Below are 115,343 nucleotides of genomic sequence, written 5' to 3' on the forward strand. Positions count from 1 at the left end.
GATGCCGTATTAAATAGAGTTGTTAAAACTATTAAATAAGTAACAATGGATACTGGAAACTTAAGAAAGAGAATTGCTGTAATTGGTTCTGGATTTTCAGGACTGTCTGCTGCTGCATATGCTGCTAAATCAGGAAATGAAGTGCATGTATTTGAAAAACATGACCAGCCGGGAGGTCGTGCAAGGCAATTTAGAACAGAACAAGGGTATGTTTTTGACATGGGGCCCAGCTGGTACTGGATGCCTGATATTATCGAAGGCTTTTTCAGCGATTTTGACTGCAAAGTCTCTGATTTTTTTAAGCTTGTTTCTTTAGATCCCCAGTTTGAGATGGTCTTTTCAGAAGAAAAGATTTCAGTTCCTGAGAAAAATGATGAGATCCGGGAGTTATTTGAAAAAACAGAAAAAGGAGCGGGGAAGAAGTATGATACATTCATGCAGTCTGCTCAATTCAAGTATGAGGTAGGAATGAAAGACTTTGTCACAAAACCTTGTTATAACTGGTTGGAATTTGCTTCTTTAAAAATAGCAGGCAGTGCACTGAAGCTTGATCTTTTGAGTAATTTCAGGAAATATGTTTCAGGTTATTTTTCTGATCCTAAACTCAGATCCCTGATGGAATTCCCGGTTATATTCCTTGGTGCCTCACCTCAGAATATTCCCGCACTTTACAGTCTTATGAATTATGGGGGATATGTTTTGGGAACCAAATACCCTATGGGAGGTTTTTATCAACTTGTTCTTGGTATGAAAGACGTTGCAGAAAAGCAGGGGGTAACTTTTCATTTCAATCATGAGGTAAAGAAAATCAATACAGAAAACGGGAAAGTGGTCTCAATAACAGCAAATGGTAAAGATTATGAATTTGATGCAGTGATTGCATCATCAGATTACCATCACACAGAAACATTAATTTCCAAATCACTTAGAAACTATAATGATGCCTATTGGAAAACGAGAACCTTTGCTCCTTCATGTCTGATTTATTACCTGGGGATCAAAGGGAAAATATCTCATTTAAAGCATCATACTCTATTTTTTGAAAACAATCTTGATGATCATATAGACTGCATTTATAAAAATAAAAAATGGCCTGCTAAACCGCTTTTTTATGCGTGCTGCCCTTCTAAAACTGATCCGGATATAGCTCCTGAAGGGTGTGAAAATCTTTTTTTACTGTTACCCCTCACACCGGGAATACATGATGAGGAGGCTGTAAGAGAAAAATACCTGAAGGAAATGCTGGAAAGAATTGAAAAACATACAGGAGAAACCGATCTTATCTCCAGGATTGAATACAAGAGAAGCTATTGTGTAAGTGATTTTATTTCGGATTATAATGCTTATCAGGGGAATGCCTATGGACTGTCCAACACTTTATCACAGACTGCTGTCCTGAAGCCTAAAATAAGGAATAAAAAGATTAGCAATCTTTTTTATACCGGCCAGTTAACTGTTCCGGGACCAGGAGTTCCCCCGTCAGTTATTTCTGGAAAGATTGTAGCAGGAGAGGTTAATAAACTAAAAATAAAATAATATGAAAAAATTGTTTGATGAGTTGTCTCGCAAGGTAAGCAAGTATACTACTCAAAAATACAGTACCAGTTTTTCATTAGGAATATTGGCTTTGAAGCCTTCTATCAGACCTGCTGTTTATGCTGTTTATGGATATGTGCGTCTTGCAGATGAAATTGTTGATAGCTTTCATGGGTATGATAAAGAGAAGCTTTTGAAAAGTCTAAAAAACGAAACTTATGAAGCGCTGAAGGACGGTATATCACTCAATCCCATTTTACATTCATTTCAGGAAGCGGTTCGCCACTATGATATTAATATTCAATTGATCGATCAGTTTTTGCACAGCATGGAAATGGATCTGCAAAAAATAGACTACAACTCCGATCTTTATAATGAGTATATCTATGGCTCTGCAGAAGTGGTAGGTCTTATGTGCCTGCAGATATTTACAGAAGGCGATAAACAGCAGTTTGAAAAACTTAAACCATTTGCCATGAAGTTGGGATCTGCTTTTCAAAAAGTAAATTTTTTACGGGACCTGAAAGATGATTATCAGATTTTGGGTAGAACCTATTTCCCGTCTCTGAATATGTCTGTCTTTGATAATACTGTAAAAGCCCAGATTGAAAAAGAAATTGAAGAAGAATTTAAAGAAGCATTACAAGGAATTAAGAAGCTGCCAAGCTCTTCGATGTTCGGAGTATACTTGGCCTACAGATACTATCTGCTGCTATTTGAAAAAATAAAGAAAACAAGTTCTCAGCATATTTTGCAGCAGAGAATCAGGATTGCCAATTCACAGAAGTTGTTGGTTGCATTCAAAAGCTATATAAGATACAAATCTGCTTATTTGTAATACATGCACTGTTTAAAAGGAGTTTAACAAAAAAATAAATGATGTACAGATTATATAGAGAACAGCATTTGAGGTGCAATATTGAGACGGCATGGAAATTCTTTTCATCCCCTCATAACTTATCCGAAATAACCCCTGAAAACATGAGTTTTGTGGTTCTTTCAGATATTAAGGATGAATCTATTTTTGAAGGAATGGAAATAGATTATACAGTTTCTCCTGTATTGGGAATTCCGATGAAGTGGAAAACCATTATCAGTCAGGTAGAAGACGGTAAAAGCTTTACGGACTTTCAGAAAAAAGGCCCTTATAAGCATTGGAATCATTTTCATGAGTTTATTCCTGATGAGAATGGTATATTGATGAAAGATACTGTAGATTATGAACTCCCGTTTGGGGTTTTAGGAAGAATAGCCCATCGCTTGTTTGTTAAAGAAAAGCTCAGAAGTATTTTCGATTTCAGATACAGAGTGTTGAATGATCTTTTTAACCAAGAACATAATTAATATGAATTTTCTGATCGTTTTGTGTGTTTTTATTTCCATGGAAGGCGCCACATGGCTGATCCACAGATATATTATGCATGGTTTTTTGTGGGGCCTGCACCGCGATCATCATGATCACAGCCATGACGGGAAGCTGGAGAGGAATGATCTGTTCTTTTTCATTTTTGCCAGCCCTGCTATTGCATTATTATATGCAGGCGTAAGGCAGGAATTCAATTATCTGTTTTTTGTTGGCTTGGGAATAAGTCTTTACGGAATGGCCTATTTCTTTGTCCATGATATTTTTATTCATCAAAGAGCAAAGGTTTTTACAAAAACAAAGAACCCCTATTTGCTTGCCATCAGACGTGCTCATAAACAGCACCACAAACATTTAGGAAAAGAAGAAGGAGAGTGCTTTGGCTTTTTGTGGGTTCCTATGGTCTATTTTAAAATGTATTTCAATAAAAAATGATGCAATATACTTACATACTGATTAATTTTTTCACAGTCATTATTTGCTTTTTGGCTTCTTTTGACAGAAGAATACAGTTTAATAAACTTTTCGGAAAGTTTCTGTTGTCATCTACAATCGTAGCAATTCCTTTTATTGTGTGGGATATATGGTTCACAGGAAAAGGTGTATGGTGGTTTGATTACAGGTATACATTAGGGGTTAAAATTTCAGGGCTTCCTATAGAAGAATGGCTGTTCTTTTACTGTATTCCATTCGCCTGTGTTTTTACTTACTATTGCCTTGAAAAATTTTTTAAGCTGGCATGGGCTGATCTCTTTAATAATCTTATTGTGTTTACGGCTGTTATTGTTCTCTGTTTGGCAGGACTTCTTTACTATGAGAGAATATATACTTTGCTGACAGTTATTGTAACGTTAATAACCCTTTGCTATCTGCATTTTATTGCTAAAAAAGAATGGATAGGAAAGGCAAGTTTTGTATATCTGATTTTGATGCCCGGATTTTTTGCAGTGAATGGAATACTGACGGGCTCTATAATTCCTTCACCAGTTGTTAACTATAATCCTGATGATTTTTTGGGGGTCAGAATGGGAACCATCCCTATTGAAGATACCGTTTACGGATACAGTCAGTTTTTACTCAATATTTATTTCTTTAAAAAAATAACTAAAAATGAAAAATAAAATCATTCTCACGTTCTTAATAATTTTAGTATTATTTAGTGTCTTCACATCATGTTCTTCAATGCCTGAAAAAGCACAGCCAGTCAATCAGTTTGATGTTAACAGGTATTTAGGGACATGGTATGAAATTGCAAGATTTGATTATCGTTTTGAAAAAGACCTTGATAATGCAATGGCTCAATACAGTCTTAATGTAGACGGGAGTGTAAAAGTAGTTAACAGCGGATACAATTTTAAAAAGAATAAATGGGTTTCTGTTAATGGTACTGCGAAATTTAGAGAGAACAAGAATACAGCTGCATTGAAGGTAAGTTTTTTCGGACCCTTTTATGCTGGGTATAATATTGTTGCACTTGAAGATTACCAATATGCATTGGTTGCCGGGAAAAATTTAGATTACCTGTGGATTCTTTCCCGTGAAAAAAGCATACCTGAAAGTGTAAAACAGAATTTTATGATCAAAGCACAGGAAATAGGCTATGATACATCAAAGCTCATCTGGGTGAAACAGGATAAAGAAAGTCCGTTTGCCAAATAGATGATCAATTAATTTTAAATTAAAATCGAACTTATGCTCAAAATACAAGCAAAATCAAGAATCCCTACAGATTACGGATTATTCACGATGTATGCATTTTCAGAAAATGAAGAAAACTGGAGCCCTCATTTGGTTTTAGTGGCCGAGAATACTGATTTTAATAAGGTGGTCAATGTTCGTTTTCACTCGGAATGTATTACCGGAGAAGTCTTTCATTCAAAAAAATGTGAATGCGGACAACAGCTGGATGCTGCTATGAAATATATGTCTGAAAATGGGGGAGTTATTGTTTATCTCAGACAGGAAGGACGAAATATTGGGATCATCAATAAACTGAAGGCTTATGAACTTCAGGAAAAAGGTTTTGATACTGTTGAGGCTAATTTGAAACTGGGACTGCCGGCAGACGGAAGAAACTTTGATATAGCAGTTGAAATGCTGGATATTTTAAATATTAAGGAAATAAACCTGCTGACCAATAATCCGGAAAAGATTAAGTCTGTTGAGAGCAGCAGCATCAATCTCAACCGTAGAATTCCTTTAGAAATTGAACCCAATGGAATAAATGAAAGCTATCTCGTTAGAAAAAAGGACTATTTCGGTCATCTTTTGGAGAAGATATAATCTTTTATCTGAAGGGTAATGTTTTTTTATCATACCTTTAAATCGTGTCATCATGGAAAAAATACTGCTTACTGGCGCTGCCGGATATATTGGTTTATGGTTCTTCCGTTTCATGGGATTATTTTTAAAGGAATGATTAAAAAGCTTAGCAGAAATAAATAGTTTATTCTTTACATGAAGATATGATTGAGACTTAGAATCGGACAATAGAAGGCTTATAGTTTTGAATATGAGAGGAGTTTCTTCAATGGTGTTTAAAGTTTAATAAATTTTAACATTCTAAATAGTTTTTTAGGCATAAATATTGTTTATTTATATACCAATTACTTTAAATATATTATTATGAATAATTCAGATTATAACAAAGCAGAAAATGCAGTTAATGAAACCGAAAATTCTTTAAAAAACGCAGCTGATAATTCAAAATGGAAAATAAGTGAGTTAGCGGATAAAGCCAAAGATTATATCAATGAAAAAAGAGATAATGATCAGGAAGCTTCTCATGAAGACTGGTTGGAAAGGGTGAAGTCAAATATTTCAGATGCCTGGGATGATATTAAGGATAAAGCTGATGAAGCCTGGGAAAATACCAAAGATGCCGCTGAAGATGTGAAGGCTGAATGGAGAAAAAAAACCAATTAATGTTAGTTTAATACATACTGTCCGGAGCTTTTTAAAGTTTCGGACAATGTATATAATAAGTATTTATAGTTTATTTGTATTCTTTTTTCAATTGGCAAATATTTAAAGTAAATTCCTTTTATAGAAAAATATAGATAGTTTTATCTTTTTCTCGTTCCAGGAATATACTTATTTATAATTAATACAATTTTTATTTCGGTTTTCTTCTGCCGGTATCATTTACTATTAAATATAAAAAATCAAAATTGTATACACTCTAGTAAAAAGTTGAGATTAAATTAAAAGCAGGTATATTTGTATAGTATTTTAATTGACATGAATTTTACCCTTATCAAAGACTTTATGACTCTTCTTGAGCAATTCGAATCAGATAATAAAACATCTCCGAATTCCTATCCACCCACTATTGAGGGCTTTAAACTGTGGGTTTCTGGTAAGGAGAATCTTGAGTCTACGCGTGCTGGTGATGAGCCATACTGGGAAGGAAAAGAGAATGGAAGAACAGCGGAAAGCGCAATTAGTACATTACTTGTTCATCTTAACCGATATGCTAAGACCTATTCAAAGTCGGCTATCACAGATTCTGAATTTTCTACTCAGGAAGACTTTATTTACTTGATCAACTTAAAAGCTTTTGGTGAGATGACTAAGATGGCTCTCATCAAAAAAAATATTCACGATAAGCCTGTTGGTATGCTTATCATTACAAGACTTCTGCGTCAGGGATTGATTGAACAAACAGATTCTGATTTGGATAAACGAAGTAAATTAATCCATATTTCTGAGAGAGGATTAATGGTGCTGGAAAAGCAAATGGAAAAAATTCGTCAGGCTACTAATATTGTTGCCGGGAATCTTAATTATAATGAAAAAATGGATCTGATCCGTATTCTCAATAAATTAGATCGTTTTCATTATCCTATTTTCTCACGAAACATTCATTCTGATGAGCTCATTAACACAGTCTATGATGAATATACTTTCAAAAAATTATGATATTAATAATGTTCCCGTAGGTTTATAATAGGGTGAAAGACATCTTTCATTTTTTAATAATTATTTTTAAATCTACAAGGATTTTTTTATAATTCTGTATTGCCCAAATCAGTAATGCATTTTTTTTCTTTTGGAATCCCCAATTTTTCTATAATTCTGGTACGGTGTCCTTCTACTGTTTTTTCGGACAGGAAAAGAAGTTCTGCAATTTGCTTACTGGTTTTTTGAGCAGCTAGTAATTCTACTATTTTTCTTTCAGAAACTGTTAATAGGTTTAGTTTCGAACCAATTTCTAGAAGATCTTGATAGAATTCTAAAGTTATTTAATGAGTGTTGATTATTTTTTCGAAACTTAATAAGAAGATATTTGTCATTTTTAATATATACGAAGTATAACTCATTTTTGAAAATATACTTTGATATTAAATATATTTATGTACCAACTACAATAAAAGAATGTGGGATTTGGTTTTTAGCTCCTAAAAGTATAATCTATATTATTGCAATTGAATATTCAGAAGAGTTTAATAATCAAATTTTAACTTGGTGTATTTAAGTACAGTATCGTATATTTAAAATTAACTAAATAAATTTATAATGAAATCATTTAACATAAAAGGAATAATTGGAAATAAAAGTAAAATAGTATTTGATGATCTAAGTACAATAGATATATCGTTGGGCATTGAAAATAATATTGACAATTTAAAGGAAGATTTGTTACAAGTTGAATTGGCAAATGGCAATTTATTAGATGTTGGATGGAATCCTTCATTTGATATTGAAGGATATTTTAACGTTTGTATAATAAAAGATTATGACTGGATGGAACCATTCTATCTAAAAAAATGTAATCAATGGAATGACTTAAATGAATTAATAAAAGAAGCAATAAACTTTAATTTGGAAAAGTAGTTAGAAAAAATAGGCTTTTAAACGAGTGGATTGAAAAATTTCAATTAACAATGGAAAACAATACTATAGAAGAAATTAATACACTTATATATCTGCCAGTATAACAACGGATTAAGAAATAAAAAAAACCGACATCAAAGAGCGAAATCTTCAAATGTCGGTCTTGTGACCTCGGCAGTATTATCTTCGAACCAATTTCTAGAAGATCTTGATAGAATTCTAAAGTTATTTAATGAGTGTTGATTATTTTTTCGAAACTTAATAAGAAGATATTTGTCATTTTTAATATATACGAAGTATAACTCATTTTTGAAAATATACTTTGATATTAAATATATTTATGTACCAACGACAATAAAAGAATGTGGGATTTAGTTTTTAGCTCCCAAAAGTATAATCTATATTATTGCAATTGAATATTCAGAAGAGTTTAATAATCAAATTTTAACTTGGTGTATTCATGTATATTATCGTCTTAATCACGATATTTCCTCATTTTCCAGCTCCTTAATAAAATAAGAAGGTGTAATGCCGGTTTCTTTTTTAAAGGAGCTTCGGAATACATGTGGAGTGGCATATCCGCATTCTTCAGAGAGGTAGCTTATCTTGTATTTTCTGTAGACAGGATTTTCATAAAGTTTGTTAACAATATAATTAATTTTAAGCCCATTAATATAATCCGAAAAATTAGTATCCCTGTGTTTCTTAATACCTTCAGAGAGGTATTTAGTATTGGTATCAAGATGATGGGCAAGCCATGCTAAACTGATGTCCTTCCGGAGGTACTTTTCAGATTTTTCAAATTTTTCAAGTTTTTGAAGTAAGGCTCTTGAAATATCATCAGTTATTACCGAAGCAGGTTTAGTCTCTTTATGTTCTGCATTTTCATGTAACGGGATATTTTCTTCCTGATGGCTTAATTTGGTGATTAATGCATTGTATTTTTGATGAAGGCGTTTATTTTGTCTTCTCCAAAAAAACAATGTAGCTAAAGCTGCAACGAAAACAATCCCTACAATCAATATAAACTGATTTTTAGTGTTTTTTTTGTGGGTATTATCTATATCTGACACAATCTGTTTTAAAGGCTCCTTAGTATTATTTTTTTCCATCATACTAAGACTGTCTTTAAGGGAAGCATATTGACCCATGTAGATTGCCGATTGTTCTTTTTCACCAATCTCCGTATAACAATAGGCAAGAAACTCAAGGGACTCTACTCTGTTATAAGGATCTTGATATTGCTTTTCTAAATTGAGAGCATGTTTTGCATAACTAATTGAAGTTTTATAATCTTTTTTTTCCATGTACAGCCAGCTGAGCTGGTTGAGCAATATAATTTTATTGCTTGCTGGTATTTGATATGTCTTATTTTCATGTATTTTTAATGCCCGTAAAAGATACTTCTCTGCTGATTGCAGACTTCCTTTAGTATCAACTTGTTCGAGATAGAATATACCCATTCGTATATCATTAAAAGCAATCTGATCATATTTTAAACTCTGAGATATTATAGAACTTTTATCACTAATTTGAAATGCTTTTTCGAGACTTTTTTTATGATAATATATAATAGAATCTCTATATTTTTTATTTTCGAAATGTTTGATACCATAATAGAGTGTAATATTTTCATAGCATAGGGAAAGATTATAAAACTTTTGATCATTATTTTCAATCTCTTTTGCATAGCTTATCGCTGTTTTAAAATCTTTTAGTCCCTCCTCTAAAAAACCAAAATTACTTACAACAGATGCTCTTGTACGAAATATGTTAGAGATAACCCTTTTTTCTTTAGAAGTTGGATTATCCGGAATTATTTCTTTGATTCCATTTCCTATTTCAGCCGCTTTTTTATATTTTCCTTGATTAGAATATAATCTCATTAAATAATCAATGCTTTGCAAGATTCCAGAAGTATATTTTAACGTTTCAGATTCTTTTTTTATCTCAAGTAATACTTTTTCTCGGTTCGAATTACTTGCCAGATTTTTTGGCATCTCATTTAGTTTTTTATCAATAACTGAAATTTTCATTTCCGCAGAACTTTGTGCTTTAATTGTAGATGCTGATATTAAGAGAGAGAGAATATAAAAGAGATATTTCATATGATAAAACGATTTTAGCAAAAGTACAAATATCTACTTGTTCCTTTTATTGTGAGCAACATAAAATAACAATTACAATGTTATTTACAATGTAACCAATTGTTATTTAGTTTTTTGTAAAATAAATACAAAGGGTATTATTCCGGAATAATACCCTTTGTATGCTTGTGAGTGCTTCTTTATAATGATATTATCGCAGCATTATTTAAGTTAACCGGGAGGTATGCCCAAGGTTAACTTTAAAAGAATGCACCCATATGGATTCTGAAAATACAACCATGAAGCGTAAATCTTCCCTCCCTCATCATAAGGGAAGATTTTTTCTGTTGTTTTTTCTGTTTGCAGGTTTCCACATGATGCAGGCAGTTGGCAGACCGGAAGAAGCTTATAACCATATAGAAATTGATGGAGGTGCAAAAATAGTAATTGCGGAAGATGCAGTAATTTCCGGTTTGGGAAATCAGCATATTACCTCTGTTAAAACAAAAAAAAACCACACTAAGCCAAAAAGTCTTCAAAAGTTACTGGTTGCAAAGAAACTGCAAACTAAAAAATCTTGCCAAAAAACTTTTAAACCTAAACAAAACCTGAAAGAAGTTTACAGATTCAGTAATAATCCAAAATCAGATACTCATTTACACATTTCGATATTGGAGGTTTATGCTTTCGGAAGTACATCATTCAGCTTCAAATGCATCATAGGAAATGAAGTGAAGATGATTGGGGCATTGATTCTTACTATTAGTATTTTTCTTGCTATTTTCTATAAAAGCCGGTTATTCTCCGGTTGTTACTTTTTACAAAATTTTCAAAGACCTCCGCCTAAGTTCATTTCATAAAAACAGATTACTGTTTCAATGCACTGTTATTTCAAAAACCTCGTTTTGCTCAACATAACAAATGCATTGTCATCCTGAGCGCAAATGAGGATCAAGCACAACTTGTAACAAAGTTTGCAAACGTAGTTCTGCATAACGAAACAACCGAAGGATCTCTAACAAAACACAAGATGTTCATAATAAATATTAGATGTTTCGCCGCCGCTACGCTCTGCTCAACATGACAAACGCATTGTCATCCTGAGCACAAATGAGGAGCAAGCAAAGCTTGTAACGAAGTTTGCGAACGTAGTTCTGCACAGCAGAACAGTCGAAGGATCTCACCATAAAAGAATACAACAATATAAATAGAATAATAATTACAATTTCAAAAATGATGAAAAGAAAAGAAATCATGTCTCAAAAGGCTGTTCCTCCGGAGCATACCTTAATTATTGAACCTTGCCACCCATTTAAATACCGATGGCAAAGCAGTAAGTACGATATGATATTTCAAAAATTCAAAACAAAAACTTTATGATGAAAAAACAACCAACGAAACCCATAGCAAGGGTTCTAAAAAAACAAAAGCTGCTTCTGATGCTATTGCTCTTTATGAGTAATAGCATAATACAAGCTCAATGTGTATCGGGATGTAATTCTAACACTTATGTAAATAGCTCTGATCCGAATACCATAGAATATGACAATATAGTATCTATTTTTCATTCAACCATAGTAAAAGAAAGTAATGGAACCTTCAAAGCATGGGGAGCACAGACCGATAGCAACGGAACTGGAAACTTACTTTCTCCAAGAGACATAACTCCGGCAAATGGCTATAATTATATAGGGACACCATTGAAAGCAACTGGAGGATATATTACGGCAGGTGGTTTACCTGAACAGCATGTTTTATTAACTACGGATGGTCTCTACGTATGGGGAGGAACAAATACGTTAATTAGTTCTACTATTAAAAGTACCGCAGCTTTTGGTAAGATTAGTGTCAATGGTAAAACCGATGGTTTACCTGCAGGGGTATTACCGGGGCAAGTAAAGATGATGTTCGGTTCTTATGGTACATTGGCTATTGTGACTTGCAGTGGTGATGCTTGGGTATTATCGTTTACGGGTAATAAAAATGGAGATGGAACAGCGCAGGACGTAACCAATAACGTTATCTGGCATCGTGTCAAAACATCAGCAACCACAGACCTTACCAATGTAGTTGCCATGCGAGGTATGCACAGTGCTTTGTTTGCTTTGACTTCAGACGGAAAACTCTATACTTGGGGTACGGGAACTTATCTTGGCGATGGATCTGCTGTTGCCAACAGAACTTACGCAACACAAGTGTCAATACCTTCAGGAGCTATTCCTAAAATGATTGGGATGACTGGAGGCACAACATCATCGCAATCATACTATCTGTTAGCGAAGGATGGTAAGCTTTATTCTATGGGAGACAATTCTGCCAGACAATTAGGAGATGGAACAACGGTTAATAAAACGAACTGGGTACAGCCACAAAAAGTAACCAATCAGGATGGTCAAGGTACTGGATCATTAGAAAACATTGCTTGGATTTCACCTAGTGAACATTCTGAAAACGGAGCGGGCGCATTTAGCGCAATCAATGTATTAACTTATCAAAACAAACTGTGGGCTTGGGGATCTAATAGTGGTTTCATGATTGGCGGTGCGGCAGACAATACCTACTATAATCCTATCTATATGCCAGGAAGAAGTGCTGCTGCAAACGGGCTTAAAGTAACCGATCAAGTTGCAGCTGTAGAAACAAGTGGTCATACTACTATAAATATAAAAAAAGGGACGGACCGATTTGGCTATGTTGGACATTTAGTTTACGGTAGTATGGGAAATAATAGCAATGCCGATACTGTGGTTCCTACCTATAGCTATAGCACATCTATTATTTCAGTATGTGCTGTAAATATAGGCCCTGCCGTACAAAACATAGAGGTCTGCCAAGGTACTACAACAGCAAACCTTAATACTGCCAATTTAGAAGCAACTCCTACTCAGGTAGAGTGGCATGCGACCAATGATGCGAGCAGTCCTGTGATAACCAATATCACTGCAGTAGGAGCAGGTACTTACTATGCTTTTTATACGGTAGCATCAGGTAAATCTAGAACGATGGGTTCTCCTGCAATAGTAACGAGTGTAGTTTGTTGTGCAACAGGCAACTGTAATCCAAACTCTTATGTAAATAGCTCTGATCCTAATACCATAGAGTATGATCAGATGATATCAATTTATCATAGTACAATAGTAAAAGAAAAAGACGGTTCTTTTAGGTTATGGGGACAAGGAAGTGACAGTAATGGAACTGGAAATTTATTAGTTCCTACTTCAATAACGCCTGCAAATAGCTTTAATTATACAGGAACACCACTGAGAGCTACAGCTGGTAGTACTGTAGTAACAGGAGGATCAGGAGCAGTTTATTCACAGCAATTCGCTTTATTGACAACTGATGGATTGCATGCTTGGGGAACTGCCAATACATTGATAAGCTCATCTATTAAAAATACTGCTGCATTTGGGAAAATCACTGTGAATGGGAAAACCGATGGTTTGCCGGAAGGTGTAATGCCTGGTCAGGTAAAGATGATGTTTGGTTCTTATGCTACATTAGCTATCGTTACCTGTGATGGTGAAGCTTGGGTATTGTCTTTTGCTGGTGCTAAAAATGGGGACGGAACAGCACAAGATGCTGCGAACAATGTAATCTGGCATCGTGTAAAGACTTCGACAACAGATAATCTTAACGACGTGGTTGCCATACGAGGATCATCCAATGCGTTGTTTGCATTAACTTCCACAGGAAGGCTCTACACATGGGGTACAGGTACCTATATCAACGACGGATCTGCTGCTACCAACAGAACCTATGCAACGGAAATATCAAAACCTTCAGGAGTTACCCCTAAAATGATTGGGATGACTCAGTCAGTAGCACAACAAAGCTATTATCTGTTAGCAACCGATGGGCGTCTGTTTTCTATGGGAGCTAATGAAAGCCGACAATTAGGGGATGGTTCAACCTTAGCCGAAACTAACTGGGTACAGCCACAGAAAATGACTGATCAACATGGACAAGGACTAGGAACATTAAATAGTATTGTATGGATTTCTCCCAACGAACATTCTTATGTTAATATTGGCGTTACTTCCAACGTTTCTGCATCAATTAATGTGTTAACCAATGACCAGAAGCAGTGGGCATGGGGATCCAATACAGGTCTAATGATTGGTGGTCCTATAGGTACTACAACTTATGATCCTATTTATATGCCTGGGAATAGCACCAATACCAATGGTATGAATTTGTCCGATAATATCATTGCAGTAGAAACCGGAGGACACACCAGTATTAACATCAAAAAAGGAGAAAGTAAATTCGGATATGTAGGGCATAGAATTTATGGTAGTATGGGTAATAATGATGCGGGTGGAGAGAATGAGAGTATTTATACTTATAGTACAGCTGCAATTGATTTATGTGCGACAGATGTTGATCCTAAAGAAGGCTACATCTATATCACCAAAAAAGCATTAGATGAAAACTCAAGTGTTGACTTCAACTTTACAGTAAACGGTGGTCCTGTTACAGCCTTTACGCTTAATGATAAGGAGGCCAAAGTAGATCTTAGTGATCTGGGTTCTTCAGAAAACGGTCGTCTTTGGGCGGTAGCTGGCAACGGAACTTTGTATTATAGAAATGCAGGAAGCTCAGATTGGGTACAGACTACAGTAACTACGGCAACAAAAGTAGACGGAGCTGCAGGTAACGATTGTTACTTCACCAATACTGCAGGTCAGGTATTGAGATACGATGGTGTGGCAGCACCTACAGTGATAGGTAGTCCTGCAAACTACGGCACGCTAAATGCGACAGACGTAGGCTCTGCGTGGAATACTACACCTTATATTATGACTTCCAACAATACGATATGGATCTACAGCGGATCTGGTACTGCATGGTCTCAGGTGGGAACTACCACAAATAACCTTAAAGGTGTTGATGCCGATCCATCTAATGGTGACGCAATTGTAACAGACGGAACAATAGTCTACAGATTAACATCTGCAGGGGTAAAAACCTCTTTAGGAGCTCCTCCGGGATATGTAGATGATATTGCCGTCACTTCTGTGGGAGAGGTATTTGCTACAAGTCAGGTTGGCCATGTTCGCAAATGGAACACCGGTACCACATGGGGTGCGCCGGAAGAAACCAGCAGAATTTTGGCAGGGAGACTAACAGCTGGTCATAAAGATCAGGCATGGGGTACTAATCCTGTATATTCAAGCTTAAGATCAATCTACACCCGTATGGTTGCAGGGACTACAGCCACATGGCTTGATGATGAAAGAGTAAGAACTACCAACAAAGGTAATTCTGTTATGCTAAAAGTTCCTGTAGGAACCTATACTGTGAAAGAAACAGCAACATCAGGCTGGGAGCTTCAGAGTATGGATGTGTATGACCCTACTTCTAACTCTACCAGCAACTTTGCAGACAAGTCTGTTACCCTGAATGTGGCGTTAAACGAAACAGTATATGCTGTATTTACAAACGGGCTGGTGAATACTTTTGCTATGGGGAATGATTGTAGCACTGTTTTCTTTGAAGACTTTGGTTCAGATGCCGCTGGTACTGTGGGACCTCCTTTAGTGGGACAAACAAGTTACCATTATGCAACAGGTAGCAATTTTGCACAAGACGGTTATTATAAAGTAGCAGCCAATGCAGGTCAGTTTTGGGGTGGAGCTAATGCAGCACCTTATGACCATACCAGCGGTGATGGTACAGGAAGAATGATGACCATCAACGCTTCTTATGACAAAGGAATCTTCTTCCGTCGTAAGTTTACGAACCTGGTACCGGGGAAATCTTATAAATTCTCGGCTTGGCTGATGAGCCTTAGCGATGATGCAATAAAGCCAAATGCTACGTTCCAGGTAATAGATCCTACCAGTGGGGCTGTTTTAAATCAGGTTTCATCTGGTAATATTACAGTACATAATGTATGGAATGAATATTCTATGAACTTTGTTCCTACCTCCACAGAATTAGATCTGGTTCTTTTAAACAATGCTCTGGGAGGTAACGGTAACGATATCGCTTTAGACGACATCCGTTTCGAGATGAACAGACCGCAGGGTCTTACAGCAACCAGAGACTGTAATGCTTCTACGCTTACGGTAACAGCTCCTTTGGGTGCTATCTACCAGTATAGTCTTGATAATGTAAACTGGCAGCCATCTCCTTCATTTACAGGAGTAGCGAGTACGGTTACTAACTACTATGTACGTTATGCAGATGCTGTTGCTTGTGTATCAAGCGCTGCTGTACCATCATGTTTCTGTTACAAGCCGGGTGCCACTACAGGAGGTTCTACATTAGATACCAAAGTGGGAATCACTGCTCTTGGAAGAGCCGGCACTACAGATACAGACAACTGGCCAATGACAAGAAAAGGCGGATGGTTGGTATTGGAATCTAAAACAAAAGGTTTCGTACCAAACCGTGTAGCATTCTCAGGAGGAAACCCGGTAGGTATTGCAGTTGCAGATTTTGTAGAAGGAATGATGGTGTATGACACGACCAACAAGTGTCTGAAAGTGTACACCCTGAAGGATGGAGATTCTGCGATGGCATGGCATTGTGTAACCACACAAACCTGCCCGGATTAAAAATAAACAAGATGCTTCTGCAAACTCAGGATGATATAAGCACACGCTATGATCCTGAGTATAGCGAAGCGGAGTTATGTCATTCTGAGTGAAGCAAAGCGGAGCCGAAGAATCTAAATATTGTTATGCTGAGTCTGTCAAGGCATCTCAAAAAAAACAAAACATTGTTATCCTGAGCTTGCCGAAGGATCTCAAAGACAAAAAGATATTTCGACGCCGCTACGCTATGCTCAACATGACAAACATACCTATTGAAAAGGAGAGTTTTCATCTAAAGTGTGAAGAGAAGCAGAACAGCCGAAGGATCTCAAAACGATGCACTGTCATCCTAAGCGGAGTCGAAGAAACCCAACGAAGTGGTTCGACTAAGTCAATCTCAAACAAAAGAGTAGAAGTTCATATAAGCACATGATAACAATAAACCTATAAAAAATCAAATTTACTAACCACAAAAAAATCAAATTATGGTACACACTACATTTTTCTCAAACAAGCAAAAAGCAGCAGCAGTTGGTCTGGGTATGTTTTTATTTAGCTTCAGCACGATTAACGCACAATGTTCCACTACCGGGTGGAAGAAATTCTCACAGGGAGAAACATTCAGTGTTGCTTTAAAAGAAGACGGAACACTTTGGATGTGGGGACAAAACATCAACGGTATTCTTGGTGATGGCTCTGGTACTACAACAATAGTACAGCATCCTACACAGATAGGAACCGATACAGACTGGACAGATATTTCGGTCGGAAGATGGTTTGTTTTGGCAAAAAAATCCAACAACAATCTTTATGGCTGGGGCGATAATACATGGGGAAATTTAGCAACAGGATCTACTGTAAGTCAATATGCACCATTTCTGATGGCTCAGAATGTTAAATCTTTTTCTGCTGGTTATCATCACAGTCTGATTGTAAAGACAGATGGTACAATGTGGGGGGTAGGGGCTAACCCTTATGGGCAGCTTGCCAACGGAAACCTGATAAATCAAACATCATGGCAACAGGAAACTTCACTCGCTACAAACTGGGAAAAAGCGTCTGCAGGATATTATAACTCATTCGGGATCAAAACCAATGGTACACTTTGGTCTACAGGAACTAATGGATTAGGAATCACCGGTACAGGTACAACGGCAGGAATAGCTACATCTTATTTACAAGTCGGAACAGATACTAACTGGCAGGAGGTTTCATGTGGGGTAGAGCATGCATTGGGACTTAAAACTACCGGTAAGTTATTTGGTTGGGGGAATAGTAGTAATGGAAGACTGGGATTTGCTCCTGCAGGAGCGATAAGTACACCACAAGCGGTAGAAGCTGCTAATAATTATACTTATATCGCAACATCATGGGATGGGTCTGCTATCATAAAAAGCGATGGTACGTTATATGTTTTTGGGGTGGATCATGGTGGTACAACCGGAACTTCCGGAAATACGCCAACTCAGCTTGGAACAGATACCAATTGGAAAACATTGGCATTAAGAGTGGGCGGGTATCATTTCGGAGCTTTGAAAACAGATACTTCCATCTGGGCCTGGGGAACCGATAATGTGTATCAGTTAGGTAATGGTGACGGTACTCCTGCAAATACCAATATACCTACGCAGGTTACCTGTACAGATGCTTTTTTAGGGGTTAACGATATTTCATCTGATAAAAAATCTACCTTATTATATCCTAATCCTGCAAAAGATTTTGTATCCATACAGTCTTCAAAATCGGTTTCTGAAGTTAAAATTTACACTACGGCCGGAGCTCTTGTAAAATCTGTATCAAAAGTTTCAGACAACAAAATAGATATTTCCGATTTGACCGCCGGTGTTTATGTCGTAAAAATAAACAACGAATCTCAGGGCTTTAAATTAATTAAGAAATAAAGTTGTTACAGTAAAAAGCCAAAGGATATTTACCATGCCATCCTGAGCCTGTCGAAGGATCTCACAAAAGCGAAGATATTCAAACAAACAGAGATGTTTCAGTGCTGCTACGCTCTGCTCAACATGACAGGTGTACCTCTTCCAAAAGAGTGCTCTGTCATCCTGAGCGTGGAGCGAAGCAGAACAGCCGATGGATCTCTCATCAATATGACAAATAAAAGTAACAAAAAACCGCTCCCAAAATGAGCATAAAATACCTACTATGAAAAATAACATTCTGATACTGGCAATGCTGGTCACTGCAACGGCAGTAAAATCTCAAGTGGCAATTGGCAAAGAGGGGGTAAGCAACACATCTGTTTCTCTGGAATTTGCCAATACAGAAAATAAGGGACTTATCCTTCCTTACGTAACCGATAAAAGCGGTATTACTGAAGAGGGAAGTACCATTTATGACACAACGGATCATAAAGTAAAGTACCTGAAGAATGGCGGAGTATGGGTCAACCTTAGTGAAGATGATGGTACTGCAGCTACGATAGGAACAGCAGATCTGTCTATACAGGGAGCGGATAAAACAGAGCTGTCTACAGCAAAAACTGCCATCGGAACCAATGCCTCAGCTAATGGAACCAATGGTATCCTGGTTTTAACCGATACAGACAAAGCAATGATTTTACCCAAAGTGGCAAGTCCCCATACCAATATCATCAACCCGGCACCGGGAATGATGGTGTATGATACCACAAAGAAACAACTTGCTGTATACAACGGCAAAGTATGGTCTTTCTGGAAACCTTAGTATTGGACACTTCACAAAATTGACATTTTTTGTGTCCGATAGTACTACATAAATCATCCGAAAACTATTAACTAAATTCCTATGAAAAAACTTCTATTAATAATATGTATGGTTTTGCCTACATGGTTTGTACTGGGACAGGCTCCCGGCGGGGTAACGGCCGCTGTATGGTACAAGGCAGATGCCGGTGTGTATTCCAACGCAGGTACCACCGCAGCAGCAGATAACGCAACTGTTCAGCAGTGGAATGACCAGATGGGAACAGGATACAACCTTGCTCAGGCAACTGCCGGGCAAAGACCAACTTTCTCTAACCAGAGTATGTTGGCTAACTTCAACCCAACTGTATCCTTTAATGCCGACTTTATGGCAGCAGACCCCGGCAACGGAAATGCTATTATAAACCGTGCTCAGGGAAGTATCTATATTTCCGGTAAAATGAATACAGTAGGTGCAGCAGGACTGGCAGGTTTTGATGCTACTATGGATTATCCCGGGTTGCACACCTCTCAGGCTTCCCCGAATGACAAACTCTTGTTTTATACGGCAGGAAGTGGCTATACTACTAACTCTACCAATTCGTTTACGGCCACAAAAGCTTTCGTTGCAGGTTCTTCATGGCTGAATGGTGGTGGAACTCCGGGTTCTAACGTATTAGCTAAAGTATGGCTGGATGGTAACGAAAATATTTACACCAATACCGATGGAAATGTTAGTGGAGGTAATACTACCCGTATCTTCAGAATAGGTGGTGATAGCAACTGGGGAAGTCTTAACGGTCAGCTCAATGAGACGATTGTATTTGCAAATCCTCTTTCCGCTTCAGAAAAAGCGCGTGTAGATTCTTATTTATCGGTTAAATGGGGGTCAACATTGTTGGGAAATTATGTAAGCTCCGGTAATACGGTGGTATGGAATACTTCTGCTACCTATCAGAATAATATTCTGGGTATTGCAAGAGATAATAATGGTGCATTATATCAGAAGCAATCCCGAAGCGAGAACCCAAACCAAAAATTAATTATCGGTGCAGGAAATTCTTTAGCCAATACCAATGCCGCAAATACCAATACGTTGACTGACGGGCAATTCCTTATTGTTGGAGATAATGGTTTGAAACAAAGCCTTACAACCCCATTGGTATATACAGGAGGTTCTAACGGAGCTGTTAATTACCGTTTCGAAGCTATATGGAAAGTAGAAAACACAGGAAATGTAGGAACAGTAACCATTGCATGGCCTAAAGGTGTAAAAAACCTGTACTTAGTACAGTCTGGCGATGCAGCTTTTGACGGAACAGATACCTTTGCCCCAATGGCTACGGAAGTTACCATAAACGGTGTGGTTTATAATACAGCCAGTATAACATTAGCAAATGGGCAGTATTTTACTTTTGCAGGATATATGTATGCACCGGGTGGTATCGTTTCAGCGGCCTGGTACCGTGCAGATGCCGCAGTTTATTCGGATGCCGGAACAACTTCAGCTGCTAACAATGCCACTATCCAGCAATGGAACGAATTCAATGGTATTGGAACAAATATATCCCAGGCAACTCTGGCAAACCGACCGGTGTATTCTAACAGTACAACATTAACGAACTTTAATCCGACTGTCACTTTCGACGGCTCAAACGATATTCTGTTGTACCAGCCTTCTACAAACGGAAATGTTAATATTCTGGATCGCAGCAAGGGTGCATTGTTTTCGGCAGGTAACATTACGGGTATTGCAATGATGTTAGGTTTTGGGCCGGCGTCTGATGATCCGGGACTTTACAGTTTTTCGGGAACCAATAATTTATTGCTGTATCCCGTAATTGGTGAATACGATGCAATAAGCACAGGATCTACTACCGGACATTATATCGGTGGTGGTACCTGGGAGAACGGAGCCGGAGTTGCGGGTAATAATTCAGTGTTATTATCACTCAGAGGAAACCATCAGGTTTTCAATACCAATATTCAGAATGTATTGCTTGATGCTACAAGAAATGATTTAAGAGTGGGGGGAGACAGCGATTATGCAAGATTGAACGGGCAGCAGAATGAAGTAATCATCTTCCCGAATAAACTTACGGATGATGAGGTAACAAAAGTGGAGTCTTATTTAGCTGTTAAATATGGGCAGACCTTAAGCAGTACACAGAATAGAAATTATTTAAGCGCAACAGGAAATGTAATCTGGAATGGAACTAATAATAGTGCTTATTATAATAATATTATCGGGATTGGAAGAGAAGATGTATCTGCATTAAATCAAAAACAATCCAAGAGTGTTAACACTGATCAGAAATTGATTATCGGTGCAGGAAATTCTTTGGCGAATACCAATGCAGCGAACACCAATACGTTGAGCGATGGGCAATTCCTTCTGGTAGGTGATAATGGTTTAAAGCAGACTCTTACAACACCTTTGGCCTATACAGGTGGTGCTAACGGAGATGTTAATTACCGCTTCGAATCAATTTGGAAGGCCCAAAATACAGGATCTGTAGGAACAGTAACTGTTGCATGGCCTAAAGGAGTGAACAACTTATATGTTGTACAGTCTACCGATGCGGCTTTTGACGGAACGGATACCTTTACATCAATGGTTACAGAAGTTACCGTAAACGGAGTGGTGTACAACACTGCTACTGTTACATTAGGAAACGGACAGTATTTTACTTTGGCAGGACTTGCTAATAATCCGGGGGGTATTGCTACCTTTCCTGGGGTGTGGTATAAGTCTGAAAATGTAAGTTCAACACAATGGATAGACGCATCGATTAACAAATTAGATCTTACAAGTACTAACGGTGTAACCACCAACCCAGGAAACCAACAGCATAACTTTAATACCTGGACAACAGGGTATTCTACAACCAAGTATTATAATTTTCTTGATCCAAATTATTCAACAAACTATAATGCTCAAATAAATCCTGTTTTCGGAAATTTTAATAATGATGGTGTTTCTTATATGCCGCTTTCCATTTATGGAGTAGCAAGAGCAACCGGAGCTACTAATGGACAAATTACCGGTTTAGATAACGAGATAAATACAGGTCACGAGCCAGGTTTAAATGCTAATGTAAATGGATCTGGTCTTAGTCCTAATTTTTATAGATTTTCTAATGGAATTAATCAAACTGTAACTTCACTACTTGCTAAATTAAATGAAACATCTATTTATTTTGCTCATCCATATCCTGGTGATGGAACGGCAACAGGAACAGACAATTTAATACTGGGACTAAATGGTAGCGAAGCAACCATTACAGGGCAAAATAAAAGAAGTAGTGTCGCAGGACCTTATTTAAAGATTGGCTTTGCTAATGGCTTAGGATTTTTTAATGGAGATATCCAAGAGGTAATTTGGTATAAAAACATATTGAATACACTGGAAAAACAAAAGGTAGATACTTATTTGGCTTTAAAATATGGTACTACTCTTTCTCATGACTATATAAACCCAGACAATGTTAGCGTTTATAATTTAACGACCAATGCAGGATATGTTTCTAATATTGCCGGTATAGTTCATGATGACATTAATGGAGCCATAAACCAAAAACAAAGTAACTCTGTAAATGTTGGAAATCAGGTACTGATCTCCACTACAGGTTTAGCCAATACCAATGACGCAAACACCAGCTCTCTTAATAACAAGCAATACCTGGTTTGGGGAGATAACGGTCTGGAGAAAAAGCTTGCTATACCATTATCTTATACAGCAGGTTCTAATGGAGCAACCAACTTCCGTTTTGAATCTATCTGGAAGGTACAGAATACAGGAACTGTAGGAACAGTTACGGTAGCATGGCCAAAAGGAATTAAAAACCTGTATCTGGTACAGTCTTCGGATCAAACTTTTGCAGGTGGCAACACTTTCACACCAATGACTGCGGAAGTTACCGTGAATGGTGTGGTTTACAACACTGCCAATGTAACTTTAACAGACGGGCAATACTTCACCTTTGCAGGTTTCGGGCATGCACCGGGAGGGGTTACCAACAGTCTTTCTTATTGGTACAGAGCTGATGTGGATGCTGCAAACACAGGCCCAGCAACAGATGTAACTACCTGGAAAGATGTATGGAGCGGAACTACCGTTGCACAGCTGGGAACCAATCCTTTACCGAAGTATGTAACCGGTACTTCCACTTACTTCAACTTTAACCCGGGTATTAATTTCACAGCAGGAACACAGTCGCTGGGTAATTATACGGTAAGAACCTTTTCAGCTGATTCTTATGATGTATTTACATTTACGAAGGAAGGCATGACAAGCGGAGGACAGTGGCCAAGTATCTTCAGATCGGCAGTAGACAATGCTGTTCTGGAAGGAGGTTTACGCAGATGGGATGGTTTAGCCATTCAAATGGATAACGGAATAGAAAGACTTTCCAACACAGGTGGAAGCACTGATACAGGCGTATTTACTCCTGCAGGAGCCTTTTCTACTACGATTCCTAGTATTATGTATCATACGTTTACCGCTAATTCAACAACAAGAGCTCTTAACGGTGCAGCAAACTTTGGAACGACAAATCATGCAGGTACAGGAATACGAAATCTGAACGGTGGACATTTGTTTGGTGATTCCCGATTTTCGTTAAGTACAAGCAGTGATAACCGTGGATTTATAGGTCATCTTGGAGAAACCATCATCTATGGAGCCGGTAATATAACAGCAACTGAACGCAGAAGAGTAGATTCTTATCTGGCTATTAAATACGGTATTACAATGGGTCGTGTAAATACAGACCATTACCTGGATGCTGGCGGCAATATGGTCTGGAACGGAGGAACTAATACAGTTTTCAACAACAACGTATTTGGTGTAGCAAGAGAAGACATCGGTCTTTTTGAGCAAAAGGTTTCTAAATCGGTCAATGCAGGAACAATCCTTACGTTGGCTACCACTAATGATTTTGTAAATCCGAACTTAAATGCAGCACGTACAGGCTTTACCAGCGATAAAACTTATTTCCTATTGGGAGATAACAACAATGTGACTACAGCACCTGTGGATGTTACAGTAGGTACAAATACCTATAAGAGAATCCAGAGAGTTTGGATGGCACAGGAAAAAGATGCTGATGCCGGTTCTTTATTCATTGAGGCAGATCTTACAACCTATAACAGTGGAACATTTGTTACCACATCAGGTAAAGTGATAATGCTGATAGCGGATGATGCTGCTTTTACTACAAACGTTATAAAAGTAAACCCTACATCGAATGCAATAGCAAAATGGGTATTTAACCAAAATGTAGCAGATGGGAAATTTATCACATTTGCAGTGGACCCTTGTTACGGTACAGACACAGATGGTGACGGAGTTGCTGATATGTGTGATCAGGACAGTGATAATGATGGCATCATCAATACCAATGAAGGTTATATCTGTGATAAAGGCTCAATCCCGGCATCTGTATTAACTACAGATCATGTGATGAATTATAACTTTGTTGATTATAACGGCATCAAAGGTTTCAATTTCAAATTAACCTCAACAGCAGTTGCACAACGCTGGGCCTCTCCTGTAGCTCAGTTTAATATGAGTGGTATAGATCCAAGAGTCAATAATAACAAAGTGACGTATGAGTTTGATCTTCCGGTAGATAATTTAAAATTCTGGGTTGGAGATCTGGATGTTCTTGAAAAAGTAAATGTTAATTTCTATGACCAGAACGGTAACAGAATTACTGATCTTCTTCCATACACAACGGTAAAAGCAGAAGCTGTAGCAGGCAGTACGACGTTTACAACAGATGCCACTTATGGTGTTAAAATATCTACAACACGTAATGCAGGAGCCAACAGTAATGTGAATTATATTGAGATCTTTACGCCGGGTATACAGATCAGTAAGGTAGAAGCCACTTTTGTAGGAACAAATGGCAATACTCCGGAATATCATATTGGTAATATGTGTGCCAAGAGAGATCTGGATGGTGACAGAATTCCGGATTATCTGGATTTAGATTCTGACGGAGATGGCTGTCCTGATGCTAGAGAAGGTACAGGGCGCTTTACCGCAGCAAATCTTGTGAATTCTTCCATGCCTGGCGGAAACACAGGGGCAACTTATACAGGAACATCTGCTTCTCCGGTTTCTCAAAATCTTGGTAATACGGTAGACGCTAACGGAATTCCTACGATAGCTAATGGAGGACAGGGGATAGGATACTCTCAGAGTTCATATGCGAATGCATGTATAGATACCGACAATGACGGAATAGCAGATCTATATGACCTAGATAATGATAATGATGGAATTCCAGATGTCAATGAATGTAGTACAGACGTAGGATATGTTACTGGATGGTACTTTAATAATAGTGTACGTGATGCTGATATAGCTTCACCTGTAGCTTCGGCTACAGCATCTACTGATGGTTCTGGTCTTACCTCTATAAATCCTGTTGGCGCAAGTTATTCTTATTTAAGATTAAGTAATATTGATGCTACAACTCTTAACCAGGCGATTGCAAATAATGAATATGAACAGTATACGTTTACTACAGGAAACTGGGTTGCAGGTACACATCATTATTTCTATAACAGAACATCTTTCTTTAATCGTTTAGGGTTTCCGACCTATAATTTTACAGTAGCAATCTCAGAAAATGGTTTTGCAACCTCAGGCACAAATCTTTTGACTGATGTTAGTTTGCCTAATGGAGGAGGTGTTATTAACTTTAATAATGAAGTAAGCATTAGCATGAAGCCAAATACTTTGTATACAGTAAGAATTTATTTCTATAATGTACAAGGAGGGGCTTCAGCAACTATACAGCATGATGATTATACAGTTTATTTAAGAGATTATTGTGATAGCGATGGAGACGGCATTCCTAATTATTTAGATCTTGATTCTGACGGAGACGGCTGTCCTGATGCTATAGAAGGTGCAGGAGGCTTTACTATGGCTAATCTTGTGAACTCTTCTATGCCGGGAGGTAATACAGGAGGAGGGTATACCGGAACAGCAGGTCCTGTTATTCAAAACCTGGGTAATACGGTAGGCAATACCGTAACAACAATGGGGATACCTACGATTGCAGGAACAGGACAGGCTATAGGAAGTTCTGCAAATGCATCAGTTTCAAACTGTACTCCACCATATTGTTACAAACCTGGTATTACAGTCGGTACTGCATTAGACACCAAAGTAGGTATTACTGCTCTCAATAGAGCTGGAGTGAATGCTGATAACTGGCCAATGGTAAGAAAAGGAGGCTGGATAGCATTAGAAGCGAAAACCAAAGGTTTTGTACCTAATAAAGTAGCCTTTAGCGGAGGTAATCCTGTAGGGATTGCACCAGCCAACTTTGTAGAAGGGATGATGGTGTACGATACTACCAACAAATGTATGAAGATGTACACGCAGAAAGAAGGTGAGCCTTCTATGGCTTGGCATTGTATCACTACGCAGACCTGCCCTGATTAATCATTAACAAACCTAACAGGTTTCTTAAACCTGTTAGGTTTTAAAAAAAACAAACTACTGTCATCCTGGGGAACGATGGGGCTATAATAAAGAAGATGTTTCGACTTCACTTCAGAACTACGTTCGTTGACCTTCAGTCAATGCTCAACATGACATTACAATGTTATCCTGAACGTGGTTCGGGACTTAATGAAAGGATCTCAACATACCTCGACAGCTCAGCATGGCATTAAATCAAATGCCAAAAAAACAATTTTTAAAATAAAATTTTATGACAACACACAATGTAAATGGAAAAGTAGTATTAATAGCCGGAGGAGGTAAAAACCTTGGTGGATTGTTAAGCCGTAATCTTGCGGCAAAAGGATCGAAGCTTGTTATTCACTACAACAGCGAAAGTACAAAAGCAGAAGCAGAAGAAACCTTAGCTGCTGTTTTATCATTAGGGGCCGAAGCAATTTTGGTACAGGCCGATCTTATCAAAGTAGAAAATGTTACGAAGCTGTTTGATGCAGCCGTTGACAGGTTCGGAGGTATTGATATTGCAATTAACACTGTAGGAAAAGTACTAAAAAAACCATTTATAGATACCACAGAAGCTGAATATGACAGCATGAGTGACATTAATTCTAAAGTCGCATACTTCTTTATTCAGGAAGCGGGTAAAAAATTGAATGACAACGGAAAAATCTGTACGATTGTAACTTCTTTGCTTGCTGCGTATACAGGTCTTTATTCTACTTATGAAGGCATGAAAGCACCGGTTGAACATTTTACCAGAGCTGCTTCTAAAGAATTCGGAAACCGTGGGATTTCTGTAACTGCAGTTGCTCCCGGGCCTATGGATACACCGTTTTTCTATGGTCAGGAAAGTGATGATGCGGTAGCTTATCATAAATCAGCATCTGCTTTAGGAGGGCTTACAGATATTAAAGACATTGCTCCTCTCGTAGAATTTCTGGTAACTGATGGTTGGTGGATCACTGGGCAGACCATCTTTGCAAACGGTGGATATACCACGAGATAAAACATATTTGTTGATTTTCTGAATAAAAGGTAAACACGCTGCTGTTTGCCTTTGTTCTGAAATTAGTATCAAGAGAAAAAAAATAAAAATGATATTCAAAAATATTCACATAGGACAAATGATAAATGATAGGGTTGCAGAAAGCGGGATAGAAGTATCCCGTATCTGCAATTTTTTGAAATGTCAGGAAAAAGAGATCGAAGAAATGTATAAGGCTAAAAGTATCAACACTGAGATTCTGTTAAAGTGGAGCAAGCTTTTGGAATATGATTTTTTCAGAATATATTCCCAGCATATCATCTTATATGCACCATCAATGGTAGCAAATAATACAAAAACTAAGAAATCTTCACTCCCACAATTCCGAAAAAACGTCTATACCAAAGAAATTATAGATTTTATATTGGAACTGATTGTGACCAATAAAATGACAAAGGACGAGGTAATAATAAAATACAGGATCCCTAAAACAACATTATACAAATGGATAATCAAATACAAGAAAAATGAAATATAATCCAAATACCAGTCCCGATTACAAAACCATTTATAGAGATATCCTACATCAGAAATTTCCGGATAAAATAGAGGAATGCTTACCGCTGCTCGATAAAAAATGTTTATCTGCCGTCGATATCCTCAGTCTTAACCAGAAGATTTTTGGGAATTTGGACAAAGAATCTGAACAATTTAACCAAAAACAGCACTCTTATAAGAAATCTGATATTCTGCAAATTTTAGATTATCAGAAAAAATATCAATTGAATAATAGCCAGTTAGCAAACCATTTTAAGCTAAGCCGGAACACGGTGACAAAATGGAGAAAGATATTTTTAGTTTAAATTAAGGACGAAAGGTATCCACTTCGAGGATTATTACTATGCCCCAAGTGTGGTAATAATCTGACAGCAAGTGGTTCTAAAGGAAGAAAGAAGCATTATTACTACTATCATTGTAGCTCTGCATGTGGTTTTAGGCATAATTCTGAAATTGTAAACGAATTGTTTGTTAAGGAACTTTCAAAGTATGAGTTTCAGCCTGGCATTCGCAAAGTTCTTAATACAATTATCCTTAATAATTTTAATAATGTATCAACTAGTGTAGCGGATGAAAGGAACAATGTTACGGACAGAATTAAAGCTCTTAAGGAAAGAATTTCTAGAGCAAGAGATATGTTTCTTGCAGACAAAATTGATGAAGATGATTTTAGGGATATTAAGAATAGATATAAAAAAGAGTTGGAGGAATTAGAAGAGAAACTTCTCGCAATGAAATCTAATCCTGAAAATGAAATTGAGAAGAAGTTGGCATTAGCCCTTAACGCTGTTACAAATATTGCTGATCGCTATAAAAGTGCAAATCTTATAGATAAGCGGGCAATTGTCGGTTCGATATTTCCTGAAAAGTTAGTTTTCGATGGAACAGTTTTTCGAACCGCTAAAATCAATAGCTTTGCTAAATATATCTTTTTGATTAAGAGGGAAATAGGAGGAAAAAAAAGAGGGGATCAAAATTTGAAAAATTTTAATCCCCGTCTTGTGACCTTGACGAGCGTATCTTCAAACACTTTTATAGATGACCTAGTTCGCTTGAGCCAAATTAAACAAGAATTGACAGTTTCGAATTTGGTATTTAGTTCTTTGAATTTGTAAACTTTTTACAATATAATTTTAGGAAGTTTGAAAATTCGATTTTGGCATTTTGAGATCCTAATTGACTTTATTTGTCAAACATTCATTATATATTTAGTTTTACAAAAAAATAATATCACAAGCTCAAAGAAAAAGTTCTGTCACTCAAAAACCTTGTCAAACTTATCAAACAATTTTGCAAATTTGTTGCTATGAAAACTTTCAACGATCTAACAAATTATAATAAATATCTGAATCTTTCCACACCTTTGCATCCTTTGATGGATAGCAGAGTTTGTAAGCAGGCAATACCTAATTTTCCTCAAACCAGCGGTGAAATTCAGGTTAATCTGTTTAAGATCTCATTGAAGAAAAATTTCACCGGAGATATCAATTATGGAAATAATAAATATTATACGGAGAACGGTTTAATGCTTTTCAGTGAGCCCGGACAGGTTGTTTCCTGGGACAGCCTTACATTTTGGGATGGCTATGCTTTTGTTTTTCATCCGGATCTCATTAAGCAAAATGCGATTGCCAATAAAATCAATCAGTACAAATATTTCAGTTACGAGATTAATGATGCTCTGTTTATGACGGCAGAGGAAGAAGAGGTTATTACGTGGCTTTTTACAAAAATTCATATGGAATTGATGGAAAATAAAGCTCAAGCCAACATTAATATTATTCTATCTCTATTAAATGTTGTTCTTTCCTATGCAGACGTTTTCTATGAAAGACAATTTAAAGACAAAGCAACAAAATCCATTTCCATATCTTCAAAATTAAAAAGCTTACTGCAAAACCATTATAAAGATTTATCAAAGCCTGTTTCAAATTTCCCGACTGTTTCATCGGTTGCCGAAGAGCTCAATATGTCTTCCAATTATCTTACCGACCTTATCCGCGAAGAAACCGGGAAAAGTACCATCAATGTGATTCAGGAATTTGTGATTGAGCAAGCCGAAATTTTATTACTGCAAACAGATATGAATATCAGCGATGTGGCATATCAGTTAGGTTTTTCTAACGTCCCTTATTTCTCAAGATTTTTTAAGAAGATTAAAGGTATTTCCCCAACAGAAATTAGAAATCAGGGAAAAGTATAAGGTATTCCCCGATTTGTGTTAAAAATCTAGAGTTTGTACAATTAATTTTGGACAGACAAATAATTGATGTCAAAATAGATTCACATCATCTAAAATTATTACTATGATTTTTACGACACAGAAAATAACCGAAAGCTATTGGAAAATAGCAATTAATCATCCACCAGTAAACGTATTCGACCCAGAATTTTCGGTTCAGTTAAGAACATTAATGGATGAATTGGAAGCCAACGAAAACTTAAAAGTAGTCGTTTTTGAAAGTTCCAATCCTGAATTTTATGTAGCTCACGCAGAATTGGTCAATATTTTTGATTTTCCGAAAGGAGAAGGAAAAACAGGACTTTCAAAATCTTGGCCCGATGTTGCAAAACGTCTTGAACAGGCTCCGTATGTAAGTATTGCGTCTATCAGAGGAAGAGCGAGAGGTTTGGGAAGCGAGTTTATTCAGGCTTTCGATATGCGTTTTGCGAGTAAGGAAAAAGCAATTTTCGCTCAGCCGGAAATCGGAATCGGTTCTTTTCCAGGTGGTGGTGGATTAGAGCGTCTTCATCTTTTAACAGGGAAAGCAAGAGCTCTGGAAATTATTTTGAGTGGTGACGATTATGATGCAAAAACTGCCGCTGATTATGGTTGGATTAACCGTGCATTTCCAGATAATGAGTTGGATGCATTCGTAGAAAATTTAGCCAAAAGAATCGACTCATTTGATTTGAAAATAATCCAAAAAATCAAGGCAACGATGAACGAAAGAGTAATTATTCCAAAAAATGAACAAATTATGGAAACTCAAATAGCCTTCTTTGCATCACTGATAGAGCCTGAAGCAAGAACCAGAATCAAAAAATTATTAGATCAGGGATTGCAGACTTATGGCGATGTGGAACTTAATCTTGGTAAATATCTATAATTAAATGAAAGCATTAATCATCAACGGTCATATCAAATGGCCACAAATCGCAGAAGGAAATCTTAATAAAACCATCTTTGAAAAAAGTAAAAAGATCTTCGAAGAAAGAGGATATGAAATTCAGGAAACCAGCATTGATAACGACTACGAAATTCCTCAGGAAATTGATAAGTGGGTAAATGCAGATTTTATACTCTTTCATTTCCCGATCAACTGGTTTGGAATGCCGGCGAAAACAAAAGACTACATCGATAAAGTTTTGATGAGCGGTTATGGGAAAATTTATGCGGGAGACGGGAGAAATAATGGCGGAAACTATGGAACCGGTGGCCTTCTACAAAGCAAAGGAATGATTGTCAATACCTGGAATGCTCCCGAAGAAACTTTTGGAAACTCAGGTCAGCTGCTTGAAGATTTTTCGATGGAAGAATTTACGAGACCATTTACAGCAATGCTCCAGTTTGTGGGAGTTCAGCCATTGAAGACATTTGCTTTCTATGATGTTTTTAAAAATCCGAATATCGAACAGGAGTTGATTTCTTTTGAAGATCATCTTAAAACTTACATTTAAAATAATAAATAACACATCGTAATTCTGTGCTATTCTTCCGCTGATTTGAGCTACAAACGCAGATGCAATGCGATATAACTTTGTCCTATCAAAATTAAAGAACAAAACAATTAAAATTTTTTAAAATGGAAAAGACAATTTTTATCACTGGAGCATCAAGAGGATTCGGAAAACTTTGGACAGAGGCATTTCTTAAAAGAGGTGACAAAGTAGCAGCAACATCAAGAAATATTGAAGCATACAAAGATTTGGCGGAGCAGTATCCCGACTCTTTCCTTCCTATCTCTTTAGACATTACCAACAGAGAAGCTGTTTTTGAAGCAGTAAACCAAGCTAAAGATCATTTCGGAAAACTTGATGTTGTAATTAATAATGCTGGTTATGGTGTTTTTGGTGCAGTGGAAGAAGTAGGAGAGAAGGTTACAAAAGACGTTTTTGAGGCTAACGTTTTTGGAACGCTTTGGGTAACTCAGGCAGCTTTGCCGATTTTTAGAGCACAGGGAAGTGGTCACGTTATTCAGTTATCAAGTGTTTTGGGTGTTTGGAGTTTACCAACACTAGGAATTTACAATGCGACAAAATTTGCAGTTGAAGGTTTTAGTGAAGCTTTGGCAAGTGAAGTAAAAGATTTTGGAATTAATGTGACAATGATTGAACCTAATGGCTACACAACCGATTTTGGAGGTAGTTCAGCGGTTCACGGTGATGCCATTCCTGCTTATGATACTTTGAAATCAAGCTTGGGAGAAGCAGAAGGTTTACTGCCTGAAGATTATGGAAAACCGGAAGCAACGGTTCCTGCTATTTTGAAATTAATTGACAGTGAAAACCCGCCACTTCGTTTATTCTTAGGAAAAGTAGGATTGAGAAAGACGGAAAGAGTGTATGCAGAAAAACTTCAAGTTTGGAATGACTGGAAAGAAGTTTCTGAGGCGGCTCACGGGTAATAATCAGAATAGAAAAAATTAGGTAAATCCAGTCTTGTATTGGATTTACTTTTTTTGTTTAAAATCAAATATTCTTGCTTATAAAATCAATTATAATGAAATTTCAAAATACAAAATATCTATACATCAGCACACTGCTTGCATTTATCCTGATTCCACTCGGAGGTTTGACGACGGATATCTATATTCCGTCACTTCCCGCGATGGCAGAAGATTTGAATGTCCCAGTTGAAAAAGTACAGGTGTCATTGCTTTTATTTATGCTAAGTTCAGGATTTAGCCAGCTTTTTATTGGCAGTATTCTCGATAGTTTTGGCAGATATAGAATCAATATTTTTGCACTGATTACCTTTTCTTTAGCCAGTTTTATCATTGCATTGGTTCCGGAGATTTATGTCATTTATATGATGAGAATTGTTCAGGGAATCACCGTTTCACTGATTATTGTGGGAAAACGGGCTTTTTTTGTTGACCTTTATAAAGGTGAGAAACTGAAACATTACACCAGTCTTTTTTCTATTGTCTGGGCAACAGCCCCTATCGTGGCGCCGTTTATCGGAGGCTATTTGCAGGTGCTTTTCGGATGGCAATCGAATTTCTATCTTTTAGGAGTACTTACTGTTATCATATTACTTTTCGAACTTCGGTTTACAGGAGAATCTTTACAAAGCTTTCAGGTTTTTAAAAGAAAAGAGATTATTGCTGTTTACAGAAAAATGCTGGGAACGCCTGATTTTTATTTGGGATTAATAATTATTGGTTTAAGTTATTCACTTCTTGTGATTTACGGAATGGTGAGTCCATTTATAATCGAAAAAGTGTACGGATTTTCTCCTGTTGTAACGGGATATAGTTCTTTAGCTTCCGGAATTGCATTAATGAGTGGCGGAGTTATCTCTAAATTAATGATTAAAAAGGGACTTTTTACAAAAATAAATTCTGCAATAGTATTACAATTAATCCTAGTTTTACTAATGCTTGCGGTGACTTCAAAATATGATGGAATAGTATTTTTACTAGGTTTTACTTTATCATTACATCTTTTATCAGGCTTCATTTTTAATAATGTTTATGCGTACAGTTTACAAAGATTTACAACAAATGCCGGAATTGCAAGCGGTTTAACAGGTGGTGGTGTTTATGTTGTAAGTTCAGTCGCGGGTTATGGATTAATTAATCTGTTTGAAATTAAAGATATCCAGACATTTGCTTTGGTTAATTTTATCATTGTAGCTGTATTATTCCTCACCATTTTATTGTTCAAAAGGGCTTCAAGACTGCAACTGCATGAAAAAATCGTATAGATAAGTTAATTACTATACAAAATGGAAGTAATTGCTACGTCTGTTTTTTTATTTACTAAATTTGATAAAACTTAAAAACTTCTAACCCCAATTAAGTATGGAAAAAATCAATCACTATAAAAGCATCGTAGAGTTGCACGAGAAAAGCGGTTTCGAACCTCCGAAGAATCCTCTTTTGAGTTTGATGACCTGCAAAGAATTAATGACATACTCTGTCGGTGAAGACCGTTTTACAGGAGACTTTTATATGATTGGTTTGAAGAAAATCAAGTCTGGTTATGTATTGTACGGCAAAACCAAATACGACCACAACAATGGTTCAGCAGTTTTTATGAAACCTAGACAAATCATCGAAGTTCGTAATGTTCAGTTTGCTGAAAAAGGTTTTGTAATGTTTTTCCACGAAGATTATTTGTCGGGACATCCGTTGAATGAGCAAATCAAAAAGTACGGTTATTTCGAATATGAAATTAATGAAGCACTTCACATTTCGCCTTCGGAAGAAGTGATTATGTGGGAACTTTATGAAAAAATCAGAAGAGAGTATGAGGAAAACTCTGACGAATTCAGCAGAGAAATCATCCTTTCGCATATCGATTCTATTTTAAAATATTCTGACCGTTTCTATAAAAGACAGTTCATCGACAGAAGTACCAATGTTTCAGGAAGTATGGTTAAAAAATTCCTGACGGTTCTGGATGATTATTTCAAGGATAATAAACACATTGAAGACGGTTTACCAAGTGTCAATTTTATGGCTGGAAAACTTGCGGTTTCTCCCCGTTATCTCAGTGATATTCTGAAACAGGAAACCGGTAAAACAGCCTTGGAACACGTTCATATTTATTTGATCAGCGAAGCCAAAAATCTGTTGCTGAGTTCAGAAAATAATGTTGCAGGAATTGCCTATGACTTAGGCTTCGAAAGTCCATCTTATTTTACAAGATTATTTAAAAAAGTGGTTGGGGTAACGCCTGTTCAGTATAAAAAAGAGGCGGTTAAATAAAATTCAAATATTAAAGACTGAACTTTTTTACAAACTAAAATTGAGCTTTTTTACAAAGTTTGTCTTTCATTTCTCAAATAATTTTGTACTATAAATTTTTAGAAATGAAAACAGTAAACAAAATTTACATCAATGGCGAGTTTGTAACACCTCACGGAACTGAAGCTTTAGAATTAATCAATCCGTCTAATAACCAAAAAATAGGAGAGATAATTCTGGCCGACGAAGAGGATACCCGAAATGCCATCACAGCAGCGAAAGAAGCTTTCAAAAACTTTTCAAAATCTACAGTTGAGGAACGAATTTCTTATCTTGAAAAACTTAAAACCGCAGTAGAGAAAAGAAAGCAGGATTTTACAGAAGTGATGATTGAAGAGTACGGCGGAACTTTTCAGTTTTCTTCAATGAGTAACGAGTTTACAGGACTTTGGTTTGATTCAATGATAGAATCAATCCGAAATTTTGAATTTGAACAAACCATTAATTCTTCAAAAGTCCTTTTACAACCTGTCGGTGTTGTAGGAATTATCACTCCTTGGAATGCCAGTAACAGCTCGGTTTGTAGTAAAGTTGCCACAGCTCTCGCCGCAGGTTGTACAGTCGTTATCAAACCAAGTGAAATGAGCGGTCTGCAGACTCAGGTGTTGATGGAAGCCTTTCACGATGCGGGTTTGCCAAAAGGAATTATCAATTTTGTAACAGGCTTGGGAAATGTAGTTGGAACAGAATTAACTATTAATCCTACTATTTCAAAAATTTCGTTCACAGGTTCTACAGCGATTGGGAAGCTTATTGCGAAAACTGCTGTCGATACTATGAAAAGAATGACTCTTGAGTTAGGTGGAAAATCACCCAATATTATTTTGGATGATGCCAATCTTGAAGAAGTGATTCCTACAGCGATTTTCGGAGCGTATATGAACAGCGGACAAGCCTGTATTGCGCCAACAAGACTTTTGGTTCCTGAAAATCAAATCGAAAAAGTGAATGAAATCGCCAAAGCAACCGCAGAAAAAGTGGTGGTAGGATTACCCCAAAATGATGATACAAATGTTGGCCCGATGGTGAGTGTAAAACAATTTGAAAGGGTTCAAAATTACATCAAAATCGGATTGGAAGAAGGCGCAATAGTTTTAGCCGGAGGAGAAGGTAAACCTGAAGGACTGGAAGCCGGAAATTTTGTAAAACCGACCATTTTTACCAACGTAAACAATAAAATGAGAATTGCTCAAGAAGAGATTTTCGGACCTGTACTATCCATTATTCCTTACAAAACAGAAGAAGAAGCGATAGAAATTGCAAACGATACGCCATACGGTTTAGCAGCTTATATCAGTTCTTCTGATGTGGAAAGAGCTCAGAAAGTAGCTTCACAGATTGATGCCGGAAGAGTTTGTATCAACGGCTTTAAGCATGACCCAATGGTTCCGTTTGGAGGTTTCAAACAGTCCGGAATTGGCAGAGAATACGGTGTGTATGGTTTAGAAGCTTATCTTGAACCGAAAGCTGTTCTACAATAATATTTTGTACATTTAATAAAGCGTTGTTTCAAAAAATGATGCTTTGTCTTTTAGCATTCAATCAAAATGGAAAAATCTGATATTGTCTATTCCTGCTATCACGAGGTAAGCCGAAAAGGCGAAAATTTTGTTCCTCAGCACGTACTTTCTTTTCAGATGTCGGGAACTTTTGTTTTATCTGATGGACAGGAGAAATACATTGCAAATGAAGGTGATTTTAATTTGATTAGAAAAAATCAACTGGTAAAATTCACCAAATGTCCGCCTGAAAATGGAATTTTTGAAAGCCTGAATATTTATCTGAATCAGGAAGTTTTACAGAGTATGGCAAAGGAATATCATTTTTCATCCAATCATTCTGAGGTTCCAAAACCTTTGGTTTCTATTAAAGTAAATGCTGTGCTTCAGAATTATATTACATCATTGCAAACCATTATTGAAAATCCAAAACTGCTTACCAAAGATTTTATCGATCTTAAAATTAAAGAGTTATTATTTATCTTAATCGAGACACAGCCTGAACTCAAAAATATTCTCTTCGATTTTTCAGAACCTTTTAAAATTGATTTGGAGTCTTTTATGATTCAAAATTACAAATACAACGTCAATTTGGATCGTTTTGCTTATCTAACGGGAAGAAGTTTAGCGACTTTCAAGCGTGATTTTGAGAAGATTTTTCACTCTTCACCACACAAATGGATTTTGCAGAAACGTCTGGACGAAGCTTATTTTTTAATAAAAGAAAAACAGCAATCACCTTCGGAAATCTATGTAGATTTAGGCTTTGAAGATCTTTCTCATTTTTCTTATGCCTTTAAAAAACAGTTTGGATTTAGTCCGAAAAACATCACAGCAACACTTTAACGATTTAATTAATTCTGCTCTGGAAACTGTTTTCTGAAATGCAGTGGAGAGCTCCCAGCTTTGGTTTTGAAAATTTTGGTAAAGTGGGAGGGATGTTCAAATCCGAGTTCATAAGCAATCTCACTTATAGATTTCGTAGTTCCCAGCAGGATGTTTTTCGCTTTATCCACTAGTTTAAGGTGGATGTGCTCTATTGTTGTTTTGCCTGTGAATTTACCAAGTAAATCGGATAAATAGTTGGGAGAAAGATTCAGTTTTTCTGCGAAATATTTTACTTCGGGAATACCTTTTTCAATCAATTGTTCATCATTGAAATAGTCATTAAGAAGAGTTTCAAAACGTTGGGTAACATCGTTTCCATTTTTATTTCGGGTAAAAAACTGTCGGTCGTAAAACCGGTCAGAGTAATTTAACAGCATTTCAATTTGATTTAAAATCAAACCTTGTGTGTGACGGTCGATATTCTGGGAATATTCTTTTTTGATTCTTACAATCACTTCATCAAGCAAAGCTTTTTCATCTTCCGAAATATGAAGTGCCTCGTTGCTTTCGTATTGGAAAAAGCTGTATTTCTGAATTTTCTTTGCTAAAGTTGAACCATATATAAAATCAGGGTGAAATGCCAGAAACCAGCCTTCCTCAATCTCTGTATCTGCACTTGGACTCATTACTTGATTGGGAGCAGTAAACATCAAAGTTCCTTCCTGAAAATCATAACTTGAGCGTCCATATTTTAAACTTCCCTTAAATTTTTTGTAAACAACAGTGTACAAATCAAGGCTGTAAAGATAGTCTGCAAAATTTTCATCGGATCGGCTTACGTTTTTCAGATCAATTACCGTGATCAAAGGATGTTTTTGACTTCCACTATTATAAAAGCGATGAAGGTCTGCAACGGATTTGATGGAAATGAAAGCTTCTGACATTTTTCTGATTTTAGTTAAAATTAAAGGTTTTAAGATTATTCCTGCATTAATTTTAGAAAATCTTCCTCAGAATTTTTATTTTTCAAATCGATATAAAACTGTGCATCTTCGCCAATCACATATCTTAATTTGGGAAGTTGATCTGTTGCTGCACCAAAAATAGTTTCTGCAACTTCTTCTGCGCTCGCTTTTGGCAGATGTTCAGTACGCTTGGTGAATTTCGGGATAAATGATGCCAATTCCGCATTATATTCTTCAATCGTATTCTGAATCATTTCGATTCCGCTTCTGAAATTGGTGGCGATGCTTCCCGGTTCTACAATTTTCACATCGATTCCAAACGAAGAAACTTCAAAATGTAAAGCCTCTGAAAATCCTTCCACTGCAAATTTTGAGCTGTTGTATAAACTGGCAAATGGTCCCGCTGTAATTCCTCCGAACGAAGAAATATTGATGATTGTTCCTTTTCTCTGAGCTCTCATTACCGGTAATACGGCTTTGGTGACATTCATTAAACCAAAAACATTTACTTCAAATTGCTTCTGAATTTGTTCAGGGCTTGAAGATTCAAAAACACCCATTAATCCGTAACCTGCACTGTTTAACAGTACATCAATCGAACCGAATTTTTCTGTTCCCTGTTTAATTGCTTCTTGGATTTGCTTTGGATCTGTCACATCAAGTTTTACCAAAAGAATATTCTCAAGGAGATTCAGCTCGTTTTCGTTTTCCGGTGAACGAATTGCGGCAATGACATTCCATCCTTTTTGCTGAAATAATTTGGCGGTTGCTTTTCCCAATCCCGATGATGCACCGGTGATGAATACTGTATTGTTCATAATGAATTTGTTTAAAATTTCTTAGACAAAGTTCGGATAAGTGGAAACCAATGACTTGTCGATTTTACGGAATGTCTTATACATTTCTACGATTTTGACCGAAAGGTAATTCTGTGCTATTCTTCCTCTGAAATGGGCTACACTTTACGCATTGGGCGGAGCTAACTTTGTATCAACAAAACCAAACAATTTAATAACACCTAAAAATTAAAAAAAATGGAAACTTCAACTCAGACATTAGTAAACAAAGTTTTGACGGCTCACGGAATCAACAGTGCTGCGGAATTTCAGACGGTAAAAATCCATACTCAAATTGGTGGGGCAGTGTGGGGAATGAAAGGGCACGAAAACGCTTTAAGCGATGTACAGTTTATCGGTTCTTTAAAAGAACAAAAAAGTATTTGGGAAAATATTTTTAAAAGAAAATTATACTTCATCTTTTGAGCCCGGAAAAGTTCAGTTATTCGATGAAAACGGGGAATTACTTGAATCATTGGAAAACCCGAGAGCATCTTTCAAAGGCCATACAGTGGAAACCCCTTGGACAAGAACACAACTAATCTATTTTTCCAGCTATGCAACGTGGAATTATGCTACAGCGCCATTTAATTTTCTGGTTCCCGGTATTGAAATTAATCAGTTTGAATCCTGGAATGAGAACGGTGAAATTTTAGACAGATTGGAAGTAATTTATCCCGATGGTTTCGCCACTCACAGCAAAAGACAGATATTTTACTTCAATCAAGACGGACTTTTAAAACGTCATGACTATTGGCCTGAAGTTTTAGGAGGTTCTTCCGCAACACAAATCATTGAAGAATATCAAGAATTTGAGGGAATAAAAACAGGCACAAAAAGAAATATCTATGTCCTGAATGATGAAGATAACTCTTACAACAAAGATTTCGTCTTGGTGTCTATCAATATCAAAGAAGTAAAATTCGAAAAATAATTAGTTATAAATAACATTTAAAAATCATAAAAAATGAAAACAATTACAGTACCTGAAAAGAAGCAGCTGAGTTTTGGCGCACAGAGCATTTTAGAATCAGTTGAGAAAAAAATGGGAAAAATTCCCAATTTGTATGCAACCACCGGTTATTCTTCATCCGCATTAAAGTCGATGTTAGAGACGGAAGCTGCACTTTCGCACGACTCATCCTTTACAGGAAAAGAAAGAGAAGCCATCAATCTTATTGTTTCTCAGGTTAACGAATGTGACTACTGTTTGGCGGCGCATACAACTTTAGCAAAAATGAGAGGTTTTACAGAAGACGAAACAATTGAAATCAGAAAGGGAAATTCTGAAAATCCTAAATTGAATGCAATAATCAAATTGGCTCAGTCTATTGCAAGCCACAAAGGAAATGCAGGAAATGGAGCTTTAGAAAATTTCTTCAATGCAGGTTATGATGAAAAAGCTTTGATCGAACTGACTGCTTTGATAGCACTGAGAAGCTTTACTAATTATGTATTTGCCAACACTCAGATTCCGATCGATTTTCCTTTGGCGCAGGCTATTTAATAAAGTGTTTTAATATAAGTGTTTAGTTTTAAGGGAAGCCTTATGAATTTATTTTCGGAAGGCTTTTTAGAGAGAATGCTTTTGCTAAAGTTTGTTTTGACAGTATTACAAACCCTGAAGTTGGAAAACTGACCTTTTGAACAAATAAAAATTGACCTTTAAAACAAAATAACCGCTACAATTAATTCTCAACTTTGCTTAATAAATTTTAATAATGGGAAATATACAAACGAACAAAACCGTTTTGGTAACGGGAGGAACAGGATTTTTAGGAATTCATATCATTTTACAATTATTGCATCAAGATTTTAAGGTGAAAACTACGCTTCGATCATTATCTAAAAAGGATGTAATTATTAAAGCATTGCAACAGGGCGGAATCGAAGATTTTTCTAACCTTTCTTTTTATGAAGCAGATCTTACCGAAGATAAAAATTGGGATGAAGCGGTTAAAAACTGTGGTTATGTACTTCACGTAGCATCACCCTTTCCTGCGCAAGATCCGAAAGATGAAAACGAGCTTATTATACCTGCAAGAGACGGCGCACTTCGTATCCTGAAAGCGTCTCGTGATGCAAGAGTAAAAAGAGTGGTGCTAACATCATCTTTTGCGGCTGTTGGTTACAGTATCAATAGTGAAAACCATATTTTTACAGAAAAAGACTGGACGGATTCGAATGTAGAACTTCCTGCTTACATCAAGTCCAAAACGATTGCTGAACAGTCGGCTTGGGAATTTATTGAAAAACAAGGAAATGGTTTGGAGCTATCGGTTATCAATCCTGTTGGAATTTTTGGTCCTGTAATTGGAGGCATTACTTCTGCTTCACTGGATGTTGCCGTTTCTGGAATTCTTAAAGGAAATTTAGAGTACACGCCAACTTTTACAATGGGTGTTGTAGATGTGAGAGATGTTGCTGATATTCATATAAAAGCAATGCTTAATCCGCAAGCTAGCGGAGAACGCTTTATTGCCACTTCAGAAGGCGTAATGAGCTTTTATGATGTTGCAGAGTTATTCAAAAAAGAGAGACCTCAATATACATCAACAATCAAAAACCTTGAACCCATTGGCAGAGAGTTCTACAAGGAGATATCCAATAATAAAGCGAGAACTATTCTTCATTGGAATCCAAGAAGCCGTGAAGAAGCACTTTTGGCAAGCGCAGATAGTTTGAATGAAAATTTTTAATTTTGTTTAGGAAGATACTCATTTCCTAATCTTGTTTTGGGATTTATCTAAGTATGGCCTTGGCTTTTCTATAAATAGTTGAGTGCTTTTGAATGATTTGAGTTTTTTTAGATAAAATCAATGTTAAGGAAAGGAGCAAATGCAGCGGTAAGTCTTTTCAATAAAATAAATAAGATGAAATTTAATAATATACAATCTTGTCATTTGGGTCCGGAAATTTCTCCAGAGCAATTTATTCCGGAGCATTTCTTTTTGTTTTTACTGAAAGGTTCTATGGTAGCTTACGACGGTTATAAATACTATTCGATGAAACAAGGAGATTATTGTATCGCCAGAAAAAATCATCTCGTACGATATACAAAGCATAAAGAAGACGGGCAGTTTGAAAAGGTAATTATTGCTTTTGACGAGGCTTTTTTAAAGAAATTTTTGGAACGACATCCTTATCAGGCGGAAGCTACCGACAATAATGACTCTTTTTTGTTTGCAAAAGAAGATAAATTGATTAAAAGTTACATCGATTCATTAGAACCTTATTATAATGGAAAAGAGCAAATTGAAGCGACTTTTGTGGATGTTAAACGAGAAGAATTGTTGATGATTTTGTTAAAGAATCACTCAAGTTTAAAAGATATTTTCTTCAATTTCAATAGTCCTCATAAGGCTGATTTGGAATTGTTTATGAATAGTAATTATAAATTTAATATCAGCCTTGAGCGTTTTGCGTATCTTTCAGGACGAAGTTTATCTACCTTTAAAAGAGAATTCAAGACTATTTTTGGTACTCCACCTGGGAAATGGCTCACTAATCGCAGACTTCAGGAAGCTCGTTATCTTTTGGAGCACGAGCATAAAAAGCCCAATGAGATTTATTTTGAACTTGGTTTTGAAGACCTTTCACATTTTTCATTTGCTTTTAAAAAGCAATTTGGTGACAGTCCTAAAAATATTGTAAGTAAAAAAACGATTGTACATTAATTTTGATGGATAGTTCTTATCTCAGTATTTTATAAAAATCTTTCAGAATTTTTTTCTGAAAGATTTTTGATGATTAATTAAAGATAAACAGTCTAATTTTAAGGCCAAACTGCCTTTTCTAATTAATTAGAAATCTTTTTAACGTATTTCTGTGCTATTTTTCAGCTAAAATGAGCTACATATTCCGTTGAGTTTGATGATAACTTTGCTTCATTAAATAACACTAAAAAATTAAAACAATGAGTAAAATAGTTTTTATCACAGGAGCATCAAAAGGATTCGGAAAATTATGGGCTGAAGCACTTTTGGAAAGAGGAGACAAAGTAGTGGCAACCGCAAGAAACGTTTCTGCCTTACAGGATTTGAAAGAGAAATACGGCGACAATATTCTTCCTTTAAAACTGGATGTCAGCAACCGTTCAGAAGTTTTTGAAGTAACGGATCAAGTAGAAAAACACTTCGGAAGAATAGATGTTTTGATTAACAATGCCGGTTTTGGATTGTTCGGAACAACGGAAGAAACTACGGAACAGCAGGCGAGAGAACAAATGGAAACCAACTTTTTCGGTTCACTTTGGGTAGCACAGGCTGTTTTACCGGTGATGAGAAAACAGAAAAGCGGACATATTATCCAGATTTCCAGCTTTTTGGGATTAACGACTTTGCCGCTTTTAGGATTGTACAACGCTTCAAAATTTGCAGTGGAAGGGTTGATTGAAACTATCGGTTCGGAAACTGCACATTTGGGAATCAAAACGACTTTAATTGAACCTAATGGATTTGCAACAGATTGGGCAGGAGCTTCGGCGGTTCAGACTTCTTCCGATATTGCAGATTATAATCCGGTACGTATGGCTTTTGCAGAATCTGGCGACAATCCTGATACCTGGGGAAAACCGGAAGCGACCGTGGAACCTGTTTTAAACCTTATCGACAATCAAAATCCTCCGCAAAGAGTATTGTTTGGGAAAATTGCTTATCACGTTATAAATGAGGTTTACACGAAAAGATTAAACGAGATCCAAAACTGGAAAGAAGTGAGTATCGCTGCTCACGGCCATTAGTTAAAATTTAAAATCTAAATCAGCGGTGCAAATAACAATGTTTTTTTGTGCTAGTGTTCCGCTGATTTGTGAAATTAATTCCAACCAAATATTCTCAATTTTGAATCATTAAATAACAAACAAAATCTTAATATTTATGAAAACAACCGCTTTAAACGCAGAAACACAATTCGCAGCAATCAACAACAACAAAATTGCTTACAGACAGTTCGGAAACGGAACGCCATTATTTTTTATCAACAGATTCAGAGGTGTAATGGATACCTGGGATCCATTGTTCTTAGATTCTTTGGCAGAAAAAAATACGATTATTCTTTTTGATTACCCTGGAATTGGAAAATCGGAAGGGGATCTTCCTTTGGATATTATAGAAGTGGCAAAGACGGTTCCGGCTTTGGCAGACCATTTGGGAATCGATAAATTTAATGTTCTGGGCTGGTCATATGGCGGACTGGTGACGCAGGCTGTTACTTTTCAAAATCAGGACAGAGTGCTGAAAACTGTTTTAATCGGGACTAATCCTCCGGGAGAAAATGCTATTCCGATCGAACCTGTATTTTTCGAGCATGCTTTGAAGCCAATCAATGATTTGGATGATGAATATTATTTGTTCTTTGAGCCGTCTTCCGAAAAAAGCAGGCAGGCAGCTAAAGAATCCCACGACAGAATTGCTGAAAGATTAGACAGAGAATTGATTCCTTCAACACAGGAAGTTTTTCAAAGGTATTTTGCGGGGTCAGGTCTTTTTAAGGAAGACAAACTGAACTTTCGTGAAGGTTATAAAACCTTGAAATCTCCGGTATTGGTTATTTCCGGTGACCACGACATTAGCTTTGCGACAGAAAACTGGTTTCCGCTACTGAAAAATGCACCCACAATGCAGCATATTATTTTGAATGATGCAGGACACGGTCCTCAACATCAATATCCGGAGCTTACGGCAGGATACATCAACCTTTTTTTAGGATAGTATGATTTCTGTCTTTAGTTTCGGTAAAATTAATTTAACTTAGATAAAATTAAACCGATGCAACATTACAAAACCCTTACCGAATTACATTTGGGAAATCATTGGGACGCTCCGGAACATCCGCTTTTCAGTATGATTGGCTGTCAGTCGGAGTGCAAATTGGGGAACAGGGAGTTTACCACAGATTGTTATGTGATTGCTTTCAAAAAAATAAAATCAGGGATTTTTATGTACGGTCGAACACCGTATGACCACGACAACGGCTGTCTGTTTTTTGCAAAACCAAGACAGATTATTGAGATGAAAAATCTTGAGTTTGAAGAAAAAGGCTATATGCTGATGATTCACGAAGATTATCTGAACGGTCACGAGCTTTTCAAAGAAATTGAAAAATATAGTTTCTTTGACTATGAAGTAACGGAAGCTTTGCATCTCTCTCCAAAAGAAGAGCAGATCATTCTGGAACTTCACTCGAAAATTCAGAGCGAATATTTTAATAATCCTGATGAATACAGTCGGGACATTATTTTAAGCCATATTTCATCAATTTTAAAATATGCACAGCGATATTATAAACGACAGTTTATTGACAGAGCACAGGTTTCCGGAAAGACTGCATCAAAATTCAATGATGCGTTGCGAAAATATTTAGCTGAAGGTCTGCTTGAGAAAAAAGGACTTCCGAATGTGGCATTTTTAGCCGATCAGCTTTTTGTTTCGCCAAGGTATTTAAGTGATTTACTGAAGCAGGAAACAGGAAAAACCGCTATGGAACTGATTCATATTTTTATGATTTCCGAAGCAAAAAACCTTTTGAGGTTGGGAGAAAAAGGAGTCGCTGAAATCGCTTACGAATTAGGCTTTGAAAATGTTTCCTATTTTACAAGGCTGTTTAAAAAGCAGACGGGAATGAAGCCTTTGGAATTCAGGAAATCGCAGTTGAATTAATTCCTAAATATAGGTTTACTAAAGTCACAGAGAAGTCTAAACTACTTTTCTGTGACTTTTTTTCGATGATCCAGACCCCAGTCTTTCAAAGACATTATTACCTTTTCCAAAGATAGGCCATGTTCTGTAATTTCGTATTCCACAGTAGGTGGAAAACTATCGTGAACAGTCCGTGTAATTAAATGATTTGTTTCCAATTCTTTTAACTCTTTGGATAAAACCCTATCGGTGATCTTAGGTATTTCTCTGGAAAGCTCTCTGAATCTTTTACTCCCGAAAGATAAAGAAACGATAATAGGCAACTTCCATTTCCCTTTCAGAATTTCCAATGCATCCTGTATGGGAAGCATGATCTCCATACAGGTCTTTTTTTCAGTGCCGTCAGTAACTCTTGCCATAATTCGTTGTTGCTTACTTTAATGATAGTGCTATCTAAAAAGTTAGTAATATATTTCGGATAGTTACTTATTCTAATTTTGTATTTACAAATTTATAAAAATGAATACAATGAACGACATTAAAAATTCTGGATTTTTAAAATTCCAATTGGCACAACTTGATTTGGCTGTAATAACAGACGGTGTAATAAATATCGAAAGCGTTCAGCCGATGTTTGCGCCCAATATTGAAAAAGATAACCTTACAAGTTTTTTTACGAACAAAATGCTTCAGCAGGATAAAATAGAGCTTGCAGGCAATATCCTCTTTATAACAAATGGAGAAAAAAACATCCTTATTGATACAGGAAGTGGTGTAATGTTGTCTCCTTCCACTGGAAAATTAATTGAAAACCTCCGGAATTTAGGAATCAGCCCTCAGGAAATCACAGATATTGTCTTCACGCACGCCCATCCGGATCATATCGGAGGTGTTATTGATAAAGAAGGTATATTGGTTTTTCAGAATGCACAATATTATATTTCGGAAACAGAATACAACTTCTGGATGTCCGAAGAACCGGATTTCTCGAAAGGTACAAAAAACCAGTTTTCTGATTTTGAGATCCAGTTTGCAAGAGATCATTTCAAACCCATTGAGACTAAACTTAATTTTTATGCCGATGAGGCAGAACTTTTTGGTTTTCTTAAGTTGGAACATGCTCCGGGACATACACCTGGACATACGATTATAACTATTTCATCCGAAGGTGAGGAATTGGTTCATATTGCAGATACTTTTCAGCATATTATGCTGGTTGAGCATCCAGAGTGGGGTAATCAAATTGATTCTGATTTTGAACTGGGTATTAAAACGCGCAAAAATGTACTCGAAAAATTATCATCTACAAAGAAACTGTTCTTTGGGGATCATTTGCCTTATCCGGGTTTGGGTTACATTCAAAAAGATGAGAAAGGATATCATTATGTTCCCAAAGCTTTTTACACGGTTTAGAATAAAATCCTCCAATTGCGGAGGATTTTCGTTTTTGTAAATCTGTGCTATTCTTTCCGCAAAATGGACTATTTATCAAGAGGTGTTCAGTCTAACTTTGTCCTATCAAAATCATTGAAAAAATAATAACAAGAAGTATGAAAACGAAATTAGTCGCAGTGAGTTTATTTCTAATATTTGCTAATTCTGCAAAATCACAACTGCAGCAAGTTGCAAATTCCAATATGGTTTGGAATGGCGTGACAACAAGTTCCGACGGGAGAGTCTTTGTTAATTTTCCAAGGATTGAAGGTGATAAAGGAATGAGAATCGGAGAAATTCTTAAAAATGGTAAAATCATTCCCTATCCTGATGAAAATTGGAACAATTGGGAAGTCGGAGCCGACGTGAATGAGAAATTTGTAAGAACCAACTCTCTTCGGGTAGAATCAGATGGCTTTCTGTGGATTGTCGATACAGGAACTCCTTCAATGGGAAAAAATCCACTATCTGGAAATGCTGCAAAATTAGTTACTGTGGATTTGAAAACAAACAAGATTGCGCAGATTATTCCATTAGACAAAGTTTCCAAGACTGCTACTTTTATTGATGATTTGAGAGTTTTGGGTAATACAATTTATCTGACCGATGCCGGTGAACCTGCCTTGATTGTCTTAGATAAAACAACAGGAAAGGGCAGGAGAGTTTTGGAAAATCATCCTTCTACAACAGATGCTATTCCTATAAAAGCTGAGGGTAAAATTATAAAGGATATGGAAGGTAAAGATGTTCATATCCACGCAGACCAATTGGAAATTTCGCCTGATGGAAAATGGCTTTATTTCCAACCTGCAAGCGGACCAATGTGGAAAGTGGAAACTCAATATTTAAATAATGAAAAACTAACTGCAGACGAGCTGTCTTCCAAAGTTTCATTATTCTACAAAACACCGTCAACAGGCGGTACAGCAATAGATTCCAAAGGAAATATCTATGTAAGTGATATTAATAAAAAACAAATCATCAAAATCAGTCCGGAAGGAAAAGAAACTCTGGTAATAAAAGATGACAGATTGCTTTGGGCAGATGCTTTATGGATTGATGAAGATGGTTATTTATGGATTCCAACAGGTCAGTTGAATCGTTTGTCAGTCTTTCAAAACGGAGTGGATAAAGTGAAATTTCCGGTAACCATTTATAAGCTTAAAATAGGAGCGAAACCGAGTGAAAATTAATTTAAAAATAAAGTATAAACATTTACACAATAAAATAGTATGAAAGCAATTGTATTAAAAACAGCAGGAAGCGTAGAAAATTTAGAATATGTTGATTTAGAAAAACCAACCATTAACGAAAGTGAGGTTTTAGTAAAAGTAAAAGCCATCAGCATCAATCCGGTCGATGTGAAAAGCCGTCAGGGAAAAGGAGTTTATGGAAGAATTAAAACAGAAAATCCCTTGATTTTAGGTTGGGATATTTCAGGAATTGTGGAAGAAAGCAGAAGTTCTGAATTTAAAATAGGGGACGAAGTTTTCGGAATGGTCAATTTTCCCGGTCACGGAAAAGCGTATGCAGAATATGTGGCAGCTCCGGCGAATCAATTGGCTTTAAAACCACAAAACATTTCTTTTGAAGAAGCGGCTGCATCTACTTTGGTGGCATTAACGGCTTATCAGGCTTTGGTTCATAACGCCAATATTCAAAAAGGTCAGAATGTGTTGGTTCACGCTGCATCAGGAGGAGTAGGTCATATTGCTGTTCAGCTGGCAAAACATTTAGGGGCAAAAGTGACAGGAACATCTTCTTTGAAAAATAAAGATTTCGTATTGGGTCTTGGAGCAGATTCACATATCGATTATCATAGTTTTGATTGGAAAAGTGCCGATGAGGAATTCGATTTTGTTTTGGATACCATTGGCGGAGATAATATTGATAATTCTCTTGAGGTAACTAAAAAAGGAGGCTCTATTATCAGTATTCCGACTGGTCTGAATGAAGAAGTCACTGCAAAAGCGGAGGCAAAAGGCGTAAAAGGTTACTTTATCTTGGTACGGTCAAGCGGTGACGATATGAAGCAAATTGCCAACCTATTGGAAAGCAGTGCTATAAAACCTCACGTTTCAAAAACATTTCCTTTCGGGCAAATGAGAGAAGCACATCTGGAGCAGGAAACAGGAAGAACTGTCGGGAAAATTGTGGTAACACTTTAATTAAATTTAATCCTAAAATTTAAAGAAATGAACTTAAAAAATATGGCAATTATCGGTGTTGCATTGCTTTCGTTGATTAATTGTAACAAGGCTTCAAACCAGAAATCAAATCAATCGAATACTAAAGTTTCTAATGATAAAAATGCTCAGTTAGAGGAAGTTTTTGCTGACAGTACTTATCAGTTGACAGGTGTTGCAGTTTCGAAAGACAACAGAGTCTTTGTGAATTATCCATATTGGCTTGAAAATCACTCTTACTCAGTAGTTGAAGTGAAAGATGGAAAACCAGTTCCTTATCCTGATGCAGAGTGGAACAGCTTCAAGAAAGGTGGAGACGGACAGAATAAATTTGTAACGGTACAATCTGTTGTGACGGATGATAAAGGCTTTCTTTGGGTGGTAGACGCAGCAGGGATTGGACTGGGAAAGGTGTATCAAAACAGTGCAAAGGTTTTGAAAATCAATCTGGCGAATGATCAAATTGAAAAAATATACCGCTTTCCGGAAAATGTAGTGGGAGAAGATGTTTACATCAATGATATCCGGGTAGATAATAAAAACGGTTTTGCGTATCTCACAAATTCCAATACGGGCGGAATCGTTGTATTGAACATTAAAAATGGGGAATCTAAGTTAGTTTTAGCCAATTCTCCAGCTGTGAAGTCCGACCCGAACTATCATTTTTCACCCTTAGGCACTGAACTTGAAAAAGGTGACGGTTCTTTATTAAAAGTCAATTCAGACGGAATCGCTTTAACGCCGGATAATCAATATTTATACTTCAAGCCTTTGACTGATAATAAATTGTATAGAATTAAAACCGAATTGCTTAGAGATTTTAAAACTTCAGAAGATGTTTTAAATAAAAGTGTGGAAGATTTAGGCAAATTCATCACGACGGACGGAATGATTTTCGACAAAAAAGGAAACCTTTATTTGGGTGATTTAGAGAAAAACTCAATCGTTAAAATTACACCTGATTTGAAGATGACAACGATTGTTCAGGATAATGAAAAACTGATTTGGCCGGATAGTTACAGTATTTCAGATGACGGTTATCTATACATCTCAAATTCTCAGATTCAATTAATGCCTTGGTTTCACGATGGAAAGGAGCAGTTTAAAAAGCCTTTTAAAGTGTTTAGAATTAAAATTTAAAACTTTTTAAAATGAAAAATTTAATTCAAATAATCGCTGACAGTCAAAAGTACTTTATCAACTTTTTAAGAATTTCAATTTTTGTGGTAATGGCTTGGATTGGTGGTTTGAAAGCCTTCCAATACGAAGCTGATGGCATTGTTCCCTTTGTGGCAAACAGTCCGGTGATGAGTTTTTTCTATAATCACCCTGAAGAATATAAAGAGCATAAAAATAAAGAAGGTGAAGTAATTCCTGCCAATATCAAATGGAATACTGAAAACGGAACTTACACTTTTGCTTATGCGCTGGGAACCGCAATTGTTGTGATTGGATTATTGACTTTGTTCGGAGTTTGGTTTCCAAAAATTGGACTCGTAGGTGGAATTCTCACTTTCGGAATGTCACTTGTGACGCTTTCGTTTCTCATTACAACACCAGAGGTTTATGTACCCAATTTAGGAGGTTTGGAACACGGTTTTCCTTACTTGTCGGGTGCTGGAAGATTGGTCATCAAAGATATTATTATGCTTGCTGGTGGATTGGTGATTGCATCAGATTCTGCAAGAAAAATTTTAAACAAGAATTATAATCAATAAAAATAATAAAATGAAAAAGATAATTTTAAGTTTAGCAAGTCTTTCAGCAGCAATGTTGTCAGCGCAGAATGTTCAGACATTCACTTTGAAAAAATTACCCTCAAAGCCGGTCAATGAATTACTGACCCGTGGAATGATTTCAGGAGAACAAGGAACTATTGGGTATTTCACCTATAAAAAAGGTGCTGTAGTTCCTACTCATCAACATATTAATGAGCAATATTCTCTTATCACAAAAGGAAGTGTGAAAGTTGAAATTCTTGATAAAGAATATATCGTAAAAGCTGGTGACGGGATAATTATTCCACCCAGTACACCGCATAGTTTTACGGCGTTGGAAGACGACACGATTGATATTGATTTCTTCGCTCCCTCCAGAACTGACTGGATTGAGGGAAAGGATAATTATTATGAAAAGAAATAGGCTTTAATAACTACAATCAGCTTTAATTATTATGAAAAAATCAATATTTAATCTGTCTCTTTTAGCATTATTCTGCTCTGTGTCTGGCTTTGCACAACAGAAGGGTAAGAGCCAAAAAAAATCTCAGCAAGAACGGATTTGGCATTATTCTATGATTGATGCTATGCGAAGAGGTATTTATGAAGGAACTCATACGGTAAAAGAATTAAAAACACACGGAGACTTTGGATTGGGGACATTTAATCATCTGAATGGAGAACTTATTGCCTTAGATGAAATTATTTACAGGATTCCACCATCAGGAAAAGTGGAGGTAGTTTCTGAAGATTTGAAATCGCCTTTTACTTCTCTCACATTTTTTAAAGCAGATTTAGAGAAAACGATAGTTTTTACGGGAAGTTTGGAAGAGTTAGAAGAAAAAATTCTAGAAATTTTAGACACTCAAAATTTACCGTATGCGATTAAGATAGAAACTGTTTTTTCTAATATCAGGGTGGGTGGAGCAGACCCAATTTCCGCAAGCGATACAACTGAACTTGCTACTTTGATGAAAGTAAGACCACAGTATAAATCAGAGAATATAAAGGGAACGATGGTAGGTTATTTTACTCCTTCTTTATTAAGTAATGTAGATCTTTCTCCGTTTCATTTCCACTTTATCTCTGAGGATAAGAAATTTGCAGGACATCTAATGTCAGGACAATTTAAAAATGCTGAAATTAAGATCTATCTGAATAAGAAAAATGGTTATGATGTTGAGTTGTTACAAGATAATGCAAGATTTCGTAATTTAAAGTTCGAAACCAAAGATGCTTCTTCCTCCTATTAACAGATAAATTTGAATTATGGTAAAAATATTTAAAGCATTAGAAACTGCAGAGCAAATAGATGGAACTTATACATCAAAAATTGTAGAAAAGCAGATTGAAGATATACCGGAAGGCAAAGTATTGGTAAAGGTAGAGTACAGTTCTCTTAATTATAAAGATGCATTATCTGCCAAAGGAAATAAAGGAGTAACAAGAAAATATCCCCATACTCCGGGTGTTGACGCTGCTGGAACGGTTGAGATTTCCTCTTCATCAATCTGGAAAAAAGGAGATAAAGTTTTAGTAACCGGTTTTGATTTGGGTATGAATACAGATGGCGGATTTGGGCAGTACATTATTGTTTCTGAGGAATGGGTGATTAAATTGCCCACAACTCTTTCAACCAAAGAAGCGATGATATACGGCACAGCTGGTTTTACTGCTGGCCTTTCGATACAGGCATTAATTCGTAACGGAATTACACCTGAAAACGGAATAATTGCGGTAAGTGGATCTACCGGAGGAGTAGGTTCGGTAGCGGTTGCTATTTTAGCAAAATTAGGATTTCAGGTAGCCGCAATTAGTTCAAAAGATGAAGCTACACCATTCCTTAAAGCACTAGGCGCTTCAGAGATTACATCAAGACAAGATTTTGAAGATAAGAGCGGAAAAATTTTACTCAAACCTCGTTTCGCAGCAGCGATTGATACTGTGGGAGGCAATATTTTAGCAACCTTAATTAAAAGCCTCCATTATGATGGAGTTGTGACAACATGTGGAATGGTGGGTGGCGGAGAACTTAATACAACCGTTTTTCCTTTTATTCTTAAAGGCATTCAATTAATAGGTATTGACAGCGTGGAAATTCCCTTAGAAAAAAGACTTTCAGTTTGGGAACATCTATCAACCGATTGGAAACCTCAGCAGCTTAATGATTTATCCAAAGAAATAAGTCTTGAAGAACTGCACGAATATATTGATAGAATATTCAGTGGGAAAATGCAGGGGCGAGCAGTGGTGAAAATCTAATAATTGAATTCTTGTACAAGTTAAAAATGATTAATCTGGGTTCTGTAATTAAAAGCAAAAAAAATGGCGTCAACTGTCTTTAGTTGGCGCCATTTGGCTTTTTGTGACCTTAACGAGCGTATCTTCAAACACTTTTATCAATGATTTGGTTGGTTTGGGTCAAATTAAAAAGGAGTTTGCAATTCCAAATTTTTAACATTTGATCACTTGTGATTGTAAAGTTATTTGCAAATTACTTTTTAGGTAAATGTAATTATCTAATATGTATTGTTAGACCATGGTTGGCTTCCACCTTTTTCTATCGGTTGAGTAAAGATTTAATCAATGATTCATAGAATATTAGTGAATAATATTGAAAATATAATGTGTGCATTCAAATATATATTTGCTTAATATAATCCGATAATCTTACTAAATTTGCAAAGATATTTTACAATGATGTTATTCGATCAGAGTTTAATGGTATCAAGAAAAGATAATATTACTCCTTTTCGAGATAACGTTTGATATCTCTAACATAGAGAGGGTATTCTTTCTTTGCTTGCGCTGTTTTTTTTAAATCTATGGAATGAGTAACAAATTTTCTTTCCGGGGTGGTTGATTCTAACAAATTGCCAGTCATCGGTTCTATAATCCAGCCTGTGCCACCCCAATCGAATTCAGCACTTTGTCCTGACCTGTTTGAACTCAAACAGTAGGCTCCCGATATAATTGCTGACGCTCTGCCAATTGTTAACCATTGTTCAACAGAAGATTTCCCCGTTGCTCTGGGACATAACAATAGATCTGCATTTTGTTTTCCATATTGACGGGCCCTTTCTGTGAACCACAGTTCAGTACACATAAGCACACCAATTCTCAAGTCATCAAGCTGAACTGTCTCAAAGGAAATATTGTCTTCTCTGTCGAACCAGCTTTCTTCCCAAAAATGATCTTCTTCCGGAAAAAGGGCTTTGGTATGAATTTTCCGATGGCCTTTTCCCTTTTGAAAAACAAATGCCGTATTGTAAAATTTTGTACCAAGAGTCTCGGGAGCAGAATAAATAATATACTTGGCCTCAAGCTTTTCTACTTCCTTAAGCCAAAACTGATGTTGTTCTACACTTTTTTGCTGTACATCTTCTGAGACCTCTTTGCTATTAACAAACCATGAATAAAAAGGCATTTCAGGTAAGAGTAATAAATCTGTCTTATTTTGGTTGAGATAAATTTGGAGTTCTCGCCAGTCTTCTAAAAATTTCTTTCTGTCATTACTGAGTTCACATACCGTAACATTCATACTTAACTATTTTTAATAATATACAATGAACTATTTAAACAACAGGACAAAGTTTGAAAACCTTGTCCTGTTTTATATTGTTCAAAATCAATTATGCGGAAATACCGCCATCAATTTTAAAGCTGCTGCCTGTGATGTATCCTGCTTCATCACCTGCTAGGAAATTAACCAAAGATGCTACTTCCTCTGGAAGAGCAAAGCGCTTTAATGGAATGGATTCCATAAGATACTGGCGTATATTTTCATCAGCATTAATCAGCATATCAGTTTCCGTAGCTCCCGGCTCTACACTGTTCACTGTAATTTTTCTGGGCGCGAGATCCCATGCAAGACCTCGGGTATAAGCAGAAACAGCGGCTTTTGTGGCTATGTAATCAGACATACCCGGACTGCCAATCCTGATTCCACCAACCGAGGCAATGTTGATGATTCTTCCTCCGTCAGGCATATATTTCTGTGCTGTTCTAACGGCTTCGGCAACAGAACGAATATTTACATCGATCTGGTTATTGTATGCTTCTGCTCTTTCGCTTGCAGTTTCAATTGGACCGTTTACGGCTACAGCAGCATTATTGACCAGTATATCGATCCTGCCAAATGCTGCTACAGCTTCTTCGATGGCACTTTCTACAGCTCCTTGAATTGCTCCATTAGCTTTTATGGCTACTGCTTTTCCTCCGGCCTCAACAATATCAGATACGATTTGCTGAGCGTTGCTTTCTGAGTTTAAATAAGTGAAGGCAACCATTGCGCCTTCTTTTGCAAGGCGTTCTACAATTGCTTTTCCCATTCCGCGAGTTCCTCCGGTAACGAAGGCTGCTTTTTCTTTTAATTTTGACATTTTATTTAAATTTTATTGTAAGTTCGTTAATATCGGTTTATAGATAATCTAATGCTTGTAACATTGAATATGTACAATTTCTAAGACTTTCATTAAAGCTTTATTGTTACGGATTGACGATAATTTTACCTGCAGTGTGATTTTTTTCAAGTTCTGTATGAGCCTGAGCTATTTCTTCAAGTTTAAACTTCTTGGAAACATGTGATTTTACTAAACCTTCTTTCATTAATCCTGCAATGGCGGTCATATCTTTCCCGTTTGAAACAACGGCATTGTAATAGGCATGCACATCTAATTCTTTAGCACGCTTTTTCCATTCGCTTCCCTCAATGTGAGACCATAGGCTTAATAATGTACCTCCTTTTTTCACTATACTAAGGGTTTTTTGGATATGCTCATCCCGCAATCCTTCAATAACATAGTCTACCGGTTCGGTTACCTCTAACAAGTCAGTCTTTTGATAATCGACAAATTCATCTGCTCCAAGACTCATCACCAAATCCTTTTTTGATCCGGAAGCTACAGCAATAACATAAGCACCAAAATATTTGGCAAACTGCACTGCAAAATGCCCCACACCGCCACCTGCTGCGGTTATAAGTACACGATCGCCCATTTTTATAGAATTTTTAATGAGTGGTTGCCAGGTAGTTAATGCTGCCATGCCTGCAGCAGCAGCTTCATCATGGGAGATATTATCTGGTTTTATTGTAATATCAGCTATGTTGGCAACTACATATTCTGCATAAGCTTTAGCGTGTCCGGCTGTTGTAAAAGTTGGGAAATTGAGTAGACCAAACACCTCATCACCAACAGTAAATGTGCTGACATTGTTTCCTATAGTTTCAATGACACCCGAAATATCCCAACCCAATATTTTGGGGGTTTCATTGTTAAATATGTAGTCTAATGCAGGGTTTTGTCGTGCATAGATATCTGTGGGATTAATGCTTATTGCATGTACTCTGATGAGCACCTCATCATCATTGGGTGTTGGAATAGGGAGTTCTACCATTGATAATTGGTCAACATCTCCTTGTTTTTTTAGTATGACTGCTTTCATTTGAATGATTATATAATATTGTTGAGAATGTGAATAAATTTTTAAAAATTTTGATCTTTATCTCAATTTCTTATGCAAAGTTATAAGCAATTAGGTATAACTTTGTAACCAGTATCATGGCTGATACTCGGGAGCAAAAAATGGAAGTCTTGAATTAAGGCAAAATTTGCGCTGATAACCGAATAGTAAAGAATAAGGATATGAAAGAATGTGTAAAAACTACAATCGATGCTCAGGATATTAAAGCATTGCAGGATACAATTTATGTCATCGGAGGTAAGTGGAAACTGCCTATAATTTACTCAATATGTAATGGGAATAAGCGTTTCAGTGATATCGAAAAGAGTATTCCCACAATTACCAAACGAATGTTATCACTAAATTTAAAGGAGCTGGAAGCCAATAAACTGATCACACGTAAAGTTGACATAGATTTCCCATCAATTATAGAATATGAGTTTACAGAGTATGCAAAGGAATATGGAGCTTTAATTACCGATATGATCGAGTGGGGAAAGAAGCATAAAAGACTGATAACCGATAAAAGTTAGATTTAAATAATGATTTTAAAAGTGCAAATCTGAAAGAAGTAGCCTTTCAGATTACTTCTTTCATATTTACAGTCGGTTGATCATTCTAATCAACCCCGTACAGTATTCAACAGATCGTGCGGATACCCCAAACTAATGGAGCTTAAGGCATCTAAATGTGCTAATTCTTCAGCTGTCAAATTGATTTCAGCAGCTTTAATGCTTTGCTCAAATTGATTGATATTTCGTGCTCCAAGCAAAGGAAATGCATTCTTGGATAAAGTCCATGCAAATGCAATCTGGCCAGGCGTAGCTTCATATTTTTCTGCAATTCCTACCAGTCCATCAATGATCAGTTTGGTTTTTTCATCTTCCGAATATTCAGCGTCAGTAGAATGACTGTCGCGCGAATATCCAGCTTCTTTGGAAAGAACTAAGAATTTTGAAGCATTGATCATTGACAATCAAATTTCTTCCTGAGTCCTTCACATCTATTAAGCAAAAGGCCAGACTTAAAAGCAGCCGAACTAAATGTTGTAAGTCTAAATGCGAAAACTGATTTGGCAAAAGCTGCAATGTATCCGAGCATAAGTTTGTCACCATCAATAGGTGTTAATTCAAATAAGAACAATACTTGGTTTGATCGTCCCGGTTCTATTAAAAAACGTTGGCTGCCAATTTGGCAATGTCACTTTTGAATAAAAGACAACTTAGAACAGGCTACGAGTCTGCGGTTATTGAGCAGAAAAAAGCAGTCATCAATTTTAAGCTGACGTTATTGACTACAGTCGGTGGAGTTTCTGATGTGATGGAAAGCTCTGAGATACCGTAGGTGTTGTTTTTGCGTATTATTACTGCAGGAGGATAATAATGTTCTTGGTTGATTAAAATCAGGAATCTTGAAAACAGTTTGTAAATTAAAACAAAAGAGGTATTGCTTTGACAAGATCCATCGATATTTTCAATGATCTGTTTAAATATGCCCATACTTGTTACTATTGAAACAATGTGATGCGTTGTAATCTAAATTTTATTTAGGTGTTATTTCTACAAATATTTTATAACTATTTTAAATAAAGAAATGAGTTATCGAAAGATAGCACCTTTTTTATTAAGTAGTAAAATAAATACGTGACGATGCACTTAAATGTATCAGATCATATTTGTATAAATGTCAGTTCTGCTATCTAAAAAAATATTAGATCAATTATCAAACAAAGAAGATTTTATTCTTGTGATTTGTCATATCTAAATATTGTAAGTTGATTTAAATCAATTTGTTGAGTTTGGGATTCTTGAAAATTCTTTGTAAGTATACACATTGTAAGGATAGATTTTCTTTGCAAGGACTTTAGCAATAACACTACTGATGAACAAAGGAAACAGCAATAGATATCCAGACGGTACTATACTGGAAATAATAAACATGGCAGTAAGAGGGGCGTGAATAGCTGCGGAAAGCATGGCAGCGGCTCCAAATAACGCAAAGTTAATAACCACAAGATGAGTACCTAAATAATGGTTGCAGAATTGGGCAAAAAATACCCCTAAAAACGCACCTGTAACAATACTCGGGGCAAATACACCGCCGTCACCGCCTGCACCGAGAGTGAGGGAAGCTGCCAATGGCTTTATAAAGATGAGCAAAACCAAAGGAATTAAATATGTGAGATTAACAATATCGGACGAACTTGATTCAAGGATTTTACCAAGCCCGTGATAACTATCACCATATAATGCCGGAAGAAAAAAGATAAATACCCCAACAGTTATGGCACCTAAATTTACACGTATGAAATTGTTGTTAATCCCACCAAAAAATGTTTTTGCGTAGATGACAATTTTTGTAAAATAAAGGGCAAATATACCTCCGATTAAACTTAGTATCACAGCAAAAGGTATGGATTGCCACCGCCAGTCCTGTACCTTAAATGTAAATAATGGGTTTGAGTCATAAAAATGCACAAATAGATGAGCTATAATCATCGAACTTATTCCACTGATCAGTAAGGTTTTATTGTATTTACGTGCAATAACTTCGAATGCAAATAGAAAACCGCCCAGCGCACTTCCAAAGAGTACGGTTACACCCGCTATAATACCTGCACATATCAGTTCCGTCTTGTAGGCCCAAGCACTATGCAAATGTTTGTATGCCTGATTACCAACTGTTGCGGTGGCAACTACTGTTGATACTTCGACTCCTGTAGATCCTCCGAAAATTACCGTTAAAAAGCCATTAGTGCAGTGCGAAGGTATTTTAAAAAAAGGAAGATGATCCTTTCTTGTTTCCAGGGTTGTATATATTTCCTTAATTCCTTTATTTTTTCTGTTCTGAAAGAGATATTTACGTAGGAAATAGATTGCTGTAATGCCTACACTTGGTAGAAAGATTAGCAATTTGTTTTCCGTGGCTATAATTTCTTCAAAGAGGTATTCCTGTACCTGTCCTGTCAAATGTTTTAAAGTATAAGATATAAGACAACACATAATACTAACGATAATAGATATCCCGATTAATTTGACATAGCTGGATCTTATTATTTTCTTTCGGTACGCTGTATTGCCTTGCATAACTATTTTAGTTTTAAAGAAGATGTAAAGGTAACAGTTATTTTTTGAAATAGTAAAAGTTGCTTGTTACTACATACTACCTGTTTTTATTTAAACAATTCAAATGAAATTTAAATAATTCATTGATTCATAAACTGAAGGTCCACCGATCAAGACAAGGATATACTTAATTTCTTTTTTATTTATCAATACTGTTGTTTGCAACGTTGGAATTTTAGATAACTGTTAAAAATGGATGTTTTTGAAAAAATTGCACATTTAGTTAGCTTCTTTACTTTTAGTCTTGAATAATACACACTATTAAATAAAGAAAAACTAAATTAGTTGTGCAAAGAAATTGTTATGCCTAAAAACGATTCAATTATAGTAAATAGAATGGATTACAGCAGTGGGATTGCTGTTGGTATTTGGAACGTATCTACACCAGGTATTATAAAAGCACTTTCACCTCATAGGCACGACCATTATACTTGCATGCTAATTGAGGCTGATAAGCTTGAAGTTGTATTTGATTTTAAGCATTTAACAATGCCGGTGGGGACACTTTTTATCTCTCCTCCTGGACAAGTTCATCAGATTCTAGAGACTCTTAGTGCAACAGGTTATTATTTGTCTTTTGAAAGCCGTCATATCGGTAGAATGGCACAAACCAGTTTGGATAATTTATTAGAGGAAACCTTGATTATCGCTCTCTCTAATAATGAGCGGCATTGGTTTAGAACAATCTTTGAGTCAATCATGAAATTACAAGATCTGAACGATACCCCTTATAGGCAAGTTGAAAAACCATTGCTTTCAGCTTTTATTGAACAGGCAGTTTTATGCTACAAACGCCAATCATTCATTAATTCCGAAAGTGTTAGCCTACGTTCTATAAATCTCACGAAGGAATTCAGGAATCTTGTAAAATCACATTTCCGGAGTATAAAGCGTCCATCTGAATTTGCAGCAATGCTTAATATAACTGTTGGACATCTAAGCGATACAGTAAAAAAAGTTACTGGTTTATCTGCTTCCGAACATATACAGAAGGAAGTGATGAGTGAAGCGCAAAGATTGCTCTACTATACGGAAATAAGCATCAAGGAAATTTCCTATCAGCTGGGATATCAAGACACCAAATATTTCATCAGGCTGTTTAGTAAAAATGCAGGTTTTTCACCTAGTGAATATCGGAAGCAATACGCTAAATGCTCAGACCAAACCTTAGATCATTAAGATTGTTCCTTCTTTTGTCCACCTTTTACCTTAATTTGTGAGTGGCGTTGCATATGCCAATTGCTCAATTTTGTAAGACAAAAAAATTACTTCTAAAGAAAATTTAGATTTTATGATTGGACAGAATTTTGTTGAAAGCTCAGTACTCTCATTGTCGAGAACTCCCGAGGGAATAATCGACTCTTTTCTTGCTCATATGAATTCTTTCCATACGGAGACTATGCTTCGTTTCTATGAGGAAGATGCAATCTTTATTCGTGATAGTGGTCAGCCTCGTAGAGGAAGATTGGAGATTGCGCGAGAATTGGACTGCTTCTTTAAATTCGGTTTGCCAATCAAAATTACAACAAGGAATGTTTATGTATATGGTAATCTAGCATCACTAATCTTGGACTGGAGTATAGCACGTATTGCGAATAATGGTGAAAAAATATGTATTCGAGGAACATCTAATGATTATGATAAAAGAGGAACCGATGGATATTGGAGATATTGGTTTGAAAATCCCTTTGGTGTTCAAGTGCGCAGCTTATTTTAAAAAACTTTACAATATTAAATAAATCAGATATGAAAATTTTAGTAGTAGGAGGTACAGGTCTAACAGGGAGGCTTGTAACTAACAAATTGGAAAAACTTGGTCATAAAGTAGTAATCGGTTCGCCATCACAAGGTGTCGATGTCATTACTGGTGAAGGGCTTCAGGAAGCATTGACCGGAACTGAAATAGTAATCGATCTATCAAATTCATCTTCTCCCGAAGGAGAAAATGCACTTCGATTTTTTGAGACTGCGGGAAAGAATCTTGTCAAAGCAGAATTGAATGCTAGTATTAAGCATCATATCGTTCTATCAATTGTAGGAACAGATGATGCATTGGAAATCGGTTATCTCAGAGCAAAAAAACTTCAAGAGGATACTATTAAAAACTCGGGTATACCTTACACTATAATTAGGTCAACACAATTTCACGAACATGTGGAAGCCATCATCCAAGTTCAGGGAGAAGGGGATAAAGTTTTTGTTTCGAACTTAGACTATCAACCAATTGCACTTGATGATGTTGCCGAATTCATAGTACAATTCTCTTTGGAAGAACCTAAAAATAACACCATTGAAATTGCAGGACCAAGACGTGGCAAAATGGGGACTTTTGTCTCTGAGTATATTCAAATTACAGGTCAGGACAAAAAAGTGATTACAGAAAATGAAAGTAAGTATATGCATTTTGTTGTTACTAATTCACTTCTAGTTCCCGCTGGTCATTACTCCGCTGGTCAGAAACTTTTTGAGGATTGGGCACTGGAAACATTTAAAAGCTAAACTTTCAATTATAAATTTTTCTTTTGATAATTTTAAAATTTTAGTGCAGATCTTTTTGTTCTGCATTTTTAATTATAATGGTACGTCTGACTTTTAATAAATACATTTTCTAGGAAAATTTGATTAAGATAGAAGAATTGCTTTAAGCTTTTAAGTTAAAACTAAAGTCTCGTTTTTAAATTTAACAGAAGTTTAATGCAATTTAATTTACAAAGCTTTTAGAATTTATTATTGGACTTTTAAGTCTTTAATTGGCTATTTTGGTTTTATGCCATAACCGAAGAAATATAGAAACATTTGACGGACGATTTAAAAGCGTTATAAAAAAAATTAAATGTCGCTGTGATATGATCTCAAACCTTAAAAAGACGTTCCATTCACTTCGAAATTAGTTGCTCAATTGACCGTCTTTTCAACTTTCATCTGTTCCCATAAATATATTTTGTTACAAGAGATTTGATTATATTCACTATTTGATTAGGATGAAATTTTAACATTGATTATTTCAAAATAAAACTTATCAATAAAAAAATTGTAAATCAACGGTTTCAGACAATTATTATTAGAAGACAAGTACAGTGGCGAACAAACCAATACTGTTCTCATTATGTTTAATAGGGCCATACCATTCAAAATTACTACCTAGACCAAAGCTAAACTCTTTGTAGCTGAGTCCTGCACGCAGATAAATGTAGCTTCTGTTATGATCACCTGAGCTTGGAACAAATCCATACAAACCTTGTGCACGACCGTACCATGACCAGTTATCATTAATTTTTGGACGATATTCTATGAGTAGCATGTTTTCTGATGCCCAATCACTTGCTAGATCGATTTTTGGGTTCGCTACGATAGTAAATTCAGGTGTAGAATATGAATATATCAGACTTGCTACCGGTCTGAATCCATAAACAGGAGTATATTGCAAACCTGTTGTGACTTCTAAACCCCTTAACAATGTATAAGTAATATGCGATTGTGTCATGATGTCAGGTGTCATCTCTTTTTCCCAAGGAGCATTTCCATTGGTAATACTGAAAAAGCCAAGTTTTGGTATACTTTTAAACTTTTTATTAACCATAACCTGATAATAGATACCCCTGCTACCCAGCATCATCTCCATGTTGATAGGTGTGCTTTTGAGATCGGGTTGTTTTTCTGCAATTGTCTGAGCCTGGAAGGCTGTTGTAAGACTGATAAAAAATAAAGCTACGCCAATTCTTACTGATTTTTGCTCTTTCATAATCTTATACATTTATTTCCCAAGGTTTAGTGTTAATATGCCAGTTTTAACATGAGAAAATTATAGCGCAAAATTAGAACAGACAATAGTCGCAGAGTAGTATAAAGATGGCAAATATTAGGATAAATCGTGCAAAATTTTGTCCCGATATGCTGATGGTGAAATTCCGGTGATTTTTTAAAAAGCCTCGAAGGGCAGGAGCTATTTTTTTAATCAGTAATCATAATTTTAGCTATCAATAGTTGAACCTGATTCATCCCTTTAAGATTGAATCAGGTTCAGTTGTAAATTTAATGTTTTGGCAAATAAATTTTAAACTCCTTCCATTGAATGTATTGCTCTGCCAATTGTCTTGCGCAGGTTGTATCTGTTCGCTCTTTAAAATTAAATGTTTGATCCACGTTCAATCGTACACCGGCTCTGTATCCTAAAATAAGTTGGTATTTTCTCACGAAATTATCAGGATCATTATTAAAATTTATTCTAAGTTTTCGGTTGTGAGTACTAATCAGGGCTGTAAATTGAATTTCACGCCTGTCATCTGTTCGCCTACCTGCCATAGCCTGTTTCCTGTGGTTACATCTTTCGCCTGTTTGGGAATGGATGCAGGTCCCGGTGAACCCTTAACATGCATAAATCCGGAAGGTCCCCAGTAGGAACCATTCTTCACGATTGGATCTGTTGCCGCAAGAAGTGTAGGTAAAGCGGCTTTATCGGCCGGTTGTGAAATCAGCGGGGTAACTATTTTTTCGATCAGGAAACCGCTGGTCCGCTGTAGGTTCGTAGGGGAAACGGTATACCACAAACTAAAGTAGAGCCAGAATTAATTTTTATAATCTTTTTACCTCCCTTGCTGTTTGAGGCAGCGTGGTCAACCTCCTGGAAAGAGCTTTGGCGCTGGCGTCGGATTATCCTTAGTTTTGCTTTTGTGGTTGTGTTTTTTACAGCATTATCGGTTGCAATTTTTGCCAACTATTTTATACCGGGTTTTTCCTTAGCCCTGGGTTTTTTGCTTGGTGGAATTGTATCTCCGCCTGATGCTGTTAGTGCCGGTGCTATTTTGAAATTTGTAAAAGTCCCGAAACGACTGTCTTCAATTCTTGAGGGAGAGAGTTTATTGAATGATGCATCGTCTTTGATCATTTTAAGATTTGCAATGATTGCAGCTGCAACAGGGCAGTTTGTTTGGCATGAAGCTGCAGTCAGTCTTGTCTGGATGTGTATAGGCGGTGTCGGAATCGGACTGGCAATAGCGTACATCTTTATGAATATGCACAAAATCTTACCGACTGATTCGAACATCGATATTCTAATGACTTTCATTGCGCCATTCTCAATGTATTTGGCGGCAGAACAATTGAATGCTTCAGGAGTACTGGCAGTAGTTGCAGGAGGTTTATTTCTTTCATACCACAGCCATGATTTCTTAAGTGGTGCATCGCGAATAAGGACCTTAACAGTTGGGGAAAGTTTTTGTTTTCTATTGAATGGGATTGTTTTCATGTTAATAGGTTTGGATTTACCTGAAATTGTTTCAGGCTTAGGCAAAGCAGATATTTACACTTCAATTGGCTATGGTATCGCTGTCTCAGCTGTACTTGTTATTGTAAGAATCTTCGCAAGTTATGGAGCGGTGATAACAACATTAATTATGAAGAATTTCATCAGTGTTGCCGATCCGGAACCTCCCGGTTGGAAAACCCCTTTAATTATTGGCTGGACAGGGATGAGAGGGGTCGTTTCATTAGCTGCGGCACTTTCGATTCCCATGACTCTGGATGACGGAACTCCTTTTCCGCAAAGAGATATGATACTTTTCATCACATTTATTGTAATTCTTTCAACCCTATTGATACAGGGTTTGACACTTCCTGTTTTTCTTAGAAAATTTCCACCGGTCGACCGGGACTTTATAAGAACTGAAAAGGAGATCGATCAGGACATCAAGAACAGTTTGGCAAAAGTGGCAATTGATAAAATTCGTAATGATTATAGTGATAAAATAAAAAGCTTTCCGACGTTGAATGATCAATTGCAGCGGTATGAAACTCAGGCAATGAGTTCTGAGATAATTGTTAATTACGAAGAATATAAAAAGATTTATGTTGATATTCTTGATGCCCAAAGATACTGGCTTATAAATAAAAACCGAGAAGAACTTTTGTTAGATGAAGAAATTATCAGAAAACATCTTAGGTTATTGGATCTTCAGGAAGAAAGATTAAATATGAAAATCTAAGGTTTTAAAGAAAATTTATCAAGAAATTCTTGATATCATAATTCTGAGTTCAGTTCCTTAACACAATAAATATCTTATAATTAAGAAATGTCAAAACAAACGTAACTGTTATTTATTGATTGTTTAATGAGCTTGGATATACTATCGAAATGTTACTTCATTATTCCATCAAAGAAGTTAGTTATAGATAAGAATTTTTTGTACTGAATTTTTATAATTTAGTTTTTCCTGAGGAAGGCAATCTTTGACAATGATTGAACCACGAGCTTTATTTAATTAGTATTGTTGACTTATAATAGCCAAGGTAGAGAACTACAAATGGAAGTTTAAATGTCTGAATATGTATTGTATTATTGCATAATCTTGAACTTCAGAAAAAAAACTTACAACAAACGTTTTTATATATACCCATCACATAATCAATCAATATTGATTCGCTAAAAGCAGATTATATCTTGATTACCCATTCTCATTACGATCACGTTTTAGATGTTGAAACCATTGCAGAAAAGAATGATTCGGTTATCGTTTCAAACGCTGAAATCACCACTTATTATGAGAAGAAAGGTTTTAAATCTCACTTTATGAATCATGGGGGCAGCTGGAAATTTGATTTTGGAAAAGTAAAATACGTTAACGCCAGTCATTCAAGTAGTTTTTCAGATGGTAGCTATGGGGGGGAATCCTGGAGGTTTCGTGATAGAGACAGATACCATAAATATTTACATTGCAGGAGATACTGCATTAAGTTACGATATGAAATTGATCCCCCTCCGTACCAAACTGGATCTAGCCATTTTTCCAATCGGGGGCAACTTTACGATGGATGTAGAAGATGCAATAATTGCGTCAGATTTTGTGGAGTGCAATAAAATTCTGGGATATCATTATGATAGTAACCCTTACATTATTATCGATCATCAAGAATCAGTCAAAAAATTTGCAGATAGGGGAAAAGAATTGCTGCTTTTGAAAGTTGGTGAATTTTTAGAATTTCAATAATATATTGAGTTTTCAGTGGGAGGGAATGTTTAATATATTTTCTCAATCCCGGCATTCTGCTATTCATTTTTTCACAGACTACATGGAATCAATGGCGACTTGATTTGTAATTATTGTTCTTATAGGAAGTTCATTGTTTGCTCAAAGACTATGGATGAAATTCTCAAATTCCACATAAAAGTATTAAAGGTATATACAGAAATAACATAAGCCGATGATTTGGCATACAGCATTTATAAATAAAATAAGTAATGCTATCTACTAATAAACGGGCTGAGCCCATAACAATATGATAACAAAAAAAATAAGATGGCTGTCGACCTTTTTACCATTAATTTTGGTATTGTCAGGTTGCGGTAAAGATCCAAAGCCGCAGGTCAAGAAGACGCAAACCATTACGCATGGCTCTGCATGGCAATCACAGTACGATCGCATAGACCCAAAAAGATTTACCTGACAACGCTATCGAGCTATTCAGTGAGCAATGGATGGTGGTGACGGCAGAAAAAGAAAACCTATTCAACAGCATGGTCATCAGCTGGGGAGGTTTAGGTTTTATAAAGTGGCTCAGGCTGCAACTGTAAATAAAAATACTGATGAACTAATTGAATCGATTAAAAAGAAGAATGCAGATGCAAAATTTACAAAGAATATAACTAAAGATGAAATCGGAAAAACTTCTTTTTACAAAACTTTTATAAAAGTTGATCTGGGAAATAATGTTTCACAAAATTATATAATTTACAATGCAATAATAAACGGCTACAATGCGAGTTTTTGTATAATATATTTAAATGAGACACCTGAACTAATAGAATTATTAAATGCATTTAAAGATTCAAAATTTAAAATTCAATAAATTAAGGCAACAATATACTTGAGTGTACCATCGAAAAAATATTATTTATCTGTACAAAAGTGTATTTTTACACATAATGACATTATCAGATATATTTAAATATATAATAACTTAAAAAAATTATTCTAAGTAATTAAAATGGTGCCAACTGTCTTCAGTGGGCGCCATTTGGCTGTTCGTGAACATCACAGGACTATATTCAAACCAATTAATATTAGATATTGATAATATTTTGAATGTATTAAATGTTGTTTAATTTACATTCATTAAAAATTGAAGCTAAAAAATATCTGTTTTTTAGCTGGGCAAATTCGGTTTGGTACTTTATCTATAAAGCAATAAAAAAAACATTGCATGGGATTATAAGGGATTAAAGTTTTAGCACCACGATTATACTTTTTCGTTGATGATTTGACCAATGAAAATGCTAAATGGAGAATCTCAATATATTTATTTCATAGCCTTTGAGCATAATTTTTTTAAACAAAATTGATAGTTTCGTAAAGCTTTGATACAATCAGGATTGAAATAGTAGTAAATTTCAGTTATTTCAAAGTCCATTTCAGTAGCCAATTATTCCGTTTCGGTAAAGATAAAAGTCAGATGTCGGCTTCTCGTTCATTTCTTTGTATTAATAAATATAAATAATTGAACCAGAATATTATGAAAAAATATTTTTTTCCAGCTGATTCCAAAAAACGAAAAACCGGAATCAGATTAGCGGGTATTGCCCTTACTGCATTGCTGCTAGTTTCAGCCTTTGCGTGGTCTGCAGGTCTTATTGGGCAACGTAATACGACCAGAACATTTTTAGAGAATACACCGGATTCATTTCCGGCAGGATACCGTCGGGCTCACGGCAAAGGTATTTGCTTTGAAGGCACTTTTCACGCTTCTGGAAATGCTGTGCCATTATCTATAGCACAGGTATTTGGACAGAAAGATGTTCCTGCAGTGGGTCGATTTTCTTTAGGTACCGGCAATCCGCACGCGCCGGATAATTCCAGCCGTACAGTAAGTATGGCTTTGATGCTGACATCTGCTGATGGCGAACAGTGGCGAATGAAATTGAATAATAAACCTTTTTTTGGCACTCGGGATGCCGTAGGATTTCTAAAACAAATTGAAGCTTTTAAGCCCGATCCTACAACAGGAAAACCTAATCCTGAAAAGGTTGCAGCTTTTCTTAAAGAATACCCTGAAGCAAAAAAGTCTATGGAATATGATGCCAAGGCACCCTGGACTAAAAGTTTTGCAGGCTCGGAATATTATGTTATCAATGCATTTCTTTTAATAGATTCCAACGGAAAAGAACATCCTGTTCGTTGGTCAATGCGTCCGCACGCTCCCTTTGTTTCGATGAGCGCAGAAGAACGAAAAAAGGCTGGCCCAAACTATTTATTTGATGAATTGAAAAAGCGACTGGAAAAAGCTCCTCTTTATTGGGATCTGGTATTGACTATCGCTGAACCCGGAGACCCTGTCAACGACCCCTCCCAACAATGGCCTGCAAACCGTAAACAAATCATTGCAGGGACTTTGGAAGTTAACCGTGTTTTTGATCAGGCAGAAGGTGGGTGCAGGGATATCAACTTTGATCCAACGCTTGTGCCGAAGGGAATTGCGTTGTCTGATGATCCTGTTTTAGCAGCAAGGGCAGGTATATATTCTCATTCGTACAATGACAGGGTAAGAGAAATCGGTTATGGCAAAGCGACCGATGCTGTAGGAAAACCTAAAAAAGACAACTCTCAAAACAAATAACGATGAATAATAAAAAGCTGACTCAGATGCCTCCTTCATCTTTTAATATTACGGCGCGAATCCTACATTGGCTGATGGCCGCAATGATATTAACAATGTTATTCGTGGGAGTAGGAATGATGACATCATTAACATTAAGGCCTTGGCTGCTGGATTTGCATATACCGTTGGGAGTAGCTGTACTGCTGCTGGTAATTGTCCGTTTGATCAACCGCCTGACCAGACCCGTTCCAAAGCTTCCCGGTGAAATGCCGGGCTGGCAGAAATATATGGCTACGATACTGCATTGGGTATTTTATGCGCTGATGTTTGCACTGCCTCTTTCCGGCTGGGCACAGCTGTCAGCCGGTGGCTTCCCGGTGAGGCTTTACCCGGGTTTCCATCTTCCCGCGATATTAGAACAAAACCCAACTTCTTATGCCTTGTTGCACGATTCACACCGGATAATGGCTTGGGCGTTTTTCTTTATGATAGTCGGGCATCTTTCTGCGGCCTTGATTCACGGGTTTATTTACAGAGACAACATTCTGCAATCAATGATAGGGCAAAAAAAGCTAACTGATAAATCTGAGGAAATCTGTTCTGACCAATAAACTTAAGAAGGGCAAAATGCTATCGGTGTAAAAGTCTTTGTATATTTAAATTCTCATTTTTTAATTTATAATGAATTTTAATAATATAATTCGACTTAACAATTGAGATCTATTTTATGAAGAAAGAACAAAATGCATTTTTGAATAACCGCTGGAAACGAATATTGATTGTTTGTTTTGCCTTTTTAATGATGTACCTCATTTCATTCATCATCGATCCGTTCTCTCCTTACTGGGGCAATTTTTTTAAAAGGGATTGGACGAAAGTAAGCCGGGATCTTGCAACCTCTTTTATTTTTTGCTTTATTGTATCAGAAGTGAGCATTCTCATCAGCAACAGGTTTAACCAAAGTGTTCCCTGGACCAATTATCCTGGAAAGCGTTTTACGATTGAAATATTTCTGAATCTTTTTGTAATCCTGGCAGTACAGCTGATTATTAACTTTTTCAAATCGAGGATGAATGGAAAACCTCTGACTTTTGGATTTGGTCCGGGAGGATCCGTAGAAGAGGCAAGAGGGATGATCCAGTGGCTTGTCGTTAGTACTATTATTGCACTATTTATCGTAGGAATTCATATTGGCAATTACCTGATATCAAATTGGAAAAACGAGGCATTAAAGGCTTCAGAGCTTAAGCAGGTAGCATTGGATGCTGAGTTACAGTCATTAAAACTTCAGATAGATTCACATTTTGTATTCAATAATCTGAGTGTATTGTCTGAGACCATCCTCAAAGATCAGATGCTGGGATATGCATATGCTGAAAACTTTTCCCGTATATACCGTTACCTTCTTCTAAATGCTAAAAAAGATATTATTACGCTGGAACAGGAGCTTAAATTTTTAGAGTCTTACCGATTTCTTATTGAACACCGGTTCTCTAATGGGGTACAGTTTCATATCTCTGCAGATGAGTCATCAAAAAATCTTTATATGCCGCCTCTTACCTTGCAGCTTCTTGTCGAAAATGCGTTAAAGCACAATAAAACGAACCGAAAAGAACCACTGATCGTACGCATCAGTACTGATAATGCGCAAACATTGACAGTTGAAAATAATATGCTGCCAATTGCAAAGGTTCAAGATTCTTTTGGTATAGGATTAACCAATATAAAACGTAGGTATCAATTGCTGTCAAAACGGCCGGTTGAGATCAGTAAAGCCAATAATTGTTTCAAAGTAACCATACCACTTCTTAAACTATGATGACAAGCAGGATTTTAATTATTGAAGACGAGATTCCCAATGCAGAAAGACTTGTTCGTCTGCTTGGTAAAGTACGACCAAATGCAGAGATAGTAGCTGTTATTGAAAGCGTTGCGGAAAGTGTGGAGTGGTTTAATGAAAATGAGCAGCCCGATGTTGTGATGATGGATATCAGGCTGTCTGATGGATTAAGTTTTGAAATTTTTGAAAAAGCGGAAGTCCTTTGCCCCGTTATCTTTACCACTGCATATGACGAATATGCAGTCAAGGCGTTCAGGTATAACAGTGTTTTTTATCTTTTGAAGCCTATTGAGCAGGATGAACTGAATATGGCTATAGAAAAACTCGAAGCAAAGACGATTGTAAAAATTGATCGTACATTAATGGAAACTCTTTTAACTTCTCTGAAGCCACAAGGTTACAGGAATCGTTTTCTGATATCATATAGAGATAGTTATAAGACTGTACTCGTTGATGATATAATGTACTTTTATTCAGAATTTAAAATGACGAAAGCCAGGCTGGCTAATGGTGAGGAGGAAATAATTCCGGAAACGTTGGAAGAACTGGAACAGCAACTTGATCCCAAATTATTTTTCAGAGCCAACAGGCAGTATATTATAAACATTAATTCTATTTTACAGATCAGCAATTATTTTAAGGGTAAGCTTAAAGTAAAACTAAAAAAAAGCGATGAAGCAATTATCATAAGTCGAGAAAAATCTGCACAATTTAAATCTTGGATCGGTTACTAATCAAGAGGTTGTCATTACGAAAATAATATTATAGCAATTGAGATTTTAGCTTAATAATATATTCTAATTTATTGTAAATTAAATGTTAAAATAAAGTATGGTATATAAAATATTTCCTCGTCACGTAGTCATTTAGAATTAAAATACATTGAAATTATATTGTAAAATTCTGGTAGCCACAAATTTCAATGTAGAAAAATCGAGATATAAAAAAACTTTCATACAACTGAGTTTGCGTAAGTGCACAATAACAAAATCGGTTCTTTAAATGTTCAAGCAAGTACAGTTAATTGAGTAAATTTTAAATAGACTGTTTTTTAATGATTGTCAATAGTTTCATCGCAGCCGTTTTTCCCATTTCATAGCCGTCGTTAATGATACATTCATAGGAATCGTCCAGATATTTTGGAAGAATTCCCTCCGTTATGGCAACGACTTTAGCTTTTGGGGAAGCCGTTTTTTTATTGACAAGGGAACTGTGCAGTCCGGCAAGAGTCTCATCACTCATTACAAAGTAACCGTCGAAGTCTTCATAATCAAAGATGATACTCATTTTCTCCTTTACCATATCGGCGGAATTGCAGTAGATGATCTTGCACTTTACATCTTTGTGCTTATCGATAACCTCTGAAAAATGATTTTTACGGGTTTGTGATATTTCCAGGTTTTCATCCCCGAAAATAGCAACAATATTTTTACAGCCAGCTTCTATGAGCTTTTGGGCGGCAGTTTGCGCATAAAGCCTGTTGTCAAATATCACCTCTTCAAAGACATTTTGTGGAATGGTCTTGTCGAAAATGACCAAAGGAAGTTCCAGCTCCTTAATTTTATTGAAATGGGTGAGGTCCTTTGTCTGTCTGCTGAGAGAAATCAGGATGCCATCCACCCTTGAGTTGATACAGGTAAGCAGATTTTCCTCTTCCATTCCCAGAGATTCTTCCGAAGAAAGCACAAAAAAGTTATAGCCTTCCGAATGTAGCACGGAGGAAATCCCTTTGAATCTGAGTTATTTCGGAAGATTGTTTGAGCAACATTTTGGCATGAAACCCAAAAGATGGAGCACGCAGCATCGATTGAAAGACAAGTGAGCTTCTATATGATCGTATATAGAGCAGTGCCATTGTACCGAAAATGCAAAGTTGATGTCTACTTCAAGTAGTTTTCTCTGGCCTCGTTCAGCTCATTGCTGTTAAGGGCGATCCATAACCAGAGTGGAGTGACCTGCACCAATAAACCACGGCCTAAAGTTGTCAATTCATATTCGACCTTTGGCGGGACTTCCGGATGGACGGTTCGTAACACGAGTCCGTCTCTCTCCAGTTCCCGCAAGCATTTGGCCAGCATCCGTTGACTGATACCCCTAATGTGGTTCTCCAGGTTTGAAAAACGCATTTTACCATCTATTCCCAATGCGTGAATGACAAAGAGTGACCATTTGTTGCCGACATGATTTAGTATATCATGTTTGAGCTGATCCTGATCTTTGTTGAGCACCTTGCAAATGTCGTCCCAGGCATTTACGATTTCTTCATCCGTCATCGGTCTTTCCATAGAGTATATTTAACGCTAATAAAGATAGATTTTTCTGATGATAAAACTTTTGCTAAAATAAACTTTCTAATAAATATACTTGTAGGAAATAAATTTTAGCCTCCATGTAAAATTAATATGACTAAAACTCAAAAAACTAACATCGATGTAAGTAGCTCACAGTGAGGTATCTTATTGTTTTCAGGATTTGAACATCGTAATTTTGCATAGGAAAATGAATTCATTAGAATGGATCCGAATTTTAATTATTGGAATATGGAAAATACATCAATTTTAATTTTGGGCGCAGGCGAGTTAGGGATGCCTGTCATCAGAAATATGGCAAAAAAGGCTAAAAACTATAATAACGTTAAAGTGACTCTCTTGCTGAGAGAAGCGACGATTAATTCTGAAGATCCGGATAAGAGAAAGAATGTCACAGAGATCCGGGAATTAGGCGTAGAATTGCTTGCAGGCGACCTGTCCGCTTCCTCTGCTGAGCTTATCGATATTTTCAGAAATTACGACGCTGTTGTTTCATGTACAGGTTATGGAACAGGCGCAGGAGGTTTTCAGCTGAAATTGGCCAATGCTGTACTGGATGCCGGTGTCAAAAGATACTTTCCCTGGCAGTTCGGAGTAGACTTTGAGGAAATAGGACGCGGAAGTGCGCAGGACCTTTTTGATGAGCAGCTTGATGTAAGAGAGCTTTTGAGATCGCAAAGTGCCACAAGATGGGTCATCATCTCCACAGGCATGTTCACCAGTTATCTTTTTGAACCTTTCTTCGGTATTTTAGATCTGGAAAATAAGTCGATCAATGCCATTGGCGGATGGGATACGGCAGTTACATTGACGACACCGGATGATATTGGCCGTCTTACCGCTGAGATCTTCTTTACAGAACCGCAGATAGAGAATGAGATCGTCTATATTGCGGGTGATACGATCACCTACAGAGATCTTGTTGATATTGCAGAATCATTATCAGGCCAGAAGTATGAGCGTACACTTTCCGATATGGGAGAGATCACAGATGACCTTAAAAACGATCCCGACAATTTCGTTAAAAAATACCGTTCTATATTCGGAGCAGGAAAAGGTGTTTCTTGGCCATTAGAGAATACCTTCAATGGGAAGAAAGGAATTCCGACAACCTCCGCCAAGCAATGGGCAAAAGATAATATTGACTGGGAGTCTTACCATAAATAGTAGGAAAAGTATAATGGATCCAACAAATTATAATTGTTATCCGGTAAATTGAATTACAAAGTTTGTTGCAGATCACAGTTATAAAAATGTCATTTTTTAATCCCGGGATTATGTGTCAAGAGTTACATTATTCCCAGACAATCAATATGAGGTATAGGATAAAGCCTATACCTCATATTGATCTTATGGTTGGCTACTTCTTTACAACCCGTCGAAATAGATCTTTTTGATCTCTTTGACAGAAGCTTCCGCTCCAATTTGCTGACGTCTATCGTAAATTGCCTGAGCCTTTGTTCCTGCAAAATAACGCAACTGGTCTTTTTGGTCGGTTGCTGCTTCAAAGATCACTTCCGCAATCTCATCTGGTGAAGAATCGGGTTTGATCATACTAAGCATTTTTTCTTCCGCTGAATCATAGTACGGTAGTGCGGTGACATCTGAATTATGGTTAAACAGCTCCGTTTTCGTGGCGCTCGGAGCAACGGTCTTAACATCGACACCAAACATCGACAGCTCTATGGAAAGACATTCGCTCCAGCCTTCAACCGCCCATTTCGTACCATTGTAAATACTGGTGAACGGGAAGCTGGTATGTCCGCCGATGGATGTTATATTGATGAACAGTCCATTTTTATTTTCTCTGAAATGAGGTATAAAAGCTTGTGTTACCCGAACTGTTCCCAGAAAATTCGTTTCCACCTGTTTCACGATGTTCTCATCGGAAAAGGATTCCAACGCACCCATCAGCCCATATCCCGCATTGTTCACGACCACGTCGATCGGTCCTAGCGATAAAGCTTTTTCTACGGTTGACCTGATCTGTTCCAGATCAGTAACATCCAAAGGCAAAAGAATAACATGGTCCAATTGATCAAGTTCCGTTTCCTTTTCGGGATCGCGCATTGTAGCGATGACCTTCCAGCCTCTTTGTTGAAATAATTTAACGGTTGACTTGCCTATTCCTGATGAGGTTCCGGTGATGAATATTGTCTTCATTTTATAAAATTTTAAATGTTCTTTTACAAAATTACTGGCAAAAAGATATACATTTGATACCTGTATACAAAAGTATACTTAAATTATTATGACGGAAAAAAAACATTATTTCCAGGAAAAGATCAACGCCATCCAGGATACTATGTTTGTCATCGGTGGCAAATGGAAGATGCCGATTATCCTTTCTATCTATCAAGGCAATACAAGATTCAATGAAATTTTAAATTCAATACCGAAGATAACCAACCGGGTTTTGTCTAAGGAATTAAAACATCTGGAAGAAAATCTATTGATCGACAGAAAGGTCACAGACGATTATCCGGTCAAGGTAGAATACACTATGACGGATTATGGATTAAGCTTACAGGAAATTGCAAAGCCCCTGGAAAAATGGGGAAGAGATCACAAGAGGAAGATCAGGGAAAAATAATCATATAGGATATAGGTCATCAAAGGTGTTTTGATCAACAACTGAAATTGATCAGAATACTCTTTGTTATATTTCTAGGCGATCATCTGTTAGAGGTGAATAAACAGTCTGTCTTAAAATCCCGGATACTTTTCTGGATTGATCATTTGAAAATTTCTCCTGTGTAGGGTATACTTAAAAATGACAATCAAACAGGCTGTCTAAACTTGTTTGATTTTCGTAATATATTGTTTCAATTCTGTTACAACAGACTTCGGCAGTCATTCTAATTTTGTATCATAATAAGATCAAGATATGGAAACAGACAAAGTATGGTTAGTAACGGGAGCATCCAAAGGAATGGGGCTTTCACTGGTGAGAAAACTTATCGAAAGCGGTTATAGGGTCGCTGCAACAAGCAGAAAGGCGCAGAGTTTAATGGAGGCTGTCGGAGAATTTGACAAACAGCAGTTCTTACCGCTGGAAGTAGATCTGACAAGCGGAGAATCTGTCAGCAAGGCATTTGAAAAGACTGTCGGACACTTCGGGAAAATAGACGTTTTGGTCAATAATGCGGGCTATGGCATCGGTGGGGCCGTGGAAGAATTGAACCAAAAAGAGATCAGGGATAGTTTTGACGTCAACGTTATGGCTGTAATCAAGACGATGCAATCGGTCATGCCGTACTTCAGGCGACAGAAGTCAGGAAATATTATCAATATTTCTTCTATCGCAGGATTCGCTCCGGGAATCGGCTGGGCCATGTACGCCGCAACAAAATATGCGGTAACGGGACTGTCCGAGGTCATGGCAGAAGATGTGAAAGAGTTCGGTGTTAAAGTGACAGTGGTGGCGCCGGGCGCTTTCCGGACGGAGTTCCTGGAAGAAAGCTCCCTCGTTTTCGCTGAGAATAAAATTGAAGGATACAATGCGATTAGAGCTTCACACCAAAAATACGCTGCCATGAACGGAACGCAGGCTGGAGATCCCGACAAGCTGGCCTGTGTCCTGATCGATCTTGCTGAAAATCCGAATCCGCCGGTACGCTTGTATTTGGGAAGCGATGCCTACAACCGTGCAAAGTACAAGATAGGCTTGTTATCAGAGGAACTGGATATCAATAAGGATATTTCATTTTCTACCGATTTTTAAATGACCATCTGAATCTAAATTAATAACGCTGCCATTCGAAAGTGGCAGTGTTTTTTTTGTTTGATTTTTGTATATTTATTACATGGAGAAAATGCAGTCACTGGAAGAATTTTACCAGTCCAAATTTGACCGGGTACCTGAAAATATCCGTAACGGGGTAGGGCACTTCAATGTCTTTACCATCGATGAGTATATCGGTAAAAATGCTAAACCATTGGTCTACAGCCGGAAAGATTATTTTAAGATCACCCTGATCGTCGGCCGAAACCGGATCCATTATGCTGACAAGGTCATTGATATTCAAAAGCAGGCAATTTTTTTCACCAATCCGCAGATCCCTTACAAATTTGAATGGATCGATGGTCAGAAGGCAGGATTCTTCTGTGTGTTTACACCTTCTTTTTTTCATCATTTCGGAAACCTGAATGATTATGAAGTTTTTAAACCTGACGTGACACCTGTCTTCGAGCTGACCGATGAGCAATTGGAAGATGTAAGGCAGATTTACAAAAAAATGCAAACTGAATTGGCCTCGGATTATGCCCATAAATATGATCTGTTGAGAAACCTGGTGTTTGAATTACTTCATTATGCACTTAAAATGAAACCGACTTCAAAAGCTGAAAAACAACAGGCTAATGCTTCTCAGCGGATCACCCATCTGTTCCTTGAGCTGTTGGAGCGTCAGTTTCCTATCGAAGATGCGAGACAGCGGATCAACTTCCGTTCGCCTTCTGAATTCGCCGGTCAGCTTTCCGTTCATGTCAATCACCTCAACCGGGCCGTTAAAGAGATCACTGAAAAAACGACTTCGGAGGTCATTGTGGAGCGTTTGTTACAGGAGGCAAAGATATTACTGAGACATACCGAATGGAATGTTGCCGAAATTGCCTATTCACTGGGGTTCAAAGAGGCTACGCACTTTAATAATTTCTTCAAAAAGAATATGCAGATGACACCGATGCGGTTTCGTGCGATGGATTAAATAAAGGAGTAAGAATAGCGAGTAATTTGATATACTGAGTTTGTCGGATAATAAATGTTTACAGTCAATATCATTTACTTACTTTTATTTTCAGATCAATTTTTTTCTAGGCAACCCAATCTCAAATTCTTGCGGATAAGGAGCGCGAAAAGTCAAGCTCACATCTTCCCGCAGACCATTTTCAACTTCCTTCGCTTTTTCCTCATCCATTGAATATCTGGGATCAGCAATAAGTGGCATTTTTGCCATTTTTGTTATGGTAATAGTCGGGAAATGATAATCCACTTCAACGGTTCCTAATAGAAGATAAATTCCACCCTCTTTAAAAGGAAACTTCGAAAGGCTGTCCGGAAAATGAGCTGTATCAAAATAGTCGCCATTGGCATCAATCCAGGTTCCGAAATACATATCGTCTCTATTTCCATATTTATTTTTGATAGGAACGTGTTTTCTGGAAATCAGATAAGCTAACATTCTCACCTGCTTCTTATGGTACTTCAAAAGATCTTTAACCATTACATCGCCTCTGTATTTGATCTTCAATAAATCGAAAATAGAATAAGACACAGGAAAGCCCAATATTTCAATTTCGTCGAACGCATCTTCAAAAGGATCTCTTTCTATAAGAGGTAGCTGATAATCTTTTTGAGGTTCTTCAAATAAAGAAATGATCTTCGTTTTGTATTGATTTTTTGACAAAAGAAACCTTGCTTCGATCAATAGCTCGTGTTTCTGTTTGCCTGTGAATCTGAAAGCCCCGACAAAAATAAGTGTCTGTAAAGTTTCAATACCGATGTTGACTCTTTTGACAAAATCTTCTAACGATTTGTAATCACCATGTTCTTTTCGTTCCTGAGGAATAAATAGTTTAACGGCAGCTTCCAACTTCTCAATATGCATCAACCCTAAGTACACATCTGTTCCATATACCGTAGTTTGAAATTCGCTAAGGTTTACACAAGGATTATGAATTTTAGCACCAGCCATTTTGGCTTCATGGACATAAACTTCGGTTCTGTAAAACCCACCGCCATTATTAATTGCGGATACCATAAATTCAATAGGATAGTAGGCTTTCAGATAGAGACTTTGATAACTCTCCACGGCATAGGAGGCAGAATGGGCTTAACAGAAAGAGTAGCCGGCAAAAGATTCGATCTGTCGATAGACCTCTTGTGATAATTGCTCAGCGTGACCTTTTTTCTTACAGGATTCAAAAAAATCATCTTTTAATTTTTGCAAAGCTGACAGTGATCTTCCTTTTCCGCTCATCGCCCTACGCAGAACATCACCATTCTCTGCGGACACTCCGCCATAATGAAGAGCGATTTTGATCACATCTTCCTGGTAGACCATGATGCCATATGTTTCACCCAGTTCCTTTTCAAACACTTCATGGAAATATTCAAACTGACCGGGATGGTTATGGCGGAAAATATACTCCCGCATCATACCGCTTTGTGCTACACCCGGACGAATAATGGAAGAGGCGGCAACCAATACTTTGTAGTTGTCGCATTTCAGCCTCCGCAATAATCCACGCATCGCAGGTGATTCAATATAAAAGCAGCCTATCGTTTTTCCAATACTTAGAAACTCGTTGCATCTAGCTTCATTTTTTGAAATCGTTGTATCTTCAATATCGACCGTAACCCCTCTCTTTTCTTTAATCAGGTTAACAGCATCTTTAATGGTGCCTAAACCTCTTTGCGAAAGGATGTCAAATTTTTCGAGGCCTATTTCTTCAGCAGTATGCATATCGAACTGTACAATCGGGAATTCTTTCGGTGGAAATTCAAGAGCCGAATAATGGGTAATCGGTTCCTCAGAGATCAGAATCCCACAGGAATGCATACTTCTTTGATTAGGAAAACCGATCATCATCTGTTCGTATTTATAAATTTCCTGAACTACAGCATTCTGATCATGCTGTTCTTTCGGTTTTTTCGATAGCTGATCCAGTTCATCTTTAGGCAGTCCGAATACTTTTCCCAGCTCCCTGAACCTTGATTTTCTTTTAAATTCAACGTTGGTTCCGCAAAAAGCCACGTGATCCTTGCCGTATTTATCAAAAATGTATTCCAAAATAGCATCCCGGTTCTTCCAGCTCCAGTCGATATCAAAGTCAGGAGGCGTTTTCCTGTTGAGGTTCAAAAAGCGCTCAAAGTAAAGATCCAGTTCCAAAGGGCAGATATCAGAAATACCTAAACAATAGGCAATAATGCTGTTGGCTCCGCTTCCTCGACCCACATGCATAAATCCCATTCGGTTACTGTACTGGATAATGTCCCAGGTAATCAAAAAATAACCACAGAAATTCAACTGATCAATCACGGTCAGTTCTTTTTCAACCCGTTCAACGGCCTGCCTGTTTCGATCAGGGTATCTTCGGGCCAATCCTTCATAAGCCAGTTTTGACAGTAATTTAAAATCACTTTCCTTGCTCTCTGTAAAATGCTTTTTATTCTTGGGTGTTTTAAAATCAAAATTAAAGCTGCACTCATCTACAATGATTTTGGTGTTCTCAATGATCTGGGGGTAGTCTGTAAATTGATCCAAAAGCTTTTTCTTATCGACAAAGGATTCATTGTTTCTGCAATGATCCGTTTCAGCCAGTTTTGTAAAGAGCGTATTGCCATCGATCGCACGCAGCACTTTATGAAGTTCATATTCTTCATCCGTCTTAAAAGTTACCGGATGCAGGATAACCATTTTGTGGATCAAAGATCTGAGTTCCGGCTTGACCAATAAATTCAATTCATCCTGCCTGATACCTATAAATTCGTGTTCCGATAATACTTCAGGGATATTCTGCAAAGAATAGATGACGAAACAGTTTTCCAATAAAGGATTAACTTTAGGAACCTCGATCCCGTCACAATTATAATCAGTCAAAAGCTTGTTGACCTCTGCTATCCCTTTAGGATTCTTCGCTAAGCAGATATAATTCGGTTCATTTTCAACCCTGACATCAACACCGACAATCGGCTTAATACCTCTATCTTGGCACAATTTATAAAACTGGTAGATCCCGGTTACGGTATTAATATCGGTGAGTGCCAAAACCTTCAGCTGATATTCCACAGCCAGCTGAACCAGATCTTCAACAGAAATAGTCCCATAACGAAGGCTATGATATGTGTGACAGTTGAGAAACATAATGTATATATTCTATTGAGTTAAAAAGCCGGAAGCCCTTCCAAGGCTTTTAGCACCAAAACGGTCTTTCATTTTATCCATTGCCTGATATAAGGAGATCAGCTCTTCGGTATCTTCAAAAAGATCCATCTGATGGCTTCCGTGCACCAGCCCTGTAAACCTGACTCCGACAAGACGAATCCTCATCCTTCTCGTATATACTTTCTTAAAAAGCTCAAGGACATATTTCAGCAAGGTATGGTCGGCTGAGGTGTAGGGCACTTTGCATTGTTTGGTTTCCGTATCAAAGTTGGCGTAGCGGATTCTTACCGAAACAGTAGAGGTCAGCCATTTTTCTTTTCTTAACTGGTAGCATAATTGTTCTACCATTCCGCAGAGAATGCTGTTGATATGCAGCACATCGATCGTGTCTTCTGTAAAAGTAGTTTCGGTTGATATTGATTTTCGTTCAGAATATTGCACTACAGGATCGTTGTCTATGCCATTGGCTTTTTTCCAAAGCTCAATTCCATTTTTTCCAATCATTTCCTGCAAAACATCTACAGGCATTTTGGAAAGCGTTTCAATCTTTCTCACGCCCAATCTGGAAAGCAGCTGAAAGGTAACATCGCCAACCATTGGAATCTTTTTGACAGACAAGGGATTCAAAAAAGGCTGGATCTCTTTCATTTTCAATTCTAATTTTCCGGGTTTAGCTTCACCGGTTCCTATCTTTGAAACCGTTTTATTCGTAGATAGTGCAAAGCTGATAGGTAATCCTGCTTGTTTCTTGACAGCTTCGGCAATTTCAGATGTCCACTGATAACATCCGAAAAACTGATCCATTCCGGAGAGGTCAAGATAAAATTCATCTACACTGGCTTTCTCCATGACCGGTACTTTTTCCTGAATAATTTCCGTTACCACATGAGACATCTGGGAGTAGTATTCCATATCTCCCTTGATTACCATAGCTTCGGGACATAAACGCAGTGCCATACGGATGGGCATTGCAGAACGGACACCGAATTTGCGAGCTTCATATGAGCATGATGCCACCACACCGCGGTCTCCACCTCCTATGATTACAGGCTTTTTGTCCAGTACAGAGGCTCTCAGCCGTTCGCAGGATACAAAAAATGTATCTAGATCCATATGTGCAATTGCTCTTTCCATTTGACAAAATTAGATACTAATTGTATCATTTTTTATATATTTACAGATACAAATTGTATCAATGTCAATTTTTTCAGAAAACATCAGGTATTTAAGAGCTCAAAAAAAAATTTCACAGCAAGAGCTGGCTGAAAAAATTTTTTTGAGCAGAGTGCGCTATTCAAAGTATGAAGATGGTCGTTCAGAGGCTCCTTACGAGGTTTTGATTAGAATTTCCGAATACTATAGTGTCAGCATTGATCTTCTGCTGACTGTAGACATTAGAAAATTTCCTATCGATGGAATTGTTGAACTTCCTGATAAGAGAATCCTTCTGCCGATTAGGGTCGATAATGAAGGTAATGATCAGATTGAGATTATTCCACAAAAAGCCTCAATGGGTTACTTGAACGGCTACGGAGATCCGGAATACATAGAAAGTCTGGAAACTATATCGTTGCCTTTCCTAAAAGGTGGTAAGTTCAGGGCATTTCCTGCTGATGGCGATTCAATGCCTCCCTATAAGAATGGTACTTACATCGTAGGGAAATATGTGGAGAATCTTTCAGAGTTGAAAACGGATAGAACTTATGTATTCATTACAACTAATGACGGTATCAGTTATAAAAGGTTTCAGTTTCACGAAGCAGATGGGATCTGGGTTAAAGCTGATAATCAATTTTATGAGCCCTATAAAATTCCCTTATCGGAAATCAAGGAAATCTGGGAATTTGCCTGCAGCATCAACACAAAGGAATATGAACCCGATGAGGTTGCAGAGCATCATATGCAAAAATTTATCACAGAGATTAAAACGGATATAAAACAGATCAAAGAGAGATTCGGAGATAAGAATTGAATCAGCTTTTGGGTAAAGTGCATATGGATTGCATAAAACCAATCTGTTGATTAAAAAACTTCCCCGGAGGGGAGGGAAGTAAAAACACAAATGATGAAAAAACTCCCTGTTAAGAGAGGTTGACAAGTATATAGATAAAAACGAATTACATATTATGACTCAGCTCAGTTTATTCGATTCCGAAGAATTATACGAGTTTCCAAAAGACCTTTTGGAATACAAGGAAAATTTCCTCAGCAGGGAAGAAGCTGATCTTTTGAAAGACAAGCTTCTTAAAACTGCAACCTGGGAACAACGAACTCAGAAAATGTATGATAAGATGGTGTTGACACCACGCCTGACCGCATGGTATGGTGATGCAAAATCTTATGATTCAGCTGACAATAATACGACCAAAAGAAATGAATGGACACCCGAACTATATGCTTTAAAAGAAAGAATTGAAAAAGAGTTTGGGTATCAGTTTAACGGTGTTCTATTAAATCTTTATCGTGATAATAATGATTCAGTTGCGTGGCACAGAGACAAGGAAAGCAGATATGGGAAACGCCCTGTAATTGCATCCATAAGTCTTGGACAAACCCGGAACTTTGATTTCAGAAAAAAAGACCATCACCAAAGCAAATACAGTCTGCCGCTTCCTCACGGATCATTGCTTATTATGAAAGGTGACCTACAAGAAAACTGGGAACATAGGATCGCTAAATCAACTATTCCAATGAAGGAGCGCATCAACCTGACGTTTAGACTGATTAATATAGCCTAAAAATAATACGCAAATGCGAAATATAATGTAGTATGAGCAACGATATGTAAAGCTCCAAAGGAAAGTTTGGAAATTCAGCTTATTGATGAGCAAATTAAGAATGCTCTTTCTGAGATTATGGATCTCTTTTTCATTTATAGATCCACTCACTTTCTATACAATTTGCAAAAGAAAATCTGCATAAAAAGATGGTATTTCACTTTTTTTTATTTCATCAGCTACATATTCGACGTTATAATCAAGTTTGACGATTTCACTGTGAATTTTATTATGATCCATAGAGATGATACAATACGTCGCTTTCCTGTCTTCTTCTCTGCTTCTTCCTACGGAGCCTGCATTGATCAAAGTAAAATCATTGATTCTCTTAATGTAAGATAAATGGGTGTGGCCCATGACAAGAACTTGTACAGAATGATCTCTGAGATAACGGAGCATTTCCTCATTGGGATGATCTTCATAAATATATTCTTTATTATCGTTGATACTTCCATGAACAAGCATTATTTTATGTTTTGTATAATTGATATTGAAAGATAATAGAATATTACTGGGAAGAGATTGTAACCATTCGATATTTTTAACTGTTATGGTATTTTTGGTGTGATTAATTGCTTCATATCTAGCTATCGTTTCAGTTTCAGAATGATGCGCAATTGGAAGAATCTCTTGTTTAAACGCTATTCTCTCATCGTGATTTCCTAAAATGCACGGTATACCAAGACTTCTGATGAGATCTATAACTTCATTCGGCCATGGCGCAAAATCAACCAAATCACCTAGACAGAAAATTTTATCGATCTTACGCTGATTGATGTCATTAAGTACAGTATTTAGAGCAATGATATTTCCATGAATATCACTAATGATAGCTATCTGAATCATTTTATAAGGATTTTATTAGATTAAATTATCGCAATATTGCAGCTTTAACTCCGGATATTATAATTAATCTTTGTTATGGTAATGGCGCAGGATTATTTGTTTAATATTTTAATCCAAGAAACATTGATAACTAAAGTTTCAAAGTTTACAGCATCCCTTTTTTTGAAAGAAAAACAATACATAATGCCAGACTGCTCCATAGCAGCATCTGCAAAAGAGCAAAATGCCATCCTCCCATGCTCCAGCTTAAAAGACCAAAAAAAGTGCCTGTTCCCGCACCTATAAAATATGTGGTCATATAGACCGTATTCAGTCTGCTGTGCGCACTTTCGTTCAGACTATAAATTCTTGTGAAATTAGTGATCTGTGTAGCCTGAACACCAATGTCCAGAAAGAAAATGGCTACGGATAGTACCCAGATAGAGGTAGGAAAAATTAACATTGAAATTATGCTGACCAGGATTAAACTGACGGTAAAAAAAAGATTTTTGAAGACATTACCTTTGTCTGCAGCTTTGCCAAAATAAGGAGCAACAAGGGCACCTCCAATAGCAATAATCCCAAACATTCCAATTGTTGATGAAGAATAATTAAAAGGCTCACCATTTAAATAAAATGTTAAAGTCGTCCAAAATGAACAAAAAACTCCAAATGTAAAAGAACCTAATAAAGCTGACTGTCTTAAGATTTTAAAGTTTGCTATAAGACCTAGAGTTGATGATAGTAACTTTGCATAACTCCCTTTGAATTTAGCTTCAAAGTCAGGCAAATAAAACCACATTAATAAAGAACTTACTGAAACCATTACCGCAGAAAATAAGTAGATACTATGCCAGCCCCACCAATCAGTCAAACTTCCTGCAATTACCCGTGAACTTAGAATTCCACAAAGTATTCCACTGAAAACAATACCTACGTTCTTGCCTCTGTTCTCTTTATCTAAAACTGCTGCCATAGGAAGTATGATCTGGGCCGGAGTTGACAAAACACCTATTAAAAAGCTTAATATAAGGAGTATTTGCAAACGCTCTGTAAAGGATATGGCTACTAATGATGAAATCAGTACAGTACAAATTAAAAGAATAAGTTTTTTTCTATTGACTTTATCTCCGAGTGGTAGTAGAAAAAACATCCCCAAACCATATCCTACCTGTGTCAAAACAGATATTTTACCAACCATACTTTCACTACTTCCCGTTGTCTCCGCAATTTTACTGAGTATCGGTTGGCAATAATATACATTAGCCACTATTGACCCTGCTGAAAATGCCATCACAGGAATGGTCAGTTTATTTTTTATCATAAATTTTTGACTACAAACTTAGTGGTGAAACATTATATGAATTTTGTATATTTTAATAAATATTTTGTATATTTTGCTAAATTTTCAAAGATGAAACTTGTTCAATTTGAGCCACTATTTATAAGGCATTTTCTTATGGATCATTGGCCTTTTCCTGTCCATAATCATAATCACTATGAATTGATATTCATTTCTGAAGGTTCAGGAATTCACACGCTCAACAATACAGCCGGCAATTATCAGGGTGGTTCCATTTTTTTTCTGGCTCCGGAGGATACTCATGATTTTAATATTAAATCCACTACACAATTCAGTGTTTTAAAATTCCATCCTTCTGTACTTAATGGTGGGATCAATAAAAGTGATTCCGACTACTGGGAGCATCTACTAGTATTTCTGGCAAGAGAATGGAATTATATTCAAGGTCCGAATATTGAATCCGAGATTTTTAGAGCTATAAAAAGTATTGTCCAAGTAATAATATTTCATTGGAAAGATCACACTGAAAAAGTGACTGAAATTCACTGCCATCTCCTTCGTAGCCTTCTTCTAATCATGGATCAGTATATAAGGGAAGTGAAAGATTATCACTCGGCTTCACATGGATATGTTTTGATTGAACGCATCCAAAACCATATTCATAATCATATTAATTTTCCTGATAAATTAACTGCGAAATATCTTGCTAATGCTTTTGGAATGTCAGAATCCGGATTGAGGTCTTTCTTTAAGAATAAAATGGAAATATCACTTGCAGCTTATTGTAATGACTTAAAAACTGAGATGATTAAATCCAGAATTATAAACAGTGAGCAAACATTTTCACAAATTGCCTTAGAATTCGGGTTTACGGATGCCAGTCACTTCCACAAGTTCTTTACGCGACATACTAAAAGTAGTCCATCTGAATTTCGGGCTAGTAGCAGGTTAACAAAATAAACATCTCATAATCATTAATCATTTTTATATTTTTTGAAGCTTATCAGAATGACTTTTAAATTTCAAATCCGTTTTTTCCAAATTTAGTGCACTGATGCTTCTATAGTAAGGAATTTATGCTTGATTATTGTTTAATTAAATTCTCTCAAACAAACCCAAAATTAAGTAAATCCGTCGTTCAGCGCTATTCTTCCGCTGATTTATGTTAGTGACCAGGATCTGCCTAATCATAATTTTTTCCTGTCAAAATAAAACAATAAATAATTAAAATTAATTTGATAGTCTTTTTTGTATATACTTAAACTTTATTTTTTATAATTTTTGTTTTAGTATCAAAAAAACATACCTTTGCAACATACTAATCGGTATGTTTTATGACAAAAGGAGAAATTACAAGATCTAACATTCTAAGGAGCGCCTTGAATCTGATATACAAAAAAGGGTATCAAGCCACTAGTATTGACGACATTTTACAAATAACTCAGGTTACCAAAGGCGCGTTTTATTATCACTTTCGTAATAAGCAAGAAATGGGTATGGCATTAATTAGTGAAACTATAAATGAGCAGATTCTGCCGTTTATACTAAATTCATTGTCGAAAAGTACCGATTTCAAGAAGAACATGTACGATACGATGCATGGACTATTGTTAGACCATTCCTTCATGACAGCTGAAAACGGATGCCCAAATGTGAACTTAATTCAGGAAATGGCACCCTTGTCTGAAGCCTTTAGGAAGGCTTTGTTAGTGTCATTAAACAAATGGAGTAAAGCAATTGAAAATGAGATAATAAGATGCCAGCTTGCAGGGCAGCTTAGTTCAGATCATGAAGCAAAAAAAATTGCACTCAACATCCTAACTCAATATCATGGCGTAAGGAATATGGGTAAAATATTGGGAAAAAAATATTACTACACATTTTTAAAAGAATTTAAAACTTACATAAATTCTCTAAATTAAATTGATTAAAATGTTATCAATTGTCCGTGCTATTTTGACATCTTTATCTTTTTTAATTTATAATCTGCAAACTAAAAGCATTTTTTTTTAATTAAAAACATACTAATTAGTATGTTTTGTATGAGCTTAAGTTTAAAAACATACCAGTTGGTACTTTTATAATTCCTTTTATGAACAAAATAATTTTTTACAACAATTACTTATTCAAAATGATAAATAATCGATCAGGAGAAAATCTTTTGCAAAAAAGTATACAAGTAAAAATCAGAATTATTAATCTCCTTATAAATGAGAAATCCAATTTTAGACTATTAAACATTTATACAATTTCAAATATTTTAATAAAAATTTCATGAAAAAAACTGTAATAGGTGGCATGTTCGCCATCGCTGTATTGCTGGGTTGTAAATCCGGTGATGACAAAACAGAGTCAGCAAACATACCCTCGGTTCCTGTCGTAACCGTTAATCCAGGCAATGCAATGGTCTATCTGGAATATCCTGCCAAAATGGAGGGACAAACTGATGTTGAATTACGAGCTCAAGTGTCTGGAATTCTCGAAAAAATCTATATCACGGAGGGATCTTACGTAAAAAAAGGGACACCTCTGTTTCAAATTGATCAAAGACCTTTCACAGAAGATTCCAATTTTGCTCAAGGTGAGTTGCTTGTTGCAAAGGCAGATCTCATGACAGCAAAGTTGGAAGTCGATAAACTTACACCTTTGGTTCAAAACAAAGTTGTTTCACCATATCAGTTAAAGACTGCTCAAGCATCCTATCAGGCATCAATTGCAAGACTCAAACAGGCAAAAGCAAAGGCGGGCAATGCTAAAATAACACTTGGTTTTGCTACTATTAAGGCGCCGGTTAGTGGCTTCATAGGTAGATTATTTAAAAAGACGGGGAGTATTATTTCTCCTTCTGATGTACAGCCTTTATCATATTTATCCGATAACAGAGAAATTCACGCCTATTTTTCCATCTCTGAATCAGATTTTGTAACCTTTAAGGACGGACTCCAAGGGGCATCAATTGTAGAAAAAATAAAAAATGCTCCTGCTGTGAGTATCATTCTTTCAGGAGGACAGGTATATCCTCAGGCCGGTAAACTGGATATGGTCGATGCTGTTTTTGACAAAACAACAGGAGCAATAACCTTACGTGCAACATTTCCCAACGAGCAAGGTTTACTGCGTTCCGGAAATTCAGGGCGAATAAAATTGGGCCTGCAGCAATCGAACGTTATCGGAATTCCACAATCCGCAACTTTTGAAATGCAGGATAAACTATTCGCTTTTGTGGTCGATCGAAATAACAAAGTCCGACAGGTAGCCTTAACCATATCAGGAACGTCGGACACAACCTACTATATATCTGAAGGACTAAAAGCAGGTGATCAACTCGTGTTAAAAGGAATGGAGTCTCTAAAAGAAGGCATTGTGGTGAAACCTGAAAAGGCGACAGAAAAAATAGCTAAAATAAATATCAACTAAAGATTATGTTAAAAGTTTTTATAGACAAACCGGTTATTGCTACAGTAGTTTCCATTATGCTGGTCATTTTGGGAGCCGTAGGTCTCATGGATCTTCCCATTCAACAATTTCCGGACATTGCACCTCCTGTCGTTCAGGTTTCCGCAAACTATCCCGGCGCCAATGCCGAAACAATGGTTCGTGCCGTTGCACCCGCTCTCGAAGAATCAATCAATGGAGTTGAAAACATGACTTACATGAGTTCAACATCCAGCAATGACGGAACACTCACCATATCGGTCTATTTTAAATTAGGCACAGACCCCGATCAGGCTGCGGTGAATGTTCAAAATCGTGTTTCATCTGCAACGGGATTGTTGCCGACCGAAGTGGTTCAGGCAGGTATAACCACGCAAAAAGTTCAAAATTCACTGGTCATGGCAATCAATCTAATGAGTGAAAATCCAAAACTATATGATGCAACATATTTAACAAATTATGCTCAAATAAACGTAATTCCAGAGATAAAACGTATACAAGGAGTTGGACAGGTAAGATTTTTAGGAAGCAATAAAGATTACTCCATGCGTATTTGGCTAAATCCGGCACAGATGACCGCATATAGTATTACTCCTAACGAGGTCATGGCAGCTGTCAAAAGTAAGAACCAAGAGGCGGCACCAGGAAGATTAGGACAATCAAGTAACCGATCTTTTGAGTATGTTCTTAAGTATTCAGGAAAATATACCAAACCTGAAGAATATGGAAACATGATCATTAGATCTAACTCAGATGGAACTATCTTGAAATTGAGAGATGTCGCCAAAGTTGAATTGGGAAGTTATACTTACAATTCTTTGAACACAGTACATGACAAACAAAGTATTTTGTTTGAGGTAGTTCAATTGCCGGGGTCAAATTCAAGGGAAATACAAACCAAAGTAGGTGAATATCTAAAAAAAGCTGAGAAAGATTTTCCACCCGGAATCAAGCAGCAAATTCTGTACAACACCAAAGATATGTTGGATCAATCCATTGAACAGGTTCAACAAACTTTACTGGAAGCCTTTATCCTTGTATTTATTGTCGTTTACATATTCTTACAGGATTTCCGATCCACATTGATTCCCGCCATTGCTGTACCCGTAGCAATTATCGGAACATTCTTTTTCATGTCGATTTTCGGATTTTCAATAAATCTTCTAACCTTATTTGCACTTGTTCTTGCTATCGGAATCGTTGTGGATGATGCAATCGTTGTGGTGGAAGCCGTTCATTCAAAACTTGAACATAAAAACATCACACCGAGAAAAGCTACCATGTCCGCTATGCACGAAATAACCGGCGCAATCATCTCCATTACTCTTGTAATGGCTGCGGTTTTTCTACCTGTTGGATTTATGGACGGTTCAGCCGGGGTCTTTTATCGTCAATTTGCCTTTACTCTGGCAATAGCTATTTCTATTTCTGCTGTAAATGCATTGACCTTGAGTCCCGCTTTGTGTGCTTTGCTTTTGAAAGATGTCAATCATGACCATCACGAAAAGCCGAAAAATTTCAAACAACGATTTTTCTTCGCATTTAACAAAGGTTTTGAAAGCGTAACCCTGCGATATGTGGGAAGCGTGAAGAAAATGATAAAGTTCAAATGGATAAGCCTTGGAGCACTTGTGGTAATCATGCTTATAACAGGAATACTAATAAGAAAAACTCCCACAGGATTTATTCCTTCTGAGGATTTGGGCTTTATTGCCATCTCAGTAAATCTTCCTCCAGGTTCATCAATGAAGAGAACGCAGGCAGTTCTTGATGAAGCTGCTGACAAAGTTAGAGATATGCCTGCAAAGTTTGCTTTCAACCAGGTAGCGGGATTTAACATATTGACAAGTTCTACAAGTCCATCTTCGGGTGTTGCATTTTTCAGGATGAAGAAAGACGGAGAACGCGGTGATATGAATGACGTATCCGCAAATATTGCAGAACTTCAGAAACGTATGAATACGATCAAAGGTGCGCAATGTTTTGTCTTTTCATTCCCGACAGTACCGGGATTCAGTAATGTAGATGCACTGGATATAGTTCTTGAAGATAAAGCAGGCGGAAAACTTGATAAATTCGGAGGTATTGCAAATCGTTTTATTGCAGAACTGATGAAAAGACCTGAAATCGCAGTGGCTTTTACAACATTTCGCGCGGATTATCCGCAGTTTGAAATGATATTGGATCATGAAAAAATCGAACAGCTCGGTATTGATGAAAAAGATGTCTTAAGCAGTATGCAGGCATATTTTGGAAGTGCTCAGGTATCAGATTTCAACCGATTTGGTAAATATTATCGGGTGATGATCCAGGCGGAAAAAGAAGAACGCGCCGACCTTGCTTCAATGAATGAAATTTATGTCAAAAATAAAACAGGAAGTATGGTACCCGTTAATACAATAGTGAGTTTAAAAAGGGTGTTTGGCCCTGAAGTCATTACCCGGTACAATCTTTACAACTCTATTGGGGTAAATGCCGTGCCGAAACCAGGCTACAGTTCAGGAGATGCAATTCAGGCTATTAGGGAAGTCGCAGAAAAAGAATTACCTACAGGTTATTCTTTTGAATTTTCCGGAATGACAAGAGAGGAAATTTTATCCGGTGGACAATCTGTGTTAATATTTGCATTATCGCTTTTGTTTGTTTATTTCTTGTTATGCGCTCAATACAACAGTTACATCCTGCCTTTGGCCGTTGTTCTGTCGGTACCTACCGGTATAATCGGAGTTTTTGCGGCAATACGTCTGGCAGGGATTGACAACAATATTTATATTCAGGTTGCTTTGATTATGCTGATCGGATTACTTGCTAAAAATGCAATTCTGATCGTGGAGTTTGCATCCCAACGAAGAAATGCTGGACACTCACTGGTAGAATCCGCACTGGAAGCTGCCAAACTGAGAATACGTCCAATTATTATGACGTCGATTGCATTTGTTGCCGGTATTGCGCCGATGATGAGAGCAACAGGACCTTCTGCAATGGGTAACCACTCCATCAGCATAGGTGCCGCTGGAGGAATGATTGGCGGAGTTGTGTTAGGACTGTTTTTTATTCCTGTTTTGTTTATCGTTTTTCAGGCTCTGCATGAAAAGGTATCAGGAAAGCCTAAAAATATAACTGCAGAACCGGTCTTACAATAGATTGAAACTTTAATCAAATTCATCTTAAAGAAATGAAAAAATACTTTAAAATAACTGTCACAGCAAATATCCTTTTAATTATTATCGGTTGTACAGTCTCCAAGGACTTGAAAACACCTGCACCCGAACTGCCTTCGACATTTCGTAATGTGTTGACTGAGGATACAATGTCGATCGCTTCTGTTCCCTGGAAAGAATTTTACAAAGATCAAATACTTCAGAAGTTAATTGACAGTACAATTATCAGAAATTATGATATGCAAATCGCACTTAAAAACGTAGAAGAATCTCAATTAAGATTGAAACAATCAGAATGGAATAATGTACCGGTTGTAGGGCTGAATATTACATCTTCAATAACCAATCCTTCGAATAGCAGTCTGAATGGAATGTCAACTTCACAGTTTCTTGGAACCAATCATCTGGAAGATTATACTACAGGAGTTAGTTTGTCTTGGGAAGCAGATATATGGGGTAAGATCCGTAGCAAAAACAAAGTTGCTCTTGCTTCGTATCTGTTAACCAATGAAGCACGTAAGGCAATACAGACTGAATTAATTGCAAATGTAACTCAGGGCTATTATAATTTGATAATGCTAGATGAACAATTGAAAATTGCGCAAAGAAACATCTTACTGAATGAGAGTACTGTTAAGATGATGAATTTACAATTTGAGTCGGGTAAGGTTACCTCACTTGCTGTAGAGCAGGCTGAAGCCCAACTTTTGGCAACACAAAAATTGATTCCGGAATTGGAACAGTATATTATTGAGCAGGAAAATGCTCTACGCATTTTAAGTGGTGACCTCCCTGCTACCATTAACCGCAGTAACTTGTCGGCACAAGTGATACTTCCTGAAACATTATCCGCTGGTTTACCTTCTACATTAGTGAGGCTTAGACCCGATATTAAAAGTAGGGAATACGAACTTCTATTGTCGAACGCCAAAGTAGGTATAAGTAAAGCTGAATTGTATCCGTCATTAAGAATAACAGCAAGTGGCGGGGTAAATTCTCTAAAGGTGAGCGAATGGTTTAATATTCCTGCGGCACTCTTCGGTATCGTTGGTGCAAGTGTTGTGCAGCCTCTTTTACAACATAAAGAACTGAGCACTCAATATAAAGTGGATCTGGTAGAACGTGAAAAGTCAGTCCTGAAATTTAGGCAATCGGTTGTGAATGCTGTGGGTGAAGTTTCAGATGCGCTGGTCAAAATTGAAAAATTAAAATCACAAGAAACAATTGCTGAAAAAAGACTGAATAAGCTTCAACAAGCTATAACAAGAGCAAATGATTTGTTCAATAATGGAATGGCTACATATCTGGAAGTTATTATTGCGCAAGGGAATGTCCTGCAAAGCGAACTGGATTTGGCACTGATAAGAAGATCGGAACTGAATGCAATATCCGAACTTTATCGAAGTCTCGGAGGAGGGGTAAATTGATCATTGCATTGAGTATTGAATACGTAACTATTCTCACATAGACACAAGCAACTGGTAGCAGCAATATTCTTTCATTAAAAAAAAATGAATTTATTCAACCCTTGCTCAGTTTTATTTTTAAAAATTAGTGAACAAAAAAATGATAAATAAAATTAAAATTTAAACATTATGAAAATAGCAATTAATGGTTTTGGCCGAATAGGAAGAATGACTCTAAAAGCTCTTCAAAATCATCCCGAGGTAGAAATAGTGGCAATAAATGATTTGACTGATGTGAAAACATTGGCTCATTTATTAAAATACGATACAGCTCATGGACTTTTTCCGTCGCAAATATCAACTGATGACAATAGTATATTTATCAACGGCAAGAAGATCATAATAACCAACGAAAAAAATCCTATCGATCTTCCTTGGAAAGAGTTAGGGATAGATGTGGTAGTTGAATCCACTGGACGCTTTACTAACAAAAAAATGGCACATTCACATATTGAGGCTGGAGCAAAAAAAGTTCTTATAACAGCTCCGGCGTCAGGTGGAGTTGAAACGATTGTTCATGGTGTCAATAATCCACCTGTCTATACTGATCAAATTTATTCTACCGCATCTTGTACCACTGGATGCATTGCGCCTATACTTTATGTCCTTGATAAGGAATTTGGAGTGGAATCTGGTTTTATGGCCACTGTTCATGCTTTTACTGCAGATCAAAACTTGCAAGATGCACCTCACAGTGATCTTCGTCGTGCCAGAGCTGCGTCCTATTCAATTATTCCCACAACAACAGGTGCAGCGAAGGCTATCGGAGATGTTTTGCCTAATTTAAAGGGTAAGCTGGATGGCTTCTCGTACCGCGTTCCGGTTATTGATGTTTCCATAGTAGATCTGTCAATAAATCTGAGCAAAGAGATATCTACTGAAATGATTAATGATCTTTTTAAGCATTATGCCGGAAATTCATTAAATGGTATTATGGAATATACTGAAGTACCTTTTGTGTCGGCAGACATTCTAGGTAACAAACACTCTTCCGTTGTCGATGGCAGCATGACCAAGACAATTGGTAAAATGGTCAAAGTGGTTGCCTGGTATGACAATGAAGTTGGTATCTCCAACAGAATAGCCGAATTGGTTTCTTTGATATAAGTTAGGTATTGTTGGAGAGTACCTATTGGCGATTCAGAAGATATTTTGGTTACAATTTCCAGATCTAGAAATTTTATTTCAAAAAAATGAATATTGTATTCAAACATAAATGTCTAATAGAAAAAAACATTTGCCATGTTACTATGGCAGATGCTTTTTCGCTATATTATTTAAAAATGAAAAATCGTCCCTTATGATAACTAAATGACGATTTTTATAATTTTTGCGATTGATAATAATTTGCTTTCAGAAATAAAAATTAACTGTATTAATCACCTTATAATTTTATTTATCTCTGGTTACCATATTATGAAATTACTTATTCTATTGACTTTAGGAATTCAATTAGTTTTTTTGCCTGATGTTTTGCTTTTAGTATAATTTCTTCTTTGGTGAACCCCGAATTTACGGATGTCTCGTGAAAATAGATTGGATCAATGTAATTCATTTGGGTATAATAGGCAGTTTGTTCAATGTTTTTGCAAAATTCGTGAACCTTAAAATGATGTTCTCCTAAAGCTTTGTAATCTTTTTCTGGGGCTCCGACTGTAAAGCTAGGAATGAAATTTTTACCTTTCAATTTGTCTCCCGTACTACCATAAGCAAAACCATACTCTAAAACAACATCAAACCATTGTTTTAAGATAGCAGGCATATTATACCAATAAATGGGATACTGAAAAATAATATTCTTGTGTTTTAAAATAGATTCCTGTTCAATTTTCGCATCGATATTGTAGTCTGGATATAATGACGCAATGTTTCTGATTTCTACATTGATGTCGCTTGCTATAAGCTCCTCTACAATTGCTTTATTCGCTAATGATTTTTCAAAATTTGGGTGCGCTAGAATGAGTAATGCCATAAGAATTTTTATTGATTTTGTAAACTATAATAATTATAGTTACAAAATTATTTTTAGTTTTATAGATTTGCAATAACTATCAATTTAGATAGCTTTCGATTTTATGAATTATGAAGAAAGAATATTTAGGAAAACACGTTGTAGTAGGTAAAAAAATTTACCCTTGTTCCGTAAGTTTGGCAATGGATTTAGTTGGAGGAAAATGGAAAACAGTAATTCTTTACCATTTAAAAGATGAAGGGAAACGTTTTAGTGAAATTCGTAAGGAATTATTTTCTGTCACGGAAATGACTTTAAGTATTCAACTGAAACAATTGGAAAAAGATGGTTTGGTTTCAAGAAAAGTATATGGGGAAAAACCACCAATGAAAGTTGTCTATAGTTTGACCAATTTTGGTAAGTCATTTATCCCTGTATTAGAGGCAATCACTATTTGGGGAGATGAAATTGTAGCAGAAAAGGGTAAATTTGTGCCCGCTGTTACAGAGCAAGCTTAAATTTTCATATCAATCATTACCATTTTTTGGATAAGTTGTAATTTGAGAGTAAATTCTTTCTCATAAGCAGGATTTCAATTACAGATTTTAGCCAAAATAGCAATCACCATAAATAGTGGCGTTGTGAAAATTCTAAAAAATTTGTTACTTTGCTCAACCCGTTATATATGAAAAAATCAGAAGCAACCCGGCAGAATATTCTTCAAAAAGCATTTGAAGTCATTTACATGCACGGTTATCAGACAACAAGTGTAGATGAAATTATTGCCACAACACAGGTTACAAAAGGCGCTTTTTATTATCATTTCAAAACTAAGGACGATATGGGTCTAGCAATTATCAATGAGTTGATGATACCTGGTTTCAAAAAGACTTTTCTTGATCCTTTTAATGTGGACGAAAATCCATTAGATACCATTTATAATTTACTACATTTTCTGTTGATGGAAAGTGAAGATCTAAAGGTTGAATATGGTTGCCCGGCATCAAATTTCGCACAGGAAATGGCTCCATGGAATATTGAATTCACAAAGGCCCTAAACACGCTTTCTCTAGAGTGGAAAAAAACAATTATCAATTCCATAGAAAAAGGGAAAGACAAAGGTTATATAAATAGATCAGTCAATGGGGACGAAGTTGCGGTTTTTATACTTTCGGGTTATTGGGGAGTGAGAAACCTTGGAAAAATTAAGAATTCAAAATCAGTTTACATTACTTTTTTGAATGCGGTTAAAACCTATTTTCTTAGCCTAAAATAAAATTTTTATCAAAAAACATTCTAACTAGTATGTTTTTGTGTTATCTTTGCGTCATTGAAATTTTAAACAATGTATCAGACGCTTATATTTCTACACTCCATACTTCGATGGTTGGTTTTGCTAAGTTTATTATATTCTATTTTTAGAGCTTACAAGGGCTACTTTAGTTCGGGAGAATTTTTAAAAAGTGATAATGCGGTAAGACACTGGACAGCTACAATTGCTCATATTCAATTGGTTTTGGGAATTATACTATATTCTCAAAGTCCAATCATTAAATACTTTTGGAATAATTTTGATGAAGCAAAAGAATCATCGGATGTATTATTTTTCGGAATGATCCATATTTCCCTGATGTTGCTTTCAATCATTTTGATTACGATCGGATCTTCAGTTTCAAAAAGAAAAACAACAGATCGAGAGAAGTTTAAAACAATATTGATTTACTTTATTATTGCTTTACTCATTATTTTCATAGCCATTCCATGGCCATTTTCACCATTTGCCAGCAGACCCTATTTGAGATAATTATGATAAATCTATTAAAAACAAAAGTCGGACGTTTGAGAATTATTGCTATTCTTGAAGGAATCTCATTATTAACATTGATTTTTATTGCAGTGCCTTTAAAATATGGATTTGATAATCCGAGTCTTGTCAAGATGATGGGACCGATTCACGGTTCGCTATTCTTATTATTCTTGTTTAATACTTTAAGTGTTGGTGTTGAACAAAATTGGAAATTTAAAGAGATTACATGGAAAGTATTGATTGCGTGTATGATCCCATTTGGAACCTTTTACGTAGACAAAAAGATTTTAAGCAAACTGTGATCAGTCGTCTGATTTTTTTTTATAGAGTCAATAATTTAAAGCTTTATACCATCTTCTGAAAAATCTTAACAAAAGATTTAGCTATAATCAAAGAGATGAGTTACAGTTCAAAATTTGGTAAGCAAGAAAAAGATGAGTTCTTTTTTAACTTTTAATAATTTGAGATGATTGAATATTGTTTTCATTGTGGACTTGATATTGAAAAGGAAAGAATTCCTTTTGATGAAAAAATTTTTTGCTGTAACGGTTGCAGATCGGTTTACGAAATTTTGAACAGCAATAATTTGACAAATTTTTATGAACTAAATACCCGGGCCGGAATACGACCAAACGACGAGAATTCTTCTCAGTTTGATTACCTTGATTCTCCTAGTATTTTTGCAACTATTACGGATTTTTCAGAAGGTTCTACAAGTTTGGTGACCTTTAAAATTCCTGTAATTCATTGTTCATCTTGTATTTGGCTCCTGGAAAGTCTTCAGATGTTAAATAAGAATATAAAATATTCACAGGTGAATTTTACAAGAAAAACTTTGAAGATTTCATTTAATCATCAAGATTTAAAATTAAGTGAATTGGCAAAATTTTTAACTAACCTGGGCTACAAACCCTCCATAAGTTTGGAAACTGCTGACAAAAATGAAGATCACTTAGATAAATCTTTGCTTGTCAAATTGGCAATTGCCGGTTTTGGTTTTGGTAACGGAATGTTTCTCGCATTTCCGGAATATATTGGGGGTAATGATGTTTGGATGGAAAATTATAAAGGCTTATTCAGGTTTTTGATGTTTATTTTAGCTTTACCAGTTGTGTTTTATTCGGCTTCAGATTATTATAAATCTGCCTGGTATGGCTTAAAAAATAAGATAGTCAATATTGACGTACCGATAGTTCTTGGAATTTTTGTCTTGTTTGGCAGAAGTGTTTATGAGGTTTTGACTGATTATGGCGCAGGATATTTTGACACGTTATGCGGGTTATTATTCTTTATGCTTATGGGAAAAATGTTCCAGAAGAGAACCTATAGCTCATTGTCCTACGATAGGGATTATAAGTCATTCTACCCAATTGCTGTTACAAAAGTAGACTTTGGAGGGATACAGGAGAATATTTTACTTTCTGAAGTTAAAGTAGGGGATAGGATCTTGGTCCGAAACCAAGAGATAATACCTGTTGATGCCGTTCTTATCAATGGTGAGGGTAATATAGACAACAGTTTCATAACAGGAGAAAGTGAAAGCATCAGCAAGCAACCTGGTGATAAAATTTATGCCGGAGGGAAGCAGATCGGTTCATCTTTAGAGTTGGAGGTAATTAAGAATGTAGACCAGAGCTATCTTACCCAACTTTGGAACAAAGAGGCTTTTAAAAAGCATGAAACAGGATTGGACACTCTAATCAACGAAATCAGCAAATATTTCACTTTCATTATTGTAGGTATCGCAATCATTGCCGGAATTTATTGGTACTTCATCGATTTGGAAAAAATGTATCAAGTAGTTTCTGCAATTTTAATTATTGCATGTCCGTGTGCCCTAGCACTTTCATCACCATTTACATTTGGACATGTTATGAGGATCTTGGGTAGAAATAAATTTTATGTAAAAGATACTTTGACAATTGAAAAAATAGCGAAACTGGATACTATTGTTTTTGATAAAACAGGAACTATTACTGAAAGGAAAAAGTCGAATATCAAATTTGAAGGAGACATGCAAGAGTTTGATTTATTTAATGTGAAGACCTTACTGAAAAATTCAAACCATCCTCTTTCAAAATCTCTTTATGAATTTATTAAATGTAATGATGGTTATTTTCCTGTCGAAAATTTTGTTGAAATTTCAGGAAAGGGTTACGAGGGGAATGTTCGCGGAAATTTATATAAGATCGGTTCTGCAAAACATATCGGGCAAGAATCAAAAAATCTTGAAACGGCGGTCTATATAAGTAAAAACGAAAAGTTTTTGGGGAAGTTTATATTTAAAAATGAATATCGTGAAAACCTTAAAACCTTGTTTGCGAGATTAAACTTTTATAAAATATTTATTTTAAGCGGAGATAATTCTTCTGAAGAAATACAGCTGAAAGCAATCATTCCAAATGTTACCTCTATGGCATTCAATCAAAGTCCTGAGGATAAACTCAATTATATTCAAAAACTTCAGAACGCCGGAATGAAAGTTGGCATGCTCGGAGATGGATTAAATGACGCAGGAGCTTTGAAGCAAAGTAATGTTGGGATTGCTATATCTGATGATACGAATAATTTTACACCATCTTCTGATGTGATTATGAAGGGTGACAGAGTTTACAGACTTGACGATTATTTTAATGTCTGCAAAGGGTCGATTACCATCGTGAAAATGACATTCGGCATCAGTATTCTTTATAATATTCTTGGATTAAGTTTTGCTGTTACCGGAAACATTTCACCATTGTTTGCCGCTATCCTAATGCCAATGAGTTCCATTACAGTCATTTCATTTACAACTCTTTCGACCTGGATTTTGGGTCGCAGATATTTTAATAAAATGAAAAAAAAATATAGAGATAATGATTTTATTAATACCGACTTTATCTCTGCAACTTCCGCTACCGCTATCCCACAATAAAAACCAACGGAATTAGTATTGCAAAATTTCTTAAAAATTTAAATTTGTCACAATATGGAGATTCTATATTTAATGATCTTATGCAGCGTATCTTTAGCTGTTGTTTTCCTAATAATATTTATTGTTTATGCTAGAAGAGGCCAGTTTGAAGATGATGAATCTCCGGCGGTACGTATACTTTTTGACGACGAAATGAAAGAGTAGATGATCTTTCAGTGAGGATATATTGAATTTGTGTAAACAAAGCATTAACATTGGAGTTTACGACATGAAAGGAAAATTAGTCAACTCTTATCAAATATATTTTAAAGGTTCTTTTAAATTACAGTTTAAATTTTAAATTATGAAAAATTTCACTTGGGGACACGGTATTGTTTTAGCCCTTGCCTCTTTTATTATATTTATTTTATCAATGCTATTCTTGTTTCCGAACGGGCAAAAAAACTCCGAATTGGTAACTGAATATTATTATGAAGAGGAACTTCAGTACCAGAACGTTATTGATGCTAAAAAAAGAGCAGACAATCTCGCAGAAAAACCGGTTTATTCTCAGTCAGCAGACGGAATTACTCTGAAATTTCCTCAGGATATTAACAATACAAATTCTACCTTCAGTTTTGTTTTAAACAGAGTAGAAGACCAGAATTTAGACATCAAAAAGGCGATAAAATTAGATGGTAATCAGTCATTCACTATTCCTAAAGAGGTTTTAAAAGCCGGAGGTTATACTTTAAGACTGAGCTGGGCAAAAAATAAAGCCGACTACCGAATAGACTATGATGTGATATGGAAATAGCATTGATCATATCTGAAATTGTTTAGGCTTTGCATCCGGCTTTCACTGTGTTGGAATATTAGGTTCTTATTCATTATAAAAAGTTTATTTCAATAAGCAGTTTTGCAATAGATTATGTTATTTTTTACCAATTGTTAATTGCTGAGCATCAATTGATTTGGAACTTTGTAAAAAGAATTAGAAAATGAGTAATAAAAAAGTATTATTAACAGGTGTTACAGGATTCTTAGGTTCTCACACAACTATTCAACTTTTGAATAAAGGCTTTAATGTAATTGGAACATTGAGAAGCAAGGATCGAATTAGTTCTATTAAAGAAACAATAGGAAAATACTCGACGAACATCAACAATCTAACTTTTGCAGAGGCCGACTTAAGTGATGAAGAAATCTGGCTTGATCTTACAAAAGATGTAGATTATGTACTGCACATTGCTTCACCTTTTCTTCGCGAGCTTCCTAAGCACGAAAATGATCTGATCGAGCCAGCTAAAAAGGGTACGTTAAATATTTTGAAAGCCGCTACTGCTAACAGTGTAAAAAGAGTAGTTATGGTTTCTGCATTGGGCACCATAACCTATGGTAAAACAAAAGAGGAATTGAGTGCTGTCTTTGATGAAGATGATTGGACAGATGAATCAAATCTTAAAGATACGACAGCTTATTATAGAAGCAAAACTATTGCTGAAAAAGCGGCATGGGATTATCTTGATGAAAAAGAATCGAAATTAGAATTCACTACTATTTGTCCGGCTGCTATTTTAGGACCCGTAATAGATAATGATTATGGCACATCTGCAAATATTATCATAGGCCTTCTTAATGGAAGTCTTCCGGCGTTGCCTAAAATTGAGTTCGATATTGTAGATGTTCGATCTGTGGCTGATCTATTAGTAAAAGCTATGGAGATGCCACAGGCTGCAAATAATCGATACATTGCATCTGCAGGGCATTACAATTATAAAGAAATCGCACAAATCCTAAAACAGGAATATCCTGAAAGAACAATACCCACTTTTGTACTTCCTGATTTTATTACAAAAATATTTTCTATTTTTCAACCACTATTGAAACCTGTGTTACTTGAAAATGTAAAACGAAAAATTGACTCTAGCAAAGCTGGAATAGAGTTACACTGGGAGCCGCTATCTGCTAAAGAAGCCATACTCTCGTGTGCTAAAAGTGTATTGGAGAATAAAATTGTAGTTTAAATGGAAAAATTAGTAATAGCATTATCATTTGGCGGTCTTCTTTCTGAAAAAGATATTAAAATTGTTGCCGATTCTTTTCGAATAAAAAAATTAAAATCGGAAGAATATTTTCAAGAATCTGGAAATACGGCCGATAAACTAGTATTTATAGAGAGGGGAATCTTAAGGGTTTTCTGTACGGATGAAAAAGGTAATGACGTAACAAAATATTTCATTAGAGAAAACCAGTTCTTTGCAGATATGATCAGTTATTATTCTGCACAACCTGCTACCGATTCTATTGAATCCGTCATATCATCAGAAATATGTTGGATCTATTTCACAGATTTTGAAAAATTACTGCGTGAAATTCCAAATCTCGTTATTTTTTTCAAAAGTGTTTCAGAATCTACACTCTTGAATAAATTGCGAGACAATGATTTTTTAAACTTTGGAAGTGCAAAAACCAAATATCTTGAATTTGTCAAGCGCTATCCTGAATTAAGTTTGCAAGTTCCTCAGCAACACATCGCCTCCTATCTGAAAATTACTCCACAATCATTAAGTAGAATCAGAAAGGAAATTTTTAGATAATATGGTACAATGCAAAAAAGATATGGCTGTGAATAATGTATAAACATTTGTCAGTAAAACCATAATGTTGAATAGTCTTTGTGTTTAAAATAGCGCATTTGGCTAGGAAGTAAAATTTATCTTTAAAAGATTTTTATTATAAATAATTGTATGCTTGATATATGTAATACAAATATAAAGGCTGTCTTTTTTGATGTTGACGGTACATTAATAAGTTTAAAAACCAGAACAATTCCCGAGTCTGCTCAAAAGGCAATAGAAAGACTTCGCAAAAAAGGAATTAAAGTCATTGTGGCAACAGGCCGCTCTATAAATGATCTCGGACATATAAAAAATATTGAATTCGACGGCTTTCTAACATATAATGGAGCTCTTTGTATAACAACTGACGGTCATGTAATGCATAGACAGTCTATCGACTCTAATGATATCAAAAATTTGGTTCATTATTCAGAAAGGTCAGCGCTTACGTTTACATTGATGTACGAAGATAAAGTGAAAATAAGTGCAGTGAGTCCGCAAGTTGTTGAATTGTATACTCATCTAAATCTACCGGTGCCACCTTTGTACGATAAAGATGATCTAGATATAGAAAATGTTTTGCAAGTCAGCATTTTTATAGACCCTGAGAATGAAGAATCTTTTATGCAGAAAGTGATGCCAAATTCACTGTCGTCAAGATGGACACCTTTGTTTGCACATGTTAATCCAGGTGGCGTAAGTAAGCAAAAAGGGATACAATATTTTTGCGAACATTTTAATATTGATGTATCTGAAACAATGGCTTTCGGCGATGGTGGAAATGATATTTCTATGCTAAAATTTGTGAACATAGGTGTGGCGATGGGAAATGCTGGAGAAAATGTTAAAAAAGTAGCTGATTTTGTTACCGAAGAAGTTGATAATAATGGAGTAGAAGCTGCATTATTACATTATGGTCTTTTAAGCTAAATATGGCAATTAATTTTTATATAGAAAGGTGAATTTATTGTTATGTACTGTAAGCTAGTATAGTAAAATTTTAAATAAACTATACGGTTTCATTTTTTGATAATCATTTTCTTTTTAAAAAGTTCTTCGAGTTCCGCAATCTCCTTCGTGTAAAAAGTTTTTTTTCTTGTCCCGAAGTACAATGTATTTTCTAGAGGATTGTTACCCTCCCAGATCAATTTGATTTTATTTTCATTAATTGCTTCATAGCAAAGAAAATCAGGAACTACCGAAAATCCTTTACTATTACTTAACCCTCGTATTATTGAACAAATATTCGGAACAATAAAATTAGGGTTAAAATCGGGCAATCCATTAAAATGTTTTAACCAGAAATGTTTTAGATGTTCCATATCGGCTGCAGTACTATACCATAATTGTTTTTTCAAAAACTCTGTGGCTTCTTTATAATTCCCGTTAGCAAATAGTTCTTTAAGATTGTCAGTCTCTGTTTCGCTTCCAGCAATAAGAACAATTCTTTCTTTTGAGAATGCCTTATATTGAAGATTAGGGAGAGTAGAAGGCTGATGCGTTACGACCAAATCAACAATACCATTATCAAGATCATGTTCCATCTGGCGGTAATCTCCAAACTTTATAATTAAATTGAAAGGTAATTGATCCATATTTTCTTCAAGCGTAAACTGAAAAGTTTCAAAACACATTCCTACAGATAGGGTAAACCTCTCATCCAAAGACCTTTTATGGAAATGCTTTTCTCCAACATCTAATTTTTCCAGCGGATCCAATATAAAATTATAAAGTATTTTTCCTTTTTCTGTGGGAACCATTTTCTTGACAGCCCTATCAAAAAGCTTGTATCCTATAAAGTTTTCTAAAGAAGACAAGTGTAAGCTTGCTCCAGGTTGAGATATGAAAAGCAGCTGAGCAGCGGCAGATAAGGTTCCTGTTTCATATACTGCTTTGAAAGTTCGCAGCCATTCCAGATTCCATTTCATTGTAATTGATTTTGAATATAAATTTAACTGATTTACTGGATATTATATTTTTTGATGTATATCAAACATATACACAGTCCAATTAATGTCATTCCTGCACCAACTAATGAAGGGTAAGAATATGACAGACCAAATAATAGAGGAATTCCTCCTAAGTATGCGCCTAATGCATTAGAAATATTAAATGCTGCTTGCATAAATGATGACGATATCATCTCTGAACCCGGTGCCTCTTTAAACATTAAAAGATTAGCGGGAGATATTAATGAAAATGAAAGCGCACCACAAAGAAATGTAAAGACGTAGCTTATAAATTTATAATGAGAGAAAAAGAAAATAATTATAAGTATTATTGATGTTACTATTAAAATTGTAATTGCTGCTTTGGCCGCACCAATTTTGTCACAAAGATATCCTCCCAACAAATTCCCTGTTACCATTCCTGCTCCCGCTAATATCATTACGTACGGAACATTATCAATACTGATTTGAGATACTTCAGTTGTCAATGGAGAAATGTAGCTAAGCCAAGCAAACAGTCCACCGAATCCTGTTGCTGTAATAAAAATTACGTACCAAATTTGAGATTTTTTTAATATTAATAGTTCACTTTTAGAACTACCTGAATCATTCTTTGAGCCAATATTTGGCAATAATAATATTATAAGGGTAGAGGATATAATTCCAATAATACTAACGATTGCAAACGCCCAGTTCCATCGAAATACGTGCCCAATATATGTCATTAAAGGTACCATTGCAAGATTTGCTAAAGTTAATCCTGAAAACACCATTGATATATAACGCGCTTGCTTTCCTTTCTTAGCTAAGCCTGAGGCTACTACAGTACTGATTCCAAAAAAAGCACCATGTGGCAACCCAGACAAAAAACGTGAAATAAGCATCAGAGAGTAAGTATTTGCAACAGCTGATAATCCATTAAATACAGCAAAAAGTAACATTATTGTAAATAAAACTTTCTTTGGAGGATATTTAATAGTTAACAAAATGATTATTGGTGCACCAATTACCACTCCCATCGCATAGGCAGATATAAAATGTCCTGCCTCAGGAATAGTGATTTTTAAAGCTTTAGCAATGTAAGGAAGTAGTCCCATTATCGCAAACTCAGTTGTTCCGATCCCCAATCCTCCCACAGCAAGAGGTAGTATTCTCTTGTCAAAAAATTTATTGTTCATAAACTTAAATAGATTTCTATATTGAGTTTGCAAATTTCAATGAGAATTACCTATTATACAAATTATTTAAATGTCGGTTATGTATTAGAATTATAATAGGTAGAATATATTTGAGCAATAATTTGGTTGAAAGTCATACCAAAGTTTTAATAGAATGGAAGCCAGCTCGTACAACAAAATGGTAAAGGTAATGCGGAACACTTTTTTAAAATAAAAATCGGTCATTTGGACTAAACTTAGCACCTAAGTTCATATTTATTGGTTATGCATTACCGTAAAATTGTCTCCTAAAGGCTTCGGGTGTCATATTTGTATATTTTTTTAAGAATTTTATAAAATAAGAGGTGTCAAAAAAATTAAGCTCCATCGCTATATTAGCTATTGAAAGTTCATAATTTATCAATAATCTCTTGGCTTCCAATAATATTCTTTTCCTAATTATTTCTCCAGCCGGCATATTAAATTGCTCTTTGCATAAAAAGTTAAGATGATTTGAAGTTATGTATAACAAGGGTGCATAATCACGTGGTAAACGTAAATCTTTAAAATTATCTTCAATAAGATCGAGAAATTGCTTCAATAAAATATAACTATGATTATTTCTGAGTGCTCCTAATCTTTCTTCAGGTAATTCTCTGCTAACAAGAATAAACAACTGAATCATTTTTGAGGCAATCATTAATGGTGTGAATTGAGTTATATTGGCTAATTCCTGAAGAATATTCTCGAAAATTTCTATAATTTTTGTCCTCTGCGCCGTTTTAATTTCCAGCATTTGAATACTTGAAAAAACGTCAAAAAATGTAAACTGATCGAGAATACATGAGCTCAGAGATAATTGATTAAAAAAAATATCGGAAAAATTTATTACAAAACCACTTGATGCAGAAGAGTTTTATGAATTTCCAAAAGACCTTTTGGAATACAAGGAAAACTTTCTGAGTAGGGAGAAGCTGATTTACTTAAAAATTTACTTCTTAAGAATACTCCTTCGGAGCAGCGTACTCAGAAAATGTATGATAAAATGGTTTTAACGCCACGTCTTACCGCTTGGTATGGTGACCCTAATTCCTATGATCTGGAAGGAAGTGTATCTGGCGCTAACCCTTGGACACCTGAACTGTATGCTTTAAAAGAAAAAATAGAAAAAGAATTTGGATATCGATTCAATGGTGCTTTGCTAAATCTTTACCGGAATAATAATGATTCAGTTGCGTGGCATAGAGATAAAGAAAGCCGATATGGAAAACGACCGGTTATTGCCTCGATCACTATAGGGGAAACACGAAATTTTGATTTCAGAAAAAAAGATCATCATCAAAGCAAATACAGCTTACCGCTTCCTCACGGCTCACTCCTCATCATGAAGGGTGATTTACAGGAAAACTGGGAACATCGAATTGCTAAGTCTAATATTCCGATGAAAGAGCGCATTAACCTGACATTTAGGTTAATTAATGAGTTATGATATAGAATTGGATTTTTTTCATACACTTAAAGATAAAGAGTAAAAGAATTGTGTACTAATAAAGCTAGCAATTCCCAGCAAATATTAATATAAAGAATGCAATTATAAATTTGATTAGTACATTTCAAATATATAATTGCATTCTTTTAATTTTCGAAGGATTATAACATTTAAAATCCGAAAATTTTAAATATAAGTAAGTAATTAGAACTATTTTTCCTTTTCAAGATTATTTTATTTTAATTGAAAATTGATTAATTGGTAAGCGAACTTTTTTTGCCGATGATAGATAATCATTTGCAGCATCCCTGTAGCCCAGAGAAACGATAACCGATGCATGAAGGTTCTTTTCCGATAATCCTAAAACTTCGTCAAATAATTTTGGATCAAAGCCTTCCATCGGTGTTGCATCCACTTTGAGTTCTGCGGCAGCTATCAATGCTGTGCCTACACCGATATAAGCCTGTTTACTAGACCAGATGGCGTTTTGTTCCTGAGTTTGGGTGGAGAAATGGCTTATAACAGCTTCTTTCAATATATTAAGTTCTCCTTTTTCCAATCCGCGCTCTCGCTCCATCATTTCAATATATTCTGTAATATAGTCGTTTGTAATATTATTAAATGCAGCAAATACTAATAGATGAGAGGAAGCATGGATCTGTTCATTGAATGAGCCTTCAGACAATCTTTGTCTCACTTCAGGATTGGTTATAACAAACAAACGATAAGGCTGGATCCCACAGGAAGATGCACTGAGATTGATGGCTTCAATAATCTTGTCAATTTTGTCTTCGCTGATTATTTCCTCTGAATATTTTTTGGTAGCATAACGCCATTTTAAATTGTTGATCAGTTCCATTTTGATATTATATATTTAGATGGACAAAGTTATAATTTCATTGTGTACCTTTGTAACCAAGTGACAAAAAGTTATAGTGACAGCCGAGTAACCAAGTGAATGGTATGAAACAAGAATTTGATTTAATAAAAGATTGCAGCCAAAAAATATTGGCGATTAATGATACAATGGAAATTTTAAATGGAAGGTGGAAAATGTCCATTATTGCTTGTCTATGCTACAAACCAATGCGGTATTCCGAACTTCTGAAAGAGGTTAAAGGAATTTCTGGCAAGATGCTCAGTCGTGAGCTGAAGGATTTGGAAATTAATGAATTAATTGAACGCCATGTGTTATCTACAACACCTGTAGCTGTAGAATATGAAATTACCGAATATGGCAAATCACTTAAAGAATTGACCAGTGTAATAGCAGACTGGGGTCTTAATCACAGACAGCGTATTATTTCCGGAATAAAGAAATTAGGTTAAACTTTAAGAATTATTTATTGCCTTACTCCCCCCAATCAAAAAGAAGGCTTACAGGCCTTCTTTGAAAATTTAAATTTAAAATATATAAAAAGTATTTCAGTGACAAATTGGGATTTTATCATTTCATAAATCATTCATTTAGCGGCAGGAAATAATTTTCACATGAAAAATAGAAAATATAGCCAGAATCAGCTCGCTATTTCATCCTGTTCCTCTGCATCAGGCTTCTCCAATTGGTCTGCAAATAAAGATGATACAATTCTTTCAGCTGCTGTATCACAGAAATCGAGGCCTGAATAATCAGGATTTAGACCGCCGATCAGAGGCACTGCCATAATGTAGAGTCCGCTGATAATTTCACCGTATGAATTCATAGCCTGGAAATAATCATTGATTTCCAATCCTGGGATCCGTAAATAGTAATTATCGTTGTAACCTTTGTAAACTTGTCGGTTTCCCTCCGATAACAATGCAGCTGCATTTTCATTATCCTTAAAGCTTAAATAGGCTTGACTTAATAAGTTATCTTTTTTGATGCCTTCAAAAGGAAAATCTTCATAGTTAATAGGTTGCTGTCCGATGGCATCAATAAAGATGGAATAATGTTTTTCTAATATTTGCTGATTTTCGGAGGTATAATGATAAACTGCTCCGGATTCTTCATGCGGAACAACTTTGCTGTCTTTATCCACCTGGATCAGATCAATCAATCCTGCTTCGTATAGTGATATAATCTCTCTGTACGAAGATTGAGGAAGTGATGCAATGATTACGGAGATCAACGGCATCATGCTTTTTCTCAACCGCAGCATATCTTCGGCAGAAAAGTGTTTGGCAGGATAATTCATCGCATAGCTGAAGTCGGCAAGCATTTCTTTCCAGCTTATCGGCTGCTGGCGGTCAATGGATTTTTCTGCCTCCCTGTATTCTGCTTTAAAAAGATCGAAGCTGTCAACTTCTTTTCTTAACTCCAGCATGTGTTCTGCAAAATCTTCGATGTTGAGATTCTTTATCTTCTCATAGAAGTCAGGATCTTTTTCTTTCAAAGGTTGCTTAAAATTGAGATCAAATACATAGTCAAGATCAACAAAACCACCGTGGCAGCTTTTATAATCATAAATATCTTTCATGGACATCAGCCAGGAACTCGAGTAGGCTTCTCCATCCGAGTGAAACCGCAGTGCGGGCAGAAAACCTCCTGTTGAAAATAAGGTGATCTTAAAGTTTTCAGATCCCTCATGAAGTTCATAGGTGAGTTTCCCGTCTTCATGGCTTACATAAGTTCCGTTAAGCCTTGCCAGTGTTTTCACGGCATCGACTGCAGTAAGTGAGGTGCCCCTGATTGCAACATGACCATTGAGTTCCGCTGTAAATTTGGATGGAGGATAGGGGGAATCGAACCATCCCTTCACCTGTTCTTCATATTTCTTCGGCCATGAATGCCCTGTGCAGAGAATAACGATGTCTACGTAAAAAAGATCTTCAGAATTTGTTGATATTGTATATTGATTATCATTATTAAACGCTATATCATCCACCGTACAATTTGTCTTTATAACTACAGTACAGCCTTCTTTTCGGACAGTTTTGATATACCAATGAAATAAAAATTCAAGATAGTTGCCCAAGACCAACCTTGGAATCACTTGATTAACGTTAAAGACGCCGTTGGAATAAAAATCCGGAAATTCATGGGGCGGATGCTTGGTGATATAGTCTTCAAAGTTGATTTCAAAATCAGGAAGTTCTGAGGCAGAAATATTCGCCACATGTTCTTTATTAGAGCCATTCTTTCCGTAAGGCATCCCAACGCCCAGCCTGTCATTTTTTTCGAAAATGGTGATAGTATTCGGATACTGTTTATTTTCAACGATATGTTTCAGTATCATCAATGCTGCGGGTCCGCCTCCGATCAATGCGATAGATTGAGAGTATATATGTTGCATTCAGTTCAATTTACCTTTATAAATTCAAAATATATTCCAGAAAGTCAAGAGTATGATGCTTCAGAAGAATTTTAAAGTTATGGTGAAATCATACAAGGTTTTGAGAGTCTGGATTTACCTATTCTCTCCTCACTATATTAGGCATAATTTATGCAAGACCAGTAATAACATCAAAAAATAAAACTTATGAAAAATTTACTTTGGTTAGTCGCTGTTATATGTATAATAGCTTGGGTATTAGGAATGGCTGGTGTGATTCCAGGAATGGATACAGGGGGATTAATCCATACGCTTTTGGTTATTGCCATCATCGTTGTACTGTATAATATTATTTCGGGCAGAAAACCACTCGATTAGATTGATCTAAGAGATTAACTAAACATTTGTAATGTTATTAGAGTCATAATTACTGTCTGACTTTTATGAAATAAAAATATCAAAAGCGGAAACTCCTGCTTTTGATATTTTGTTTAAAGAGATTAATTAATCACTGTAAAATAAATTTTATTAAAACAGCCGGGTATTAATTCTTTTGGTAAAGAATTTGATTTTGCTGAACCATAAAAATTATAATTATGAGCTTTGATATTTCCTTTTTTGATTTTAAAAATCTCTCATTACAAGATCAATATTCCATAGTTGATTCTTATGGTCTCATTACTAACAAAAGAGAAATAAAGGATTTAACTTTTGTCTCCTACCAGTTCCATTATTTTTCGGTAGAAATTACTTACACGTCGCATGATGAAAAAATTGCGGGGTTGAATGCCTACCAGCATAGATTTGAAAGAGCCATGTTTATATAGTTACGTAAACACATCTTTTTATAATATCATCAACTTTTATATAAGTCGCTAATATAAAAGACCAAAGTATTGCTTTGTCAGCAGAAGCAGTACCTAATAACTTCTCACAGTAAAATTAAAGCGCTACGCGATCATGCTAAAGCTTAATTTAATTATTAAACCAAAACCTTAAAACCTTCTTTTTATAAGAAGGTTTACATACGCCCGAGCTGTTTGTTTTTATACGGATCAATTTGGCCTATACTGATATCATCAAAAGCTGTTTTTATTAAAATGGCTGTTACTTAATGTCTATATGATGCACCAACAAAGAACTGTCTTTCCGCAGAATGTTGTAAGCCGTAATTGATTCCTGCATCAAATTTCAGGTCTTTCTCAGCTTCCACCTGAATAGCAGCATTAATATAATTAAAGAATTGGTGGGCTTTAAAGTCATAGGTATAATAGGTTTCAGCAATGCCATCAATATTTTTAGTCAAAGAATGGCTGAGGGTTAAGGTCTGTAAAAATTCAGTATGCATAGACGGCTGATCCTTATCTTTCAATCGGTCTGCTTCTACCTGAAATCCCAGATTCCATTCACCCGGCAGCTTGTAAAGCATTGGTACAATCAAACCTCCTTCCAGTTTAGTTTCTGTATCATAATGAGAAGTCGGAAATTTAATATACGGCAGGATTGCCATAACAAAATTTCCTTTATCATTACCAATGATATTCTGTTTAACTCTTAGATTAATATCTCCAAATCCATTTGATTTAGAAATCTCTCCTGAAGTAAAATCAGTCTGCTTCTGCATTCCATAGGTCTGAAATCCGATCTGTACCGCAGTAGAGCCGGTTACTCCGAGCTTGATATTCCCCTGATTGATCATCAGGGTATGTGTTTTCTGTGATTCAGATGTTTCTCGTACTGATCTCATTAAATCCGTTTCATATTGAAAATGTCCCGCGTCCACAGTATAAGGAGATTCGGTCACATCCGGCCGATCGGTTTCCATGTCACGCATTTCAGCTCTTGGAACAGGATTAAATAAAGAGAATTTTTTTTGAGATTTCTGCTGTCCATAACATATGTTTGAAATAAATACCGCAGAAAAAATACATAAAGACCAATAATAATGTCGATTCATAGCTTTTTTCTCAAAGCTGTACAAAATGTGTACTAAAACTTGTTCATTTCATTAAATATGCTGTTTATTTTTAATAGTCCAAGAAAGTATATATAAGTGATAATTATTATATTTATACAATGACGAACAAAACATGTTTCAGTTAAAAAGCGGACATTATTAACAGAGAAGAAGTTGATGAATTTGAATATATTCTCCTAAAAGCTGCATCTACAGCGAACTGAGAAAATGTATGACAAGATGATGTTAAAACCACGATTAACCGCTTGGTATGGTGATGTAAAATCTTATGATTCAGCTGATCATAATACAACTTAAAGAATAATATCAATGTTCTAAGATTCTTTAATTGTTACTTGTTGATCGTACAATAATTTTTTCCTGCCATTTTCCATTCTATTCCCCAATGGTGCAGGTCAAGGATAATTTTCAAAAGTTGTGCACCTTTATCTGTGGGAGTGTAACGGATCTGCTTGGGCGTGGTGTCTTCAATATCTTCAGAAGTGACTAAATATTCATCCTTTAATTCCTTCAACCGGGTACTCAAAACCTGATCCGACAAGTTGGGAAATGCTTTTTTCAGCGTACTAAATTGAGATAGCCCTTCGGCGATAGAATAAAGAATTTGCATTTTCCAGCGCAATGATATGGATGCTAAAACATCATTGACATCGCAGGCTTCAGCTAGTGTATGTAAGTTTTCAGTGTTGGACGATAGTTCTTTTCTTGGTGTTGCCATATTATTTCTTTATTGCTCATTTTGGGATGAGTTATTGTCAGAGTAAGGGAGCGAGGGTACTTTTGCGATGTTAATCCAACAATGTAAAATTAGAAAAAATGAAACAATTAAAAACGTTATGGACATTGCTTTTTCTATTAAGCAATCTAATCTTTTTACAAGCTCAGAAAAAAGATTACAAGGCAACATTTGTTCTTGTACACGGAGCATGGCACGGTGGGTGGTGTTGGCAGGAAGTTGACCAGGATCTATCAAAAAAGAATTATAAAGTATATACACCGACGCTGACTGGTTTGGGTGAGAGAAAACATCTTATAAATGAGTCTGTAAATATAGAGACCCATATTCAGGATATTGTCAATTTGATCGAAATGGAAGATTTAAACGACGTTTATCTTGTAGGACACAGCTATGCAGGAGCAGTAATAGAAGGTGTTGCAGACAGAATTCCTGAAAGATTGCACAAATTGATCTTTTTAGATGCTATGCTTTTTGAAAACGGCCAAAGTCCGATATCAATGCAGCCTGAAGCGGTTCGGAAGATTCAAATGGAAAATATAAGGAAGAAAGAAAATTTCAAACCTTTCGATGTCGCTCTGTTTGGAGTTACAGAACCCAAAATGGTATCATGGGTAGAGAAAAGACTTACACCACAACCTTTTCAGACTTTTTCACAAGAATTACATTTAAATCACAAATTTGGAAATGGTCTGCCCTTGGTCTATATTGCATGTACATCTCCACAATTACCGATCATGAAGGAAATGAGTGTAAAAGTAAAATCGGATAAGAAATTGAAATGGAAGTATTTGGAGCTTGCCACAGGACATGACGCCATGCTTACCGGACCTGAGAAATTATCTGAGATTTTTATTGACCTCATAGATTAACTGTTATTTCAGTGTATAAGATGTTAAAACAAAGAGGCCAACTATAGGCTTCTTTGTTCTATTATCAGAAAATCTTTTCACAAAACCAGAATTTAAAAATTTAAAGTATTCAGATTGACTGGCGAGTAGGAGATTTTATTTTTAAAAAAAGCATTATGAAATTGATTCATCTAAGAATTAGCAGACGCTCATTATCGGAGTTTAAAAACTTTAAGAATTTCATAATCTTCAATCTTACTGCTTACCATTCTCAGTAATTCCATATTCCAGTCCCCATTTGTAAAGCTCGTTGATGCT

Annotated in this window: 109 protein-coding genes and 3 pseudogenes (2 of these 112 only partly in view); 84 read left to right on the plus strand and 28 right to left on the minus strand. The window is 36.2% G+C overall.

The features are described from left to right. The 10 genes from J2Y40_RS03395 to J2Y40_RS03440 all read left to right on the plus strand — a co-directional run. Nucleotides 1–2: a 2-nt sliver of a MarR family winged helix-turn-helix transcriptional regulator gene (locus J2Y40_RS03395; RefSeq protein ID WP_153393649.1), read on the plus strand. 655 nt of this gene lie to the left of the window's left edge; a 2-nt sliver of its 657-nt coding sequence is all that appears in the window; its start codon lies beyond the left edge, outside the window; its stop codon straddles the left edge of the window (only 2 of its three bases are visible, at nt 1–2). Between the two features lie 43 nt (nt 3–45). Next, nucleotides 46–1,536: an oleate hydratase gene (locus tag J2Y40_RS03400; protein WP_309996959.1), complete on the plus strand. Its 1,491-nt coding sequence runs from the start codon at nt 46–48 to the stop codon at nt 1,534–1,536. Nucleotide 1,537: 1 nt separating this feature from the next. Further along, a complete protein-coding gene (locus J2Y40_RS03405; RefSeq protein WP_153393645.1) occupies nt 1,538–2,374 on the plus strand; it encodes a phytoene/squalene synthase family protein in 837 nt (278 codons plus the stop codon). 38 nt (nt 2,375–2,412) lie between these two features. Then, a complete protein-coding gene (locus J2Y40_RS03410) occupies nt 2,413–2,880 on the plus strand; it encodes an SRPBCC family protein (RefSeq protein ID WP_309996964.1) in 468 nt (155 codons plus the stop codon). 1 nt (nt 2,881) lies between these two features. Beyond that, nucleotides 2,882–3,334 carry a sterol desaturase family protein gene (locus J2Y40_RS03415; RefSeq protein WP_153393641.1) on the plus strand — a complete coding sequence of 151 codons (453 nt, stop codon included), beginning with the start codon at nt 2,882–2,884 and terminating at the stop codon, nt 3,332–3,334. After that, on the plus strand, nt 3,331–4,020 hold the full coding sequence (locus J2Y40_RS03420) for a lycopene cyclase domain-containing protein (protein ID WP_153393639.1): 690 nt from the start codon (nt 3,331–3,333) through the stop codon (nt 4,018–4,020). The genes J2Y40_RS03415 and J2Y40_RS03420 overlap by 4 nt, the downstream gene beginning before the upstream one ends. Beyond that, nucleotides 4,010–4,558, plus strand: a complete 549-nt coding sequence (locus J2Y40_RS03425) for a lipocalin family protein (protein WP_153393637.1) — start codon at nt 4,010–4,012, stop codon at nt 4,556–4,558. The genes J2Y40_RS03420 and J2Y40_RS03425 overlap by 11 nt, the downstream gene beginning before the upstream one ends. Nucleotides 4,559–4,591: 33 nt before the next feature. Then, nucleotides 4,592–5,182: a GTP cyclohydrolase II gene (ribA, locus tag J2Y40_RS03430; RefSeq protein WP_153393635.1), complete on the plus strand. Its 591-nt coding sequence runs from the start codon at nt 4,592–4,594 to the stop codon at nt 5,180–5,182. Nucleotides 5,183–5,524: 342 nt separating this feature from the next. Beyond that, complete coding sequence (locus tag J2Y40_RS03435) at nt 5,525–5,824, plus strand: hypothetical protein (RefSeq protein ID WP_153393633.1); 300 nt, start codon at nt 5,525–5,527, stop codon at nt 5,822–5,824. 315 nt (nt 5,825–6,139) lie between these two features. Then, nucleotides 6,140–6,820, plus strand: coding sequence for a MarR family winged helix-turn-helix transcriptional regulator (locus J2Y40_RS03440; protein WP_153393632.1), 681 nt, complete (start codon nt 6,140–6,142; stop codon nt 6,818–6,820). An 86-nt stretch (nt 6,821–6,906) separates the two neighbouring features. On the opposite strand, the gene J2Y40_RS03445 is transcribed toward J2Y40_RS03440, so the two are convergent. Beyond that, nucleotides 6,907–7,143 (minus strand): helix-turn-helix transcriptional regulator, encoded by a 237-nt coding sequence (locus J2Y40_RS03445; protein ID WP_309997533.1) that lies wholly within the window; start codon nt 7,141–7,143, stop codon nt 6,907–6,909. A 274-nt stretch (nt 7,144–7,417) separates the two neighbouring features. Between J2Y40_RS03445 and J2Y40_RS03450 the strand changes: the two genes are divergently transcribed. Continuing rightward, nucleotides 7,418–7,735: a hypothetical protein gene (locus J2Y40_RS03450; protein ID WP_153393630.1), complete on the plus strand. Its 318-nt coding sequence runs from the start codon at nt 7,418–7,420 to the stop codon at nt 7,733–7,735. 479 nt (nt 7,736–8,214) lie between these two features. Here the strand turns inward: J2Y40_RS03450 and J2Y40_RS03455 are convergent, their stop codons facing one another. Next, nucleotides 8,215–9,843, minus strand: coding sequence for a helix-turn-helix domain-containing protein (locus J2Y40_RS03455; RefSeq protein WP_153393628.1), 1,629 nt, complete (start codon nt 9,841–9,843; stop codon nt 8,215–8,217). A gap of 257 nt (nt 9,844–10,100) precedes the next feature. Between J2Y40_RS03455 and J2Y40_RS03460 the strand changes: the two genes are divergently transcribed. The 18 genes and pseudogenes from J2Y40_RS03460 to J2Y40_RS03540 all read left to right on the plus strand — a co-directional run bounded on the left by J2Y40_RS03460 (nt 10,101) and on the right by J2Y40_RS03540 (nt 37,399). Beyond that, a complete protein-coding gene (locus tag J2Y40_RS03460; protein WP_153393627.1) occupies nt 10,101–10,682 on the plus strand; it encodes a hypothetical protein in 582 nt (193 codons plus the stop codon). Between the two features lie 516 nt (nt 10,683–11,198). After that, entirely contained in the window at nt 11,199–16,388 is a 5,190-nt protein-coding gene (locus J2Y40_RS03465; protein WP_309996973.1) for a hypothetical protein, read from the plus strand. Nucleotides 16,389–16,852: 464 nt separating this feature from the next. Continuing rightward, nucleotides 16,853–18,268 (plus strand): T9SS type A sorting domain-containing protein, encoded by a 1,416-nt coding sequence (locus J2Y40_RS03470; RefSeq protein WP_309996976.1) that lies wholly within the window; start codon nt 16,853–16,855, stop codon nt 18,266–18,268. Nucleotides 18,269–18,530: 262 nt separating this feature from the next. Further along, on the plus strand, nt 18,531–19,070 hold the full coding sequence (locus tag J2Y40_RS03475) for a hypothetical protein (protein WP_153393618.1): 540 nt from the start codon (nt 18,531–18,533) through the stop codon (nt 19,068–19,070). Between the two features lie 81 nt (nt 19,071–19,151). Continuing rightward, nucleotides 19,152–26,513 (plus strand): thrombospondin type 3 repeat-containing protein, encoded by a 7,362-nt coding sequence (locus J2Y40_RS03480; RefSeq protein WP_309996980.1) that lies wholly within the window; start codon nt 19,152–19,154, stop codon nt 26,511–26,513. Nucleotides 26,514–26,784: 271 nt separating this feature from the next. Further along, entirely contained in the window at nt 26,785–27,540 is a 756-nt protein-coding gene (locus J2Y40_RS03485; RefSeq protein ID WP_309996984.1) for an SDR family oxidoreductase, read from the plus strand. Between the two features lie 88 nt (nt 27,541–27,628). Further along, nucleotides 27,629–28,057, plus strand: a complete 429-nt coding sequence (locus tag J2Y40_RS03490; protein WP_309996987.1) for a transposase — start codon at nt 27,629–27,631, stop codon at nt 28,055–28,057. Further along, nucleotides 28,047–28,382, plus strand: a complete 336-nt coding sequence (locus J2Y40_RS03495; protein WP_153393611.1) for a helix-turn-helix domain-containing protein — start codon at nt 28,047–28,049, stop codon at nt 28,380–28,382. Before J2Y40_RS03490 ends, J2Y40_RS03495 begins: the two co-directional genes overlap by 11 nt. Further along, a pseudogene (locus J2Y40_RS23960) lies at nt 28,383–28,493 on the plus strand (zinc ribbon domain-containing protein); the annotation flags it as partial. Nucleotides 28,494–28,541: 48 nt separating this feature from the next. Continuing rightward, nucleotides 28,542–29,192, plus strand: a complete 651-nt coding sequence (locus J2Y40_RS03500) for a hypothetical protein (RefSeq protein ID WP_309996991.1) — start codon at nt 28,542–28,544, stop codon at nt 29,190–29,192. Between the two features lie 191 nt (nt 29,193–29,383). Then, nucleotides 29,384–30,280, plus strand: coding sequence for an AraC family transcriptional regulator (locus J2Y40_RS03505; RefSeq protein ID WP_309996994.1), 897 nt, complete (start codon nt 29,384–29,386; stop codon nt 30,278–30,280). Nucleotides 30,281–30,383: 103 nt separating this feature from the next. After that, nucleotides 30,384–31,187 carry an enoyl-CoA hydratase/isomerase family protein gene (locus J2Y40_RS03510; RefSeq protein ID WP_309996997.1) on the plus strand — a complete coding sequence of 268 codons (804 nt, stop codon included), beginning with the start codon at nt 30,384–30,386 and terminating at the stop codon, nt 31,185–31,187. A gap of 4 nt (nt 31,188–31,191) precedes the next feature. Continuing rightward, nucleotides 31,192–31,758, plus strand: coding sequence for an NAD(P)H-dependent oxidoreductase (locus J2Y40_RS03515; protein ID WP_309997000.1), 567 nt, complete (start codon nt 31,192–31,194; stop codon nt 31,756–31,758). Nucleotides 31,759–31,883: 125 nt separating this feature from the next. Continuing rightward, entirely contained in the window at nt 31,884–32,705 is an 822-nt protein-coding gene (locus J2Y40_RS03520) for an SDR family NAD(P)-dependent oxidoreductase (protein WP_309997003.1), read from the plus strand. A 95-nt stretch (nt 32,706–32,800) separates the two neighbouring features. Further along, entirely contained in the window at nt 32,801–34,009 is a 1,209-nt protein-coding gene (locus J2Y40_RS03525; RefSeq protein ID WP_309997005.1) for an MFS transporter, read from the plus strand. A 97-nt stretch (nt 34,010–34,106) separates the two neighbouring features. Further along, nucleotides 34,107–35,015, plus strand: a complete 909-nt coding sequence (locus tag J2Y40_RS03530; protein ID WP_309997008.1) for an AraC family transcriptional regulator — start codon at nt 34,107–34,109, stop codon at nt 35,013–35,015. A gap of 104 nt (nt 35,016–35,119) precedes the next feature. Beyond that, entirely contained in the window at nt 35,120–36,535 is a 1,416-nt protein-coding gene (locus J2Y40_RS03535) for an aldehyde dehydrogenase family protein (RefSeq protein WP_309997012.1), read from the plus strand. 66 nt (nt 36,536–36,601) lie between these two features. After that, the gene (locus J2Y40_RS03540) at nt 36,602–37,399 is read left to right on the plus strand and encodes an AraC family transcriptional regulator (RefSeq protein WP_309997015.1); all 798 of its coding nucleotides are present in this window, start codon (nt 36,602–36,604) and stop codon (nt 37,397–37,399) included. An 8-nt stretch (nt 37,400–37,407) separates the two neighbouring features. On the opposite strand, the gene J2Y40_RS03545 is transcribed toward J2Y40_RS03540, so the two are convergent. Together J2Y40_RS03545 and J2Y40_RS03550 are read right to left on the minus strand one after the other, a co-directional pair. Beyond that, nucleotides 37,408–38,325 (minus strand): helix-turn-helix domain-containing protein, encoded by a 918-nt coding sequence (locus J2Y40_RS03545; RefSeq protein ID WP_309997018.1) that lies wholly within the window; start codon nt 38,323–38,325, stop codon nt 37,408–37,410. Between the two features lie 35 nt (nt 38,326–38,360). After that, complete coding sequence (locus tag J2Y40_RS03550) at nt 38,361–39,164, minus strand: SDR family oxidoreductase (protein WP_309997020.1); 804 nt, start codon at nt 39,162–39,164, stop codon at nt 38,361–38,363. Between the two features lie 216 nt (nt 39,165–39,380). Between J2Y40_RS03550 and J2Y40_RS03555 the strand changes: the two genes are divergently transcribed. From J2Y40_RS03555 to J2Y40_RS03590, 8 genes are all read left to right on the plus strand, one after another. After that, a complete protein-coding gene (locus J2Y40_RS03555) occupies nt 39,381–39,608 on the plus strand; it encodes a hypothetical protein (protein WP_309997024.1) in 228 nt (75 codons plus the stop codon). Between the two features lie 49 nt (nt 39,609–39,657). Beyond that, nucleotides 39,658–40,116: a hypothetical protein gene (locus tag J2Y40_RS03560; protein ID WP_309997027.1), complete on the plus strand. Its 459-nt coding sequence runs from the start codon at nt 39,658–39,660 to the stop codon at nt 40,114–40,116. A 33-nt stretch (nt 40,117–40,149) separates the two neighbouring features. Beyond that, entirely contained in the window at nt 40,150–40,689 is a 540-nt protein-coding gene (locus J2Y40_RS03565) for a carboxymuconolactone decarboxylase family protein (RefSeq protein ID WP_309997030.1), read from the plus strand. 214 nt (nt 40,690–40,903) lie between these two features. Beyond that, on the plus strand, nt 40,904–41,881 hold the full coding sequence (locus J2Y40_RS03570) for an aldehyde reductase (RefSeq protein WP_309997033.1): 978 nt from the start codon (nt 40,904–40,906) through the stop codon (nt 41,879–41,881). A 174-nt stretch (nt 41,882–42,055) separates the two neighbouring features. Continuing rightward, on the plus strand, nt 42,056–42,859 hold the full coding sequence (locus J2Y40_RS03575; RefSeq protein WP_309997036.1) for an AraC family transcriptional regulator: 804 nt from the start codon (nt 42,056–42,058) through the stop codon (nt 42,857–42,859). A 239-nt stretch (nt 42,860–43,098) separates the two neighbouring features. After that, a complete protein-coding gene (locus tag J2Y40_RS03580) occupies nt 43,099–43,923 on the plus strand; it encodes an SDR family NAD(P)-dependent oxidoreductase (RefSeq protein WP_309997039.1) in 825 nt (274 codons plus the stop codon). Between the two features lie 136 nt (nt 43,924–44,059). Continuing rightward, nucleotides 44,060–44,893 carry an alpha/beta hydrolase gene (locus tag J2Y40_RS03585; RefSeq protein ID WP_309997041.1) on the plus strand — a complete coding sequence of 278 codons (834 nt, stop codon included), beginning with the start codon at nt 44,060–44,062 and terminating at the stop codon, nt 44,891–44,893. Between the two features lie 57 nt (nt 44,894–44,950). Next, complete coding sequence (locus tag J2Y40_RS03590) at nt 44,951–45,841, plus strand: helix-turn-helix transcriptional regulator (protein ID WP_309997045.1); 891 nt, start codon at nt 44,951–44,953, stop codon at nt 45,839–45,841. A 41-nt stretch (nt 45,842–45,882) separates the two neighbouring features. Here J2Y40_RS03590 and J2Y40_RS03595 read toward each other — a convergent pair whose 3' ends face one another. Further along, nucleotides 45,883–46,239, minus strand: coding sequence for a helix-turn-helix domain-containing protein (locus J2Y40_RS03595; RefSeq protein ID WP_309997048.1), 357 nt, complete (start codon nt 46,237–46,239; stop codon nt 45,883–45,885). Between the two features lie 109 nt (nt 46,240–46,348). On the opposite strand from J2Y40_RS03595, the gene J2Y40_RS03600 reads away from it, so the two are divergent. The 8 genes from J2Y40_RS03600 (at nt 46,349) to J2Y40_RS03635 (ending at nt 53,420) form a co-directional block, all read left to right on the plus strand. Further along, nucleotides 46,349–47,233 (plus strand): MBL fold metallo-hydrolase, encoded by an 885-nt coding sequence (locus tag J2Y40_RS03600; protein ID WP_309997052.1) that lies wholly within the window; start codon nt 46,349–46,351, stop codon nt 47,231–47,233. A 137-nt stretch (nt 47,234–47,370) separates the two neighbouring features. Beyond that, nucleotides 47,371–48,447 (plus strand): L-dopachrome tautomerase-related protein, encoded by a 1,077-nt coding sequence (locus J2Y40_RS03605; protein WP_309997055.1) that lies wholly within the window; start codon nt 47,371–47,373, stop codon nt 48,445–48,447. 39 nt (nt 48,448–48,486) lie between these two features. Then, nucleotides 48,487–49,422 (plus strand): NADP-dependent oxidoreductase, encoded by a 936-nt coding sequence (locus J2Y40_RS03610; protein WP_309997058.1) that lies wholly within the window; start codon nt 48,487–48,489, stop codon nt 49,420–49,422. A 27-nt stretch (nt 49,423–49,449) separates the two neighbouring features. Then, nucleotides 49,450–50,580: an L-dopachrome tautomerase-related protein gene (locus J2Y40_RS03615; protein WP_309997060.1), complete on the plus strand. Its 1,131-nt coding sequence runs from the start codon at nt 49,450–49,452 to the stop codon at nt 50,578–50,580. A gap of 11 nt (nt 50,581–50,591) precedes the next feature. Next, entirely contained in the window at nt 50,592–51,158 is a 567-nt protein-coding gene (gene rclC, locus J2Y40_RS03620; RefSeq protein WP_309997063.1) for a reactive chlorine resistance membrane protein RclC, read from the plus strand. A 10-nt stretch (nt 51,159–51,168) separates the two neighbouring features. Further along, a complete protein-coding gene (locus tag J2Y40_RS03625; RefSeq protein WP_309997066.1) occupies nt 51,169–51,582 on the plus strand; it encodes a cupin domain-containing protein in 414 nt (137 codons plus the stop codon). 31 nt (nt 51,583–51,613) lie between these two features. Continuing rightward, nucleotides 51,614–52,411: an acetolactate decarboxylase gene (gene budA, locus J2Y40_RS03630; RefSeq protein ID WP_309997069.1), complete on the plus strand. Its 798-nt coding sequence runs from the start codon at nt 51,614–51,616 to the stop codon at nt 52,409–52,411. A gap of 16 nt (nt 52,412–52,427) precedes the next feature. Further along, nucleotides 52,428–53,420: a YhdH/YhfP family quinone oxidoreductase gene (locus tag J2Y40_RS03635; RefSeq protein WP_309997071.1), complete on the plus strand. Its 993-nt coding sequence runs from the start codon at nt 52,428–52,430 to the stop codon at nt 53,418–53,420. 481 nt (nt 53,421–53,901) lie between these two features. Here J2Y40_RS03635 and J2Y40_RS03640 read toward each other — a convergent pair whose 3' ends face one another. The 3 genes from J2Y40_RS03640 to J2Y40_RS03650 all read right to left on the minus strand — a co-directional run bounded on the left by J2Y40_RS03640 (nt 53,902) and on the right by J2Y40_RS03650 (nt 56,603). Next, nucleotides 53,902–54,699, minus strand: a complete 798-nt coding sequence (locus tag J2Y40_RS03640; protein ID WP_309997073.1) for a carbon-nitrogen hydrolase family protein — start codon at nt 54,697–54,699, stop codon at nt 53,902–53,904. A 91-nt stretch (nt 54,700–54,790) separates the two neighbouring features. Further along, nucleotides 54,791–55,540: an SDR family NAD(P)-dependent oxidoreductase gene (locus J2Y40_RS03645; protein WP_072953203.1), complete on the minus strand. Its 750-nt coding sequence runs from the start codon at nt 55,538–55,540 to the stop codon at nt 54,791–54,793. Between the two features lie 106 nt (nt 55,541–55,646). Further along, nucleotides 55,647–56,603, minus strand: a complete 957-nt coding sequence (locus J2Y40_RS03650) for an NADP-dependent oxidoreductase (RefSeq protein ID WP_309997079.1) — start codon at nt 56,601–56,603, stop codon at nt 55,647–55,649. A 200-nt stretch (nt 56,604–56,803) separates the two neighbouring features. Here J2Y40_RS03650 and J2Y40_RS03655 point away from each other — a divergent pair, with 200 nt between their 5' ends. Then, complete coding sequence (locus J2Y40_RS03655; protein ID WP_072953293.1) at nt 56,804–57,154, plus strand: helix-turn-helix domain-containing protein; 351 nt, start codon at nt 56,804–56,806, stop codon at nt 57,152–57,154. An 89-nt stretch (nt 57,155–57,243) separates the two neighbouring features. On the opposite strand, the gene J2Y40_RS03660 is transcribed toward J2Y40_RS03655, so the two are convergent. Further along, nucleotides 57,244–57,591, minus strand: a complete 348-nt coding sequence (locus J2Y40_RS03660; RefSeq protein ID WP_232706012.1) for an aldo/keto reductase — start codon at nt 57,589–57,591, stop codon at nt 57,244–57,246. Nucleotides 57,592–57,609: 18 nt separating this feature from the next. On the opposite strand from J2Y40_RS03660, the gene J2Y40_RS03665 reads away from it, so the two are divergent. Beyond that, nucleotides 57,610–57,831 (plus strand): TolC family protein, encoded by a 222-nt coding sequence (locus tag J2Y40_RS03665; protein ID WP_232706325.1) that lies wholly within the window; start codon nt 57,610–57,612, stop codon nt 57,829–57,831. Next, entirely contained in the window at nt 57,813–57,965 is a 153-nt protein-coding gene (locus J2Y40_RS03670; protein ID WP_309997088.1) for a hypothetical protein, read from the plus strand. The genes J2Y40_RS03665 and J2Y40_RS03670 overlap by 19 nt, the downstream gene beginning before the upstream one ends. Before the next feature lie 440 nt (nt 57,966–58,405). Here J2Y40_RS03670 and J2Y40_RS03675 read toward each other — a convergent pair whose 3' ends face one another. After that, on the minus strand, nt 58,406–59,707 hold the full coding sequence (locus tag J2Y40_RS03675) for a chloride channel protein (RefSeq protein WP_309997090.1): 1,302 nt from the start codon (nt 59,705–59,707) through the stop codon (nt 58,406–58,408). A 342-nt stretch (nt 59,708–60,049) separates the two neighbouring features. Between J2Y40_RS03675 and J2Y40_RS03680 the strand changes: the two genes are divergently transcribed. The 3 genes from J2Y40_RS03680 to J2Y40_RS03690 all read left to right on the plus strand — a co-directional run bounded on the left by J2Y40_RS03680 (nt 60,050) and on the right by J2Y40_RS03690 (nt 62,245). Beyond that, nucleotides 60,050–60,925: an AraC family transcriptional regulator gene (locus J2Y40_RS03680; RefSeq protein ID WP_232706017.1), complete on the plus strand. Its 876-nt coding sequence runs from the start codon at nt 60,050–60,052 to the stop codon at nt 60,923–60,925. A 112-nt stretch (nt 60,926–61,037) separates the two neighbouring features. Further along, on the plus strand, nt 61,038–61,463 hold the full coding sequence (locus tag J2Y40_RS03685; protein WP_309997096.1) for a nuclear transport factor 2 family protein: 426 nt from the start codon (nt 61,038–61,040) through the stop codon (nt 61,461–61,463). Nucleotides 61,464–61,492: 29 nt separating this feature from the next. Next, entirely contained in the window at nt 61,493–62,245 is a 753-nt protein-coding gene (locus tag J2Y40_RS03690) for an SDR family oxidoreductase (protein ID WP_232706020.1), read from the plus strand. Between the two features lie 562 nt (nt 62,246–62,807). Here J2Y40_RS03690 and J2Y40_RS03695 read toward each other — a convergent pair. Together J2Y40_RS03695 and J2Y40_RS03700 are read right to left on the minus strand one after the other, a co-directional pair. Beyond that, nucleotides 62,808–63,488: a hypothetical protein gene (locus tag J2Y40_RS03695; protein WP_309997097.1), complete on the minus strand. Its 681-nt coding sequence runs from the start codon at nt 63,486–63,488 to the stop codon at nt 62,808–62,810. A gap of 508 nt (nt 63,489–63,996) precedes the next feature. Then, the gene (locus tag J2Y40_RS03700) at nt 63,997–64,293 is read right to left on the minus strand and encodes a hypothetical protein (protein ID WP_309997100.1); all 297 of its coding nucleotides are present in this window, start codon (nt 64,291–64,293) and stop codon (nt 63,997–63,999) included. Between J2Y40_RS03700 and J2Y40_RS03705 the strand changes: the two genes are divergently transcribed. From J2Y40_RS03705 to J2Y40_RS03735, 7 genes and pseudogenes are all read left to right on the plus strand, one after another. Further along, the gene (locus J2Y40_RS03705; protein ID WP_309997538.1) at nt 64,285–65,727 is read left to right on the plus strand and encodes a Na+/H+ antiporter; all 1,443 of its coding nucleotides are present in this window, start codon (nt 64,285–64,287) and stop codon (nt 65,725–65,727) included. The genes J2Y40_RS03700 and J2Y40_RS03705 overlap by 9 nt on opposite strands. A 422-nt stretch (nt 65,728–66,149) precedes the next feature. Continuing rightward, nucleotides 66,150–66,729 (plus strand): annotated as a pseudogene (locus tag J2Y40_RS03710) (metal-dependent hydrolase). Between the two features lie 484 nt (nt 66,730–67,213). Then, nucleotides 67,214–67,588 carry a hypothetical protein gene (locus J2Y40_RS03715; RefSeq protein ID WP_309997102.1) on the plus strand — a complete coding sequence of 125 codons (375 nt, stop codon included), beginning with the start codon at nt 67,214–67,216 and terminating at the stop codon, nt 67,586–67,588. Between the two features lie 663 nt (nt 67,589–68,251). Continuing rightward, the gene (locus J2Y40_RS03720) at nt 68,252–69,352 is read left to right on the plus strand and encodes a catalase family peroxidase (protein ID WP_309997103.1); all 1,101 of its coding nucleotides are present in this window, start codon (nt 68,252–68,254) and stop codon (nt 69,350–69,352) included. A gap of 2 nt (nt 69,353–69,354) precedes the next feature. Further along, entirely contained in the window at nt 69,355–69,945 is a 591-nt protein-coding gene (locus tag J2Y40_RS03725; RefSeq protein ID WP_074234364.1) for a cytochrome b, read from the plus strand. A gap of 116 nt (nt 69,946–70,061) precedes the next feature. Continuing rightward, on the plus strand, nt 70,062–71,153 hold the full coding sequence (locus tag J2Y40_RS03730) for a sensor histidine kinase (protein ID WP_120214046.1): 1,092 nt from the start codon (nt 70,062–70,064) through the stop codon (nt 71,151–71,153). Continuing rightward, on the plus strand, nt 71,150–71,908 hold the full coding sequence (locus J2Y40_RS03735; protein WP_221408301.1) for a LytTR family DNA-binding domain-containing protein: 759 nt from the start codon (nt 71,150–71,152) through the stop codon (nt 71,906–71,908). Before J2Y40_RS03730 ends, J2Y40_RS03735 begins: the two co-directional genes overlap by 4 nt. Before the next feature lie 301 nt (nt 71,909–72,209). On the opposite strand, the gene J2Y40_RS03740 is transcribed toward J2Y40_RS03735, so the two are convergent. Both J2Y40_RS03740 and J2Y40_RS03745 read right to left on the minus strand, forming a co-directional pair. Then, a complete protein-coding gene (locus J2Y40_RS03740) occupies nt 72,210–72,899 on the minus strand; it encodes a substrate-binding domain-containing protein (protein WP_309997540.1) in 690 nt (229 codons plus the stop codon). Between the two features lie 155 nt (nt 72,900–73,054). After that, a complete protein-coding gene (locus tag J2Y40_RS03745; protein ID WP_309997110.1) occupies nt 73,055–73,459 on the minus strand; it encodes a helix-turn-helix domain-containing protein in 405 nt (134 codons plus the stop codon). A gap of 255 nt (nt 73,460–73,714) precedes the next feature. Here J2Y40_RS03745 and J2Y40_RS03750 point away from each other — a divergent pair, with 255 nt between their 5' ends. Next, nucleotides 73,715–74,650 (plus strand): aromatic alcohol reductase, encoded by a 936-nt coding sequence (locus J2Y40_RS03750; RefSeq protein WP_309997112.1) that lies wholly within the window; start codon nt 73,715–73,717, stop codon nt 74,648–74,650. A gap of 201 nt (nt 74,651–74,851) precedes the next feature. Here J2Y40_RS03750 and J2Y40_RS03755 read toward each other — a convergent pair whose 3' ends face one another. Beyond that, complete coding sequence (locus J2Y40_RS03755; RefSeq protein ID WP_309997115.1) at nt 74,852–75,646, minus strand: SDR family oxidoreductase; 795 nt, start codon at nt 75,644–75,646, stop codon at nt 74,852–74,854. A gap of 88 nt (nt 75,647–75,734) precedes the next feature. Between J2Y40_RS03755 and J2Y40_RS03760 the strand changes: the two genes are divergently transcribed. The 3 genes from J2Y40_RS03760 (at nt 75,735) to J2Y40_RS03770 (ending at nt 78,192) form a co-directional block, all read left to right on the plus strand. Then, nucleotides 75,735–76,076, plus strand: a complete 342-nt coding sequence (locus J2Y40_RS03760) for a helix-turn-helix domain-containing protein (RefSeq protein ID WP_074234333.1) — start codon at nt 75,735–75,737, stop codon at nt 76,074–76,076. A gap of 294 nt (nt 76,077–76,370) precedes the next feature. Beyond that, nucleotides 76,371–77,207 (plus strand): SDR family oxidoreductase, encoded by an 837-nt coding sequence (locus tag J2Y40_RS03765; protein WP_309997118.1) that lies wholly within the window; start codon nt 76,371–76,373, stop codon nt 77,205–77,207. An 82-nt stretch (nt 77,208–77,289) separates the two neighbouring features. Further along, on the plus strand, nt 77,290–78,192 hold the full coding sequence (locus tag J2Y40_RS03770; protein ID WP_309997120.1) for a helix-turn-helix transcriptional regulator: 903 nt from the start codon (nt 77,290–77,292) through the stop codon (nt 78,190–78,192). A 90-nt stretch (nt 78,193–78,282) separates the two neighbouring features. On the opposite strand, the pseudogene J2Y40_RS03775 reads toward J2Y40_RS03770, so the two are convergent. Continuing rightward, nucleotides 78,283–81,351: pseudogene (locus J2Y40_RS03775) on the minus strand (DNA polymerase III subunit alpha). A 12-nt stretch (nt 81,352–81,363) separates the two neighbouring features. Next, nucleotides 81,364–82,506: a DNA polymerase IV gene (dinB, locus tag J2Y40_RS03780; protein ID WP_309997121.1), complete on the minus strand. Its 1,143-nt coding sequence runs from the start codon at nt 82,504–82,506 to the stop codon at nt 81,364–81,366. Between the two features lie 61 nt (nt 82,507–82,567). Here dinB and J2Y40_RS03785 point away from each other — a divergent pair, with 61 nt between their 5' ends. Next, the gene (locus J2Y40_RS03785; protein ID WP_309997123.1) at nt 82,568–83,344 is read left to right on the plus strand and encodes a LexA family transcriptional regulator; all 777 of its coding nucleotides are present in this window, start codon (nt 82,568–82,570) and stop codon (nt 83,342–83,344) included. A gap of 154 nt (nt 83,345–83,498) precedes the next feature. Then, entirely contained in the window at nt 83,499–84,110 is a 612-nt protein-coding gene (locus J2Y40_RS03790; protein ID WP_309997125.1) for an alpha-ketoglutarate-dependent dioxygenase AlkB, read from the plus strand. A gap of 153 nt (nt 84,111–84,263) precedes the next feature. Here the strand turns inward: J2Y40_RS03790 and J2Y40_RS03795 are convergent, their stop codons facing one another. After that, nucleotides 84,264–84,995, minus strand: a complete 732-nt coding sequence (locus tag J2Y40_RS03795; RefSeq protein ID WP_309997127.1) for a metallophosphoesterase family protein — start codon at nt 84,993–84,995, stop codon at nt 84,264–84,266. 145 nt (nt 84,996–85,140) lie between these two features. Continuing rightward, nucleotides 85,141–86,298, minus strand: a complete 1,158-nt coding sequence (locus J2Y40_RS03800; protein WP_309997129.1) for an MFS transporter — start codon at nt 86,296–86,298, stop codon at nt 85,141–85,143. Between the two features lie 90 nt (nt 86,299–86,388). Between J2Y40_RS03800 and J2Y40_RS03805 the strand changes: the two genes are divergently transcribed. The 6 genes from J2Y40_RS03805 (at nt 86,389) to gap (ending at nt 95,446) form a co-directional block, all read left to right on the plus strand. Beyond that, a complete protein-coding gene (locus J2Y40_RS03805) occupies nt 86,389–87,237 on the plus strand; it encodes an AraC family transcriptional regulator (protein WP_309997132.1) in 849 nt (282 codons plus the stop codon). Between the two features lie 374 nt (nt 87,238–87,611). Further along, entirely contained in the window at nt 87,612–88,199 is a 588-nt protein-coding gene (locus J2Y40_RS03810; protein ID WP_309997134.1) for a TetR/AcrR family transcriptional regulator, read from the plus strand. A gap of 352 nt (nt 88,200–88,551) precedes the next feature. Next, nucleotides 88,552–89,694 (plus strand): efflux RND transporter periplasmic adaptor subunit, encoded by a 1,143-nt coding sequence (locus J2Y40_RS03815; protein ID WP_309997136.1) that lies wholly within the window; start codon nt 88,552–88,554, stop codon nt 89,692–89,694. Nucleotides 89,695–89,699: 5 nt separating this feature from the next. Next, the gene (locus J2Y40_RS03820) at nt 89,700–92,855 is read left to right on the plus strand and encodes an efflux RND transporter permease subunit (RefSeq protein ID WP_309997138.1); all 3,156 of its coding nucleotides are present in this window, start codon (nt 89,700–89,702) and stop codon (nt 92,853–92,855) included. A gap of 32 nt (nt 92,856–92,887) precedes the next feature. Further along, nucleotides 92,888–94,300, plus strand: a complete 1,413-nt coding sequence (locus J2Y40_RS03825) for a TolC family protein (protein WP_309997140.1) — start codon at nt 92,888–92,890, stop codon at nt 94,298–94,300. 168 nt (nt 94,301–94,468) lie between these two features. Next, complete coding sequence (gene gap, locus J2Y40_RS03830; protein ID WP_273648898.1) at nt 94,469–95,446, plus strand: type I glyceraldehyde-3-phosphate dehydrogenase; 978 nt, start codon at nt 94,469–94,471, stop codon at nt 95,444–95,446. Between the two features lie 319 nt (nt 95,447–95,765). Here gap and J2Y40_RS03835 read toward each other — a convergent pair whose 3' ends face one another. Then, nucleotides 95,766–96,311 carry an NAD(P)H-dependent oxidoreductase gene (locus J2Y40_RS03835; protein WP_309997141.1) on the minus strand — a complete coding sequence of 182 codons (546 nt, stop codon included), beginning with the start codon at nt 96,309–96,311 and terminating at the stop codon, nt 95,766–95,768. Between the two features lie 110 nt (nt 96,312–96,421). Here J2Y40_RS03835 and J2Y40_RS03840 point away from each other — a divergent pair, with 110 nt between their 5' ends. The 10 genes from J2Y40_RS03840 to J2Y40_RS03885 all read left to right on the plus strand — a co-directional run bounded on the left by J2Y40_RS03840 (nt 96,422) and on the right by J2Y40_RS03885 (nt 104,541). Next, a complete protein-coding gene (locus J2Y40_RS03840) occupies nt 96,422–96,808 on the plus strand; it encodes a helix-turn-helix domain-containing protein (protein WP_309997142.1) in 387 nt (128 codons plus the stop codon). A gap of 167 nt (nt 96,809–96,975) precedes the next feature. After that, nucleotides 96,976–97,566 carry a TetR/AcrR family transcriptional regulator gene (locus J2Y40_RS03845; protein WP_309997144.1) on the plus strand — a complete coding sequence of 197 codons (591 nt, stop codon included), beginning with the start codon at nt 96,976–96,978 and terminating at the stop codon, nt 97,564–97,566. A 69-nt stretch (nt 97,567–97,635) separates the two neighbouring features. Then, complete coding sequence (locus tag J2Y40_RS03850) at nt 97,636–98,094, plus strand: hypothetical protein (protein WP_309997147.1); 459 nt, start codon at nt 97,636–97,638, stop codon at nt 98,092–98,094. Between the two features lie 2 nt (nt 98,095–98,096). After that, on the plus strand, nt 98,097–98,399 hold the full coding sequence (locus J2Y40_RS03855; protein ID WP_309997149.1) for a DUF3817 domain-containing protein: 303 nt from the start codon (nt 98,097–98,099) through the stop codon (nt 98,397–98,399). 164 nt (nt 98,400–98,563) lie between these two features. After that, nucleotides 98,564–101,011, plus strand: coding sequence for a heavy metal translocating P-type ATPase metal-binding domain-containing protein (locus tag J2Y40_RS03860; RefSeq protein ID WP_309997152.1), 2,448 nt, complete (start codon nt 98,564–98,566; stop codon nt 101,009–101,011). 54 nt (nt 101,012–101,065) lie between these two features. Then, nucleotides 101,066–101,215 (plus strand): cbb3-type cytochrome oxidase assembly protein CcoS, encoded by a 150-nt coding sequence (gene ccoS / locus J2Y40_RS03865; RefSeq protein WP_273648886.1) that lies wholly within the window; start codon nt 101,066–101,068, stop codon nt 101,213–101,215. 139 nt (nt 101,216–101,354) lie between these two features. Beyond that, nucleotides 101,355–101,807 carry a FixH family protein gene (locus tag J2Y40_RS03870; protein WP_309997154.1) on the plus strand — a complete coding sequence of 151 codons (453 nt, stop codon included), beginning with the start codon at nt 101,355–101,357 and terminating at the stop codon, nt 101,805–101,807. A 184-nt stretch (nt 101,808–101,991) separates the two neighbouring features. Continuing rightward, nucleotides 101,992–103,017 (plus strand): aldehyde reductase, encoded by a 1,026-nt coding sequence (locus J2Y40_RS03875; protein WP_309997156.1) that lies wholly within the window; start codon nt 101,992–101,994, stop codon nt 103,015–103,017. Beyond that, nucleotides 103,018–103,590, plus strand: a complete 573-nt coding sequence (locus J2Y40_RS03880) for a Crp/Fnr family transcriptional regulator (protein WP_309997158.1) — start codon at nt 103,018–103,020, stop codon at nt 103,588–103,590. It abuts the gene before it with no gap. Nucleotides 103,591–103,740: 150 nt separating this feature from the next. Next, on the plus strand, nt 103,741–104,541 hold the full coding sequence (locus J2Y40_RS03885) for a Cof-type HAD-IIB family hydrolase (protein WP_309997160.1): 801 nt from the start codon (nt 103,741–103,743) through the stop codon (nt 104,539–104,541). Between the two features lie 89 nt (nt 104,542–104,630). Here J2Y40_RS03885 and J2Y40_RS03890 read toward each other — a convergent pair whose 3' ends face one another. The 3 genes from J2Y40_RS03890 to J2Y40_RS03900 form a co-directional block, all read right to left on the minus strand. Next, nucleotides 104,631–105,539, minus strand: a complete 909-nt coding sequence (locus tag J2Y40_RS03890) for a LysR family transcriptional regulator (protein WP_309997161.1) — start codon at nt 105,537–105,539, stop codon at nt 104,631–104,633. Nucleotides 105,540–105,571: 32 nt separating this feature from the next. Further along, entirely contained in the window at nt 105,572–106,738 is a 1,167-nt protein-coding gene (locus J2Y40_RS03895; RefSeq protein ID WP_309997164.1) for an MFS transporter, read from the minus strand. Nucleotides 106,739–107,000: 262 nt separating this feature from the next. Then, a complete protein-coding gene (locus J2Y40_RS03900) occupies nt 107,001–107,513 on the minus strand; it encodes an AraC family transcriptional regulator (RefSeq protein WP_309997166.1) in 513 nt (170 codons plus the stop codon). 237 nt (nt 107,514–107,750) lie between these two features. Here J2Y40_RS03900 and J2Y40_RS03905 point away from each other — a divergent pair, with 237 nt between their 5' ends. Then, nucleotides 107,751–108,206 (plus strand): alpha-ketoglutarate-dependent dioxygenase AlkB, encoded by a 456-nt coding sequence (locus J2Y40_RS03905; RefSeq protein WP_309997168.1) that lies wholly within the window; start codon nt 107,751–107,753, stop codon nt 108,204–108,206. A gap of 229 nt (nt 108,207–108,435) precedes the next feature. Here J2Y40_RS03905 and J2Y40_RS03910 read toward each other — a convergent pair whose 3' ends face one another. Then, nucleotides 108,436–109,065 carry a nitroreductase family protein gene (locus J2Y40_RS03910; protein ID WP_309997171.1) on the minus strand — a complete coding sequence of 210 codons (630 nt, stop codon included), beginning with the start codon at nt 109,063–109,065 and terminating at the stop codon, nt 108,436–108,438. A gap of 104 nt (nt 109,066–109,169) precedes the next feature. Here J2Y40_RS03910 and J2Y40_RS03915 point away from each other — a divergent pair, with 104 nt between their 5' ends. Then, entirely contained in the window at nt 109,170–109,535 is a 366-nt protein-coding gene (locus J2Y40_RS03915; protein WP_232706046.1) for a helix-turn-helix domain-containing protein, read from the plus strand. Between the two features lie 188 nt (nt 109,536–109,723). On the opposite strand, the gene J2Y40_RS03920 is transcribed toward J2Y40_RS03915, so the two are convergent. Then, a complete protein-coding gene (locus J2Y40_RS03920; RefSeq protein WP_309997174.1) occupies nt 109,724–111,481 on the minus strand; it encodes an FAD/NAD(P)-binding protein in 1,758 nt (585 codons plus the stop codon). 186 nt (nt 111,482–111,667) lie between these two features. On the opposite strand from J2Y40_RS03920, the gene J2Y40_RS03925 reads away from it, so the two are divergent. Beyond that, a complete protein-coding gene (locus J2Y40_RS03925) occupies nt 111,668–111,838 on the plus strand; it encodes a lmo0937 family membrane protein (protein WP_232706048.1) in 171 nt (56 codons plus the stop codon). A gap of 733 nt (nt 111,839–112,571) precedes the next feature. On the opposite strand, the gene J2Y40_RS03930 is transcribed toward J2Y40_RS03925, so the two are convergent. Together J2Y40_RS03930 and J2Y40_RS03935 are read right to left on the minus strand one after the other, a co-directional pair. Then, nucleotides 112,572–113,285: a transporter gene (locus J2Y40_RS03930; protein WP_309997176.1), complete on the minus strand. Its 714-nt coding sequence runs from the start codon at nt 113,283–113,285 to the stop codon at nt 112,572–112,574. A 484-nt stretch (nt 113,286–113,769) separates the two neighbouring features. Next, nucleotides 113,770–114,156 (minus strand): helix-turn-helix domain-containing protein, encoded by a 387-nt coding sequence (locus tag J2Y40_RS03935; RefSeq protein ID WP_309997178.1) that lies wholly within the window; start codon nt 114,154–114,156, stop codon nt 113,770–113,772. 98 nt (nt 114,157–114,254) lie between these two features. Here J2Y40_RS03935 and J2Y40_RS03940 point away from each other — a divergent pair, with 98 nt between their 5' ends. Continuing rightward, entirely contained in the window at nt 114,255–115,046 is a 792-nt protein-coding gene (locus tag J2Y40_RS03940; RefSeq protein WP_309997180.1) for an alpha/beta hydrolase, read from the plus strand. Nucleotides 115,047–115,280: 234 nt separating this feature from the next. Here J2Y40_RS03940 and J2Y40_RS03945 read toward each other — a convergent pair whose 3' ends face one another. Then, nucleotides 115,281–115,343: the end of a helix-turn-helix domain-containing protein gene (locus tag J2Y40_RS03945; RefSeq protein WP_309997181.1), read on the minus strand. Its footprint extends 282 nt past the window's final position; the window shows 63 of its 345 coding nt (coding positions 283–345); the start codon falls outside the window, past its right edge — the gene reads right to left on this strand; its stop codon occupies nt 115,281–115,283.

It is taken from the genome of Chryseobacterium sp. 2987 (genome assembly GCF_031456375.1).
Classification (GTDB): Bacteria; Bacteroidota; Bacteroidia; order Flavobacteriales; family Weeksellaceae; genus Chryseobacterium; species Chryseobacterium vaccae.

What these genes read in the sequence shown, in the direction of transcription:
- J2Y40_RS03400 (WP_309996959.1), top strand. Translation starts at nt 46, where the DNA reads ATGGATACTGGAAACTTAAGAAAGAGAATTGCTGTAATTGGTTCTGGA.
- J2Y40_RS03405 (WP_153393645.1), top strand. Translation starts at nt 1,538, where the DNA reads ATGAAAAAATTGTTTGATGAGTTGTCTCGCAAGGTAAGCAAGTATACT.
- J2Y40_RS03410 (WP_309996964.1), top strand. Translation starts at nt 2,413, where the DNA reads ATGATGTACAGATTATATAGAGAACAGCATTTGAGGTGCAATATTGAG.
- J2Y40_RS03415 (WP_153393641.1), top strand. Translation starts at nt 2,882, where the DNA reads ATGAATTTTCTGATCGTTTTGTGTGTTTTTATTTCCATGGAAGGCGCC.
- J2Y40_RS03420 (WP_153393639.1), top strand. Translation starts at nt 3,331, where the DNA reads ATGATGCAATATACTTACATACTGATTAATTTTTTCACAGTCATTATT.
- J2Y40_RS03425 (WP_153393637.1), top strand. Translation starts at nt 4,010, where the DNA reads ATGAAAAATAAAATCATTCTCACGTTCTTAATAATTTTAGTATTATTT.
- ribA (WP_153393635.1), top strand. Translation starts at nt 4,592, where the DNA reads ATGCTCAAAATACAAGCAAAATCAAGAATCCCTACAGATTACGGATTA.
- J2Y40_RS03435 (WP_153393633.1), top strand. Translation starts at nt 5,525, where the DNA reads ATGAATAATTCAGATTATAACAAAGCAGAAAATGCAGTTAATGAAACC.
- J2Y40_RS03440 (WP_153393632.1), top strand. Translation starts at nt 6,140, where the DNA reads ATGAATTTTACCCTTATCAAAGACTTTATGACTCTTCTTGAGCAATTC.
- J2Y40_RS03450 (WP_153393630.1), top strand. Translation starts at nt 7,418, where the DNA reads ATGAAATCATTTAACATAAAAGGAATAATTGGAAATAAAAGTAAAATA.
- J2Y40_RS03455 (WP_153393628.1), bottom strand. Translation starts at nt 9,843, where the DNA reads ATGAAATATCTCTTTTATATTCTCTCTCTCTTAATATCAGCATCTACA.
- J2Y40_RS03460 (WP_153393627.1), top strand. Translation starts at nt 10,101, where the DNA reads ATGGATTCTGAAAATACAACCATGAAGCGTAAATCTTCCCTCCCTCAT.
- J2Y40_RS03465 (WP_309996973.1), top strand. Translation starts at nt 11,199, where the DNA reads ATGATGAAAAAACAACCAACGAAACCCATAGCAAGGGTTCTAAAAAAA.
- J2Y40_RS03470 (WP_309996976.1), top strand. Translation starts at nt 16,853, where the DNA reads ATGGTACACACTACATTTTTCTCAAACAAGCAAAAAGCAGCAGCAGTT.
- J2Y40_RS03475 (WP_153393618.1), top strand. Translation starts at nt 18,531, where the DNA reads ATGAAAAATAACATTCTGATACTGGCAATGCTGGTCACTGCAACGGCA.
- J2Y40_RS03480 (WP_309996980.1), top strand. Translation starts at nt 19,152, where the DNA reads ATGAAAAAACTTCTATTAATAATATGTATGGTTTTGCCTACATGGTTT.
- J2Y40_RS03485 (WP_309996984.1), top strand. Translation starts at nt 26,785, where the DNA reads ATGACAACACACAATGTAAATGGAAAAGTAGTATTAATAGCCGGAGGA.
- J2Y40_RS03490 (WP_309996987.1), top strand. Translation starts at nt 27,629, where the DNA reads ATGATATTCAAAAATATTCACATAGGACAAATGATAAATGATAGGGTT.
- J2Y40_RS03495 (WP_153393611.1), top strand. Translation starts at nt 28,047, where the DNA reads ATGAAATATAATCCAAATACCAGTCCCGATTACAAAACCATTTATAGA.
- J2Y40_RS03505 (WP_309996994.1), top strand. Translation starts at nt 29,384, where the DNA reads ATGAAAACTTTCAACGATCTAACAAATTATAATAAATATCTGAATCTT.
- J2Y40_RS03510 (WP_309996997.1), top strand. Translation starts at nt 30,384, where the DNA reads ATGATTTTTACGACACAGAAAATAACCGAAAGCTATTGGAAAATAGCA.
- J2Y40_RS03515 (WP_309997000.1), top strand. Translation starts at nt 31,192, where the DNA reads ATGAAAGCATTAATCATCAACGGTCATATCAAATGGCCACAAATCGCA.
- J2Y40_RS03520 (WP_309997003.1), top strand. Translation starts at nt 31,884, where the DNA reads ATGGAAAAGACAATTTTTATCACTGGAGCATCAAGAGGATTCGGAAAA.
- J2Y40_RS03525 (WP_309997005.1), top strand. Translation starts at nt 32,801, where the DNA reads ATGAAATTTCAAAATACAAAATATCTATACATCAGCACACTGCTTGCA.
- J2Y40_RS03530 (WP_309997008.1), top strand. Translation starts at nt 34,107, where the DNA reads ATGGAAAAAATCAATCACTATAAAAGCATCGTAGAGTTGCACGAGAAA.
- J2Y40_RS03535 (WP_309997012.1), top strand. Translation starts at nt 35,120, where the DNA reads ATGAAAACAGTAAACAAAATTTACATCAATGGCGAGTTTGTAACACCT.
- J2Y40_RS03540 (WP_309997015.1), top strand. Translation starts at nt 36,602, where the DNA reads ATGGAAAAATCTGATATTGTCTATTCCTGCTATCACGAGGTAAGCCGA.
- J2Y40_RS03545 (WP_309997018.1), bottom strand. Translation starts at nt 38,325, where the DNA reads ATGTCAGAAGCTTTCATTTCCATCAAATCCGTTGCAGACCTTCATCGC.
- J2Y40_RS03550 (WP_309997020.1), bottom strand. Translation starts at nt 39,164, where the DNA reads ATGAACAATACAGTATTCATCACCGGTGCATCATCGGGATTGGGAAAA.
- J2Y40_RS03555 (WP_309997024.1), top strand. Translation starts at nt 39,381, where the DNA reads ATGGAAACTTCAACTCAGACATTAGTAAACAAAGTTTTGACGGCTCAC.
- J2Y40_RS03565 (WP_309997030.1), top strand. Translation starts at nt 40,150, where the DNA reads ATGAAAACAATTACAGTACCTGAAAAGAAGCAGCTGAGTTTTGGCGCA.
- J2Y40_RS03570 (WP_309997033.1), top strand. Translation starts at nt 40,904, where the DNA reads ATGGGAAATATACAAACGAACAAAACCGTTTTGGTAACGGGAGGAACA.
- J2Y40_RS03575 (WP_309997036.1), top strand. Translation starts at nt 42,056, where the DNA reads ATGAAATTTAATAATATACAATCTTGTCATTTGGGTCCGGAAATTTCT.
- J2Y40_RS03580 (WP_309997039.1), top strand. Translation starts at nt 43,099, where the DNA reads ATGAGTAAAATAGTTTTTATCACAGGAGCATCAAAAGGATTCGGAAAA.
- J2Y40_RS03585 (WP_309997041.1), top strand. Translation starts at nt 44,060, where the DNA reads ATGAAAACAACCGCTTTAAACGCAGAAACACAATTCGCAGCAATCAAC.
- J2Y40_RS03590 (WP_309997045.1), top strand. Translation starts at nt 44,951, where the DNA reads ATGCAACATTACAAAACCCTTACCGAATTACATTTGGGAAATCATTGG.
- J2Y40_RS03595 (WP_309997048.1), bottom strand. Translation starts at nt 46,239, where the DNA reads ATGGCAAGAGTTACTGACGGCACTGAAAAAAAGACCTGTATGGAGATC.
- J2Y40_RS03600 (WP_309997052.1), top strand. Translation starts at nt 46,349, where the DNA reads ATGAACGACATTAAAAATTCTGGATTTTTAAAATTCCAATTGGCACAA.
- J2Y40_RS03605 (WP_309997055.1), top strand. Translation starts at nt 47,371, where the DNA reads ATGAAAACGAAATTAGTCGCAGTGAGTTTATTTCTAATATTTGCTAAT.
- J2Y40_RS03610 (WP_309997058.1), top strand. Translation starts at nt 48,487, where the DNA reads ATGAAAGCAATTGTATTAAAAACAGCAGGAAGCGTAGAAAATTTAGAA.
- J2Y40_RS03615 (WP_309997060.1), top strand. Translation starts at nt 49,450, where the DNA reads ATGAACTTAAAAAATATGGCAATTATCGGTGTTGCATTGCTTTCGTTG.
- rclC (WP_309997063.1), top strand. Translation starts at nt 50,592, where the DNA reads ATGAAAAATTTAATTCAAATAATCGCTGACAGTCAAAAGTACTTTATC.
- J2Y40_RS03625 (WP_309997066.1), top strand. Translation starts at nt 51,169, where the DNA reads ATGAAAAAGATAATTTTAAGTTTAGCAAGTCTTTCAGCAGCAATGTTG.
- budA (WP_309997069.1), top strand. Translation starts at nt 51,614, where the DNA reads ATGAAAAAATCAATATTTAATCTGTCTCTTTTAGCATTATTCTGCTCT.
- J2Y40_RS03635 (WP_309997071.1), top strand. Translation starts at nt 52,428, where the DNA reads ATGGTAAAAATATTTAAAGCATTAGAAACTGCAGAGCAAATAGATGGA.
- J2Y40_RS03640 (WP_309997073.1), bottom strand. Translation starts at nt 54,699, where the DNA reads ATGAATGTTACGGTATGTGAACTCAGTAATGACAGAAAGAAATTTTTA.
- J2Y40_RS03645 (WP_072953203.1), bottom strand. Translation starts at nt 55,540, where the DNA reads ATGTCAAAATTAAAAGAAAAAGCAGCCTTCGTTACCGGAGGAACTCGC.
- J2Y40_RS03650 (WP_309997079.1), bottom strand. Translation starts at nt 56,603, where the DNA reads ATGAAAGCAGTCATACTAAAAAAACAAGGAGATGTTGACCAATTATCA.
- J2Y40_RS03655 (WP_072953293.1), top strand. Translation starts at nt 56,804, where the DNA reads ATGAAAGAATGTGTAAAAACTACAATCGATGCTCAGGATATTAAAGCA.
- J2Y40_RS03660 (WP_232706012.1), bottom strand. Translation starts at nt 57,591, where the DNA reads ATGATCAATGCTTCAAAATTCTTAGTTCTTTCCAAAGAAGCTGGATAT.
- J2Y40_RS03675 (WP_309997090.1), bottom strand. Translation starts at nt 59,707, where the DNA reads ATGCAAGGCAATACAGCGTACCGAAAGAAAATAATAAGATCCAGCTAT.
- J2Y40_RS03680 (WP_232706017.1), top strand. Translation starts at nt 60,050, where the DNA reads ATGCCTAAAAACGATTCAATTATAGTAAATAGAATGGATTACAGCAGT.
- J2Y40_RS03685 (WP_309997096.1), top strand. Translation starts at nt 61,038, where the DNA reads ATGATTGGACAGAATTTTGTTGAAAGCTCAGTACTCTCATTGTCGAGA.
- J2Y40_RS03690 (WP_232706020.1), top strand. Translation starts at nt 61,493, where the DNA reads ATGAAAATTTTAGTAGTAGGAGGTACAGGTCTAACAGGGAGGCTTGTA.
- J2Y40_RS03695 (WP_309997097.1), bottom strand. Translation starts at nt 63,488, where the DNA reads ATGAAAGAGCAAAAATCAGTAAGAATTGGCGTAGCTTTATTTTTTATC.
- J2Y40_RS03715 (WP_309997102.1), top strand. Translation starts at nt 67,214, where the DNA reads ATGGATGGTGGTGACGGCAGAAAAAGAAAACCTATTCAACAGCATGGT.
- J2Y40_RS03720 (WP_309997103.1), top strand. Translation starts at nt 68,252, where the DNA reads ATGAAAAAATATTTTTTTCCAGCTGATTCCAAAAAACGAAAAACCGGA.
- J2Y40_RS03725 (WP_074234364.1), top strand. Translation starts at nt 69,355, where the DNA reads ATGAATAATAAAAAGCTGACTCAGATGCCTCCTTCATCTTTTAATATT.
- J2Y40_RS03730 (WP_120214046.1), top strand. Translation starts at nt 70,062, where the DNA reads ATGAAGAAAGAACAAAATGCATTTTTGAATAACCGCTGGAAACGAATA.
- J2Y40_RS03735 (WP_221408301.1), top strand. Translation starts at nt 71,150, where the DNA reads ATGATGACAAGCAGGATTTTAATTATTGAAGACGAGATTCCCAATGCA.
- J2Y40_RS03745 (WP_309997110.1), bottom strand. Translation starts at nt 73,459, where the DNA reads ATGGAAAGACCGATGACGGATGAAGAAATCGTAAATGCCTGGGACGAC.
- J2Y40_RS03750 (WP_309997112.1), top strand. Translation starts at nt 73,715, where the DNA reads ATGGAAAATACATCAATTTTAATTTTGGGCGCAGGCGAGTTAGGGATG.
- J2Y40_RS03755 (WP_309997115.1), bottom strand. Translation starts at nt 75,646, where the DNA reads ATGAAGACAATATTCATCACCGGAACCTCATCAGGAATAGGCAAGTCA.
- J2Y40_RS03760 (WP_074234333.1), top strand. Translation starts at nt 75,735, where the DNA reads ATGACGGAAAAAAAACATTATTTCCAGGAAAAGATCAACGCCATCCAG.
- J2Y40_RS03765 (WP_309997118.1), top strand. Translation starts at nt 76,371, where the DNA reads ATGGAAACAGACAAAGTATGGTTAGTAACGGGAGCATCCAAAGGAATG.
- J2Y40_RS03770 (WP_309997120.1), top strand. Translation starts at nt 77,290, where the DNA reads ATGGAGAAAATGCAGTCACTGGAAGAATTTTACCAGTCCAAATTTGAC.
- dinB (WP_309997121.1), bottom strand. Translation starts at nt 82,506, where the DNA reads ATGGAAAGAGCAATTGCACATATGGATCTAGATACATTTTTTGTATCC.
- J2Y40_RS03785 (WP_309997123.1), top strand. Translation starts at nt 82,568, where the DNA reads ATGTCAATTTTTTCAGAAAACATCAGGTATTTAAGAGCTCAAAAAAAA.
- J2Y40_RS03790 (WP_309997125.1), top strand. Translation starts at nt 83,499, where the DNA reads ATGACTCAGCTCAGTTTATTCGATTCCGAAGAATTATACGAGTTTCCA.
- J2Y40_RS03795 (WP_309997127.1), bottom strand. Translation starts at nt 84,995, where the DNA reads ATGATTCAGATAGCTATCATTAGTGATATTCATGGAAATATCATTGCT.
- J2Y40_RS03800 (WP_309997129.1), bottom strand. Translation starts at nt 86,298, where the DNA reads ATGATAAAAAATAAACTGACCATTCCTGTGATGGCATTTTCAGCAGGG.
- J2Y40_RS03805 (WP_309997132.1), top strand. Translation starts at nt 86,389, where the DNA reads ATGAAACTTGTTCAATTTGAGCCACTATTTATAAGGCATTTTCTTATG.
- J2Y40_RS03810 (WP_309997134.1), top strand. Translation starts at nt 87,612, where the DNA reads ATGACAAAAGGAGAAATTACAAGATCTAACATTCTAAGGAGCGCCTTG.
- J2Y40_RS03815 (WP_309997136.1), top strand. Translation starts at nt 88,552, where the DNA reads ATGAAAAAAACTGTAATAGGTGGCATGTTCGCCATCGCTGTATTGCTG.
- J2Y40_RS03820 (WP_309997138.1), top strand. Translation starts at nt 89,700, where the DNA reads ATGTTAAAAGTTTTTATAGACAAACCGGTTATTGCTACAGTAGTTTCC.
- J2Y40_RS03825 (WP_309997140.1), top strand. Translation starts at nt 92,888, where the DNA reads ATGAAAAAATACTTTAAAATAACTGTCACAGCAAATATCCTTTTAATT.
- gap (WP_273648898.1), top strand. Translation starts at nt 94,469, where the DNA reads ATGAAAATAGCAATTAATGGTTTTGGCCGAATAGGAAGAATGACTCTA.
- J2Y40_RS03835 (WP_309997141.1), bottom strand. Translation starts at nt 96,311, where the DNA reads ATGGCATTACTCATTCTAGCGCACCCAAATTTTGAAAAATCATTAGCG.
- J2Y40_RS03840 (WP_309997142.1), top strand. Translation starts at nt 96,422, where the DNA reads ATGAAGAAAGAATATTTAGGAAAACACGTTGTAGTAGGTAAAAAAATT.
- J2Y40_RS03845 (WP_309997144.1), top strand. Translation starts at nt 96,976, where the DNA reads ATGAAAAAATCAGAAGCAACCCGGCAGAATATTCTTCAAAAAGCATTT.
- J2Y40_RS03850 (WP_309997147.1), top strand. Translation starts at nt 97,636, where the DNA reads ATGTATCAGACGCTTATATTTCTACACTCCATACTTCGATGGTTGGTT.
- J2Y40_RS03855 (WP_309997149.1), top strand. Translation starts at nt 98,097, where the DNA reads ATGATAAATCTATTAAAAACAAAAGTCGGACGTTTGAGAATTATTGCT.
- J2Y40_RS03860 (WP_309997152.1), top strand. Translation starts at nt 98,564, where the DNA reads ATGATTGAATATTGTTTTCATTGTGGACTTGATATTGAAAAGGAAAGA.
- ccoS (WP_273648886.1), top strand. Translation starts at nt 101,066, where the DNA reads ATGGAGATTCTATATTTAATGATCTTATGCAGCGTATCTTTAGCTGTT.
- J2Y40_RS03870 (WP_309997154.1), top strand. Translation starts at nt 101,355, where the DNA reads ATGAAAAATTTCACTTGGGGACACGGTATTGTTTTAGCCCTTGCCTCT.
- J2Y40_RS03875 (WP_309997156.1), top strand. Translation starts at nt 101,992, where the DNA reads ATGAGTAATAAAAAAGTATTATTAACAGGTGTTACAGGATTCTTAGGT.
- J2Y40_RS03880 (WP_309997158.1), top strand. Translation starts at nt 103,018, where the DNA reads ATGGAAAAATTAGTAATAGCATTATCATTTGGCGGTCTTCTTTCTGAA.
- J2Y40_RS03885 (WP_309997160.1), top strand. Translation starts at nt 103,741, where the DNA reads ATGCTTGATATATGTAATACAAATATAAAGGCTGTCTTTTTTGATGTT.
- J2Y40_RS03890 (WP_309997161.1), bottom strand. Translation starts at nt 105,539, where the DNA reads ATGAAATGGAATCTGGAATGGCTGCGAACTTTCAAAGCAGTATATGAA.
- J2Y40_RS03895 (WP_309997164.1), bottom strand. Translation starts at nt 106,738, where the DNA reads ATGAACAATAAATTTTTTGACAAGAGAATACTACCTCTTGCTGTGGGA.
- J2Y40_RS03900 (WP_309997166.1), bottom strand. Translation starts at nt 107,513, where the DNA reads ATGCTGGAAATTAAAACGGCGCAGAGGACAAAAATTATAGAAATTTTC.
- J2Y40_RS03905 (WP_309997168.1), top strand. Translation starts at nt 107,751, where the DNA reads ATGTATGATAAAATGGTTTTAACGCCACGTCTTACCGCTTGGTATGGT.
- J2Y40_RS03910 (WP_309997171.1), bottom strand. Translation starts at nt 109,065, where the DNA reads ATGGAACTGATCAACAATTTAAAATGGCGTTATGCTACCAAAAAATAT.
- J2Y40_RS03915 (WP_232706046.1), top strand. Translation starts at nt 109,170, where the DNA reads ATGAAACAAGAATTTGATTTAATAAAAGATTGCAGCCAAAAAATATTG.
- J2Y40_RS03920 (WP_309997174.1), bottom strand. Translation starts at nt 111,481, where the DNA reads ATGCAACATATATACTCTCAATCTATCGCATTGATCGGAGGCGGACCC.
- J2Y40_RS03925 (WP_232706048.1), top strand. Translation starts at nt 111,668, where the DNA reads ATGAAAAATTTACTTTGGTTAGTCGCTGTTATATGTATAATAGCTTGG.
- J2Y40_RS03930 (WP_309997176.1), bottom strand. Translation starts at nt 113,285, where the DNA reads ATGGAAACCGATCGGCCGGATGTGACCGAATCTCCTTATACTGTGGAC.
- J2Y40_RS03935 (WP_309997178.1), bottom strand. Translation starts at nt 114,156, where the DNA reads ATGGCAACACCAAGAAAAGAACTATCGTCCAACACTGAAAACTTACAT.
- J2Y40_RS03940 (WP_309997180.1), top strand. Translation starts at nt 114,255, where the DNA reads ATGAAACAATTAAAAACGTTATGGACATTGCTTTTTCTATTAAGCAAT.